Annotated in this window: 103 protein-coding genes and 11 pseudogenes (1 of these 114 only partly in view); 66 read left to right on the forward strand and 48 right to left on the reverse strand. The window is 62.3% G+C overall.

Features of this window, described 5'->3' with window-relative positions; all coding sequences use genetic code 11:
- The 20 genes and pseudogenes from K9D25_RS21290 to K9D25_RS21385 all read right to left on the reverse strand — a co-directional run.
- Positions 1-434: the start of an FAD-binding oxidoreductase gene (locus tag K9D25_RS21290; RefSeq protein WP_244451095.1), read on the reverse strand. Its footprint begins 1234 nt before the window's first position; the window shows 434 of its 1668 coding nt (coding positions 1-434); it begins with the start codon at positions 432-434; the stop codon falls past the left edge of the window.
- Positions 435-810: 376 nt separating this feature from the next.
- Positions 811-1953: pseudogene (locus K9D25_RS21295) on the reverse strand (aldehyde dehydrogenase family protein); the annotation flags it as partial.
- Between the two features lie 26 nt (positions 1954-1979).
- A pseudogene (locus K9D25_RS21300) lies at positions 1980-2264 on the reverse strand (acyl-CoA dehydrogenase family protein); the annotation flags it as partial.
- A 106-nt stretch (positions 2265-2370) separates the two neighbouring features.
- Positions 2371-3627: pseudogene (locus K9D25_RS21305) on the reverse strand (CoA-acylating methylmalonate-semialdehyde dehydrogenase); the annotation flags it as partial.
- Between the two features lies 1 nt (position 3628).
- Positions 3629-4159: pseudogene (locus tag K9D25_RS21310) on the reverse strand (alpha/beta fold hydrolase); the annotation flags it as partial.
- Positions 4156-4557, reverse strand: a complete 402-nt coding sequence (locus tag K9D25_RS21315; protein ID WP_203197006.1) for a hypothetical protein — start codon at positions 4555-4557, stop codon at positions 4156-4158. The gene K9D25_RS21315 and the pseudogene K9D25_RS21310, both read right to left, overlap by 4 nt.
- 215 nt (positions 4558-4772) lie before the next feature.
- Positions 4773-5378, reverse strand: coding sequence for an OmpW/AlkL family protein (locus tag K9D25_RS21320; RefSeq protein ID WP_244377802.1), 606 nt, complete (start codon positions 5376-5378; stop codon positions 4773-4775).
- 132 nt (positions 5379-5510) lie between these two features.
- Positions 5511-5915 carry a 2Fe-2S iron-sulfur cluster binding domain-containing protein gene (locus tag K9D25_RS21325; protein ID WP_203195505.1) on the reverse strand — a complete coding sequence of 135 codons (405 nt, stop codon included), beginning with the start codon at positions 5913-5915 and terminating at the stop codon, positions 5511-5513.
- A complete protein-coding gene (locus K9D25_RS21330; protein WP_203195506.1) occupies positions 5912-6973 on the reverse strand; it encodes an alcohol dehydrogenase catalytic domain-containing protein in 1062 nt (353 codons plus the stop codon). The genes K9D25_RS21325 and K9D25_RS21330 overlap by 4 nt, the downstream gene beginning before the upstream one ends.
- Positions 6974-7002: 29 nt before the next feature.
- Positions 7003-7404: a hypothetical protein gene (locus K9D25_RS21335; protein ID WP_203197009.1), complete on the reverse strand. Its 402-nt coding sequence runs from the start codon at positions 7402-7404 to the stop codon at positions 7003-7005.
- A 130-nt stretch (positions 7405-7534) separates the two neighbouring features.
- Positions 7535-8524 (reverse strand): 2Fe-2S iron-sulfur cluster-binding protein, encoded by a 990-nt coding sequence (locus tag K9D25_RS21340; protein ID WP_203195508.1) that lies wholly within the window; start codon positions 8522-8524, stop codon positions 7535-7537.
- A gap of 70 nt (positions 8525-8594) precedes the next feature.
- Positions 8595-9617, reverse strand: a complete 1023-nt coding sequence (locus tag K9D25_RS21345) for a toluene hydroxylase (RefSeq protein ID WP_244377804.1) — start codon at positions 9615-9617, stop codon at positions 8595-8597.
- A gap of 24 nt (positions 9618-9641) precedes the next feature.
- Positions 9642-9938, reverse strand: a complete 297-nt coding sequence (locus tag K9D25_RS21350; RefSeq protein ID WP_244377806.1) for an MmoB/DmpM family protein — start codon at positions 9936-9938, stop codon at positions 9642-9644.
- A 12-nt stretch (positions 9939-9950) separates the two neighbouring features.
- Positions 9951-10331 (reverse strand): Rieske 2Fe-2S domain-containing protein, encoded by a 381-nt coding sequence (locus K9D25_RS21355; protein ID WP_244377808.1) that lies wholly within the window; start codon positions 10329-10331, stop codon positions 9951-9953.
- A complete protein-coding gene (locus K9D25_RS21360; RefSeq protein ID WP_244377810.1) occupies positions 10321-10569 on the reverse strand; it encodes a toluene-4-monooxygenase system B family protein in 249 nt (82 codons plus the stop codon). Before K9D25_RS21360 ends, K9D25_RS21355 begins: the two co-directional genes overlap by 11 nt.
- 96 nt (positions 10570-10665) lie before the next feature.
- Entirely contained in the window at positions 10666-12153 is a 1488-nt protein-coding gene (locus K9D25_RS21365; protein ID WP_244377812.1) for an aromatic/alkene/methane monooxygenase hydroxylase/oxygenase subunit alpha, read from the reverse strand.
- Between the two features lie 409 nt (positions 12154-12562).
- Positions 12563-13918: an IS1380-like element ISPme1 family transposase gene (locus tag K9D25_RS21370; RefSeq protein ID WP_244375073.1), complete on the reverse strand. Its 1356-nt coding sequence runs from the start codon at positions 13916-13918 to the stop codon at positions 12563-12565.
- Positions 13919-13972: 54 nt separating this feature from the next.
- Entirely contained in the window at positions 13973-14728 is a 756-nt protein-coding gene (locus K9D25_RS21375) for a DNA methyltransferase (protein ID WP_244451096.1), read from the reverse strand.
- Between the two features lie 54 nt (positions 14729-14782).
- The gene (locus tag K9D25_RS21380; RefSeq protein ID WP_030092363.1) at positions 14783-15115 is read right to left on the reverse strand and encodes a HigA family addiction module antitoxin; all 333 of its coding nucleotides are present in this window, start codon (positions 15113-15115) and stop codon (positions 14783-14785) included.
- A 9-nt stretch (positions 15116-15124) separates the two neighbouring features.
- On the reverse strand, positions 15125-15415 hold the full coding sequence (locus K9D25_RS21385; protein ID WP_025091540.1) for a type II toxin-antitoxin system RelE/ParE family toxin: 291 nt from the start codon (positions 15413-15415) through the stop codon (positions 15125-15127).
- 174 nt (positions 15416-15589) lie between these two features.
- Between K9D25_RS21385 and K9D25_RS21390 the strand changes: the two genes are divergently transcribed.
- Together K9D25_RS21390 and K9D25_RS21395 are read left to right on the forward strand one after the other, a co-directional pair.
- The gene (locus K9D25_RS21390) at positions 15590-16201 is read left to right on the forward strand and encodes a recombinase family protein (RefSeq protein WP_304945439.1); all 612 of its coding nucleotides are present in this window, start codon (positions 15590-15592) and stop codon (positions 16199-16201) included.
- A 109-nt stretch (positions 16202-16310) separates the two neighbouring features.
- Complete coding sequence (locus K9D25_RS21395) at positions 16311-16520, forward strand: ribbon-helix-helix protein, CopG family (RefSeq protein WP_024899703.1); 210 nt, start codon at positions 16311-16313, stop codon at positions 16518-16520.
- A 474-nt stretch (positions 16521-16994) separates the two neighbouring features.
- Here the strand turns inward: K9D25_RS21395 and K9D25_RS21400 are convergent, their stop codons facing one another.
- Positions 16995-19970, reverse strand: a complete 2976-nt coding sequence (locus tag K9D25_RS21400) for a Tn3 family transposase (RefSeq protein ID WP_203196853.1) — start codon at positions 19968-19970, stop codon at positions 16995-16997.
- 341 nt (positions 19971-20311) lie between these two features.
- On the opposite strand from K9D25_RS21400, the gene K9D25_RS21405 reads away from it, so the two are divergent.
- On the forward strand, positions 20312-22450 hold the full coding sequence (locus K9D25_RS21405; protein WP_203196928.1) for a ParB/RepB/Spo0J family partition protein: 2139 nt from the start codon (positions 20312-20314) through the stop codon (positions 22448-22450).
- A 77-nt stretch (positions 22451-22527) separates the two neighbouring features.
- Here K9D25_RS21405 and K9D25_RS25110 read toward each other — a convergent pair whose 3' ends face one another.
- Positions 22528-22734: a hypothetical protein gene (locus tag K9D25_RS25110; protein WP_170971377.1), complete on the reverse strand. Its 207-nt coding sequence runs from the start codon at positions 22732-22734 to the stop codon at positions 22528-22530.
- A gap of 114 nt (positions 22735-22848) precedes the next feature.
- Between K9D25_RS25110 and K9D25_RS25115 the strand changes: the two genes are divergently transcribed.
- Positions 22849-23352, forward strand: coding sequence for a creatininase family protein (locus tag K9D25_RS25115; RefSeq protein ID WP_203196927.1), 504 nt, complete (start codon positions 22849-22851; stop codon positions 23350-23352).
- 134 nt (positions 23353-23486) lie between these two features.
- Here K9D25_RS25115 and K9D25_RS21415 read toward each other — a convergent pair.
- Positions 23487-24163: pseudogene (locus tag K9D25_RS21415) on the reverse strand (IS6 family transposase).
- A gap of 246 nt (positions 24164-24409) precedes the next feature.
- Here K9D25_RS21415 and K9D25_RS21420 point away from each other — a divergent pair.
- Entirely contained in the window at positions 24410-25201 is a 792-nt protein-coding gene (locus K9D25_RS21420; RefSeq protein WP_408647764.1) for a FadR/GntR family transcriptional regulator, read from the forward strand.
- A 250-nt stretch (positions 25202-25451) separates the two neighbouring features.
- On the opposite strand, the pseudogene K9D25_RS21425 reads toward K9D25_RS21420, so the two are convergent.
- The 3 genes and pseudogenes from K9D25_RS21425 to K9D25_RS21435 all read right to left on the reverse strand — a co-directional run.
- Positions 25452-25611 (reverse strand): annotated as a pseudogene (locus tag K9D25_RS21425) (IS5/IS1182 family transposase); the annotation flags it as partial.
- Positions 25612-25679: 68 nt separating this feature from the next.
- A protein-coding gene (locus K9D25_RS21430; RefSeq protein WP_203196925.1) for an IS5 family transposase occupies positions 25680-26440 on the reverse strand; the annotation gives its coding sequence in 2 pieces (ribosomal slippage) (positions 25680-26113 and positions 26113-26440; 762 coding nt in all).
- A 186-nt stretch (positions 26441-26626) separates the two neighbouring features.
- Entirely contained in the window at positions 26627-27889 is a 1263-nt protein-coding gene (locus K9D25_RS21435; protein WP_203196924.1) for a CaiB/BaiF CoA transferase family protein, read from the reverse strand.
- 361 nt (positions 27890-28250) lie between these two features.
- Here K9D25_RS21435 and K9D25_RS21440 point away from each other — a divergent pair, with 361 nt between their 5' ends.
- The 12 genes from K9D25_RS21440 (at position 28251) to glcF (ending at position 45089) form a co-directional block, all read left to right on the forward strand.
- Positions 28251-29606, forward strand: a complete 1356-nt coding sequence (locus K9D25_RS21440) for an IS1380-like element ISPme1 family transposase (RefSeq protein ID WP_244375073.1) — start codon at positions 28251-28253, stop codon at positions 29604-29606.
- Positions 29597-30460 (forward strand): carbohydrate ABC transporter permease, encoded by an 864-nt coding sequence (locus K9D25_RS21445; protein WP_244451097.1) that lies wholly within the window; start codon positions 29597-29599, stop codon positions 30458-30460. The genes K9D25_RS21440 and K9D25_RS21445 overlap by 10 nt, the downstream gene beginning before the upstream one ends.
- Before the next feature lie 77 nt (positions 30461-30537).
- On the forward strand, positions 30538-32130 hold the full coding sequence (locus K9D25_RS21450; protein ID WP_203196933.1) for a GMC family oxidoreductase: 1593 nt from the start codon (positions 30538-30540) through the stop codon (positions 32128-32130).
- A 147-nt stretch (positions 32131-32277) separates the two neighbouring features.
- Positions 32278-33708 carry an aldehyde dehydrogenase family protein gene (locus K9D25_RS21455; RefSeq protein WP_137113779.1) on the forward strand — a complete coding sequence of 477 codons (1431 nt, stop codon included), beginning with the start codon at positions 32278-32280 and terminating at the stop codon, positions 33706-33708.
- 41 nt (positions 33709-33749) lie between these two features.
- Positions 33750-35144 (forward strand): glutathione-disulfide reductase, encoded by a 1395-nt coding sequence (gene gor / locus K9D25_RS21460; RefSeq protein WP_137113695.1) that lies wholly within the window; start codon positions 33750-33752, stop codon positions 35142-35144.
- A 137-nt stretch (positions 35145-35281) separates the two neighbouring features.
- Positions 35282-36823 (forward strand): class I adenylate-forming enzyme family protein, encoded by a 1542-nt coding sequence (locus tag K9D25_RS21465; RefSeq protein ID WP_244451098.1) that lies wholly within the window; start codon positions 35282-35284, stop codon positions 36821-36823.
- A gap of 99 nt (positions 36824-36922) precedes the next feature.
- On the forward strand, positions 36923-38362 hold the full coding sequence (locus K9D25_RS21470; protein ID WP_137113697.1) for an aldehyde dehydrogenase family protein: 1440 nt from the start codon (positions 36923-36925) through the stop codon (positions 38360-38362).
- 255 nt (positions 38363-38617) lie between these two features.
- Complete coding sequence (locus tag K9D25_RS21475) at positions 38618-40285, forward strand: FAD-binding oxidoreductase (RefSeq protein ID WP_137113698.1); 1668 nt, start codon at positions 38618-38620, stop codon at positions 40283-40285.
- A 7-nt stretch (positions 40286-40292) separates the two neighbouring features.
- Entirely contained in the window at positions 40293-40973 is a 681-nt protein-coding gene (locus K9D25_RS21480) for a glutathione S-transferase N-terminal domain-containing protein (RefSeq protein ID WP_137113699.1), read from the forward strand.
- A gap of 95 nt (positions 40974-41068) precedes the next feature.
- Positions 41069-42550 (forward strand): FAD-linked oxidase C-terminal domain-containing protein, encoded by a 1482-nt coding sequence (locus tag K9D25_RS21485; RefSeq protein ID WP_203196932.1) that lies wholly within the window; start codon positions 41069-41071, stop codon positions 42548-42550.
- Entirely contained in the window at positions 42550-43755 is a 1206-nt protein-coding gene (locus K9D25_RS21490; protein ID WP_203196920.1) for an FAD-binding protein, read from the forward strand. The genes K9D25_RS21485 and K9D25_RS21490 overlap by 1 nt, the downstream gene beginning before the upstream one ends.
- Before the next feature lie 2 nt (positions 43756-43757).
- On the forward strand, positions 43758-45089 hold the full coding sequence (gene glcF / locus K9D25_RS21495; RefSeq protein WP_137113780.1) for a glycolate oxidase subunit GlcF: 1332 nt from the start codon (positions 43758-43760) through the stop codon (positions 45087-45089).
- Positions 45090-45234: 145 nt separating this feature from the next.
- Here glcF and K9D25_RS21500 read toward each other — a convergent pair.
- Positions 45235-47199, reverse strand: a pseudogene (locus K9D25_RS21500) (Tn3 family transposase); the annotation flags it as partial.
- On the opposite strand from K9D25_RS21500, the gene K9D25_RS21505 reads away from it, so the two are divergent.
- The 5 genes from K9D25_RS21505 (at position 47196) to K9D25_RS21525 (ending at position 52720) form a co-directional block, all read left to right on the forward strand.
- The gene (locus K9D25_RS21505) at positions 47196-48389 is read left to right on the forward strand and encodes a site-specific DNA-methyltransferase (RefSeq protein ID WP_244451099.1); all 1194 of its coding nucleotides are present in this window, start codon (positions 47196-47198) and stop codon (positions 48387-48389) included. The pseudogene K9D25_RS21500 and the gene K9D25_RS21505 overlap by 4 nt on opposite strands.
- Positions 48389-49006, forward strand: coding sequence for a DEAD/DEAH box helicase family protein (locus K9D25_RS21510; RefSeq protein WP_244451100.1), 618 nt, complete (start codon positions 48389-48391; stop codon positions 49004-49006). Before K9D25_RS21505 ends, K9D25_RS21510 begins: the two co-directional genes overlap by 1 nt.
- A 54-nt stretch (positions 49007-49060) precedes the next feature.
- Positions 49061-50416, forward strand: a complete 1356-nt coding sequence (locus K9D25_RS21515) for an IS1380-like element ISPme1 family transposase (protein ID WP_244375073.1) — start codon at positions 49061-49063, stop codon at positions 50414-50416.
- 241 nt (positions 50417-50657) lie between these two features.
- Positions 50658-51701: a zinc-dependent alcohol dehydrogenase family protein gene (locus tag K9D25_RS21520; RefSeq protein WP_203196851.1), complete on the forward strand. Its 1044-nt coding sequence runs from the start codon at positions 50658-50660 to the stop codon at positions 51699-51701.
- Between the two features lie 125 nt (positions 51702-51826).
- On the forward strand, positions 51827-52720 hold the full coding sequence (locus K9D25_RS21525; protein WP_203196852.1) for an SMP-30/gluconolactonase/LRE family protein: 894 nt from the start codon (positions 51827-51829) through the stop codon (positions 52718-52720).
- 213 nt (positions 52721-52933) lie between these two features.
- On the opposite strand, the pseudogene K9D25_RS21530 reads toward K9D25_RS21525, so the two are convergent.
- A pseudogene (locus tag K9D25_RS21530) lies at positions 52934-53080 on the reverse strand (IS481 family transposase); the annotation flags it as partial.
- A 423-nt stretch (positions 53081-53503) separates the two neighbouring features.
- Here K9D25_RS21530 and K9D25_RS21535 point away from each other — a divergent pair.
- On the forward strand, positions 53504-55927 hold the full coding sequence (locus tag K9D25_RS21535; RefSeq protein ID WP_244451101.1) for a DEAD/DEAH box helicase: 2424 nt from the start codon (positions 53504-53506) through the stop codon (positions 55925-55927).
- A gap of 21 nt (positions 55928-55948) precedes the next feature.
- Here the strand turns inward: K9D25_RS21535 and K9D25_RS21540 are convergent, their stop codons facing one another.
- Together K9D25_RS21540 and traA are read right to left on the reverse strand one after the other, a co-directional pair.
- Positions 55949-56698 carry a DUF6118 family protein gene (locus K9D25_RS21540; protein WP_030093147.1) on the reverse strand — a complete coding sequence of 250 codons (750 nt, stop codon included), beginning with the start codon at positions 56696-56698 and terminating at the stop codon, positions 55949-55951.
- 11 nt (positions 56699-56709) lie between these two features.
- Positions 56710-60315, reverse strand: a complete 3606-nt coding sequence (gene traA, locus K9D25_RS21545; RefSeq protein WP_061979513.1) for a Ti-type conjugative transfer relaxase TraA — start codon at positions 60313-60315, stop codon at positions 56710-56712.
- A gap of 267 nt (positions 60316-60582) precedes the next feature.
- Here traA and K9D25_RS21550 point away from each other — a divergent pair, with 267 nt between their 5' ends.
- The 4 genes and pseudogenes from K9D25_RS21550 to K9D25_RS21565 all read left to right on the forward strand — a co-directional run bounded on the left by K9D25_RS21550 (position 60583) and on the right by K9D25_RS21565 (position 63745).
- Positions 60583-61359, forward strand: a complete 777-nt coding sequence (locus K9D25_RS21550) for an NYN domain-containing protein (RefSeq protein ID WP_030092369.1) — start codon at positions 60583-60585, stop codon at positions 61357-61359.
- Positions 61360-61372: 13 nt separating this feature from the next.
- Positions 61373-61683: pseudogene (locus K9D25_RS21555) on the forward strand (mobilization protein).
- Positions 61680-63344, forward strand: a complete 1665-nt coding sequence (locus tag K9D25_RS21560; protein WP_030092367.1) for a type IV secretory system conjugative DNA transfer family protein — start codon at positions 61680-61682, stop codon at positions 63342-63344. The pseudogene K9D25_RS21555 and the gene K9D25_RS21560 overlap by 4 nt, the downstream one beginning before the upstream one ends.
- Before the next feature lie 11 nt (positions 63345-63355).
- Complete coding sequence (locus K9D25_RS21565; protein WP_030092366.1) at positions 63356-63745, forward strand: hypothetical protein; 390 nt, start codon at positions 63356-63358, stop codon at positions 63743-63745.
- A gap of 226 nt (positions 63746-63971) precedes the next feature.
- Here K9D25_RS21565 and K9D25_RS21570 read toward each other — a convergent pair whose 3' ends face one another.
- The 5 genes from K9D25_RS21570 to K9D25_RS21590 all read right to left on the reverse strand — a co-directional run bounded on the left by K9D25_RS21570 (position 63972) and on the right by K9D25_RS21590 (position 66672).
- A complete protein-coding gene (locus tag K9D25_RS21570; protein ID WP_024899700.1) occupies positions 63972-64289 on the reverse strand; it encodes a helix-turn-helix domain-containing protein in 318 nt (105 codons plus the stop codon).
- Positions 64267-64656 (reverse strand): type II toxin-antitoxin system RelE/ParE family toxin, encoded by a 390-nt coding sequence (locus K9D25_RS21575; RefSeq protein WP_019200205.1) that lies wholly within the window; start codon positions 64654-64656, stop codon positions 64267-64269. The genes K9D25_RS21570 and K9D25_RS21575 overlap by 23 nt, the downstream gene beginning before the upstream one ends.
- Before the next feature lie 78 nt (positions 64657-64734).
- Positions 64735-65016 (reverse strand): ribbon-helix-helix domain-containing protein, encoded by a 282-nt coding sequence (locus tag K9D25_RS21580; protein WP_037506114.1) that lies wholly within the window; start codon positions 65014-65016, stop codon positions 64735-64737.
- A gap of 72 nt (positions 65017-65088) precedes the next feature.
- Positions 65089-65712 (reverse strand): AAA family ATPase, encoded by a 624-nt coding sequence (locus K9D25_RS21585; RefSeq protein WP_030092365.1) that lies wholly within the window; start codon positions 65710-65712, stop codon positions 65089-65091.
- A gap of 243 nt (positions 65713-65955) precedes the next feature.
- Positions 65956-66672, reverse strand: a complete 717-nt coding sequence (locus K9D25_RS21590) for a helix-turn-helix domain-containing protein (protein ID WP_231711629.1) — start codon at positions 66670-66672, stop codon at positions 65956-65958.
- 131 nt (positions 66673-66803) lie between these two features.
- On the opposite strand from K9D25_RS21590, the gene K9D25_RS21595 reads away from it, so the two are divergent.
- The 5 genes from K9D25_RS21595 to K9D25_RS21615 all read left to right on the forward strand — a co-directional run bounded on the left by K9D25_RS21595 (position 66804) and on the right by K9D25_RS21615 (position 73616).
- Positions 66804-69779, forward strand: coding sequence for a Tn3 family transposase (locus K9D25_RS21595; RefSeq protein WP_203196853.1), 2976 nt, complete (start codon positions 66804-66806; stop codon positions 69777-69779).
- Between the two features lie 231 nt (positions 69780-70010).
- Complete coding sequence (locus K9D25_RS21600) at positions 70011-70754, forward strand: DUF6088 family protein (RefSeq protein WP_203196854.1); 744 nt, start codon at positions 70011-70013, stop codon at positions 70752-70754.
- Positions 70735-71865 (forward strand): nucleotidyl transferase AbiEii/AbiGii toxin family protein, encoded by a 1131-nt coding sequence (locus K9D25_RS21605; protein ID WP_203196855.1) that lies wholly within the window; start codon positions 70735-70737, stop codon positions 71863-71865. The genes K9D25_RS21600 and K9D25_RS21605 overlap by 20 nt, the downstream gene beginning before the upstream one ends.
- Positions 71862-72704, forward strand: a complete 843-nt coding sequence (locus K9D25_RS21610; RefSeq protein WP_203196856.1) for a hypothetical protein — start codon at positions 71862-71864, stop codon at positions 72702-72704. Before K9D25_RS21605 ends, K9D25_RS21610 begins: the two co-directional genes overlap by 4 nt.
- A gap of 18 nt (positions 72705-72722) precedes the next feature.
- Entirely contained in the window at positions 72723-73616 is an 894-nt protein-coding gene (locus tag K9D25_RS21615) for a hypothetical protein (protein ID WP_203196857.1), read from the forward strand.
- 2 nt (positions 73617-73618) lie between these two features.
- Here K9D25_RS21615 and K9D25_RS21620 read toward each other — a convergent pair whose 3' ends face one another.
- Genes K9D25_RS21620 through K9D25_RS21630 form a run of 3 tightly spaced genes read right to left on the reverse strand, consistent with a single transcriptional unit; the run spans position 73619 to position 76111 of the window.
- Positions 73619-74467, reverse strand: a complete 849-nt coding sequence (locus K9D25_RS21620; RefSeq protein ID WP_203196858.1) for a hypothetical protein — start codon at positions 74465-74467, stop codon at positions 73619-73621.
- A gap of 7 nt (positions 74468-74474) precedes the next feature.
- The gene (gene scpB / locus K9D25_RS21625; RefSeq protein WP_203196859.1) at positions 74475-75158 is read right to left on the reverse strand and encodes an SMC-Scp complex subunit ScpB; all 684 of its coding nucleotides are present in this window, start codon (positions 75156-75158) and stop codon (positions 74475-74477) included.
- A 2-nt stretch (positions 75159-75160) separates the two neighbouring features.
- Positions 75161-76111: a DUF1403 family protein gene (locus K9D25_RS21630; protein WP_203196860.1), complete on the reverse strand. Its 951-nt coding sequence runs from the start codon at positions 76109-76111 to the stop codon at positions 75161-75163.
- Positions 76112-76648: 537 nt separating this feature from the next.
- Between K9D25_RS21630 and K9D25_RS21635 the strand changes: the two genes are divergently transcribed.
- On the forward strand, positions 76649-77581 hold the full coding sequence (locus K9D25_RS21635) for a recombinase family protein (protein WP_244451102.1): 933 nt from the start codon (positions 76649-76651) through the stop codon (positions 77579-77581).
- 59 nt (positions 77582-77640) lie between these two features.
- On the opposite strand, the gene K9D25_RS21640 is transcribed toward K9D25_RS21635, so the two are convergent.
- Genes K9D25_RS21640 through K9D25_RS21650 form a run of 3 tightly spaced genes read right to left on the reverse strand, consistent with a single transcriptional unit; the run spans position 77641 to position 81391 of the window.
- Positions 77641-78936 carry a TniQ family protein gene (locus K9D25_RS21640; protein WP_347881482.1) on the reverse strand — a complete coding sequence of 432 codons (1296 nt, stop codon included), beginning with the start codon at positions 78934-78936 and terminating at the stop codon, positions 77641-77643.
- Positions 78834-79751 carry a TniB family NTP-binding protein gene (locus K9D25_RS21645; protein WP_432207966.1) on the reverse strand — a complete coding sequence of 306 codons (918 nt, stop codon included), beginning with the start codon at positions 79749-79751 and terminating at the stop codon, positions 78834-78836. Before K9D25_RS21645 ends, K9D25_RS21640 begins: the two co-directional genes overlap by 103 nt.
- The gene (locus K9D25_RS21650) at positions 79748-81391 is read right to left on the reverse strand and encodes a Mu transposase C-terminal domain-containing protein (protein WP_244451105.1); all 1644 of its coding nucleotides are present in this window, start codon (positions 81389-81391) and stop codon (positions 79748-79750) included. Before K9D25_RS21650 ends, K9D25_RS21645 begins: the two co-directional genes overlap by 4 nt.
- Before the next feature lie 244 nt (positions 81392-81635).
- Here K9D25_RS21650 and K9D25_RS21655 point away from each other — a divergent pair, with 244 nt between their 5' ends.
- Genes K9D25_RS21655 through K9D25_RS21665 form a run of 3 tightly spaced genes read left to right on the forward strand, consistent with a single transcriptional unit; the run spans position 81636 to position 83379 of the window.
- Complete coding sequence (locus K9D25_RS21655) at positions 81636-81890, forward strand: type II toxin-antitoxin system Phd/YefM family antitoxin (protein WP_244451106.1); 255 nt, start codon at positions 81636-81638, stop codon at positions 81888-81890.
- Complete coding sequence (locus K9D25_RS21660) at positions 81890-82297, forward strand: type II toxin-antitoxin system VapC family toxin (protein WP_244451107.1); 408 nt, start codon at positions 81890-81892, stop codon at positions 82295-82297. The genes K9D25_RS21655 and K9D25_RS21660 overlap by 1 nt, the downstream gene beginning before the upstream one ends.
- The gene (locus tag K9D25_RS21665) at positions 82294-83379 is read left to right on the forward strand and encodes a site-specific integrase (protein ID WP_244451108.1); all 1086 of its coding nucleotides are present in this window, start codon (positions 82294-82296) and stop codon (positions 83377-83379) included. The genes K9D25_RS21660 and K9D25_RS21665 overlap by 4 nt, the downstream gene beginning before the upstream one ends.
- 81 nt (positions 83380-83460) lie before the next feature.
- On the opposite strand, the gene K9D25_RS21670 is transcribed toward K9D25_RS21665, so the two are convergent.
- From K9D25_RS21670 to repA, 5 genes are all read right to left on the reverse strand, one after another.
- Positions 83461-84156, reverse strand: coding sequence for a nucleotidyl transferase AbiEii/AbiGii toxin family protein (locus K9D25_RS21670; protein WP_244451109.1), 696 nt, complete (start codon positions 84154-84156; stop codon positions 83461-83463).
- Positions 84156-84419 carry a hypothetical protein gene (locus K9D25_RS21675; RefSeq protein WP_244451110.1) on the reverse strand — a complete coding sequence of 88 codons (264 nt, stop codon included), beginning with the start codon at positions 84417-84419 and terminating at the stop codon, positions 84156-84158. The genes K9D25_RS21670 and K9D25_RS21675 overlap by 1 nt, the downstream gene beginning before the upstream one ends.
- Positions 84420-84483: 64 nt before the next feature.
- Entirely contained in the window at positions 84484-85800 is a 1317-nt protein-coding gene (gene repC, locus K9D25_RS21680; RefSeq protein WP_244451111.1) for a plasmid replication protein RepC, read from the reverse strand.
- A 164-nt stretch (positions 85801-85964) separates the two neighbouring features.
- The gene (repB, locus tag K9D25_RS21685; protein WP_244451112.1) at positions 85965-86960 is read right to left on the reverse strand and encodes a plasmid partitioning protein RepB; all 996 of its coding nucleotides are present in this window, start codon (positions 86958-86960) and stop codon (positions 85965-85967) included.
- Positions 86961-87032: 72 nt separating this feature from the next.
- A complete protein-coding gene (gene repA / locus K9D25_RS21690) occupies positions 87033-88220 on the reverse strand; it encodes a plasmid partitioning protein RepA (protein WP_244450948.1) in 1188 nt (395 codons plus the stop codon).
- Positions 88221-88604: 384 nt separating this feature from the next.
- Here repA and traI point away from each other — a divergent pair, with 384 nt between their 5' ends.
- The 14 genes and pseudogenes from traI to K9D25_RS21760 all read left to right on the forward strand — a co-directional run bounded on the left by traI (position 88605) and on the right by K9D25_RS21760 (position 99570).
- Complete coding sequence (gene traI / locus K9D25_RS21695) at positions 88605-89228, forward strand: acyl-homoserine-lactone synthase TraI (RefSeq protein WP_244450949.1); 624 nt, start codon at positions 88605-88607, stop codon at positions 89226-89228.
- Positions 89229-89243: 15 nt separating this feature from the next.
- Complete coding sequence (gene trbB, locus K9D25_RS21700; RefSeq protein ID WP_244450950.1) at positions 89244-90212, forward strand: P-type conjugative transfer ATPase TrbB; 969 nt, start codon at positions 89244-89246, stop codon at positions 90210-90212.
- Complete coding sequence (locus K9D25_RS21705) at positions 90202-90573, forward strand: TrbC/VirB2 family protein (RefSeq protein ID WP_244450951.1); 372 nt, start codon at positions 90202-90204, stop codon at positions 90571-90573. The genes trbB and K9D25_RS21705 overlap by 11 nt, the downstream gene beginning before the upstream one ends.
- Positions 90566-90865 carry a conjugal transfer protein TrbD gene (locus K9D25_RS21710; protein ID WP_244450952.1) on the forward strand — a complete coding sequence of 100 codons (300 nt, stop codon included), beginning with the start codon at positions 90566-90568 and terminating at the stop codon, positions 90863-90865. The genes K9D25_RS21705 and K9D25_RS21710 overlap by 8 nt, the downstream gene beginning before the upstream one ends.
- 9 nt (positions 90866-90874) lie before the next feature.
- A complete protein-coding gene (locus K9D25_RS21715; protein ID WP_244450953.1) occupies positions 90875-93331 on the forward strand; it encodes a conjugal transfer protein TrbE in 2457 nt (818 codons plus the stop codon).
- A gap of 13 nt (positions 93332-93344) precedes the next feature.
- Positions 93345-94103: a P-type conjugative transfer protein TrbJ gene (trbJ, locus tag K9D25_RS21720; protein ID WP_244451114.1), complete on the forward strand. Its 759-nt coding sequence runs from the start codon at positions 93345-93347 to the stop codon at positions 94101-94103.
- Entirely contained in the window at positions 94100-94300 is a 201-nt protein-coding gene (gene trbK / locus K9D25_RS21725; protein WP_244450954.1) for an entry exclusion protein TrbK, read from the forward strand. Before trbJ ends, trbK begins: the two co-directional genes overlap by 4 nt.
- The gene (trbL, locus tag K9D25_RS21730; protein ID WP_244450955.1) at positions 94294-95484 is read left to right on the forward strand and encodes a P-type conjugative transfer protein TrbL; all 1191 of its coding nucleotides are present in this window, start codon (positions 94294-94296) and stop codon (positions 95482-95484) included. Before trbK ends, trbL begins: the two co-directional genes overlap by 7 nt.
- Before the next feature lie 18 nt (positions 95485-95502).
- Positions 95503-96162, forward strand: coding sequence for a conjugal transfer protein TrbF (locus K9D25_RS21735; RefSeq protein WP_203196879.1), 660 nt, complete (start codon positions 95503-95505; stop codon positions 96160-96162).
- A 71-nt stretch (positions 96163-96233) separates the two neighbouring features.
- The gene (gene trbG, locus K9D25_RS21740; RefSeq protein WP_244451115.1) at positions 96234-97016 is read left to right on the forward strand and encodes a P-type conjugative transfer protein TrbG; all 783 of its coding nucleotides are present in this window, start codon (positions 96234-96236) and stop codon (positions 97014-97016) included.
- Between the two features lie 3 nt (positions 97017-97019).
- Positions 97020-97472 (forward strand): conjugal transfer protein TrbH, encoded by a 453-nt coding sequence (trbH, locus tag K9D25_RS21745; protein WP_244450956.1) that lies wholly within the window; start codon positions 97020-97022, stop codon positions 97470-97472.
- A gap of 12 nt (positions 97473-97484) precedes the next feature.
- Positions 97485-98771: an IncP-type conjugal transfer protein TrbI gene (trbI, locus tag K9D25_RS21750; RefSeq protein WP_244450957.1), complete on the forward strand. Its 1287-nt coding sequence runs from the start codon at positions 97485-97487 to the stop codon at positions 98769-98771.
- Between the two features lie 46 nt (positions 98772-98817).
- Positions 98818-98993 (forward strand): annotated as a pseudogene (locus tag K9D25_RS21755) (carboxymuconolactone decarboxylase family protein); the annotation flags it as partial.
- 109 nt (positions 98994-99102) lie between these two features.
- Complete coding sequence (locus K9D25_RS21760; protein WP_244450958.1) at positions 99103-99570, forward strand: (R)-mandelonitrile lyase; 468 nt, start codon at positions 99103-99105, stop codon at positions 99568-99570.
- 164 nt (positions 99571-99734) lie between these two features.
- Here K9D25_RS21760 and K9D25_RS21765 read toward each other — a convergent pair whose 3' ends face one another.
- Positions 99735-100628: a LysR family transcriptional regulator gene (locus K9D25_RS21765; RefSeq protein WP_244450959.1), complete on the reverse strand. Its 894-nt coding sequence runs from the start codon at positions 100626-100628 to the stop codon at positions 99735-99737.
- Positions 100629-100990: 362 nt separating this feature from the next.
- On the opposite strand from K9D25_RS21765, the gene K9D25_RS21770 reads away from it, so the two are divergent.
- The 3 genes from K9D25_RS21770 (at position 100991) to traR (ending at position 104770) form a co-directional block, all read left to right on the forward strand.
- A complete protein-coding gene (locus tag K9D25_RS21770) occupies positions 100991-102487 on the forward strand; it encodes a carboxylesterase/lipase family protein (protein WP_244450960.1) in 1497 nt (498 codons plus the stop codon).
- 139 nt (positions 102488-102626) lie between these two features.
- A complete protein-coding gene (locus tag K9D25_RS21775) occupies positions 102627-103592 on the forward strand; it encodes an SDR family NAD(P)-dependent oxidoreductase (protein ID WP_244450961.1) in 966 nt (321 codons plus the stop codon).
- A 476-nt stretch (positions 103593-104068) separates the two neighbouring features.
- Complete coding sequence (gene traR, locus K9D25_RS21780) at positions 104069-104770, forward strand: autoinducer-binding transcriptional regulator TraR (RefSeq protein WP_432207967.1); 702 nt, start codon at positions 104069-104071, stop codon at positions 104768-104770.
- 14 nt (positions 104771-104784) lie between these two features.
- Here the strand turns inward: traR and K9D25_RS21785 are convergent, their stop codons facing one another.
- Positions 104785-105105, reverse strand: coding sequence for a transcriptional repressor TraM (locus K9D25_RS21785; RefSeq protein ID WP_244450963.1), 321 nt, complete (start codon positions 105103-105105; stop codon positions 104785-104787).
- Positions 105106-105498: 393 nt separating this feature from the next.
- On the opposite strand from K9D25_RS21785, the gene K9D25_RS21790 reads away from it, so the two are divergent.
- From K9D25_RS21790 to K9D25_RS21845, 13 genes and pseudogenes are all read left to right on the forward strand, one after another.
- Positions 105499-105768 (forward strand): hypothetical protein, encoded by a 270-nt coding sequence (locus tag K9D25_RS21790; protein ID WP_244450964.1) that lies wholly within the window; start codon positions 105499-105501, stop codon positions 105766-105768.
- Between the two features lie 303 nt (positions 105769-106071).
- The gene (locus tag K9D25_RS21795) at positions 106072-106467 is read left to right on the forward strand and encodes a (R)-mandelonitrile lyase (protein WP_244450965.1); all 396 of its coding nucleotides are present in this window, start codon (positions 106072-106074) and stop codon (positions 106465-106467) included.
- Positions 106464-107000 (forward strand): cyclophilin-like fold protein, encoded by a 537-nt coding sequence (locus K9D25_RS21800; RefSeq protein ID WP_244450966.1) that lies wholly within the window; start codon positions 106464-106466, stop codon positions 106998-107000. The genes K9D25_RS21795 and K9D25_RS21800 overlap by 4 nt, the downstream gene beginning before the upstream one ends.
- Before the next feature lie 12 nt (positions 107001-107012).
- Complete coding sequence (locus tag K9D25_RS21805) at positions 107013-107381, forward strand: DUF2255 family protein (protein ID WP_244450967.1); 369 nt, start codon at positions 107013-107015, stop codon at positions 107379-107381.
- Positions 107382-107463: 82 nt separating this feature from the next.
- A complete protein-coding gene (locus K9D25_RS21810) occupies positions 107464-108447 on the forward strand; it encodes an aldo/keto reductase (protein WP_244450968.1) in 984 nt (327 codons plus the stop codon).
- A gap of 46 nt (positions 108448-108493) precedes the next feature.
- Entirely contained in the window at positions 108494-109231 is a 738-nt protein-coding gene (locus K9D25_RS21815; protein WP_244450969.1) for an SDR family oxidoreductase, read from the forward strand.
- Positions 109232-109553: 322 nt separating this feature from the next.
- Positions 109554-110345 (forward strand): carboxymuconolactone decarboxylase family protein, encoded by a 792-nt coding sequence (locus tag K9D25_RS21820; RefSeq protein WP_244450970.1) that lies wholly within the window; start codon positions 109554-109556, stop codon positions 110343-110345.
- A 264-nt stretch (positions 110346-110609) separates the two neighbouring features.
- Complete coding sequence (locus tag K9D25_RS21825) at positions 110610-110969, forward strand: c-type cytochrome (protein WP_244450971.1); 360 nt, start codon at positions 110610-110612, stop codon at positions 110967-110969.
- 140 nt (positions 110970-111109) lie between these two features.
- On the forward strand, positions 111110-111394 hold the full coding sequence (locus K9D25_RS25010) for a hypothetical protein (RefSeq protein WP_347881478.1): 285 nt from the start codon (positions 111110-111112) through the stop codon (positions 111392-111394).
- 360 nt (positions 111395-111754) lie between these two features.
- Positions 111755-112007 (forward strand): annotated as a pseudogene (locus K9D25_RS25015) (PQQ-dependent sugar dehydrogenase).
- A gap of 211 nt (positions 112008-112218) precedes the next feature.
- The gene (locus K9D25_RS21835; protein ID WP_244451116.1) at positions 112219-113427 is read left to right on the forward strand and encodes an NAD(P)-dependent alcohol dehydrogenase; all 1209 of its coding nucleotides are present in this window, start codon (positions 112219-112221) and stop codon (positions 113425-113427) included.
- A 29-nt stretch (positions 113428-113456) separates the two neighbouring features.
- On the forward strand, positions 113457-113756 hold the full coding sequence (locus tag K9D25_RS21840) for a DUF1330 domain-containing protein (RefSeq protein ID WP_244450972.1): 300 nt from the start codon (positions 113457-113459) through the stop codon (positions 113754-113756).
- A gap of 96 nt (positions 113757-113852) precedes the next feature.
- A complete protein-coding gene (locus K9D25_RS21845) occupies positions 113853-114539 on the forward strand; it encodes an NAD(P)H-dependent oxidoreductase (protein ID WP_244450973.1) in 687 nt (228 codons plus the stop codon).
- Positions 114540-114710 lie beyond the last annotated feature (171 nt).

Raw genomic sequence — 114710 nt, forward strand, 5'->3', positions numbered from 1 at the left:
CAGAAACCGCCGGTGACGCTCGAACCGCCACCGAAGGGAATACATGCGTAGCCGTTCTCACCACACCAGTCGAACACTGCCGCGACATCGGCTTCATCCTGCGGATAAGCGACAACATCCGGAGCTCGGCCAAATTCACGCCGGTAGACGAGGGTCAGATCCTTGAAACCCTTGCCATAGGTATGGGCGACACGATCCCACTTATCTGAGGTACAGAAGCTCTCGAGGGGCTGCGGGATCTTGATACGGCTCGGATGCAGATCGATCTCATCGAGTGTCGGATCGGACAGGATCTGAATATCCTTGATGCCGAGCCGCTGTTCGACGCGCTCGCGCATGACCTTGATTTCTTCGCTCGAATTGTCTTCGCCTTCGTAGCCCCAGGTCCAGAACTTCCTGCGCTTGCCGTAGTAGCCGCTCTTCTGTCTAGCCACCGTTTTTCCTCCTTAGTTTACACCCGGCCAGTCGATCGGCCAGGACGTGCGCATTCGCTTTGCACAATTTTAGTAATCCATTTTGGTAAACCAATTTGGCATATCCACGATGGCAGGTCAACGCGAGGCGAGGACAAATCGCGGCCTAGTTCAGGCTTTCTTGCGAATGGGAGCATGCGTGCGCCGGCACGCGGCTGCATTCTGTGCGGCCGCCCAGAGCCCGAGTAGCAGCGATATCGAGACGCAGCAGTTCCGTTGGCCTGCAGGAGGACACCCAGTTGTCATCACGTTGCCGGCCACATGTCGACAGAGGTCTCGGAGATGATTTGTCGGCTTATTGCCGCGTTCACCCGACGGCAGGCAGGTCGGCGTGCCATCAGCCCGGATTGGTGTAGGCAGTCTTCACGCCGGTGTAGAACTCGACTGCATAGCGGCCTTGTTCGCGCGGGCCGTAGCTCGAACCCTTGCGCCCGCCGAACGGTACATGGAAGTCGACGCCGGCCGTCGGCGCGTTGACCATGACCATGCCCGCCTCGCTGTTTCGCTTGAAATGCGTGGCATGTTTCAGGCTCTGGGTGACAATACCCGACGACAATCCGAATGGCGTATCATTGGCTAATATCAGGGCCTCGCTATAGTCGCCGGCCTTGATCACGGTGGCCACCGGCCCGAAGATCTCCTCACGCGACAGGCGCATATCATTGTGCGCTTCGATGAACAGTGTCGGCTGCAGGTAGAAGCCGGGCGTGCCGCGTTGAAGGCGCTCGCCACCAAATGCAATCTTTGCGCCCTCTTTTCTGCCAATGGCGATGTATTTCTCATCCTGATCGAGCTGACTCTGATCGACGACCGGACCGATGTGCGTGCCTGTATTCTGCGCGTCATCGACGACGGTCTTCTCCAGTCGTTTGACCATGGCCTCGACGAACGCGTCGTGGATGCCCTTGGTGACAATCAGGCGCGAGGAAGCCGTGCAACGCTGGCCTGTCGAGAAGAACGCGCCGTTGACTGCGCATTCGACGGCGGTGTCCAAGTCCGCGTCATCAAGAACGACGAGCGGATTCTTGCCGCCCATTTCAAGCTGGAATTTTCGATGATGCTCGACCGATGCCAGTGCCACGTTCTTACCGGTTGATGTCGAGCCGGTGAAGCTGATGGCTGCGACGTCGGGGCTGTCGAGTATGGCCTGACCGACGACGGCCCCCCTGCCCATGACGAGATTGAGGACGCCTGCCGGCAGTCCGGCGCGATGCAGGATATCGGCAATCGCCCAAGCCGAACCGGGGACCAGGTCCGCGGGCTTGAAGACGACCGTGTTGCCATAGCAAATCGCAGGCGCGATCTTCCATGCTGGAATGGCGATCGGGAAATTCCACGGCGTGATAATGCCGACGACGCCGACCGGCTCGCGTGTTATCTCGACGGTGAAGCTGGGGCGGATCGACGGCAGGATCTCGCCCGTGAGGCGCAACGCCTCCCCGGCAAAGAAGTCGAATATCTGGGCCGCCCGCACAGTTTCTCTGGGCTTCGGTCACACTCGCTTCTCATCCAGGTCGCCATGTTGTGGATGGAGAGATAGGCCGAGGTGCCGGGGCAGGCGGTGGCGAGCTGCTCGAAGATGAGCGCCGCGTCGAGCCGCGAGAGACCGGAGCCGCCCACGTCCTCCTTCACATAGATGCCGCCCATGCCGAGCGCCGCTGCGGCGCGCAGCTGGTCCTTCGGGAAGTGCTTCTTCTCGTCCCACTCTGCGGCATAGGGCGCGATCTCGACATTGGCGAAATCGCGCGCCATCTCGCGGATGGCCTGCTGGTCCTCGGTGAGCGTGAACATGCCGGGCGCCCTCGTGCGAGCCGTCATCACTCCACCACGGCCGGGCCGTGGCGGACATGCGAAAGCCGGGGCTGCGCCACCTCAAGGATGGCGCAACCGAGCCGGGTCAGCCCATGGTCGGGATGACGAAGTCCGCGCCGTCCTTGATGCCCGAGGGCCAGCGGGAGGTGACGGTCTTGGTCTTGGTGTAGAAGCGCACGCCGTCCGGGCCGTGCTGGTTCAGGTCGCCGAAGCCGGAGCGCTTCCAGCCGCCGAAGGTGTGGTAGGCGAGCGGCACCGGGATTGGCACGTTGATGCCCACCATGCCCACGTTCACCTTGGAGGCGAAGTCGCGGGCCGCGTCGCCGTCGCGGGTGAAGATGGCGACGCCGTTGCCGTACTCGTGCTCGGTGGGAAGGCGCAGGGCCTCCTTGTAGTCGGGCGCGCGCACCACGGAGAGGACGGGTCCGAAGATTTCCTCCTTGTAGATGCGCATGTCGGCGGTCACGTTGTCGAACAGGCAGCCGCCCATGTAGAAGCCGTTCTCGTAGCCCTGCATCTTGAAGCCGCGGCCGTCCACGACCAGCTTCGCGCCCTCGGCGACGCCGATGTCCACGTAATTCCTCACGCGCTCCAGCGCCTCGCGGGTGACGAGGGGGCCGAAATCGGCGGTGACGTCCGTGGACGGGCCGATCTTCAGGCTCTCGACGCGCGGGACCAGCTTCTCCATGAGCCGGTCGGCGGCGTCCTCGCCCACGGGCACCGCCACCGAGATCGCCATGCAGCGCTCGCCGGCGGAGCCGTAGCCGGCGCCGATCAGGGCATCCACGGCCTGGTCCATGTCCGCGTCGGGCATGATGATCATGTGGTTCTTGGCGCCGCCGAAGCCCTGGATGCGCTTTCCGTTGGCGGTGCCGCGGGCATAGATGTACTGGGCGATGTTGGACGAGCCCACGAAGCCAACCGCATGGATGTCCGGGTCGTCCAGGATGGCGTCCACCGCCTCCTTGTCGCCGTTGACCACATTGAGGATGCCGGGGGGCAGGCCCGCCTCGAGCATCAGTTCGGCGAGGTGCATCGGCACGCCGGGATCACGCTCGGACGGCTTCAGGATGAAGGCGTTGCCGCAGGCGATGGCCGGGCCGAACTTCCACATGGGGATCATGGCCGGGAAGTTGAACGGCGTGATGCCGGCCACGACGCCGAGCGGCTGGCGCATGGAATAGATGTCGATGCCCGGGCCGGCGCCGTCGGTATACTCGCCCTTCAAGAGGTGCGGGATGCCGATGGCGAACTCGATCACCTCGAGGCCGCGCTGGATGTCGCCGCGGGCGTCGGGGACCGTCTTGCCGTGCTCGCGGGCGAGCAGCTCGGCGAGGGCGTCATTCGGCATTGGGCGCATGAGGGCTGATATTGGCCGAAACCAGCGCTGCGCCCATTTCCCCGCCATGGGCATCGGGACGGTGGAACCAGTCGATGTCGTACCAGGCGGGCTGGTAGTCGCTGGCCTCGATGGCAATGAAACCGGCGAACCGATCGGGATGCAGCGCGGCCAATTGCAGCGCGATGCGCCCGCCCATTGAGCAGCCGGCCAGTACCGGCCGGTCGAGACCCAGCGCCACCATGAGCGCCAGGATGGTTTCTACATAGGCCTCGGTGGTCAGCAGGTATTCGCGGGTCTCGAACCCTTCCGGTGGCAGCGACTTGCCGTGCCAGGGCATGTCAAAGGCGACGAACCGATTGTGGGCGATGAAGCGCCGGTCGTTCATCACATGGCGCCATTGCCGGGTATCGGCACCAGCGGTATGCAGGCACAGCACGGGGCGCCCCTGGCCTGCTTCCTCGAAATAGATCCGGTATCTCTCGCCGCCCTGCTCGATGGCAACATAGCGACCGGTGATCGGTTCGATGCTCATGCTGCTTCCTCCGCCTTGAGCGCCCCGCGTCCGAGCGCCATAAATTCCTTGAAGAAGCGCAAGTTCTTCACCAGTGTGAGGATATCGCCATCGATACGGCCGCGGCCGATCTTCACCAGACCGAAAATGTCGTGGAAACCGGGTGACGGCAGAGGCTGCCAGAAGCGCTCGAGCGCATCGCGATCACAGCGCAGTCCAAACCGCCAGGGTGTCTTGCGGCTGGGGCCGGATTGAACCTGGATGAGACGGCCTTTTTCGAAATGCAGATAGGTTTCTTCCCCATCTACCTCGATCAGCACTGTTTCACTGAAGAGAGCTCCCAGACGCAGAAGGTGCGTGCGGGAGTTATGTGCGGCCTGCATTGCCTTGAATTTAGTTTGGATCTTCGGGCTGATCATTTGGCATCCTTGGCGTCAGTTGATTGTTCGCCAATGTGATGGCGCCGGTAGCCATTCAATGACGTTTCGGGTATCCGTCGATACCTTTGGGAATTGTCAGCACCGTTTCTTGGATTCCAGAGGTGGAGACCAAACTGCAAAACGCCGACTGCAGGCCCATCCGTGAAGCCAGCGGAGCGCACATCGCCCCCCGCCGATTAGTCCTGTCAGAATCTTCAGAATCTGTAGACGATGCCGGCGCTCAACAGAGTTGGGTTGGCTGTCACTTCTGCCCGAGCTGGATTTCCGCCGACGGTGCCAGTCGCCGTGGTGGAAAGGAAGATCTTCTTCACGTCCATGTAAACCCCCCATTTGCTGTCGATATCATATTCGAAGCCCGCCTGAAGAACCGGAGCGAAGGCGTTGTTGACTTTGAGATCGGCGACGGCGCCATCGGAGGTGCCGAAGAAGAGTGTATAGTTCACCCCTGCGCCGACATAGGGCTGAAATCTCGGACCGAAGTTGGTGAAATGGTACTGCGCTGCGAGGACGGCGGGTGCGTAGTACGTCTTCCCAAGTGTCACGCCGCCGAGCGGACCCGTACCTGTCAGCGTCGTCTTGGGCGGAATGCCTCCCGTCAACATCAGGCTCACGTTGTTGTCGAAGCGATATCCCACGTCAAACCCCAGTGTGAGATTGTCCTTAGTGTCAGCACTCGCCCCGGGGATGACACCGCCGCCAACCGAGATGTCTGCCTTCGAGTCAAACAGGACGCCAAGTGGGCCGGTACGAACGAACCAACCCTCCTTCGATGCGTCTTGTGCTTGTGCGGTCGAAGACATGGTCAATATCGCAAGAGCTCATAAGATCTTCTTCATTTTCTTCATTCCCCCCGTGTGTGTGGATCGTCGCCACAATGGCCTCCCGATCGCCAATCTTCGCCCATCAGGCGATATCGAAGCATGTTAGCTTCGTCATTCCGCGTTCTGAACTCCCTGTGCCCGACCGCGCCGATGCCCCGATCGCTTTCCGGAGGGAAAGGCACGGGCCAGGAGGTTGTGGGCGATGCGCATCTGGGTCATTTCGCGGCGGGTCTCCGTTTCATGCTGCCGCAGCACAAGGTCCGACCGCGGCAGCGCAGAGCAGATCAGGACAAAGCCAGCCGCATCATCCTCCGGATAGTGGGTGAGTGCGCCCGAGGTATCGACTTCGCCTTCGATCAGCCGCGCGGCGCAAGCCAAGCACCAGCCCTGCTCGCAAATCATCGGGCTCTCCAACCCCGCATCGATAAGCGAGTAGAGCAGATACTCGTTGTCCGGCGCCTCGAACGACCAGACACCGTCCGGCCGTTCCAGTGTGACCCTGAATGCCCAGCTCATGGCCGGATGAGCACCTTCTCCACGTTGTCGAGCCGCTCGCCGAACACGCGATAGGCCTCGCCGGCTTGGTCGAGCGAGAAGTTGTGGGTGAACATCTCAGTCAACGTGATCTTGCCCTCCGTGATGAGACGCTGAGCGTTCCACATCTCCGGCCAGACGCTTGCGAAACCGCGCATATGCAACGTGATGTCGCGGAAGAACACATCGAGGAGGTTCACAGGATGCGCCATGTCTGTGAACATGCCGAGGCCCGCCATCGTGCCACCAGCGCGGATCAGCGAGAATGACAGATCGAGGCTTTCGCCGGTGCCTACCATCTCGATCACCTTGTCGACACCCCGTCCGCCGGTGGCTGCCTTAACGGCTTCTACCCCCGCTTCACCGGGCTCGAAGACCTCGATGCCATAGCGCATCTTGGCGGCCTCGCGCCGGTGCGCGACCGGATCGAAGGCAAAGACTTTGCCCGGACCGCGTTTGGTCGCCAGATCGAGGGCCATCATTCCGGTAGGTCCAAGGCCAACGATCGCTAGACTTTCGCCGATCTGGACGTCCACCAGCTTATTGGCCAGGATCGCGGTGGGCAGGTTGCATGAGAGCGTCAGCGCCTGCGCGTCCGTCAGCGCATCGTCGATCTTGATCGTATGGGCATCGGCATGGGGGATCGACATGTACTCCGCCTGCGTCCCATTGAGATCGCCGAAGCCGACACCGAATCCGTAGACTGCGGATTTCGTAACTTGGCAGTGTGCCGTGTTGTGATGCCGGCACTGGTAGCAGTCACCGCACGAGGCCGAATAGCCCATCGAAACCCGGTCGCCCTTAGAAAACCTGCCGACCTCGGCACCGGTTTCGATCACCTCGCCCGAGAGTTCATGGCCCAGCGTGGAATGACCCTTTCCCATCGCTTGATCCAGGGTGCCGCGCCAGATGTGCAGATCCGACCCGCAGATCGAGGTGGCGCGCACCTTCACCAGAATCTGGTGCGGCTCGGTGATTTTCGGATCGTCCACATTGATGGTGCGGATATCCTTGGGGCCGAAATAGACAGCGGCTTTCATGTGCGGTTTCCTCCCTGTTTCCTTGTTCTCTACCAACGCGTGTCCGGCAGGATGACGTCGCCGATCCTGCCAACAGCATATCCGTAGGCAGCCTCTATGATCGAACGCGCGGCGATCAGCTCTTCTTCGTCCCTTGGGGCAAAGACGATCAGGCTTTGCGGCGGCACCGCACCGGCCATGTAGCGGGCGAAGGGATGAACGGTTCCCCAGCCAAGCGTCAGAATCCGTTGTGCCCATTCCGGGCGCAAGCCGAGATGCATCGCGCCGTCGGCGCGCAGGATTAGCCAGACAGGGTCGCTGACAAAGGCCTCGGGCTGGCCCCGCGCGAGTTCTTCGTCAAGGGCGAAGCCATGTCCGGGCGTTTGGAATGGCGCCTCGCAGGAGGTGCTGCCGGGCAAGGTGCCCGCAAAGGCCGCGATTGCGGCCAGCAATGCGGGACTTGCCCGATCTTCATCCTGTAAACAGGGCCATTTCGCATCTAGGTGCGGGGGGGCGCCAACCCTCTTTTGCAAACTGCGCAGTGAGGGTGCCAGCTCCCAGACCTGAATCTCCGACAGATTCTTAGCCGAAGCTGTCATAGTGCACCTGTGTTATCGGTACTCCAGCTTCTTTGAGCTGAGCTTTGACACTGTTCACCATGACTGGCGGGCCGGCGACGTAGAATTCAGCCTCTGTCGGTGCGTTGATTAGCGCCGTGATTGCATTGGTCACAAAGCCTTGCTGGTAGCCCCAGCCTTCCGGCGGCATCTCCACGACCGGCGTATAGCGTGCATGGCGGACCCGCGCCGCCGCTGCTGCAAGCTCATTCCCCGCCGCAAGATCGACAGCGCTGCGGGCGCCATAGATCACATCGACAGGCGCATTGAAATCGACCGCCTCTTCGGCTGCCTGCCGGATCATCGAAAGGATCGGCGAGATGCCGGTGCCGCCGGCCACGAACACCTTGCGTCCCGCCTTCTTGCGCAGGGTGCACACGCCAAAAGGCGCTTCGATGGTGATGCAGGTGCCTACAGCAAGATCGGCCAGGGCGTTTGACCCTGCTCCGCCGTCGTAACGTTTGGCGATGAATTGAAGCGTGTCGCCACATGGCAGATTGCACATGGAATAGCTTCGCCGGATGCCACCCGGCAGGTGAAGAATCGCGTACTGGCCAGGAAGAAACTCGGCTCCGCCCTCAACGCGAAAGGTGAAACGGCGGATTTCAGGTGCAAGTTCCTCGACAGCGATCAGTTCGCCGGTGCATTCCTGGCAGGGCAAGGGCAGTCCTTCCCAGTGTCCCGGGGGAGGAGTGATGATGATGTCACTTGTCGGGCGAGACTGGCAGGCCAGAACACGTCCGCGCCGCGCATCGCGTGGACTTACGGCAGGGGCGTCCTGGAAGATCAGGTCGACAGAACCTTCGACAAGCCCCACTTTGCATGTCCCGCAACTCCCCCAGCCGCATTCATAGGGCAGGATCTGGCCGTTGCGCCGTGCAGCCTGAAGGATGGTTTCATCGGGCCGTGCCTCGAATATCGGGCCATCAGGTGCGATTTGGATCTTGTGTGACATTGGTGGCACGATCTCATTTGGCTCGACGCGATGACCGGGGCCACGAAATCGACCCCGGTGCTGAAGCGGCTTAAAGGCCGCATTCGCCCATGAGACGGCGCTGTGCGGCCAAGGTGCGATCCAGAATCGAAGCGGCACTTTCGGCACCAGGTGCGGTTGCCAAGGCCTCGGCCAAGCCGCGCGCCGCCTTCTCTCCAAGAGGCAGCCATTTGGCAGTTTGCTTGCGCAAGAATTCCTCGTTGGAGGCTGCCTTGCCGACGGCGTAGTCGACCAGCGCCTTGGTATTTTCCTCGGCATAGACCTGGTCGTGATTGCGGAAGTCATCGTGCATCAGCTGCAGGAGATCATCACCGTTGGCGGCAGCCAGCGTCGCGATCTCGCTGTTGAAGATGTGGTCGAAGATCGGTCGCACCACCAGATTGCGCGAGGCGAAGGCTTCGCCGAAATCATACGCGATGAGCTGCTTCTCGATCAGCTCACGCAGGCCCTGCCATTGCGGTCCATCGGTCCACCTCGTACGGGTCGCGTCACTGTCAGCCAGATCGGGGCGCTCATTATCCATCGCGAGAACTTGCGCCACATAGGCTTGACGCTGCACACGCCGCATTTCATTCCCGAGCTGGAAATAGAACGTGTTGGTGACGAAGGCCGACGGAGCCATCTGCGCCACATAGGCAGCGCTCATCTGCATGCCGTGGCCGGGAAAGCGCACGGGCAGGTAATTGTTGCGCAGGAAATCGAGCCACGCGGTCGGGAGCGAGCGATAATGGTCGCGGCTCTCGAATTCGTCGATGAGGTTGTCGAGGTAGACCTCGCGATCCTTCTGCATCTCGATGTAGCGACGATAAGTGAAGGCGCGGGTGTCCCGGAAACCCTCCCAATCGTCCACCGAGGAGACAAAGGGCGAGCCCTCGCGGTTCTGCTTGTAGAAAACGTTGAGAGACCAGTTCTCGGACAATTCAAAAGGTGCTGGCTCTGCCCGAAAATGATTGTGAAACTTGTAGGTGACGGCCTCGTATTCCGAGGGAACGCGACGCTCTTCCCACAGACTCCATGTCGTTTTACGTTTGCGGCCGGCTGATTTGACTGCCATTTTTCTTTCCTCCCAAAATGCTCGCTAGTTGTGGATCGTCCAGGTCCAGGCCTTGTCGGTCGAGCTGAGGCGTCCGGCAAAGGAAACGAGGCTCGGCTCGATCTCGGTCAGTCTGAAAGGACGGCCGAGCATCTGAACCATGCTCTTTTCGGTCAGGTGGAATTCGTGATCCGCCTGGATGCGAACATATCCTCCCCGATCTTCGACGATGATCTCGCGGTCAGGATTGTCCTGTTCAGCGGCGTCGATTACCGCATTTATAATGTCTTCATCGACCCCCCGGATCACCGGACCGACCAGCTTGACTTCTGTTGTTGTCACCTTTCGTCCTCCCTAGGCTTGTTCCTCGACGCTGTGGCGCAGGCGGCGTAGGCGCCCATCGGTGGGCACGCCGACCATGATGTCCTCGCCCTCCAGCTTGACCTCGTACTGGAAGAGCTTGCAGCCAAGCGGATTGCGCCCGCTGCCATCTTCCATGTCGAACTCCCATTCATGGGCGGAACAGGTGATCGTGCCGTTCTCGAAATCGATATCGCCGTCTGCGAGGAGGATTTCCTGATGCGGGCACATGCCCTGAAAGCAGACGATCCGTCCGCCTTCGCGATGGATCAGGATCACCTCTTCACCTTCGACCTGGGCGTCCAGCACATCGCCTTCCCAGAGGTCATCGAGCGTGGCCGCCTTGACCCATTTCACGCCTGGATCATCCGACATATCCTGCCTCGACGTAGTCCATTACCCCAATGCCGCTGTCGGCGACCGTCATCTCGGGCGGCAGTTCCCTGCCATTGAAGTAGACACGCTTCGGCGCGTCACGGACCGCCACCCGCAGTCCAACCGCGTGATGCGCGATCTTTTCCGCCACGGTGTTCATGTCGTCAGTGTCTTCGACGGGGACCAGCTGAACGACGAAGTCGCCGCGGAAGCTGGTCTGAAGCGGTATCATGGCCATGAATTTCCTCCCTTTCGCCCAAGCCGTAGGCAAGTTCCTCTCCGCCCACGCCGACAGTGTCGGCGTGGATCGACGCTTCCTTCGTGTGGGTGGCGCTTACTCAGCCGCCAGCGGCATCTGTTGCTTTGCCCAGGCGTAGCCATCGGCATCGTTACCGGCCACGTCGGGGGTGATGCCCATGTATTTCAGGGCGCCTTCCAGGTTGGGTGGCTGAATGTGACCGGCTAGGAAGCGATCGACGATCGACAGATGAGTGTCGTAGCGCTCAGGCTGGCTCTGCCAGACCCATTGGCAGATATCCGAACAGAACGTGAGCTTGCGCCCCTTGTGCGTGGTCAACCTCGGGGCTTTGTCCACCGTGGGGGAACAGATCGGGAGTTGGCAGCAGTTGCAAACGACGGGCAGCGTTTCGGGATAGGTTTTTTCCATCCGGCCTTCGCGCACGTTGTCCACGATGACATCCCAGTATTTGCCAAACCTGTCGTTCCAGCCGGGATATTTTTGCTCGAGCCAGTCCCGCTCCTGCATCGAGATGCCGGCATCCGGGTTCCACCAGACGGTGGGCCGCCAAAACCACACGCCGAGATGGATCGCGTGGTGAAACCATTCCAGCTCCGGCAGGAAATGCTCTTCCCAGTACCAAGGAAGATCCATGCCCAGGTCCTTGAACTGGTCCATGAACTGGCGGCAGATCCAGTCCTGCATAAACTCCTTGAAGCTCATGGTCCTGTTTTCGAGAGGCGTGTAGTAGTCCATCGACAAGCCGGTGAGCAGAGCAAAGATCTTCCACGCCCGCCAGAACATCTGGTCAACCAATTTCTGTGCTTCCGGACCCTTACCGGCGTTACGCAGGATCTTCAGCGTCGGCTCGCCCTGCTGCGAGTGACGGGCCTCGTCGGTCTGGATGGAAGAGATCAATGCTCCGAATTCGATGTCGCCCACATGCAGTGCGTCGGCCGACATGCCGAGAAACTGCAGATTGGTGAAGCCGGTTTCGAAGGTGAAGGTCAGCTGGATCGCCGTGGACACCGCGTCGTTGGCGGTGAACATGTCGTCAAACAAGCTTCCCCCGGCAATCGCAACCCATCCTTTGGTATGCGCCGCCTTGTGTGCCCAATCCATCTGCGGGTCTTTGTCGAGCAGACAGTACGGGAAGAAGATCTGGGCTTGCCCGTGGCGGGCTTCATCCAGCGTGCCGAACGTTGCCATGTTGCGCCAAGCTGCTGCGCGACCGAAACGCGCCATACGTGCCTCGCCGATCGAGGCCAGGTATTCAGGGACCGGAATTGCACCGTAGTGCGCCTTCACCGCAGATTTCCAGCCCGGATCGAGCTTTTCGTACATGTCCGAGCGCGCGATGGTCGAACGGATGGAGTAGATTCCGGCGTCCTTGCCAGCCTGGTTGTGGACATATTCGCGGAACGTCAGCTTGTAGGGTTCATCCCAGCCCCACCAATCGCGATTAGTCGTCCCAAAGCTCTTAGAAAGCACCTCGGGGAACGCTTCCTCCTCGGTGACATATCTTAAGTCCCAGTTCATGTCTCTGGCTGTATCGTAGTAGTCCTGCCTTTGGAGTTTGGGCATTCTAATCTCCTCCCTAGTCGGGAATTACTCCCGCATTACATCCATGAGTGGCTATTACCGCAGGATCGTGGCGGCGCCTGCAGAAGCGGTTAACCTCACATCTTGGCGACGGCCTTGAGAACGTTCACATCCCAAGGATTGATCAGGTCGGACTTGGTCCAACCCTTGAGATCGTACTCGCTCATGCACCGACATTCCCCAAGTGGCCTGCCGCTTGACTTCAAGATCGCCTGATTTTGCTCGCTGGGCAAGCGTTTTTCGCCCCGAGCGGTGTCTGTCGTCGCGCAAACGGCCGAAGTCGGGTGGATCAAGCCTCGAACCCGCAGCATTCTGGCCCGGCAGAGCCGCTTTTCCGCGCGGCAGACGGACCTGTCCTGCCGCTTTCGTTCAGCTTGGGCATGGATCGTGGTCATGCGCATGACGGAGGCGTTCGAAGACGGCGGATGGCGGCAAGGACGGCCCGCACCATCGGGCCGGTGACGGCGACCTCGGCCAACTGGAAGGTAATGGCGCGGGCGTGGCGGACGACGCGGGCGCCGATCTTGATCAGCTTGAGTTGCAGGCTGGTCAACGACCAGTCCGCCATGGCCTCGGGCAGTTCGATGCAGCGCAGGAAGGTTGCCAGGTTGTAGGCCAGCGCGTGCAGTTGCAGCCGCACCTCGTTGTGCCGGAACTTCCGGCATGACAGCCGCGTCCAGCGAAAGGCATATTTGCCTTCCTTGATGTGCTGCTCTGCGGTGCCGCGCTGGTTGTAGAACCTCACCACCCAGTCTGGCTCCATCGGCAGGTTGGTGACGATGAAGCCGACTTTGGGGAACAGCTCGCCCGGATGCCATTCGATCTTGGCGATGACGCGGCGCGGCTTGTCCCAGGACGCCGCCTGATACTCGAAGTCCTCGAAGAACCGTTTGACCTTGGTCAGCGAAGGCCGTCCCACGGGCCGTGTCAGCCGATGCGCGATCTTCTCGCGCAAGACGGCGTTGGCGGGCAGACGGATGGCGTAGAAGAACCTGGCTTCTTCCAGCCGCATATAGATCGCGGGGATCGCGTAGGCAGCGTCGGCCCGGAAGAAGCGTCCACCAAGGTCGCGGCCAGCATATCGGGCAATGACGGGATCAAGGACATCCCGCCAGCCATCGGCGCTGTGGGCATTGCCGTTACGCAGGGCGCAGCGCTCCAGCATGCCAAACTGGTTGAACAAGAAGATGGGGTGATAGCAGGTGCAGTCGAAATGCCCGTTCCAGGCAGCACCTTCCTGATCGCCGTGGGTGGGGCTGACCGAGCTGTCCATGTCCAGCACGATGTATTTCAACCCGTTGCGGTCATGAAACCGGTCGATCCATTGGCCGTTCAGATCGGCCAGCGCCGCCCGGTTCGCGGCCAGAGCCAGCGTCTCGGTCTCGAACCGTCCCATCTGCGATGCCGAAGCAGCTTGCGCCTCGACGGCCCTGCCGCCAACGACCTGACGCATCACGGGATCGAGGGCCAAGCGGTCGGCATCGTTCACATCCTCGTATCCGGCCAGTCGTCCGAACACCGATTGCCGGAACAATCCGTCAAGCCGATGGAGCGTGTTCTTCCCGGTGCGGCTGTCTCGCAGCGCCTCCGACGCCAGATTGGACAGGCCGAGCACGTCATCAAGCTCGCGCATCACCAGCAGGCCACCGTCTGAACTGATCTGCGCACCACGGAACTCCAGACGCACACGGCGGTCGAAATCAACCCGATCTCCCCGCGCCAAGCCCGCACCCTCCAGGTGATCCATGAAACGCGCCCCTCGCAGCCGTCAACGCCATGATTTATATGCGAAATATCACGATTACGACAGCGAAATCAGCGACTTACTTGGAGAATGTGGGTTCAAGTATTCTGCGCTATGCGGCTTGTATTGTGTTTTCCAATAATAATCCTCATTCTTAAAATAGGAATATATTGTGTCGTGTTTTTGCGGGAACTTTCTTGTAGTTGATCGCTTAAATCCAAAATATGTCCATATAATTTCATTTCTAAAATTTTGCTTCCCAAAAACCTCGTCCAGAATTGCTCGAACATAACCATTTACGTGCCAGTCTAGGTGGACGTATATTGATCCTCTTTCAGATAAAAGTTCGCGCATCAAAACAAGGCGGGGAACAAGCATAGATAAATATGATGCTGTTCCCTCTACCCATGTGTCAGAGTATGCAAACTGCTCAATAGTTGTTGGGCGCTGTTCAATTTGAGATTCGGACAGGCTGATTTTAGTCCGATAGTCCGCCTTGCTGTCATAAGGCGGGTCTATATAGATCAGATCAACCTTGCTGCGCAGGGATTGTGCACTATCACTGCCGGCTAGCAAAGCTGCCATTGCCAGTAGGTTATCACCATAAATCAGTGTATTTGGATCGGAGGCGGGAGCTGCCGATTGCGGCTTTTGTCGAAACATATCTTGCCAATTGCTGTCCCTCGACGGAACCACCAGCTCCCGCGTCTGTAACCCGAGGCGATAATTGCTCTCGGCCCGTTCCATCACACGTTCAGCCTCTTTTTTGCCCTCTGCGACGATAGACGGAAGTTGTTCCAGCAAGCTTTTCATTCAAATCCCCCTGCCCCGTGTCCCGCACGCGGCACCATTCCAGTTGTCTTTGTTTCAGATCAGCGCCGCTTGCGGATCGAGCGGCTTTCCCTTGAAGGGTGCGACGTTGATCTCCCCTTCCCGCTTGCGGGCCTGGGCAATGTCGTAGCTGTTCTGCATCCGCATGAGCGTATCCATTGACACGCCGAAAGCCTTTTCGACCCGGAGCGCCATTTCCGGCGAAAGATGTGCGCGCTCGTTCAGCACGGCCGACAATGCCGCCCTCGTAACACCTAGAACTTGCGCCGCGCTCGTGACCGAAAGGCCAAGAGGCTCGATGATCTCGCTTTTGACGAAGCCGCCGGGGTGGGCGGGGTTTTTCATACGGATGCCCTGCATCGCACTCATAGCCACCTCCTAGTGGTAATCTTCATAGTCGAGGTCGATGATCTCGATTTCGGTTTGGTCGATCCGGAACGTGATCCGCCAGTTCTTGGTGACGAACAGGCTCCAGGTGCCTTTTCGATCGCCGGTGAGCTGATGAGCCTTCCAGCTCGGGACCGTGCGCAGCTCGTCTTCCCGCTCCATATCTTGCAGGAAGGTGACGATGCGACGGACTTTCGGCACTACGGCCGCCTGCAAGCCGGTGGCGTCATCATCTTCGATGAAGCGGCGCAACCCCTTATGGACCACGTTTCGGATTCTCATGTGCCGTCACTATCAAGCTAAACGTATAGTGTCAAGCTACGCTATACAATCCCGGCGCTTCATAGCCTTGTCGCGCAAGTTGTAAAACCTGCAACAGATCGGCCGCCCCCGGAAAATCAGGGCTTTTCGTGTCGCATGTCTTTGTCGCAAGTGGTAGAAAACTTGCGACATGATTTGCGACAGGGGGAAGCCGTGAGCAGCCGACCAGATTCCGACGCCGGCCGCGTGTTCATCGGCTATGCCCGCGTTTCGACTCGCGGCCAGGACCTCGATGCGCAGCGGGCCGCCCTGGGTGCGGCCGGCTGCGTCCGCATCTTCGAGGAAAAGGCTTCCGGGGCGAAGCGGGATCGGCCCGAGCTGGCGCGGATGCTCGACCATCTGCGTGCCGGCGACGTGGTGACGATCACCAGGCTAGACCGCCTCGCCCGATCGACCGGCGACCTTCTGGCGATCGCGGAGCGGATCAAGGAGGCCGGCGCTGGCCTGCGTTCGCTGGCCGAGCCGTGGGCCGATACCACGACGCCGGCGGGGCGCATGGTGTTGACCGTGTTCGCCGGCATCGCGGATTTCGAGCGCAGCTTGATCGTGGAGCGCACGAGCGCCGGCCGGATCGCGGCGAAAGCCCGAGGCGTGAAGTTCGGCCCCTCCCCTGCCCTGTCGGCCGAGCAGATCGCCCATGCCCGCCAGCTTATCCATGACGACAAGAAGCCGGTGGCGGAAGTCGCCCGGCTCTTGGGCGTGCATCGTGCCACGCTCTACCGGGCGCTTGAGAACGCATTGACGTGAATACGCATTGACGTAACCACGTTTAGTTGCCGGCCCTAGAAGTAGTGCCTTTCGCGGTTCCTTCCGCAAGGGATTGCAGAATCGGGCGAGTTCGTCCTTACTGCTAAGAATGAAGCGCGACTCGGAAAGGATTCGGAAGGACGTTGCCGCCCATCGGGCGCGGCAGCTTGCGGCCGGCCGTATCGCGCTGACCACGTATGTTCCGACTGATCTTCTCGCCCAAATCGACAAGATCAAGGAGCAGCGGGGCGTGCTTGGCCGCGCGCCGATCATCGAGGAAGCATTGAGGCTCTATATCGAAGCGAAGCAAGGGACATAACGGCAAAACGCCCGACCGCGCCAACGGTCGAGCGTTTTTGTAGGCCGTCAGACACACCGTAGAGACGGGGCCAAAGCTCTCCCCTTATCTACGCTACAGCACTCCAATCCGCAAGATTGATTCTTGCGGAAACAGGAAAGCCGTGCCTGCCGTCCGCGCCGTCATGTCCTTCAAATGGAAGGACGACAGGCATGTTGAGGATGCAGATCGCGGCCGCGATCGGCTGCGCGCGCGCAAGCGCGCTTGATGAGATCATGCGGGAGGTATGGACGCGCTACAGCGCCGGCCAGCTCACCGAGGAAGACGCCGGGCAGCTCTCCACGCTCGCCCATGAGCGCCGCGAGGCGTGGCGGGGATCGGGACAGGCCGGGCTTGGCCTGGTCATGCCCCCGGCCGAGCGATGCCCGACGCCAGTTCGGGGTCAGAACAAGAGCTGCTCAAAATCGTACGCTAAGGCCGAACGAATCATGAACATCATGCTACTCGCCGGACTGGGGCTTGCAAGCGAAGCGATCGGAAGCCTTCGGGCATCTGGTGCTCAGTATCCCAGGTGTAGATGCCGGTCAGGTTGATGTGTTCCCAACTGAGCGGCGAGACGTGCTTGAGCAGCGTGTCGGGAATGTTTCTGCCGTCTCGCTTCAGATGAGTGACAGCGCGGTCGAGATAGACGGTGTTCCAGTGCACGATGGCGCTGACGACAAGATTGAGGCCAGACGCGCGGAATGCTTGGCTCTCGAATGAACGGTCACGGATTTCGCCGCGCTCGTGGAAGAACACCGCGCGTTTGAGCTTATGCGCTGCCTCACCCTTGTTGAGGCCGGCTTGGCACCGTCGGCGCAAGGCTGGGCTCGAATACCATTCGATCATGAACAGCGAGCGCTCAATCCGGCCGAGTTCCCGCAGCGCCTTTGCCAGCTGGCTTTCCATCGGAGACGCCGAGAGCTTTTTGAGGATGGTCGAGGGGACGACGGAGCGCGTCGTGATCGAGGCTGCCAGATGGAGCAGATCGTCCCAACGATCGAGAATCAACGCGGTGTTAATCGGAGCCCCGATGTGGTTCGTCAGCGCCGGGTAGGCATCGCCCTTCTCGAATGTGTGGAACTTTCGATCTTTGAGATTGCGCAATCGAGGCGCGAAGCGTTTGCCGATCAGGGCGAACAGCCCGAAGACGTGATCGCTCGCGCCACCAGTGTCAGTAAAATGCTCCTGGATATCCAGGATCGTATCTTGGTCAAACAGGCCATCGAGCACATAGGCCGCTTCGCTTTCCGTGGGGCTGATCGGCAAAATGCTGAAATAGCCGTACTGGTCCGACAGGTGGCTGTAGAATTTCGATCCCGGCTCGCTGCCATAGTGCAGGTTGACGTCGCCGCGTTTTGCCGCTCGGTCGCTCACACGGAAGAACTGTCCGTCGGACGACGCGGTCGTTCCGTTGCCCCACAGACGGGAATGCGGGTGACCGGTATGGGCGTCGGTGATGCAGGCCTGAGCGGCGCGATAGGTTTCTGATCGGGCATGGAAGGTGCGCATCCAGCCAATCTGATGGGCGCTGATGCCCTTGGAGGCGCCGGCCATCCGCTTCGGACCAAGATTGGTTGCATCGGCCAAGATGCCGGCCAGCATGGCGGAGACATTCCGTGGGGCGTCACCCGTGCGGACATGTGTGAAGTGATCGGCAAAGCCCGTCCAATCATGCACTTCCCTAAGGAGATCAGGAACTTCGACAAGCGGATACATCTCGCTGATCTCTGCGTTCAGTTCTTCGGCTGCCGCAGGAACGTCGCCGACGGTCGGCGTCACGATCAGCGTTCCCGCTTCGAGACGAACACCCTTGAGCTTACCAGCGCGAGCGCGATAGGCCAGGCGCTTCAGATTGAAGTCCAGCACCTGCATTACTTCGTTCAGCCAAGCGGCGCCGTCACTGCCCACACCAAGGCCAAGCCGATCCTCTTCCTTCATCGCGGTGAACGTAGATCGCGGCATGAGGTGGTCGTCGATCGGGCGGAACGAGCGGCTGCCCTCCACCCAGATATCCGCCGAGCGAAGGCGCTCGCGCAATGCGGCGAGCGTGGCTATCTCATAGAGCCGACGATCGGGCTTCTGCTGCCCAAAGATCAGTTTCCGATCGGTTGGACTGAGATGGCTGGTCGGAACACGCTCGGGCAGTGTGCGCCGTCCCTCCGAATGAAGCCTTCGGAGCATCGCAATAGCTGTGAGCAGAGAATCGTGGCGGCGCGCTGAACGGAACGTAAAGGTTGCCAGGAACGCCGTCGCGTATTTGAGGACGCCACCATACTGCTCGGCCGCCAGGACCAGCGGGGATGCCTCGTTGTCCTCGACCATTGCTGCAAGCTCAGGCTTCATTCGAAGCAGCCGGTGCCAACCGACCTTTTGGTCAAGAACCTCAAGCGCGTCCTGACCCCGATCGTTGGCCGATTGCAGCGCTGTTATCGTATCGAGGAACATACGCAGGGCCTTGGAGGTGTCTGTCCGTTGGTCCATGTGCCGCCGTTTCTTGCGACTGTGCGCCTGGGAGAACAGCCGCCCGATCAGCTTGATGAACATCGTAACGGCATCATCGGTTAGCTTCTCGCCGAGCTTGATCACCTGCGCGACAATCAGGGCGTGGCGACGGCTGGCATTGAAGTCGTTGGCCAGCCACGCCGGTGTGGCATTGCCCTCACGGACCATTTGGTCCCACCGCCCGGATGCCACGCGCGCCCGCAAACCGGGATCGATCCCGAGCGTGCGCAGGAAGGCAATTCGTTCAGTCAGTCCTACCAGATTTGAAGCTGCGGGCGCTTCCGGCGCGGACCGCAACCAATGGAAGCGAGTCTGGCCGACCGCCGCATCAACCTCGAGCAGCTTGTCGAGAGCCAGCAGCTTCTCAGGTGTGAGACCGTCGATAAGCGCTGTCTCCGCGCGACGGCGAGCTATGGCGCGGGCCGCAAGCGCCATTCGCTCGATGATCTCCACCGCGGGCAACAGGGCTCCGCGTTCTCGCATCGTGGCGACAATGGCATTCACAATCGAAGCGCCGCTGTCGGACATCGTGGCCGCCTCAATTGCCGACAACAGCCCCGCGCGACGATCCTGAGCTGTCGCGCTTCTGACGCCGAGATAGATCATCAGGCGCGCAATGTGATCGCGGCGCGTCTCTTCCCGGCGGGCATAGATTGTAAACGCAGTGGGATCGGCGCCGATCTGGTCGGCCACATATTTCAGCATCGCACGCGGCGGAATTTCGCCTGCGGCCAGCACCCGGCCCGGATGTCGCATCACGCAAAGCTGAACAGCGAAGCCGAGCTTATTGTGCTCGCGCCTGCGAAGGTCAATTTCGAGGCGATCCGACGCGGACAATGAATAGTGTCGGATTAGACTGTCCTCATCAGCCGGAATATCGAAAAGCTCCCGACGATCCTGAGCTTTGAGAATCTTGCGCCTGGCCACTGCTCAACTCCGCACACACCAACTCCCGCTCAATGTTGCCGAGCTGACTGGATGTGGAAACAGCAGCTATCCTACTGCCACGGTTTTCCACTGGGATCAGACGGCGCGCCTGGAAATCGCGAGACACAAGAATCTCGGTTCACGCTTCGTTCGACCTTAGCGTACGATTCTGCACAGCTCTTGTTCTGATCCCTATACAGAAAACCGGAGTGCCTGATTTCCGGGTTTCAGGTTCTGCGGCTGGCGTCGCTCTCTTCAGAGGAAGAGGGCGGCGCTTCGCTTCGTGACGGGCTGATAGCCGGAGAGAGAGGCTCACCGGCGTCCGTCATGGAGTAACTGACATGGCCACTGCCGTTCAGAAGATCACCCTGTCGTCCTCGCGCGACATTCCCTTCAACAAGCTGGTGCTCAGCCAGTCCAACGTCCGGCGTGTCAAGGCCGGGATCTCAGTCGAGGAACTGGCCGAGTCCGTCGCTCGGCGTGGGCTGATTCAGTCCCTGCATGTCCGCCCGGTCGTGGATGCCGATGGCAAGGAAACCGGCATGTTCGAGGTGCCCGCCGGCGGCCGCCGGTTCCGCGCGCTGGAACTGCTGGTCAAGCAGAAGCGCCTCGCAAAAATCGCGCCGGTTCCGTGCGTCGTGTCGGAGGCCAGCGACGATGTGCTGATCGACGAGGTTTCGCTCGCCGAGAACATCGAGCGCGCACCGCTGCATCCGCTCGACCAGTTCCGCGCCTTCCAGGCCATGCGCGAAAAGGGCATGACTGAAGAAGCCATCGCCGCCGCCTTCTTCGTGGATACCAAGGTGGTGAAGCAGCGCCTGCGTCTGGTTTCCGTCTCACCGGCATTGCTCGACGTCTATGCCGAGGACGGCATGACGCTGGAGCAGCTCATGGCCTTCAGCGTCAGTTCTGACCATGCCCGGCAGGAGCAGGTCTGGGAAGCGATCAAGGATGGCTGGCAGAAAGAACCCTACCACATCCGGCGCCTGCTGACCGAAACCACGGTTCGCGCCGCCGACAAGCGGGCGGTCTTCGTCGGCATCGACACCTATGAGGAGGCTGGCGGCTGCGTGCTGCGCGATCTCTTCCAGCAGGACGATGGTGGCTGGCTGCAAGATCCGGTGCTGCTCGACCGGCTGGTCGGCGAAAAACTCAAGTCCGAGGCCGAAGCCATCGCCGCCGAGGGCTGGAAGTGGATCGAGGTCGCCATCACCTTTCCCTATGGTCACGATCATGGCCTTCGCCAGATTGTCGGCGCCACGATCGATCTGAGCGAAGAGGAGCGCGCCGCCCGCGAGGCATTGCGCGACGAATATGACAGGCTCGAAGCCGAATATGGCGAGGCTGACGAACTCCCCGACGAGATCGACGCCCGCCTCGGTGAGATCGAACAGGCGCTGGAAACCTTCGAGCGCCGCCCGATGACCTTCGAGCCGGACCATATCAGCAAGGCGGGTGTCTTCATCAGCATCGATGCCGATGGCGAATTGCTGATCGAACGCGGCTATGTTCGCGCCGAGGATGAAACGCCTGCGGAACCGGAGGCGGAGATCGTTGACCCGGAAACCGGCGAGGTTATCCAGCGCGCAGAATCGGAGGTGAGCCACATGCGTGCAGTCATCACGCTGGGCGCCCAGTCGGTCGAAACGGAGGAGGAAGACGAGGCCGACACCATCAAGCCGCTGCCCGATCGTCTGGTCAGCGAGCTGACCGCGCATCGCACGCTGGCACTGCGGGATGCGGTGGCCGTGAACCCGCATGTCGCCATGACGGCACTGCTGCACCGGCTGGTCATGGATTGCTTCATGCCGCATTCCAGTCGCGGTTGCTTGGAAGCACAGGTCCGGGAGGTTCATTTGCCCGCACAGGCCGAAGATCTGCGCGATAGCACGTCCGCCAAGGCCATTGCAGACCGGCACGAACGCTGGGGCGATCATGTCCCGGCAGACGATGCCGCTCTCTGGGATTGGCTGACCGATCTGGACTATGGGTCGCGCATGGATCTGCTCGCCCATTGCGTCAGCTTCGGTGTCAACGCGCTCTATGAGAAGCCGAATCCCTACAGCGGCACGGGCGTCAGTCAGCACGGGCTGCACATCCGCCTGTCGCAGGCTGACCGGCTCGCGCGTTCGACCGGCCTCGACATGGTGGCAGTGGGCTGGCGGCCGACAGTTGGCAATTATCTCGGCCGCGTGACCAAGTCGCGTATCCTTGAAGCCGTGCGCGAAGGAGCTGGAGACCGGGCAGCCGATCTGATCGGACACCTCAAGAAGGGCGACATGGCGAAGGAAGCCGAACGCCTGTTGGCCGAGTCCGGCTGGCTGCCTGAGCCGCTGCGCATGGTGGACGAAGGTATCGACGTTGATCCGGCATCGGCCGCTGCGGCGGAAGCCGACGATCTTCCCGATTTCCTCTCAGGCGATGGCGAGGACGACCCGGCTGACGAGGAGGAAGAACAGCATATGGTCGCTGCTGAATAGCACTGATGTGTTTCGGCGCGCAATTTTGACTCTGTTTCAGGGGTAATAGGCATTCAATTTTGGATGCCGATAGAGGATCAAGGTTCAACGCCGATTGACATCTGGACGGTGCTGCGGTGAGGCGGGGACATGCCTTCGGTGAGGCAGACTGCCCGGATACGCCGCAGCAGCGCAGCAAGGCTTGTCTTCTCCTTCTTGAGCCAGAACCTATCCACCTGCTCTGCAATGATGCGCTCGGTCCTCAGGGCGAGCGTCAACGCGCCTTCGTGCGTGCCACGTTTCATGGGGCGCAAACCTGATGCGAGTTGTGTCTTTCTGAGCCGCGCAGCCAGCCGAAACAGTGTTGATCGCGGGATGCCGAACCTTTCACGCACGGTCGAAACAACACTCTGTCGCTTGTGATCCGTGACATCATCGCGGGCTTGGGTCGCCATGGCATCAAGCGCGTCGTCGTGGTCGTCGGACACTTCGAGAATATGTGGGCAGCGATCGAAGGCATTGACTTGGCTCTTCGGGAACTTCGCCGCGATGGCGTGCACGACATGACCGTTGTCCGGCTTGAGTACTGGGACTTGGTGCATCAGGAAACGTCGGACAAGATTTTTCCAGGAGGGTTTCCCCGGACCGAACTCGAGCATGCAGCCCTGCTTGAGACCTCGATGATGTTGGTCGCTCGACCAGATATGGTGGACCTGACTAAGGTGCCGTCTGACGGGCCGGCGAAAGTGCCTTCCTGTGATCGCTACCCGGTTGGTGCGGGCAAAATCCCAACGTCTGGCGTTCTGGCTCGCGCCGAGCGATCAAGTGCCCAGATTAGACATTGGCTGTTTCAAGATCATGTCGCTTTAGTCGAAGCGGCGGTTCGCGAAGCATTGGTTCTTGACGCTGACGGGCGAGATTGAGGGTTTCGGTAGCCGGATGTGGTGGAGGGACGATGTCATGCCTGGATGGCGCTCGTTTGCCAATTTGCTTTTTGATGACGTTTGTGCCTAGCGGGGGTAGGTGCAGTCATGCCTCCGGCCTTTGACGCGGTGCTTCATGATCGTTGGCCCTGATGTTTTACGCTGAACCTAGTCCGCCTCACTTTATCGCGCTTGGCTGACGCAAGACAACACCACCGGTTTACAAGTTCGGCGGTCCACATCCGCTTTGAGTGTTGCAGCGCCCCTTGCGATCGGAAGCACTGCATCATCCGCTGCCGTTTTCGCAGCGACACATGCGAATTCTCCGCCCGGTTATTAAATCCCTTGTGCGAACGGTGTTCTACATTCGGCATGAGCTGCCGCTGAGCGGTCCCTTAGGAACATAACTTGTCGGTGATCATCCGCTTTGGTATGATGCCTTGCTTGGTCAGCAATCGCTTGGCCGCCTTGGTATTGCGCGCTCTGGACGATCTCGTCGAGCACATAGCCGTCTTGATCGACGGCCTGCCACAGCCCGTGCTTCTTGCCGGCGATGGTGATAGCCACCTCGTCCAGATGCCACACGTCGCCCCGGCTGGGCTGCTCGCGTTGGAGGTGACGGGCGTAGTCCGGGCCGAACTTCTTTGCCCAACGGCGGATCGTTTCGCAGGAAACGACAATGCCGCGTTCCATCAGCACTTCATTCGACAAGACACAGGTTCAGCGGAAACCGAAAGTAGAGCCAAACAGCATGGGCGATGATCTGCGGTGGGAAACGATGGCGCTTGTAGCTAATCGGCGAGGTGCTCATCCACCTGCCTCTATCGCAATGTCTCTGACAACCCGTTACCGTGACGTCGCCCTCGGCGGAAATCAACAACCTCTCGCCCGCAGCGGCACTGAATGATCCAACCCTCGCGAAAGCCAGCGCATTTTCAGCAGTCTCCTAACGGGTATTGCTGCGTTAAGCATTGAGCTTTTCTGACCCAAGCTGCACAATATCGTGATTTGGGGGCTTATAGAGCGCCTCTCGGGGTAGAGACAGAAGGCCTGAACGATGGACAAAGCGGCAATGAAAAGTCGAACCGAAGATCTGGCCACGTCTCCGAACACTGTTCAGAAGATTCTGTCGTTCATCTATCAGCGTCGCTATGAACCCAACGAGAGGCTCCCCTCCGAGCGGGATTTTGCGGAGCGATTCGGGACCAGCCGAGCTGCCGTGCGCGAAGCCCTTGCCTCCCTTGAAACGATGCGGGTGATTGAAAGACGACCCAATTCCGGGATCTTTCTGCGGAATTCCGACGAGAGCAGCATCGAAGCGTTGGTGCTTCATGCTGCGTCCGGGTTGCCGTTTTCCCCGGAGGAAGCGACCAACGTTTTCGAAGTGCGGCGAATTCTTGAAGTTCAGGCTGTCAAGCTTGCCTGTGATAACAGAACCGCTGAAGACATTGAGAATATGCGTAACATTCTCAAAGAGACGAAAAAGCTCCTCGAAAAGCAGAAATCCATACAGAAAGAGGATGAGGAATTTCATATGGCCATCGTTTCGGCCACGAAGAACAGGATACTTGTCCGAATTGTAAAGTCGTTCTACGAGCTCTCCAGGGCCCGCCGTGAGATATATTTCTCAGATCATGAGAGAAGCAAGCGCGCCTATGAAGACCATACTGGCATACTCGAGTCGATCGAGGCACGCCGCGCGTCCGATGCCGGGAAAAGAATGACACAACATCTGTCACAGGCCCTGGCGACCTGGCAGATCCTGCTTAGCGAGACTAGTCCCCGAAAGGATGATCGAGGGCCGCTCGCGCTTGTTGTAACTCAGCTGCCAACTGGACAACCGCGTTAACCTCGCGAGATTGCGGATTTAATGATTCTCACGTCCGTCACAATTTGGAGACGGGACAATGGATCGGCGGACGCTATTCGGACTTTCGGAACAACTGGACGGTTTCGAAGAACGGCGTTTGGCGAGCGGGATAGTTTAGTTTCGCGGTTTGCGCGGTTCTGAAGCTGTTTTCGGGTTTTGCGCCGAGGCTGTGATGACGCCTGCGGCGGCTGATGCTACGGTCATGCGGCGTTGATACGCCACAGGTAATAATGCGGCGGAATTTGTAGACGAGGTTGGCCATGCCGATCTTCATCTGCGCACGTTTGATGCCGACGGTGCGAATGAAGAGCGGCGAAGACATGCTCGACGCGGGAGCGGATGACCGACTTTCCGGCATTGGCGCGACGGGTCGGCGCAGGCATGTCGGGCGCGGCGGCTTCTTGCGGTGTGTGGCATGAATCTGCCCGAAACAGCCTAGGCTGTAGTGACGATTTAACTATCTGAGCCAGATTGCTATTGCGGCGATGAGCACGAAGCCTCGGAAGTTTGCGAGGAGCTTGTCGTATCTGGTGGCGACGCGTCGGAACTGCTTGAGCTTGGCAAAGAAGCGCTCGATGAGGTTGCGCTCCTTGTAGAGGCGCCAGTCGCAGGCATGAGGGCGCCGCCGTTCGGGCCGTGGCGGAATGACGGGAGTAGCTCCGGCGTCGAGAATGGTGTCGTGGAAGTGCTCGGCGTCGTAGGCCCTGTCGGCGATGACGTGGCGGGGTTTGAGGCCATCCAGCAGGTCCTTGCCGTAGATCACGTCGCCGCGATGGCCCGGTGCGAGCACAAAGCGCACCGGCAGGCCCAGCGCATCGACGGCGGCATGTATCTTGGTTCCTAACCCGCCGCGTGAGCGGCCAAGGCCTTGGGCGTCCGCTCCCCCCTTTTTCGCCGCGCTCCAGCGGCTTGCGACTGAGCGCGGATGGAGGTGGAATCGATCGCCACCCAATCGAGGTCTGCTTCCTTGGCCAGCGCCTCGAACAGTCTTTCGAGCACGCCCATCTCGATCCAGCGGTAGTAGCGCCGCTTGGCGGTCTGATAGTTGCCATAGCGCTCGGGCAGATCGCGCCAGCGCCCGCCCGAGCGCGCCATCCAGATCAAGGCATCGACAAAGCGCCGGTTGTTGGTGCGCGGACCGCGACGTCCTTTGCGACCGCCCGGCACAAAAGGCTCAATCCGGGTCCACTGCTCATCGTTCAGCGCATCCATGTCCATGACTGACCTCCAAAAGCCAGTCTTGAATCACGAAGCTCCCAAAAACGGAATCCCTAAATCGTCACTACAGCTTAGACCGGCCTTCAAAGGCCGGAACCAAGGCGACCCAATCCCCGCCAGCTGCCAAAATCCCACATTCTCAGCGAATACCGGCCAAAATCGAATCGCTTAATCCGGGTTGTCCAGCTATCCGCCGACAGCTTCATTCTGCGTCGCTCCGACCGCCTCAGCGTTCCACGAATATATGACGCCTCGCTGACGCAATCGGTGGATCTCCTCAATGCTGAGGTTCAGAGCATCCGTGAGCACTTGATCAGTGTGCTCGCCAAGCATGGGAGGCGCGGAGGAATACTCGATCTTGGTGCGCGAGAATTTGATAGGATTGGCGACCAGCGGCGCTGAATTGCCGCTCGCATGCTGCAAATCGATTCGAAGCCCACGATGAACCACCTGAGGATGGGCGAAAGCCTGGTCAAGCTTGTTAATAGGCGCGCAGGGCACGCCGATCGGCTCAAGCAGAGAAATCCAGTGTTCTGACGTGGCGTGCTTGAGGTGGTCAGACACCAATGGAATGAGCGCCTCGCGATGCCGGAGCCTGTCTGTATTGGTCTTGAAGCGCTCGTCCGCGGCCAAATCCGACAGACCGGCGGCCATGCAGAACTTCCTGAACTGCTGGTCATTTCCCACAGCGAGAACAAAAGCCCCGTCCGAAGTCTCGAAAACCTGGTAGGGAACAATATTGGGGTGGGCGTTGCCGTAGCGCCTGGGCGGATTGCCCGTGGTGAGGAAATTCAAGTTCTGGTTGGCCAGCGAGGCGACTTGGACGTCGAGCAACGCCATATCAATGTTCTGGCCTTCGCCTGTTCGTTCACGGTGGAGCAATGCGGAGATCACCGCAGTTGCGCTATAGATGCCTGTCAACAGGTCGGAGATTGGCACTCCCACTTTCTGCGGGCCGCCACCCGGCCGGCCATCGGCCTCTCCGGTAATGCTCATCAAGCCGGAGATGGCCTGGATCGCCATGTCGTAACCGGCCACATTTTTCATCGGGCCGGTCTGACCATAGCCGGTGATCGAGCAGTAGATGATGTCCGGCTTGATTAATCGCAGGGTCTCGTAATCGAGGCCGTAGCGCTTCATGTCGCCAAACTTGTAGTTCTCGATCACGATATCGGCTTGCTGCGCCAGCGAGCGTACGAGGTCAGCCCCCTCTTCAGTGGCGAGGTCGATACAGATCGACTGCTTGCCGCGATTGGCGCTGAGGAAATATGCGCTTTCTTGCGTGCCTTTGAGGTAAGGAGGCCCCCAATGGCGGGTGTCGTCTCCGGTATGGGGCTTTTCAATTTTCCAGACGTCGGCGCCGAGATCTGAAAGTATCTGCCCGAGCCATGGGCCGGCAAGGATTCGGGAAAGGTCCAGAACGCGATATCCAACCAAGGGGCCAGCCATAGTTCCTCCAATAGCACTCGCGCCTTGTCCGCCCCGGCGCGGTTAAGAATCACTTATATGGTTATACCAAATTGGTCAATCCAAATGTGTGTACCAGAACTACTTGTTGAGCCAAATCCAATTGACTCGGCTTCCAAGCTGGTCTACCCAATTTGGCCTACAATAAGGCCATCTGGAGGAGATGGCGCGCGCTACGACCCGCTGGTCGATAGCGCAATCAGGGAGGCGGTAACTTTATGGCGCGAATAACGCTCCAGAACGTATCGACCCACATTCTCCAAGTAAGTCGCTGATTTCGCTGTCGTAATCGTGATATTTCGCATATAAATCATGGCGTTGACGGCTGCGAGGGGCGCGTTTCATGGATCACCTGGAGGGTGCGGGCTTGGCGCGGGGAGATCGGGTTGATTTCGACCGCCGTGTGCGTCTGGAGTTCCGTGGTGCGCAGATCAGTTCAGACGGTGGCCTGCTGGTGATGCGCGAGCTTGATGACGTGCTCGGCCTGTCCAATCTGGCGTCGGAGGCGCTGCGAGACAGCCGCACCGGGAAGAACACGCTCCATCGGCTTGACGGATTGTTCCGGCAATCGGTGTTCGGACGACTGGCCGGATACGAGGATGTGAACGATGCCGACCGCTTGGCCCTCGATCCCGTGATGCGTCAGGTCGTTGGCGGCAGGGCCGTCGAGGCGCAAGCTGCTTCGGCATCGCAGATGGGACGGTTCGAGACCGAGACGCTGGCTCTGGCCGCGAACCGGGCGGCGCTGGCCGATCTGAACGGCCAATGGATCGACCGGTTTCATGACCGCAACGGGTTGAAATACATCGTGCTGGACATGGACAGCTCGGTCAGCCCCACCCACGGCGATCAGGAAGGTGCTGCCTGGAACGGGCATTTCGACTGCACCTGCTATCACCCCATCTTCTTGTTCAACCAGTTTGGCATGCTGGAGCGCTGCGCCCTGCGTAACGGCAATGCCCACAGCGCCGATGGCTGGCGGGATGTCCTTGATCCCGTCATTGCCCGATATGCTGGCCGCGACCTTGGTGGACGCTTCTTCCGGGCCGACGCTGCCTACGCGATCCCCGCGATCTATATGCGGCTGGAAGAAGCCAGGTTCTTCTACGCCATCCGTCTGCCCGCCAACGCCGTCTTGCGCGAGAAGATCGCGCATCGGCTGACACGGCCCGTGGGACGGCCTTCGCTGACCAAGGTCAAACGGTTCTTCGAGGACTTCGAGTATCAGGCGGCGTCCTGGGACAAGCCGCGCCGCGTCATCGCCAAGATCGAATGGCATCCGGGCGAGCTGTTCCCCAAAGTCGGCTTCATCGTCACCAACCTGCCGATGGAGCCAGACTGGGTGGTGAGGTTCTACAACCAGCGCGGCACCGCAGAGCAGCACATCAAGGAAGGCAAATATGCCTTTCGCTGGACGCGGCTGTCATGCCGGAAGTTCCGGCACAACGAGGTGCGGCTGCAACTGCACGCGCTGGCCTACAACCTGGCAACCTTCCTGCGCTGCATCGAACTGCCCGAGGCCATGGCGGACTGGTCGTTGACCAGCCTGCAACTCAAGCTGATCAAGATCGGCGCCCGCGTCGTCCGCCACGCCCGCGCCATTACCTTCCAGTTGGCCGAGGTCGCCGTCACCGGCCCGATGGTGCGGGCCGTCCTTGCCGCCATCCGCCGTCTTCGAACGCCTCCGTCATGCGCATGACCACGATCCATGCCCAAGCTGAACGAAAGCGGCAGGACAGGTCCGTCTGCCGCGCGGAAAAGCGGCTCTGCCGGGCCAGAATGCTGCGGGTTCGAGGCTTGATCCACCCGACTTCGGCCGTTTGCGCGACGACAGACACCGCTCGGGGCGAAAAACGCTTGCCCAGCGAGCAAAATCAGGCGATCTTGAAGTCAAGCGGCAGGCCACTTGGGGAATGTCGGCTAAGTAGCCTCCTGAACTCGACGCTCATGGCGACGGGGACCATCATCGTCTCCATGATACTGTCCGCCTTCATCGCCTATGGCGCAACACGGCTGCGCTTCCGCGGCAAGACGATCCTGATCGCTTCCATGCTGTTTGCGTATATGTTTCCGCCGCTCATGCTGGCGATCCCGATGGCGGCTGTATTTCGCTCGATCGGCCTAGCTGACAGTCTATGGGGGTTGCTGATTGCGCACCTCGCCATTTCGCTGCCGCTTGGTGTCTGGCTTTTGTGGGGCTTCTTCAAATCGATGCCGTTCGATCTGGAAGAGGCCGCAATGGTCGATGGCTGCTCGCAGTTTGGCGCATTCTTCCGAGTGGTTTTGCCGCTGTCCGCACCCGGCCTCATTACGGTTGGAATTTTCTCGTTCCTCCTGTCTTGGGCCGACTATGTGTTCGCACTCATCCTGATCATGAGCGACCAGAAGAAGACGCTGCCCGTCGCCCTAGCATCGATGCTCGGCGCGCAGGACCTCAGATGGGGAGAGATACTGGCAGGCTCGTCACTGATCGCGCTGCCTTTGTTCGTCGTGTTCGCGTTCTGCTATCGATACTTCGTGGCCGGCCTTTCAGCCGGTGCCGTGAAGGGTTGAGCATTCGCAGCATTGATTAAGTTCGGCCAGGTCCAACAGCGTACGGCCAGGCTGGCGAAGACCCGTGATGTTTGGAGATAGCTGTGTCGAACTACGACTACGTCATTATCGGAGCGGGCTCCGCCGGATGCGTTCTGGCTTCGCGGCTGAGTGAGGATCCCGACGTCAGGGTCCTGCTGGTAGAGGCTGGCGCCCCGAAGTCGCTTTTCGTACGCATGCCTGCCGGCATCCGAGTGCTCTACAACAGCAAGAAGTACAACTGGCGCTTTTGGACGGAGCCACAGACGCATCTCAACAACCGCAAAATATACATCCCGCGCGGTCGCGTCGTTGGCGGATCCTCCGCGATCAATTCGATGATCGCGATCCGGGGCAACCCGTGGGACTACGACAATTGGGCGAAGGAAGGCATGCCGCAGTGGGGCTTCGACGAGATGCTTCCGTACTTCCGTAAACTGGAAGACGCCACGCTCGTTTCAGGCAACAAAGACCCACAGCGCGGATACCAAGGACCAATCCGCCTATCCTACGGTCCCGAGCGAGAAACAGCGCAGGCGCTGATCGATAGCGCCGGCGCGGCGGGTTTGCCGTTCAATCGCGGATTCAACGGAGCCTCGCAGATCGGCGCAGGCTTCTATGAACTCTCGATCGCCGACGGAACACGCTCGGGCGCTTTCAAATATCTCGAGCGGGCGAAGGGTCGCGACAATCTCACAGTCATGGCCGATTGCAGGGTCCACCGGCTGCATATGGAGGGGAATCGCGCGCGGGGCGTCGTCATTGCGTCGAACGGGCGCGAAGCCACGGTTTATGCGGACCGGGAAGTGCTGGTCGCCGCCGGAGCCATCAACTCGCCGCAACTTCTGATGCTCTCAGGTATCGGCCCTGCCGATCACCTTGCCTCCGTCGGTATCAAGACGCTTATCGACCGGGCCGGCGTCGGCGAAAACCTTCAGGACCATCTCGACTGCACGATACGCTTCGAGGCTTCGAAGCCAAATACGCTGACGCCATATCTCGGCTTGCTCAAGGGCGGCATGGCGGGGGCGGAATATATCCTTCGAGGCACCGGACCAGCCGCTGCTACCGGCATCGAAGCCGGCGCGTTCTGGGGGCCGGATCGTACATCAAAACTCCCCGAATGGCAGGCGCATTTCATCCTGGCTCTGCGCAATCCGCCGCCGGGCGAGCGCATCGCACATGGTTTTGCGCTCCGTGTCTGCCAGCTCCGCCCCGAAAGCCGCGGCACGCTGCGTTTGCGCAGCGCCAATCCTGCTGATCATCCGCTGATCGATCCGCGCTTCGCGTCCGTACATGCGGACTTCGAAAGCCTTCGCGATGGCATGGCGGAGATGGTCGATATTGCCACCCGCCGACCATTCGCTGATCACGTGAAGCGGCCGATCGATGCAGCGGCTTTCAGAGGGCGGGGCTCGCTAGAGGCCTTCCTCCGCGAAAAGTCCGAGACAGTCTATCATCCCGTCGGCACCTGCCGCATGGGTGCGGATGACGATTCAGTGGTCGATCCTGATATGAAGGTTCGTGGCGTCGATGGTCTGCGCGTCGTCGATGGCTCGGTCATGCCCACGCTGATCAGCGGCAATACCAATCTGCCGATCATGGCCATGGCGGAGAAGATCGCTGACCAGATCGCTCATGGAGCGATCTAACGTCGCGTTTTCGAGCAATCCAGGGCTTGATCAGAGCGGCTGACAACCAGCAGGCCACAACGCAATTCGTTGGATGCCAACCAGACTTGTTTCGATTTTCCATCGCAAGAGCAGTTCAACCTTGCGCTGTCCAATCTGGGAGTGACGATCTTGAGATCAAAGCAGTTCTACATCGGAGGGCAGTGGGTTGACCCGATTGCGCCGAACGATCTTGATGTGATTGATCCTTCCACCGAACGGCCTTTCGCGACTATCAGCCTGGGTTCCGCTGCCGATTGTGACCGTGCCGTTGCCTCTGCCTCCGCCGCACTTGCGGACTGGGCATCGACTGACGCCGCAGACCGACGCGCGCTCGTGGTCCGGATTCTCGCGCAGTATGAGAAGCGCAAGGAAGATCTGGCGCAGGCGATGAGCCAAGAGATGGGCGCGCCCATCGATTTTGCGCGGAACTCTCAGGCACCCAGCCTGCCGTGGCACCTGAAGAATTTCCTGACCGCCTTCGACGAGATCAAATGGATCAGGCCGCTCGGCGTCCACGCACCAAACGACATGATCGCGATGGAAGCGATCGGGGTTGTCGGGCTCATCACGCCGTGGAACTGGCCGACGAACCAGATAACCCTGAAAGTCATCCCGGCATTGCTGGCGGGCTGCACCTGCGTGCTGAAACCCTCCGAAGAAGCGCCGATATCGGCTCTGATCTTCGCCGAAATGATGCATGACGCGGGCGCGCCGGCCGGTGTCTTCAATCTTGTCAACGGTGATGGAGCGGGCGTCGGCGCGCGCCTGTCCGAACACCCGGATATCGACATGATCTCTTTCACGGGTTCTACGCGCGCCGGTCGCGCCATCTCAAAGGCTGCCGCCGAAACGATGAAGCGGGTGACGCTTGAACTTGGAGGCAAGGGCGCGAACCTGATCTTCGCTGACGCAGACGAACAGGCGGTGGTGCGCGGCGTGAAACATTGCTTCAACAATGCCGGCCAATCGTGCAATGCGCCGACACGCATGCTGGTCGAGCGTCCGGTGTATAGCGCGGCGGTCAACATCGCGCGGCAGGTTGCAGCTAGCACGAATGTAGGTCCTGCAAGCGAGCCGGGCAGCCATATCGGGCCGGTCGTCAACGCTCGGCAATGGAATCAGATTCAACGGTACATTCAGACAGGAATAGATGAAGGCGCAACGCTGGTCGCGGGTGGGGTCGGCCGGCCCGACGGTCGCAATTCCGGCTATTTCGTCAAGCCGACGGTGTTCGCCGATGTTGAGCCCGGCATGACCATCGAACGGGAGGAAATCTTTGGCCCTGTGCTGTCTATTATTCCGTTCGATACCGAAGATGACGCCGTTCGCATCGCCAATGACACGCCCTATGGCCTGACGGACTACGTTCAGACCACGGACGATGCGCGGCGACGTAGGCTTGCGCAGCGGCTGCGCGCCGGCATGGTCGAAATGAATGGCAAGCCGCGCTCCGCAGGGGCGCCGTTTGGAGGGGTCAAGGCCTCCGGACGTGCGCGGGAAGGCGGGATTTGGGGCATCGAGGAATTTCTCGAGGTGAAGGCGATCTCTGGCTGGTAATCCCGTCAATCGAACACCGCAGGCTTTGAGAAGGATCACGGATGGCGCAGTACGACTATGATTTGTTTGTCATCGGTGGGGGATCTGGCGGTGTGCGGGCGGCCCGCGTTTCGGCTGCTTTGGGCAAGCGCGTAGGACTGGCCGAAGAGTACCGGTTTGGCGGCACCTGCGTGATCCGCGGCTGCGTTCCCAAGAAGCTTTTTGTCTATGCCGCCCAGTTTGCCGAGCAGTTCGAGGACGCCGCCGGCTTTGGCTGGGCCTTGCCGTCGCCCACGTTCGACTGGAAGATGCTTGTCTCTAACAAGGACAGGGAAATAGAGCGACTTGAGGGCCTGTACCAGAACGGCGTCAGGAATGCAGGCGGCGATACGATCCGGTCGAGAGCTGTGCTGGTTAACAGGAACACGCTCCTTCTTGAGGACGAGCAGCGGACCGTTACCGCTGACCAGATACTGGTTGCCACGGGCGGCAAGCCAACGCTGCCGGTCAACCTGCCTGGCATCGAACATTGCATCACATCCAATGAGGTTTTCGATCTTCCAGCGCTGCCGAACGCGATCGTCATCGCCGGAGGTGGTTACATCGCGGTTGAGTTCGCAAACATTTTTCATGGGCTCGGGGCAAAGGTCACCCTTGTCTACCGCGGTAAGGAAATTCTCCGACGCTTCGATCACGATCTGCGCCAGTCGTTGCATGCGTCAATGGAGACCAAGGGCATAAGGATCATCACCGAGGCGACGATCGAGCGCGTCGCCCGACCATCCGGCGCGGAGATCAAAGTCGATCTGAGCACGGGCGAAGAGCTGACGTCGGATCAAGTCATGATGTGCATCGGCCGGGAACCGAATACGCAAGGCCTCGGCCTGGAGAAGGCCGGGGTTGAAGTCGGACCTTTCGGCGAGGTGCTGGTCGATGAATTCTCACGCACAAGCGCGCCGAATATCTGGGCCGTGGGCGATGTGACCGACAGGGTGCAACTCACGCCTGCAGCGATTCACGAGGCGATGTGTCTCGTCGAGACGCTCTGGAAGAATAATCCGACACGCCCCGATCTGGACCTCGTTCCGACTGCTGTCTTCTCGCAACCGGAGATCGGCACCGTTGGCTTGTCCGAGGAGGCGGCTGGGGCGCAGTTTCAGGACATTGATATCTACCGTGCGCAATTCCGGCCGATGCGCAACACGCTTGGCAGCCGAAGCGAACGCATGCTCATGAAGCTGGTCGTTGACGCCAAGACGGATGTCGTTCTCGGCGCGCATATTTTGGGCGCCGACGCTGGCGAGCTTGTCCAACTGCTCGGGATCACCTTGAAAGCCGGGATGCGCAAGCTGGAGTTCGACCGCACGATGGCAGTGCATCCGACTGCGGCTGAGGAACTGGTTACAATGTATTCCCCGACTTACCGGATCCGGAATGGAGTTCGGGTGGAAAACTGACAGCGTCAGGCATGCGCAGGCTGCGCTCAGCAGCTTGACATTACTCAGAATGGTATACCACAATGGTATACCATTCTGTCGGGAAAACTTGAGACGTCTCGGCATTCTCGGGGCGTTAGGGATGGAGCCTAGTCATCATGGATCTGCTTTCGAACTTGCCGGATCGCATCCATGAGATTCTCAAGGAGGGCGCGAAGAAGGGTGATACGCGCGTCGCCATTACCGACGAACTGGGAAACGACTGGTCCTATGCCCGGATGATTTCCACTGTCGATCGGGTGGCGACCGAGATGAGCGAGCTTGGCATTCGCGCCGGCGACCGGGTAATGATTGTTTGCGAGAACTCGGTAGCCGCAATCATCCTGATGTATGCGGCCAGCCAACTCGATGCATGGGCGGTGACCACGAACGCGCGCCTGAGCGAGCGCGAGATCGCATTGATCGAGCACGACAGCCAGCCAAGACGGGTCTTCTACACCAGCCTAGTGTCACCAGACGCCGATGTTCACGCGACCAATGCCGCGGCCGAAACCTTGCATATGAGCGGGATCGGAGAGGTCAAAGTCGGCAAGATGAATGAAAGTGCAGCGCCGGAAAAGGTGTATGAGGACGCGGCGAAACAGGTCGCGGTTCTGATCTACACCACGGGAACGACAGGGCGCCCAAAGGGCGTAATGCTCAGTCACCGGAACCTCTTGTACGTAGCCTGCCGCGGCCAGCGAATGAAGACGCTGTTTGCCGAAGATGTCGCCTGGTGTGTCATGCCGATTTCGCATTCGTATGGGCTGGTGCTGTTGCAGGGGTTGCTGTTCGCCGGCGGCCGCCTCAAGATCATGCCGAGGTTTGATTTCGAAAAGACGCTGGATGCGGTTGCGAGCGGCGAGGTGACGATCCTGAATGCGGTTCCGGCGCTGTTGAACCGGGTGATCGCGCATGTCGAGAAGAACAATCTCACGATGACGCCAAACAGTCTTCGCTACGTCTATTCGGGAACGGCCCCGCTGGACCTTTCGCTGCGCCAGAAGGTCGAGAATATCTTCGACGTCGTGCTGCACAACGGTTACGGCCTGACAGAAACGTCGCCGACGATCAGCCGCACGATCTATGAGAAGGGCACTGGCGAGATCAACATCGGGACCCCGATTCCGGGCGTCACGGTTAAGGTCGTGGGCGCGAACGGCAATGAAGTTGGCCAGGGAGAAAGCAGCGAGCTTCTGGTCAAGGGGCCAAATGTGATGCTCGGCTACTATGGGCAGCCGGAATTGACCAGGGACGTCATTGATGCCGATGGCTACCTGCGCACTGGTGATCTCGTGAGCCTCAATGAAATGGGCGAAATCACCATTCAGGGAAGGTCAAAGGAACTGATTATTCGCTCCGGCTTCAATGTCTATCCGCAGGAGGTCGAGGCGGCGCTCAACGCGCACGATGCGGTCCTGAACGCGGCCGTCATCGGCGTTCCGGTGGAGGGCAACGAAGAAATTATTGCGTTCGTTGAATTGGTCCCCGGCGGGGCAGTCGAACCAGCCGAGTTGTCGGCGTTCATCGAGAACACGCTCGCCCAATACAAGCGACCGCAACGCATTGTCGTCCTGCCGCAGCTGCCGATGGCTCCGAACGGCAAAATCAGAAAGCATGAACTGAAGAAGTTTGCGCAACAGTCCCCGATTGAAGACTGACCCGGCATTCTAGCAAGCGTCGCCCCGCAAAGCGATTTCCCTTCGATCGAGGTCGGCTCTGGAAGCCGGTGATCGAGCATCCTCCCAAGGAGCAACCCCGTGGCTGAACTGCACAAGAATCTGATCAATGGCGAATGGATCGGCGGCGAACCGGTTCCCAACATCAACCCATCGAACACCGATGACGTTGTTGGGGACTATGCGCGGGCGACCAAGGCTGATGCCCTTACCGCAATCGCTGCCGCAAAGTCCGCCTTCCCGAAATGGTCGCATTCGGGACTGCTTGAGCGAAATGCCATCCTGAAGAACGCAGCTATCGAGATAATGGCGCGGAAGGACGAACTTGGCAGGCTGCTTGCGCGCGAAGAAGGCAAGACGCTGGCCGAAGGCATTGGCGAAACCGTGCGCGCGGCCCAGATCTTCGACTTCTTCGCCGGCGAGGCCTTGCGGCTCGCCGGCGAAGTCCTACCGTCGATTCGGTCCGGCTATTCTGTGGAGATCACACGCGAGCCGGTCGGTGTGGTCGGCATCATCACGCCGTGGAACTTCCCGATCGCCATTCCGGCCTGGAAGATCGCGCCGGCGCTCTGCTATGGCAACACGGTTGTGTTCAAACCGGCGGACCTCGTTCCCGGCTCGGCATGGGCGATCGCCGATATCCTGCACCGGGCGGGCCTTCCCGCTGGCGTCCTAAATCTCGTGATGGGCCGTGGCTCGGTGATCGGACAGGCGATTCTCGACGGCGCCGACGTCGCGGCGATTAGTTTTACCGGCTCGACATCGACGGGCAAGAACGTAGCGCTGGCGTCCGTCGAACATCACAGAAAGTTCCAGCTCGAGATGGGCGGCAAGAATCCGCTCGTCGTGCTTGACGATGCGGACTTAGCTACCGCCGTCGAATGCGCCGTCAACGGCGCGTTCTTCTCTACAGGACAGCGCTGCACTGCGTCCTCGCGTCTGATTGTCACCAAGGGCATCCACGACGCGTTCGTCGAAGCCGTGGTCAAAAGGCTGGAAAAGACAGTGGTCAACGACGCGCAGAAACCCGGCACGCATATTGGTCCGGTCGTCGATCAAAGCCAACTGGACCAGGATGAGAAGTATATCGCAATCGGCAAGGGGGAGGGTGCCCAGATTGCGTTTGGCGGAGAGCGGCTTGAGCGGGAAACTCCCGGGTTCTACCTGCAGCCCACGCTTTTCGTCGAAGCTCATAACGGCATGCGTGTTTCGCGTGAGGAGATTTTCGGACCGGTTGCCGCCGTGATCAAAGCGCAGGACTACGGCGAGGCTCTTGCATTGGCGAACGACACGCCGTTCGGACTATCATCGGGAATTGTTACTCAGAGCCTCAAATACGCCACCCATTTCAAGCGGAACAGCGAGGCAGGCATGGTCATGGTCAATGCACCGACGGCCGGCGTCGATTTCCACGTTCCGTTCGGTGGGCGCAAGGGTTCAAGCTACGGACCGCGCGAGCAGGGCCGCTATGCTGCGGAATTCTACACGAGTGTGAAGACCGCCTACACCAATCCGGGATGACGGCACAGCGCCGGCCGTCATCGGGCGTGAGCGCGACAAACCTGGCCTCAGAGCCGGGCGATGATCGCCGCTTGCGTGCGCTTCCCATTCGCAAGAAACGCTAAAACCACGCCACGATTTACCCGCCTTACGCGTTGACTATCCAATTTGGATATGCCAAATTGGTTTACCAAAATGGAATACCTTGGCACGCAAGGTAGTTACTTGCGTCCAGGCGGAAACATTGGCTTGGCGTAAACTGAAGGAGGAAAACCGGTGGCGAGACAGAAGAGCGGCTACTACGGCAAGCGCCGGAAGTTCTGGACATGGGGCTACGAAGGCGAAGATAATTCGAACGAAGAAATCAATGTCATGCGCGAGCGCGTTGAACAGCGCCTCGGCATCAAGGACATCAAGATCCTCACTGACCCGACGCTGGATGAGATCGAGCTTCACCCAAGCCGTATCAAGATACCGCAGTCGCTTGAGGCCTTCTGTACGACGGACAAATGGGATCGCGTCGCACATACCTATGGCAAGGGCTTCAAAGACCTGACGCTTGTCTATCGGCGTGAGTTCAGCCGAGCTCCTGATGTCGTCGCATATCCGCAAGACGAGGCCGACGTTGCAGCCGTCTTCGACTGGTGTGGAGAGAACGGCTACGCCTGTATTCCCTTCGGCGGCGGATCGAGTGTGACAGGCGGTTTCTGGGGCCCCGATCGCGACGCATTTCCAGGTGTCGTGGTTGTCGATCTGGGTAACCTCAACAAAATCCTTGAGATTGATCCGGTATCGCGCGCCGCCCGCATTCAGGGCGGCATTCTCGGGCCGGCTCTTGAGGAGCAGTTGAAGCCGCACGGCCTGACACTGCGCCACATTCCACAGTCTTGGGAATTCTCGTCGCTCGGCGGCTGGATTGCCACCCGATCTGCCGGTCACTATGCGACCCATCTCACGCATATCGACGAAATGGTGGAGAGCCTGCGGGTCGTAACTCCGACCGGCACGCTTGAGAACCGTCGCTTGCCTGGCTCCGGCGCCGGTCCCGATCCGAACCGCATCTTTATCGGCTCCGAGGGTACGCTCGGGATCATCACCGAGGCCTGGATGCGCTTGCAGGGACGGGTCAAGTTCCGCGCCAACGCGGCGATCTCGTTCAAGTCCTTCTATGAAGGCGCCAAGGCTGTGCGCCAGATTACCCAGGCGGCGCTATTTCCCGCAAACTGCCGTTACCTCGATGAACTTGACGCCAAGTTCTACGGCGCGGGCGATGGAACGGAGTCGGTCTTGTTGCTCGGCTTTGAATCCGCCGATCACCCAGTCGACGCATGGCTCGATCGCGGCATCGAGATCTGTCAGGACTTCGGCGGCACGGTAAAGCAGCGTGCTGGAACCAGCGACAACGCTCTGGAAACCAGCAGAAGCGGCGCACAAGGCAACTGGCGTCACCAGTTCCGCTACCTGCCCCGTCTTATGCACACCCGCGCAGCTATGGGCATCGTCAGCTTCACCTTTGAAACGGCTTACACCTGGGACAAGTTCGAAGCGCTCGATACCGAGATCATGCGCCGGATTCGCGAAGTCCAGAAAAAGGAGCTTGGGGGCGGAATTATTTGCCGGCGGTTCTCGTTCCTCTATCCGGATGGACCGGCACCGTACTATTCGATCATGGCGCCTTCAACGCACGCCAACAGCCTCGAAGCCTATACGTTGCTGCACGACGTCGCCTCAAATGCTCTGATGGAGCTCGGCGGGACGTGTACTCACCATCACGCGGTAGGCAAGACGTTCCGGGAGTTCTACGACATGGAAGCCGATCCGACGTTCAAGCGGGTTCTAGGCGCTGTGAAGACGGAACTCGATCCGAACTGGATGTTGAATCCGGGCTTGCTGCTCGACCGTCCGAAGGGCGCAAAGGCCCCTCCCCTGAAGATTGTCGGCTAGCTTGGCCATGATTGATCTCTACTTCTGGCCGACGCCGAACGGTTATAAGGCGGCGATTATGCTCGCCGAATTGGGCCTGCCTTACAATGTCATTCCCGTGGACATCACGGCAGGTGAACAATTCCGCCCGGAATATCTGGAGGTCAATCCCAACAACAAAGTGCCGGCCATCGTTGATCACGATGGCCCGCACAACCGGCCGATCAAGATATTCGAATCGGCGGCAGTACTGCTCTATCTCGCCGAGAAGACCGGGCGCTTTCTGCCGGAAGATCCGGTGAGGCGATATGAGGCGATCCAGTGGCTCATCTTTCAGAATGCCAGCATGGGGCCGATGCTCGGCCAGGCGCATCACTTCATGGTTTATGCCTCAGAGAAGATTGACTACGCTATCGAACGCTATGATCGCGAGGCCGGACGAATCTACAACGTCCTAGAGAAGCGCCTCGGCGCAGAAGAATATCTCGCCGGCGAATATTCGATCGCTGACATCAGCACATTCCCGTGGGTGCGTACGCGCAAGTTGCATCGTCGCGACTTGGCTGACTACCCCAATATCGATCGTTGGTACCATGCCATCAAGAACAGGCCAGGCGTTCATACGGGATTGAACACGCTGGCCGAGAAGAAGACTTGGGAAGCAAAGCCGGGCACGGACGAGTGGACGAACATGTTCGGCAAGAATTGACCGAACCGCCGCAGCGTCAAACTGTGAGAAGTCGATGATCGCTCTCAATGCGTAACCGAGGCGTTTGATATCGGAGTTGATCCTTGTCGATTGTCATGCCCGAGCCACTGACGAGCGTCCTTTCCCGCCGTGCGGAGATCGTTGCCGAGATGCGTGCGATCGTCCCAGGCGAAGGCGTGGTCGACGCCGTCAATGAGATGCGCGTCTTCGAGTCGGATGCGTTGACTGCCTATCGGCAGTTGCCCCTGGTTGTGGTGTTGCCGGAAACCGTCGAACAAGTTTCGGCCGTCCTGCGCTTCTGCAATGACAACGGCGTTCGCGTCGTGCCGCGCGGATCGGGCACGTCGCTGTCGGGCGGTTCGTTGCCGCTGGCCGATGCGGTTCTGCTTGTGATGAGCCGTTTCAACAGAGTCCTCGAAATCGACTACGCGAACCGAGCAGTGGTAGCGCAACCGGGCGTGACTAATCTCGGCATCACCAACGCCATCGAAAACGAAGGGTTCTACTACGCGCCAGATCCATCCTCGCAGATTGCCTGCTCCATCGGTGGCAACGTGGCGGAGAATTCAGGCGGCGTGCACTGTCTGAAATACGGACTGACCGCCAACAACGTGCTTGGGATCGAAATGGTGCTGGTGAATGGCGACATTGTGCGTCTTGGCGGAAAGCATCTGGACTCTGAAGGCTATGATCTCCTGGGCCTGATGATCGGCTCGGAGGGGCTGCTCGGCGTCGTCACGGAGGTGACGGTGCGCATCCTCAAGAAGCCAGAAACCGCACGCGCCGTGTTGATCGGATTCCCGACCAGCGAGCAGGGCGGCCAATGTGTCGCTGACGTGATCGCGGCAGGCATAATCCCCGGCGGCATGGAAATGATGGACCGCCCAGCCATCGAGGCGGCCGAAGATTTTGTCCGGGTCGGTTATCCGCTCGATGTCGAAGCGCTCCTGATCATAGAGCTTGATGGCCCGCCCGCCGAAGTCAATCACCTGATTGCGGAAGTGGAGCGGATTGCCGGGCAAAATGGCTCCACGACCTGCCGCGTCTCGATGTCCGATGCGGAACGGCTTTCCTTCTGGGCGGGGCGCAAGGCTGCATTCCCCGCGGTTGGCCGCATTTCGCCTGACTATCTGTGCATGGACGGCACGATCCCGCGTAAGGAGTTGCCGCGCGTGCTGGCCGGCATGCGGGAGCTTTCCGTGAAGCACGGGCTGCGGGTGGCGAATGTGTTTCACGCCGGCGACGGCAACCTCCACCCGCTCATCCTGTATGATGCGAATATTCCCGGCGAGCTTTCTGCAGCAGAAGAGTTTGGAGCAGACATCCTGCGGCTGTGCGTGAGGGTCGGCGGCGTGCTGACCGGCGAGCATGGTGTCGGCGTCGAAAAACGCGATCTTATGCCGGAGATGTTTTCGGAGGCCGATCTCGACCAGCAGATGCGGATCAAATGCGCATTCGATCCCAATCACTTGCTCAATCCCGGCAAGGTGTTTCCGCAACTGCGGCGCTGCGCGGAACTTGGCCGCATGCACGTGCATCGCGGACAGCTTCCATTTCCGGACATCCCAAGGTTCTGATGGCGGCGTTTTCACCAGCAACACCGGAGGAAGTCCTGTCTGTCGTCAAATGGGCGGCGGGCGAAAGGGCTACGCTGGAGATTACGGGCAATGGGTCAAAACGCGGCATTGGATGGCTCGCGCAGACTGAACACACGCTGGAACTCTCGAAGCTTGTTGGTGTGACGCTCTATGAGCCCGACGAACTAGTGCTGTCGGCCCGAGCCGGAACGCCAATCGCGGAGATCGAAAAGCTGCTGGCCGATCGGAACCAGCGTCTGGATTTCGAGCCTATGGACTACGGTCCACTGCATGGAGCTCAACGTGGAAGAGGTACGATTGGCGGCGCGTTGGCGGCCAACCTGTCGGGCCCACGCAGACTGAAAGCTGGCGCTGCGCGCGACCACATCCTTGGCGTCAGCGCAGTATCCGGGCGCGGCGAGGCCTTTAAGGCGGGCGGGCGCGTCGTCAAGAACGTCACCGGCTACGATGTATCAAAGGCAATGGCCGGATCATGGGGCACACTGGCCGTCTGCACGGACGTTACCTTCAAGGTCCTGCCCGCCGCTCAGACGGAAACGACCCTCGCCATTCGTGGCCTGCAAGACCGCGAAGCAGCGGCGGCCATGGCGCAGGCGATGGGTTCCAGCGCCGAGGTCTCCAGTGCAGCGCATCTGCCGGAGCGTCTGGCGGGAGCTGTCGGCGATGGCGCGTTGGGACCGGAGCCGGCCACCTTGCTGAGATTGGAAGGCCTGCCGCCGTCAATTGAGTATCGCCTCGAACTGCTCCGCAAACTCCTGGCAACGGCCGATCTGCAGGTATTCGATGAGGATAGATCCTCGACGATCTGGCGCGATGTACGCGATTGCATCCCATTCGCTGACGGCACGCAAACACCTGTCTGGCGTGTGTCGATGCGACCCTCGGCGGCGCCTGCGATGACGATGGAGTTGCGGCGCACCACGCCCGCGTCCTTCTTCTACGATTGGCAGGGTGGCCTGATCTGGCTCCGCATGGAAGGCGGAGAGCCGGAAGCAGAGTGCCTACGCACTTTGGTGAAAAGGCACGGCGGCGGGCACGCGACGCTGGTGCGGGCGAGCGCTGAAGCGCGCGCGACCGTTTTGGCCTTCGAGCCACAGGCGTCAGCCCTGCGCAATCTCAGCGACCGCGTGAAGGCATCTTTCGATCCCCACAACATTCTCAATCCCGGACGGATGGCTGGTTGACTATGCAGACCAATTTTCTGCCCGAACAACTCGCCGATCCGGGTGTTGCAGAGTCGGAAAAGATCCTGCGCAAATGCGTGCATTGCGGTTTCTGCACTGCGACCTGCCCGACCTATGTCACGCTGGGCAATGAACTCGACAGCCCCCGTGGGCGGATCTATCTCATCAAGGACATGCTGGAAAACGGGCGTCCGGCGGATAACGAGATCGTCACGCATATCGACCGCTGCCTGTCCTGCCTCGCTTGCATGACGACGTGTCCGTCAGGTGTGAACTACATGCATCTGGTTGATCACGCCCGGGCGCATATCGAAAAGACCTACCGTCGTACTGTGATGGACAGGCTGATCCGGGCAGTACTAGCGAAGGTGTTACCCTATCCTGGGCGATTCCGCGCGGCACTGAAGCTGGCTGCCCTGAGCCGCCCGTTTGCTGGCCTGTTCAGGAAGTCCGCGGCGCTGAAACCGATCGCCGCCATGCTCGATCTGGTGCCGGCTTCCCTTCCGCAAGCGCAGAACGGCCCGCGCGGATTGAACGGACCGATGCGCGGGCGGGTGGCTATGCTCACGGGTTGCGCTCAGCCTGTACTCAATCCGGGCATCAACGAGGCGGCGGCGGCGCTCTTGGAACGGCTCGGTATCGAGATCATGGCTGTGCCTGGAGAGGGGTGTTGCGGCGCGCTGGTGCATCATCTCGGCCGCGAAGAGGAATCGCTTGCGCAGGCAAGACGCAATGTCGATGCTTGGTCGCGGCTGATCGACAGCGCAGGGCTCGACGCCATCGTCATCACCGCGTCGGGCTGCGGCACGACGATCAAGGACTACGGTTACATGCTGAGGCTGGACCCGGCCTATGCCGACAAGGCGGCGCGGGTTTCAGCGCTGGCTAAGGATGTGACAGAATACCTGACTACCCTCGACATGCCCGAACCAACGACAGTACCGGGCCTTGCCGTGGCCTACCACTCTGCCTGCTCGATGCAGCACGGCCAGAAGATCATGCGCCAGCCCAGGGATCTCCTCAAGCGCGCTGGCTTTGACGTGCGCGAGCCTCGAGAGGCACACCTCTGTTGTGGTTCGGCCGGCACTTACAACATCATGCAATCCGAGATTTCCGCCAAACTGCGCGACAGGAAGGTGAAGAATATCGCCGCAACCGGCGCCGACCTCGTCGCGACCGGCAATATCGGCTGCATGACGCAAATCGCCGATCGGGCAGGTATGCCCATCGTACATACCGTCGAACTGCTTAACTGGGCGTACGGCGGCGAGAGACCGGTCAGTATACGGCGCAGCGACGATGGGGCAAACCAAGGAGTGGCGCGCACGCGGTGACGCGATGTGCAGTCGGGGGCGAAATCACGGCGCCGTCGGGGTTGGAAATTCTGTGTTCGGATTGAAAATTGGGAGAATGAAAAATGGCGATGACGCTGGAACAGGCCAACATGGGGTCGTTTGCGGGAGGGGGCGGAATCCTACGCTAAGGCTTTGGCCACCGATATTCGCCGGTGAGGTTGATATGCTCCCATCCCAGCGGCGAGACATGGGCCAAGAGATCGGGCGACAGCGGCTTTCCATCGCGTTTCTGGTTGGCGACGACTTCGCCGAGCTTCATGGTGTTCCAGAAGATGATGATGGCGGCGAGCAGGTTCATGCCGGCGATCCGGTAATGCTGGCCTTCGGCGGAACGGTCGCGGATTTCACCCCGGCGATGGAAGCTGATGGCTCGTTTCAGCGCGTGATGGGCCTCGCCCTTGTTGAGCCCGATCTGGGCGCGGCGTTGGAGATCGGCGTCCAGAATCCAGTCGATCATGAACAGCGTCCGCTCGACGCGGCCTACTTCCCGCAGAGCTGTGGCCAGTTCATTCTGCCGCGGATAGGAGGCGAGCTTGCGCAAAATCTGGCTAGGCGCGATGCCTCCGGCTGCAATGGTGGCGGCGATGCGCAGGATATCGGGCCAGTTGCGCTCGATCATGGCCTGATTGATTTTGCCGCCGATCATGGCCCGCAAGTGGGCCGGCGCGGCCGATGGATTGAACGCATAGAGTCGCTTGGACGGCAGATCCCGGATGCGAGGGGCAAACCGGTAGCCGAGAATGGCGCATGCGGCAAAGACGTGATCGGTGAAGCCGCCTGTATCGGCGAACTGCTCGCGAATATGGCGGCCGGCATCGTTCATGAGCAGGCCGTCGAGGATGTAGGGAGCTTCGCTCGCCGTCGCAGGAATCACCGGGGTCGCGAACGGCGCATATTGGTCCGAGACGTGGCTATAGGCTTTCAGACCCGGGGTATTGCCGTATTTCGCGTTGACCAGGTTCATGGCCTCGCCTTGTTCCGTAGCGGCGAAGAATTGCCCATCGCTCGAAGCGGAGGCGCCCATGCCCCAGAACCGGGCCATTGGTAGCGCCGCTTGCGCCTCGACCACCATGGCCAGCGCCCGGTCGTAAGCTTCGCCCTCGACATGCCACCGTCCAATGCGGATCAACTCCCAGAAGGTGTGCGTGTTCGTCGCGTCGGCCATCTTGCGCAGGCCGAGGTTGATCCCTTCCGCAAGGATGACGTTCATCAGCCCGATCCGGTCGGCGCAGGGCGCTCCGGTGCGCAGATGCGTGAACGCTTCGGTGAAGCCGGTCGCTGCATCCACCTCCAGCAGGAGATCGGTGATCCGCGTGGGCGGGATCTGCTTGTAGAGATCGAGCACCAGATCTTCGGCGCCGGTCGGTACGGCAGCTTCGAGCTTCTCGATATGCAGAACGCCGTTTTCGATCGACCCGCCGGGAATCGTGCCGGTGCGCGCGGCGCGGCCCAGTTCGCGTAACCGGATATCGAGGCGAGCTTGCCGATCCGCCAGCCATTCTTGCGGCCGCAATGGCACGGCGAGACGACCGCCTTCCGCGACAGCCTGCGCCGGAACGAGCGCATGCTTCAGGTCGCCATAGCGCCGGGATCGGGCCAACCAAATATCTCCGGATCGGAAGGCATCGCGCAGATGGAACAGCACCGCTATCTCCCAGAGGCGAGTGTCGCCGACCGCCTGGGCACGAAGATGGCGATGCCATTTCGAGCTGGGCCGAAGGAAGCCGGTATGTGCGGCATCGTTCAAGCCAGTACGCAAAGCCATCACCGCTTCGAGAAGCGGGAGCGCGATCGGCGCAGCCCGCAGATCGAGCAGGCGCAACATGCGCGGAGCGTACCGCCGGAACCGATGATAACCGTCGAGTACATGATTGAGAGGATCGTCCGCCATGGTGGCGGTCAGCCGGGTTGCCATTGCAACAAGGGTCTTGAAGCCGTCCCACCCTGATCCGCTCGCGATGACGTCGCCCAGCGGCTGGCCATCATCCTGTGCGTCGACCAGAGCGCCGCCGATTTCGGCGAAGGATTTTAAGGTGTCGCGCACCGCGTTCGCTTCGTCGGCGACTTTCGCTTGGCAAATGCGCTTTGAAAAGATTCAAACCGGACGAAACGGGACGGCTCTGCCGATCTGACGTTAACCCGACGGGCGGCGGCACCAGAAGAATATACCTCGATGAAGTTGAGGGCGATATTATTGACTCGGTTTGGGATGACATTCCGCCAGTTAATCCGGTTGCGAAAGAGCGGGTGGATTATGCCACGCAGAAACCGGAGAAATTGGTAGAGCGGATCATTGAATCGTCATGTCCTCCTGGCGGTTCGATTGCTGACTTTTTTGCAGGTTCTGGCACAACGGCTGCTGTGGCCGAACGGCTCGGCCGTCGCTGGATCGTGTCCGATCTCGGGAAGCCCGCGTGCATGATTACACGCAAGCGTCTGATCGACCAGGACGCCAAGCCGTTCCTCTACCAGCACATTGGCGACTACCAGGTTGAACAAATGCGCTCCACGATGGGAAGTCGGTTCCGCATCGGCGATCTGGCCGAAATCGTGCTCGGCCTCTATGGCGCGCTGCCGCTGCCCGTAGAGGAAAACCCGAACAAGAACATGGGCAGGCTTCAGGGGAGCAAAACGCTCGTCCTCGCGGACAGCCCCAACAAGATGACCGGCCTCGCCACGCTGCGCCGTGCAATCGAAATCCGCGACAACCTCATGGGCGGGTGGGATAAGGTCGTTATCCTGGGATGGAATTTCTCACCTACGATCGGCCATGACATTGAGGCACTGGGGCAGGGGGACCGGCTGGAAGTGCTCGTGATCCCGCCCGATCTGCTCGACCGGCTGAAGAAGAAAGGCCACAAGCTCAAGGCCGACGAGGTGCGCTTTTCGTCGCTGCAATATCTCAAGCTGGGCGCGGTTTCCCGCAAACAGGACGGGGAGGGGGAAGCCTTGTCCGTAGAGATCGCCAATTATGTGTTGCTGTCTCCGGAGGCGTTGAATCTCGACGAAGCTAACCGCGAAAAACTGCAAAAGGTCATCAATTCCGATCCTTTGGCGCTGATCGAATATTGGAGCGTCGATCCTGACTATGACGGCGAGGTGTTCCGCTCCGTCTGGCAGGACTATCGCGGAAACACCGAGAACGATGCCGACGCTTATCGTGTCATCACTACGGCACGGCTCACCGGCCTTTCTAAGAAAGATGGCCCCCGCCGCGTCTGCGTGCGCGTGGTTGATGTGTTCGGCTTCGAGGCCGAAGCAACTGTCGAGGTGGTATGATGGCGAGCATCAACGATCTTTCGCTTGCCAAGGGTTTGACGACCCAGGTCGAAGACGCCTGCGCCGGCTTGGAAAGCGGCGAAGCACCGATCCTAGATCATGTCTCGGAGATCACGGCCGAACTGTTGAAATGGTGGTTCCAGACTGAATTTCAGGACGCCCGCACCTTCAATTTCCATCCCGGCCAGCGGCAAGCCCTGCTGAACGTGATCTATGCCCATGAGGTTTTGGGCATTGCGTCCCTGCAAGACCTCTACCAAATCGCCGCCCCTGACGTGATGCTGACAAGCACGCGGGATTCCGAGATCATCCGCGCGCCGAAAAATGCCTATCCGAAATACTGCCTGAAAATGGCGACCGGAACGGGAAAGACCTGGGTTCTGCAAGCCCTCATGGTCTGGCAGATTCTCAACGCGAACCGCGCGCCGGATAGCGACCGCTACACCAAAAACTTCCTCGTCGTTGCCCCCGGCCTCATCGTTTACGATCGGCTGCTTGACGCCTTCATGGGGAAGGAACGAGACGGCAAGCGCGATTTCACGATTTCTGACCTGTCGATATTCCAGGAACTGTTCATCCCACATTCTCCAAGTAAGTCGCTGATTTCGCTGTCGTAATCGTGATATTTCGCATATAAATCATGGCGTTGACGGCTGCGAGGGGCGCGTTTCATGGATCACCTGGAGGGTGCGGGCTTGGCGCGGGGAGATCGGGTTGATTTCGACCGCCGTGTGCGTCTGGAGTTCCGTGGTGCGCAGATCAGTTCAGACGGTGGCCTGCTGGTGATGCGCGAGCTTGATGACGTGCTCGGCCTGTCCAATCTGGCGTCGGAGGCGCTGCGAGACAGCCGCACCGGGAAGAACACGCTCCATCGGCTTGACGGATTGTTCCGGCAATCGGTGTTCGGACGACTGGCCGGATACGAGGATGTGAACGATGCCGACCGCTTGGCCCTCGATCCCGTGATGCGTCAGGTCGTTGGCGGCAGGGCCGTCGAGGCGCAAGCTGCTTCGGCATCGCAGATGGGACGGTTCGAGACCGAGACGCTGGCTCTGGCCGCGAACCGGGCGGCGCTGGCCGATCTGAACGGCCAATGGATCGACCGGTTTCATGACCGCAACGGGTTGAAATACATCGTGCTGGACATGGACAGCTCGGTCAGCCCCACCCACGGCGATCAGGAAGGTGCTGCCTGGAACGGGCATTTCGACTGCACCTGCTATCACCCCATCTTCTTGTTCAACCAGTTTGGCATGCTGGAGCGCTGCGCCCTGCGTAACGGCAATGCCCACAGCGCCGATGGCTGGCGGGATGTCCTTGATCCCGTCATTGCCCGATATGCTGGCCGCGACCTTGGTGGACGCTTCTTCCGGGCCGACGCTGCCTACGCGATCCCCGCGATCTATATGCGGCTGGAAGAAGCCAGGTTCTTCTACGCCATCCGTCTGCCCGCCAACGCCGTCTTGCGCGAGAAGATCGCGCATCGGCTGACACGGCCCGTGGGACGGCCTTCGCTGACCAAGGTCAAACGGTTCTTCGAGGACTTCGAGTATCAGGCGGCGTCCTGGGACAAGCCGCGCCGCGTCATCGCCAAGATCGAATGGCATCCGGGCGAGCTGTTCCCCAAAGTCGGCTTCATCGTCACCAACCTGCCGATGGAGCCAGACTGGGTGGTGAGGTTCTACAACCAGCGCGGCACCGCAGAGCAGCACATCAAGGAAGGCAAATATGCCTTTCGCTGGACGCGGCTGTCATGCCGGAAGTTCCGGCACAACGAGGTGCGGCTGCAACTGCACGCGCTGGCCTACAACCTGGCAACCTTCCTGCGCTGCATCGAACTGCCCGAGGCCATGGCGGACTGGTCGTTGACCAGCCTGCAACTCAAGCTGATCAAGATCGGCGCCCGCGTCGTCCGCCACGCCCGCGCCATTACCTTCCAGTTGGCCGAGGTCGCCGTCACCGGCCCGATGGTGCGGGCCGTCCTTGCCGCCATCCGCCGTCTTCGAACGCCTCCGTCATGCGCATGACCACGATCCATGCCCAAGCTGAACGAAAGCGGCAGGACAGGTCCGTCTGCCGCGCGGAAAAGCGGCTCTGCCGGGCCAGAATGCTGCGGGTTCGAGGCTTGATCCACCCGACTTCGGCCGTTTGCGCGACGACAGACACCGCTCGGGGCGAAAAACGCTTGCCCAGCGAGCAAAATCAGGCGATCTTGAAGTCAAGCGGCAGGCCACTTGGGGAATGTCGGTTAAGGGAGAGGAGCCCGCTATGAAAGGTGCCGTCTATGATGCCAAGGGAGGCATTGAATGGAAAGAAGTGCCAAAACCCAAGATTGAAGATCCCACAGATGCCATAGTGCGCATCACCAAGACGACAGTGTGCGGAACCGACCTGCATATCCTCAGGGGAGACGTGCCCAGCGTAACCGAAGGCCGGGTGCTGGGCCATGAAGGCGTCGGCGTCGTCGAAGAAGTCGGCAGTTCGGTCACCCGCATAAAGCCGGGTGACCGGGTTGTGATCTCGGCCATCTCGTCCTGCGGCAGTTGCTATCAATGCAAGAAGGGCCTGGGGTGCCATTGCGAGGCGAAGGATGGCGGTTGGGTGCTGGGCAATCTGTTGAACGGCACGCAGGCGCACTATACCCGCGTCCCACATGCCGATAACGGCTTGCACGTCATTCCCGACGGTGTCGATGAAGAGGCCGCGGTAATGCTGTCCGACATTCTGCCCACAGGCTTCGAGGTCGGCGTATTGGCTGGAAATGTGCAGCCAGGCAGCAATGTGGTGATTGTCGGTGCCGGACCTGTGGGTCTGGCGGCGCTGGTCACGGCGCAGTTCTATTCGCCCGCTTCGATCATCGTGATCGACACGGACGATCCACGACTTGAGGCGGCCGAACGCCTTGGGGCGACCCGCACGATCAACCCCTCGAAAGAAGACTATGCCGCCGTGGTCAAAGAACTGACGGACGGATATGGCGCCGATACGGTGATTGAATGCGTCGGTATCCCTGAAACCTTTGACATGTGCCAGAAACTGGTCGCGAAGGGCGGCAACATCGCCAATATCGGCGTGCATGGCACAGCGGTCGATCTACATCTGCAGGACCTGTGGAACGCGAACATCGTGATCTCCACGGGCTATGTCACCACCAATTCGACGCAGATGCTGATGAAGACCGTCGCCTCGGGCAAGATCCGTCCCGAGGAGTTCGTGACCCATCATTTTGCTCTGGACGATATTGAGGAGGCCTACCGCGTCTTTGGCGCAGCCGCCAAGAACAAGGCGCTAAAGCTGATCCTGTCGGCCTGAGCCGGATGCCCGCCCTTCGCTCTGGTCTTGGGCGGGCAAAACCACGTTAGCTGGACTGTGGGCGCATAGATCGCGTTGCCTTTTGGGATGCGGGAACAGTTGGTTGGTTCTGAGGGAGGAGCCTAATGCCGAGAGAGTTGAAGCCGGTCGTTACCGGCATGTCGTATATGGAAGGTCCGCGCTGGCACGACGGGCGTATGTGGTTTTCGGACTTCTACACCCACCGCGTCTATTCGGTGAATGAGGATGGCAGCGACCAGCGCGTTGAACTGGAGGTGCCAAATCAGCCATCAGGTATCGGCTGGCTGCCTGATGGCAGTCTGGTGGCCGTCTCGATGCGCGACCGAAAGATTCTGCGCCGCACACCTAATGGCGAAGTCGTCGTCCATGCCGACTTGTCGGATCATGTCACGGGGCATCCGAATGATATGGTCGTGGACAACAAGGGCCGCATCTATGTCGGCAATTTCGGCTTCGATCTTATGGGTGGTGCCCCGGTATCGCCGACCGTGCTGTTGCGTGTCGATCTGGATGGTTCGGTGCATGAAGTGGCCGATGACCTGTGGTTCCCGAACGGCTCGGTCATCACGCCTGAGGGTGTGCTGATCGTGAACGAAACGATGGGCAACCGCGCCACCGCTTTTGACATTGCCGAGGATGGTAGCCTGACCAACCGGAGGGAATGGTTCAAATTCGCCGAACTTCCGACCGAGACGTACGTCGCGGATGGTATCGACGCCGGGCAATACCCTTGTGGCCCGGATGGCAGTTGTTTGGACGCAGAAGGCGGCTTGTGGATCGCGGATGCGATGAACGGTCGCGTCTTGCGCGTGTTGGAGGGCGGTGAGGTCACCGAAGAAATCGACCCGGGAACAGGCGTCTTTGCCTGCGGTCTCGGCGGCGCCGACGGCAAGACGCTTTACCTCTGCACAGCACCGGATTTCTTCGAGGACAAGCGTTCTGCGGCCCGCGAAGCCGTTTTGATGGCCACGAAAGTGGACGTGCCCGCTGCCACGTAACGGTTTGTTGCGTGAAGGAATGCGTGCCATTCTATTTTGCAGCTGCGCGATAATATATCCTTGGACTTGCCCCTTGCTACGTGGGGCAAGTCCACCGTATAGACCCAGTGGAAATCTGCTCATGCTACAAGAAGTAAAACGTAGCGATGAGTAGACCATTGGAAGACGTCGTCAAACGGTGAACGACCAAGCGCAAGTCAGCGCCGGAAATGCTTAGTTGTTCAGTCCCGGCATCTGTTGGATCGGGTTCAGGATGAATCTGTTGGGCTCTGCTGTCCAGATCTTGCAGATGTATTCGTAGGGTGTGAGGCCGCCTAGGGTCTTCAGCCTGCGCGCAAAGTTGTAGGCTGCGATGAAATCCCCGTTATATAGTCAACGATACGCATTATTTCCGCCCCCAATATTCTTCACAAATATCCAGAGCAGGTTTGTTCAGCTTTGCCGCTTCTGAGGACTTGGCGTCCAGTATAGCAATGAACTTCTCGGCCTCTATGTTCGCCGTAAGAATATTGAACTCGCTTTCTGCTGCATCCCATTTAACGTGGCGCTGCTGAAAATGAAGAAGTTTCTCGATATACTGACCTGGTTCATCTTGATCGCATTATGCGGAGGTTCTGTTGTATGGCATTTTATCGATACTGAAAAAGAAACCCAACTAAGTATATTTCTCGGTAGAATGACTTTTATCTTCGGTGGCATTGGTATCGCCCTGCTCGTGTTTCATCTGATAACCCTTCTATTGTTTCCAACTCGTAAATAATCCGCCTCCTTGGAGGAACGCTTATGAGTATGACAGAAAATCATTACCGCCTTGGGGCAAAGCGTTTCAGCTCCGAATCCAAGTTCATTCCCGATTCCTACCGGGACGAGGTTTTCCGGTTCGTGCAAGGGGCGGTCTGCCCGAAAGAAGACATTGGCCGCAAGGTCACGGCCGGCGGCATCATCGCCATTTCCAACTGGCATGTGCTGTCGGAAGAAGGCGAGCCGCTTGAGGATGAGGAAATCACCGCGCCGGGGGAATCCGCCGATCCGAAAATCGTTGTGCAGAGCGTCCTTCCCCTGACGCCCGGCACCAGCCAAGGCAACGATTTGAACGTGCTGAACCGTCGCTATGAGCGCGGCGGCATCCTCTCCTACCTGAAAGACCTGCCCGCGCTCATGGTCTTCAATGACGAAGCCCACCATATTCACGAGTTCAAGCGGGAAGGCGAGGTGACGGAAGTTGAATGGCAAAAGAGCCTCAACCTGATCGCAGAACCCAAGGGCCGCCGCTTCGTCCAAGTGGACTTTTCGGCCACGCCCTATAACGAGGTCGGGACTGGCCGGAACAGCCGGAAATCCTACTTCCCGCACATCGCCGTTGATTTCGACCTGAAGACGGCCATGCGCACCGGCCTGGTCAAATCCCTTGTTCTCGACAAACGCTCCGAAATCGGGGCGCTGAGCCATGAGGAATTGGATTTCAAGGCCGATCGGGATGAGAACGGCAACCCGATGCTGTCAGAGGGGCAGCGCATTATGTTGCGCGCCGGCCTGACCAAGCTCCGGAAGCTGGAAGCCGATTTTGCCGCCCTCGATCCGGACAAGCATCCGAAAATGCTGGTGGTCTGCGAAGACACCACGGTTACGCCGCTCGTCGCTGATTTCATGCAGCTCGAAGGGCTGGCCGATGACGAGGTTTTGCGCGTCGATTCCAACCGCAAGGGCGAGCTGAAGCCCGACGAATGGAAGGTGCTGCGCGAACGCCTGTTCGACGTGGACCGTCACAAATCCCCGCGCGTCATAGTGAGCGTGCTCATGCTGCGCGAAGGCTTCGACGTGAATAACATCTGCGTCATTGTCCCGCTGCGCGCATCGAGCGCCGGCATCTTGCTGGAACAGACGATCGGGCGCGGCTTGCGTCTGATGTGGCGCGGCAATGAATACGACGACATAAAGCGGGAGAACCGCCAGCTCATTCGCGGCGGAAAGACACCCTCCAACATGATCGACATTCTTTCGATCGTGGAGCATCCGGCGTTCCAGGGCTTCTATGACGAGCTGATTCAGGAAGGCTTGGCGGCTGAAGCAGATGACAACGACGACGAGGCGAATGGCAGCTCGACCGGCGACCTGATCTCGGTTGGCCTCCGGCCGGGCTTCGAGGAATACGATTTCGCCATACCCTTCATCCTGCGGGAACAGGTCGAGGCGCTGGAAGATACCCATATCGACCCTTCGAGCCTCGCGCCGTTCGGATCGTTTTCGCTCCAACAACTCAAGGGGCAGATCGGCCAGGGCGAGAAGTTCCATTCCGAAGACGTGCAGGCGAAAACGCGCTTTGGCGACTATCGCGTGCATGGCGGCGTGATGACCGCGACGGGATATAATGACTACCTGGCCCGGATCACGCGCCGGATCACGGAAGCCGTCACCCTGACGGATACCACAAACAGCTCGAAGGCTTTCGCCAACGCCAGCAAGTTCCCCTACATCCAGATAAACCGGGCCGAGATGGCCGAGGGCATCGACACCTTCATTCGTCGGCACCTGTTCGGCCAGGAGCTGGACCCTCTCACGGATGAGAACTGGCGCGTCCTGCTGATCGACCCGGTGACGGAGCACATTATCAAGGTGTGGGCGCGCGCCATTCTCGAAGCGGAAGACAGCGTGATTGTCGCCAATGCCGAGGTCGCGCATCGGCGTCTTTCGGAAGTGCCCAAGCTCGCCATGCGGGAAGGATCATCGCTGGCCGTCGAGAAAGCTATCTATCTGCGCCTTCCCTATCCCTCGCGGAACGGCGGCCTTGAACTGGCATTTATGGAAACCTGCGAGCGTGACGCCAGCGTTGAAGCCTTCTGCAAGATCAACGAGCAGAAACACACCTTCGCGCGCCTGCGATACATCAAGGAAGATGGGCTTCCGGCGTTCTATTCGCCGGATTTCTTCGTGAGAGCAGGCGGAGCGATTTATCTGGTGGAAACAAAGGCACAAGGCCAGCTCACCAGCCCGAACGTGCTGCGCAAGCGCAAGGCCGCCGTTTCATGGTGCGACCGGATCAACGCCCTTCCTCCGGAACAGCGTAGCGATTCCGAATGGCACTATGTCCTTCTCGGGGAAGACACCTTCTATGGCTGGCGGGACAAGGGCGGCTCGATCGCTGATCTTCTTGCCTATGCCCGGCTGCGCCCTGTCGAAGACAAAGGCCAGGCCAAGTTCGCCTTCTGAACTTCACGCCGGGGCAGCAATCTATTGCCCCGGCGCTTTCACGGTGATGGTGCAACGCTGATCCTCGCCGGCCGTGCGCGCGGCCTCCCAACAAGCCGCTACCGCCTCCCTGTTCGCCTCAACAAGCTGATCGGCCGACGCCACCCGCTGCCATGCTTCCGGGCTGCCGAACGCCATGAGGCTCATGCCGGCCTGCCACGGCCTTTCGCCCATGACGACGCTGGCGACACGCGGCGCGGCCGAGAACGGCAACAGGCGCGGAAGGAACAGCATCACCAGCGCGCCGGCGAGCAGGCCGACAGCGAAGGCGACGACAAGCCACCAATTTTGCCGATCGCGCTCCCGCGCGCTGGCGACGTGCGCCGAAAGATTGCGGCCGGCGCGCTCGAGGTCGGACGCCTGCCGCTCGAGCTGCTGCGCGGCGGTGCGTATAAGGGCCTCGCCGCTGCGCTCGAGGACCGCCGCATAGTGCTGCGCGCCCTGCCGGAGAATGGGTGACTGCTCTACGCCGTGCATCCGCTCCGCAACATTGTCGAGCGCCTGCACGAGCTGGGCGAGCTGGGGCTTGTAGTCCTGCGCCGGCTCGATCTTTTCGAGCTGGTCGAAAGCCGCTTCCAGCCCGCGCCGCATCACGGTCATTTCCGCGCCGATCTGCGCGCCCTGCGTCTCGATCGTGCGCCGTAGCGCGTCGAACGCGGCGGCCGGGTCGCCGGCGTCCTCGTCCAGTGCTTCCGGCTCGATTCCTTCCCTGTCGTCGTCCAGCTCCGCCATGTTCTCCGTGCCTACCTTTCCATGCCGATGCCCCGGCTAAGCCGGTGGCCGCGTGTCATTTCGTCTTGCAGCGCGCGGGCAATGGTCTGCTCGCGGCGAAGCTCCTGACCGATTCCAAGTTCCTGCCGGCGATTGCGCAGGATGGAATCTACCTGCGGGTCACGCTCAAGGCTCTTGGTCATGCCGTTCATGTGGCTTTCGACCTTGGCGCGGGCGTCGTCGTGCTGCCAGCCGCGAAGCTCCCGGCGCTGCCCCTGTAGCTCCTGCCAGCGTTCAACGAACCGCTCGGCCCTGATATTCGGGTCTTGCAGCGCGGCGTTTTCGCGCTTCATCCCGTCGATAACATGGGCGACACGCTCCCGGCCGGAAAGCTCGGTCATGGCGCGCGCCGTCGCCGGGTCGTTTTCCAGCGTCGAGCGCATCAAATCTTTCATGCCGCCGCGCACCTGGTCGAGCTGCTGGCCGGCATCGCGCATTTCCTGCCGCTGCATGTCGAGAACGGGCAGGCCCTCGCGCCGGTGCTGGTCGATCGACTGATAGGCCCGCGAATATCGGTCAACGGCCGTCTCAAGCGGCGACGGCCCCCGCGCCCGCTCGGCCAGCCGGTCGGGCGCCGGCGCCGGCCGCAAGCTCCCTTCCCTTTCCGGCCGCTCGCTGCGCTCCTGAGAGGCGGCAGGACGCGCATTGAGCTTGAGGCCGGCGAACATACCGCGCCGCTGCTTCTCGGCCTGCTGCGGCCTGTTCTGGTCGATCTGTGGGCCGTCCTCGCCGGCGCGGTCTGGCTCGCGGCTCTCGGCCGCCGCGCCGCGCCCGAGTTTCAGGCCCTCGAACGGATTGCGGCGCTGCTGTCGATCGCCGGCGAGATCCTCGCGCGGATCTGCACGGAGATCCTGCGCGAGATCCGCGCCAACTTTTTGCGAGGATCTGCGATCAAGCGCATGATCCCCGGCCGTCGACTCCCGCTCCGCACGTAGCCCGGCCGCGCGCTCGGCCGGAATCTCGATCTCGCTGCGGATGCCCATTTGCTCCGCGATCCCGCGCCGCTCGGCAAAGTCGCGGGTATAATCGAGCGTCGTTTCCTTGACGCCCGACCGGGAAAGGCGGCGCTCTAGCTGGCTATAGGCCAGCTCGCCGGCGTCCTGAACCTTCCATGCGTTCCGGTGCGTCTGCGTCCCATCCGGCAAGGTGACGGGGGTGGAACCCTCATGCTGTAGGCCGATCTTCTCCCCGATCTCCGGCGCGGCCTCCTTCATGGCGCGCTCAAGATCGACGCCCCATAGGGTGCGCTGCTCGCCCTTGTCGTTTTCCAGCGTCACGAAATAGCTGCCGGATTTCTGCGGGTCATGCTCGAACGGGGCGGCCCCATGCTCGACCAGCCGGCCGGCATTGGTGAACTCGTCCTGTGCGGCGTAGAGCTGCATACCATCACGATGCCGGGTCATGGCGACATAGGTTAGGTGCCGGTCCATCGTCCCCGACGCCATCACATAGGACCGATCGACCGTCGCACCCTGATTTTTGTGAATCGTCGTCGCATAGCCGTGGTCGATCGCCTGATAGTCGCCCATCGGCACGGAAACGCTACGCTCCCGGCCGCCGTCCAGCGTGGCGATGATCCGGCCTTCCTCGACATGCTCGACCGTGCCAAGCATCCCGTTTTTCACGCCAAGGTCGCGGTTGTTCTCCAAGAACACGATGCGGTCGCCGGGCGCGAACTCCCGCTTTCCGTCATTGGTCTGGAAGGTCAGCGCGCCGGCGTCCTCGCCCTGCGCCAGCTCGCCCCGGTCCTGTAGCTCGGTCCTGATCGCGTCATTGATCGCCCGAACATCGGCCCGGCGATGCGCCATCGCTACGCGGGTGCCGTCCGGGCGCTCGTCGCGGTCGGCAAGATAATCCCGCACGATCTGGCCGCGCGCGTCCTCGCCCGTCTCGGCAAAGCTGATATTGCCATGATCCCGATAGGCTGCCAGCCCCTCGGCCGTCCGGTGCGTGGCGAAGTCAACCGACGCCTCCCGCTGCCAGTCCACGCGCTGCCGGCGTATCTCGGACAGCTCGGCATGGCCGATTTCCTCCGTGATCGCCCGGAACGGTGCGCCGGCCCCGATCGCCTGTAGCTGCTCATGGTCGCCTACAAGGACGATCTTCGCCCCGCGCGCCTCGGCCTCGCCAACGAAGCGGGCGAGCTGGCGGCTCCCGACCATGCCGGCCTCGTCGATCACGAACACGTCGCCGCGGCCGATCGTGCCGCGGTCGTTCTCCCAACCGCGGGACCATGACGCGAGGGTGCGGCTCTGGATGCCGGAACTTTCCTCCAAGCCCTCGGCCGCCTTCCCCGACAAGGCCGCACCGTGGACCTGATAGCCCTCGGCCTCCCATGCCTCGCGCGCCGCCGCGAGCATGGTGGACTTGCCAGCGCCGGCATAGCCGACAACGGCCGCGATCCGCTCCGGCCCGGTGATATGCTCGATCGCCCGGCGCTGCTCGTCGGACAACCGGGCGGAAGCATCGCCGGCGCTGCGCTGAATGGCGGCGTCCTGCCGCTCTATGGCGCGCTCGACATGCCGGCGATCGACGCCATGACCATGCGCGCCGTGCATCCGCTGCGCGCTCTCGATCATGCCGGATTCGATCTCGACCATTTCGCGGGTCGAATAGCGGGCAAGCTCGATCTCGCCCGTTGCCGGGTCGGCCCGCTCGGGCTGAAGCTCGACCAGCGCCGGCGAGGCCATCACCTTGGCGAACGCGCTCTGAAACTCCTGCGGATCGTCGTTGATGTAGCGATGCAGCGCCCGCGCAACGTCGTGCCGGTCGAACACGCTCTTTTCCCCGGTGATGAGGGTTAGAACCTGCTCGGGCTTCTCCCGGATCAACTCGGCATTGCGCCGGGCCGCTTCCTCGTCCAGCCGCGCCCGCGATACGTCGAGGCCGCGCCGCTCCATCTGCGTGGCATGGACGCCCATATGTTCGGTTGGCGCGATCTCTAGCCCGCGCTCCATATGCGAACGATGGTCGATGCGAATATCTAGCCCGGCCATCGCAAGCCGCTCGTTGGCGATCCCCTCCCATCGCTGGCGAAGGTCGCGGAGCTGCATATCTGTCGTCGGCAGGTCGTGCGCCAACAGCCATTTGTTTTCGCGCTCAAGATAGGTCTTGTCGCCTAGCCCGTCCTCCGTCACCTGCCGCGTGGTCATAAGAATGTGGGCATGGTGATTGCGAACGTCGCTCGCCTCGTGCGGCGCATGAATGGCGAAGTCCACGGCCGCGCCGTAGCGGTCGGCCAGCTCCTGCGCCATCTCCCGCGCCGCCTCTAGCCGCTGCTCGGCCGATAGCTCATGCGGCAAGGCAATCTCGAACTCCCGCGCAACGCGGGCATCCTTGCGCTTCTCGGCAAACTCGGCGGCGTTCCACAAGTCCGACCGATCCCGCGCCCAATCGGCTGAAACGCCTTCGGGCAAGACGATCTCGGCATGTTCAACGCCCTGCTTGCGGCTGAAATCATGCGTGATCCCGTCGCGTTCGTTGGTCAGCTTCTCCCCGGCACGATAAGCCATTGAGGCGACGGCGCTACGGCCGCCCGCCCGCGAAACTGGCTTCATGCTCAAATGGTAGATCGCCAACCCGTTGCCTCGATCTAGTTTCCGCCTTTCCCGCCAGCCTCCAAGCTGGCGGCGCGCTGAGTTGCATAGCAACTCGTAAGTGCGCCCTTCTCAACTCAATCGCTACGCTATTTCGTCGCTCGGTGTGGCGCTTGCGGCAAGGTCGATGCGATGAACTGAGGCCCTGATTGTGCTGCAAAGCCGCCAAAAATTCAAGGTAGCGCATAATCGTGTTTGGTGACGCTGCTTGCATCGGATAGACTTCGGCTCAAATGGGAGTGCAGACCGATGGCAATAGACAGCGCCGGAACACTTGCGTTGCTGATCGACGGCGATAATGCCACCCCGAAAATCATAACCGGGCTGCTGGCTGAGATCGCCAACTATGGCACCGCCAGCGTCAAGCGCATCTATGGCGATTGGACCAAGCCGAACCTCAACGGCTGGAAAGAGTGCCTGCTGGAACACTCGATTCAGCCGGTCCAGCAATTCGCCTATACGACCGGGAAGAACGCAACGGACGGCGCGATGATTATCGACGCGATGGACTTGCTCTATACCGGCCGCTTCTCCGGTTTCTGCATCGTCTCAAGTGATAGCGACTTTGCCCGCCTGGCCGCGCGCATCCGTGAGCAAGGCGTCATCGTCTATGGGTTCGGGGAGCGCAAGACGCCCCGCCCCTTCATCACCGCTTGCGACAAGTTCGTCTATTTCGACGTGCTCAACACGGCCGGGGAACAGAAGGAAGCGGAAGCCGTCACCGCGCCTAAAGCGGCCGCCGCCAAGCCTGCACCGGCGAAAGCGGCACTCGATCGCGCTGCCCTCGACATGCTGGCGAAAGCTGTCACCGCCTCGGCCGACGAAGACGGCCGCGCTAATCTGGCCCGCGTCGGCGCGCACCTGGCGAAACAATCGCCGGATTTCGACGCCCGTAACTATGGCTTTCCCCGCCTCTCCGATCTGGTCGAGGCGTCGGGCATTGTCGAGGTCGAGCGCATTGGCGAAAATCCGAAAATTATCATGGTTCGCCTCAAGGGCGGGCCAACCCCTCGCCCCGCTAGATAGAAGGAAACGACACATGGCGCGCAAGACGATCGAACAGCGGTTGGCCGAGCTGGATGCGCAGCGCGCCACGCTCAAGGCCCGGCTCGGCTCGGCAAACAGGAGCGCGCCAACGATACCCGCCGCAAGGTGCTGCTCGGCGCGCTCGTTCTGCATCGCCTCGAAAGCGGCAAGGATGAGGAATTTTCCCGACGCCTCCGCGAATGGCTCAAGCGCGAGCTGCCCGACTTCCTGACGCGCCCTGGCGATAAGGAACTCTTTGCCGATCTGATCGCCAACGCGCCGGCCAGGGAGACAACAGACAGCGCCGGGGGGGCCGCCTCATGAATCAGGCGACGTTAGCCTGGGCCGCGTTCAAGAACATGATGCGGCAGGCTGCGCGTGATCCGCTATGGGCGTTCCTATCCCTGCTCGCCCTGCCCTTCCGCATCTGGAAACCGCTTCTCGGGCTTCTGTTCATCCTCATCATAACCCTGTTCGTGGTCGGCTTCGGCGGCCGGTTCTTCCTCGAACAAATGGGCTTCGGCCCCGGCTCGGTTCCCTTCATCGCGCTCGATCTCGTCACGCTGCTGGTGCTGGCCGCGATCACCTTCCGGCTCGTCACCAATCCGCTGATTATCCATTTCGGGGATATGGACGGCGAAACCCACGGCTCGGCCCGCTTCGCCACCGACAAGGAAACCGCCGCCCTTGCCCGCGCCGATTCCGGCCTGCTGATCGGCCGCGACGGCAAAACGGGAAAGCTCCTGCGCTATGACGGCCCGGCCCACCTGCTGACGATGGCCCCGACGCGCACCGGCAAAGGGGTGGGAACCATCATCCCTAACCTGCTCACGGCCGACCGCTCCGTGATCTGCATCGACCCCAAGGGCGAAAATGCCAAGATCGCCGGCCACGCCCGCCAGACCTTCGGCCCGGTCCACGTCCTCGACCCCTTCGGCGTCACCGGCCAGCCCTCGGCCGCCTTCAATCCTCTCGACCAGCTCGACCCGGCCGGCCTCGATGTCGCGGAAGATGCAAGCACCTTGGCCGACGCCCTCGTGTTCGATGAACCGGGCATGGCCGGCGAGGCGCATTGGAACGAGGAAGCCAAGGCGCTCATTGCCGGCCTGATCCTCCATATTGCCGCCAGCGAGCCGCGCGACAGGCGAAACCTCGCTACCCTGCGCGAAGCTCTCACCCTCGCCCCTGAAGCCTTCGCGGCGCTCCTGAAGGACATGCAGGCGTCAACGGCCGCCGGCGGCCTGATCGCCCGCGCCGCAAACCGCCACCTCGGCAAATCCGACCGGGAAGCGGCCGGCGTCCTCTCGGCCGCGCAGCGCCATACCCATTTCCTCGACAGCCCCCGCATGGTCGCGGTCCTCGGCCGATCCGATTTCCGCTTTGCCAATCTCAAGCGCCGCAACGCCTCGGTGTTCCTCGTCCTGCCGCCCGATCGCCTCGCCACCTATTCCCGCTGGCTGCGTCTGCTCGTCGCGCAAAGCCTGACCGACATGGCGCGCGACCCCGCCAAGCCGGCCGTGCCGGTCCTCTACCTGCTGGATGAGTTCGCCGCCCTCGGCCACCTCGCCCCCGTCGAGCGCGCAATGGGCCTCATGGCCGGCTATGGCGTCCAGCTCTGGCCGATCCTGCAAGACGTTCACCAGCTCCGCGCCACCTACGGGCAACGCGCCGGAACCTTCCTGTCAAACGCCGGCGTCCTACAGGTGTTCGGTGTCAACGATCACGACAGCGCCCGCCTCGTCTCCGATCTGCTCGGGCAGGAAACCGTGGTGTTCCAGACCATGAGCCGGGCGCTCGATTCCGAAAAATCCGGCCTCTCCTATGGCGAGCAACACACGGCCCGGCCGCTGCTGACCCCCGATGAGGTCCGCAACCTGCCGCAGCATGTCGAATTGCTGTTCCTCGCCGGGCAACGGCCGATCGTCGCCGGCAAGCTCGCCTATTACGCCGATGCAGAATTCCGGGGGCTGTTCGACCAAGCATAAAGGATGAAACCATGACCGACACCGATGCGCCCGAATGGCCCGATCCCGCCGACAAGGCCCATGCCGTTGAACAGGCCAAGCAGCTCCGTGACCAGGCCGCCAAGGGCGGCTTGCGGTTTGAAGCCTATCTGCCGCCGTCGCTGGCCCTGTGGCTGCTCGATCTGATCGAACAGGACACGTTCCTTGATCCGTCCGAAGCCGTGTTCGTGATCCTGGGCGAGCATAAGGAGCTGGCACCCCATGCCGATCTGCGCCGGGAACTACTCAAGCGCCGCATACAGGTGGCGGCCGATGATTCCCGACCGGGTATTTCGATGGAAGAAATGAAAGCCCTACTGCGCGAAAAGCGCGAAGCCCCCCTGCCCGAGCCGGCCAGATGGGAAAAGCGGTCCCGGCGCTGACGCACCGGGGCTTCTCTCTTGCGGCCCTCCGGTCACTTCGGCGCTATGTGGGAGCGCGTTCCCTCCGGGCCGGGGCCGGCTGCTCGCCGGCATCGCTCAACCAGGCCACACCCGCGACGCTAGCCCCCGGCCGTCCCGCTCTCATCATCTAGGGCCGTAGGGACGGCCGGGGGCGGGATGCAGGCAGACAACTTGCCAAATTGCTTGTTTGCCAACTTGCCAGCAATCAGGCAATCGCCTCAAGGCCCCTTTTCTGAATAACGGTCAGCAGCCGCAGCGCCGGGCCGCCGGGCTTCTTCACCCCACGTTCCCAATCTGACACCAGCCCCTTACTCACGTTGAGATAGCGGGCAAAGACAGGCTGCGAGATACGCTCACGCTCACGAATAGAACGGATTTCCTCGGGGGTCAGCGGCTCAACGGTTGTCAGACACCCCTCGTCAAATTCGCGCATCGTCTGCTTGTCGATCGCGCCGGACTCATAGAAGCCTTCCATCATCTCATGGACGGCCGCCAGAGCTTCACTCTTGTAAGTCTTGCTCATCGCAATTCACCTCGAACATTCGACCCGCAGCAACTTCCGCGTCCATCTGCGCATCTGCAAACCCCAAGACCAGCTTTGCGGCCTTCTTCAAGTAGGCTTCTTCCGCATCATCAAGGTTCGCCATATCGCTCTTGGCAAACCCGAACGCGAAAACCGCCCTCGTCTCCGCGCGGAAGAAAACCAGCGTTCGGAAGCCGCCAGACTTTCCAGCGCCGGGCCGCGCTACTCGTTGCTTGATAAGGCCGGCCCCTAGATCGGCGTCGATCTGGCCGCGCTCAGCCCGCTCTACAGCCTCACAAAGCATCGCGTCAGAGATTTTCTCCTTTCGGGCAAACTTGTGAAACCGGCTGTTTTTGAAAACCCTCACGCGACTTCCTCGCCCCTGAATGTATGACACATAGCGTTACACTTCAAGGCCCTTACCGCATCGCCGCTTTGCTGGCAATCAAGCACTATGTTTTGCCAGCAAGTCAGCAAGCGCCTCGCGCATGAGGTCTTCAATGGAGCGGTCGGTGTCGGCTGACAGCCGCTTAACCCGGCGATGTTCCTCCGGCTCGACCACGACTGTCACCCGCTTCATTCCGGCCCGCGTGGCGGCATGGTAACGCTTACCCTCGGCACGATCCGGGGTCGGCGCGGGGGCGGATTCCGCGATAGGCGCAACAGGCGGCGTGGTCTGCGCGCCCACGGCCTTCATGCTCGCGGCTAAACTCGGTCTTTTCGACATGGTTTTATCCCATCAAACTGCCAGTTTGCCAGCAATACCATTATGCCTTATTGCTGGCAATACAGCTTGCCGTCAAATCAGCAATTGGCCTCTAAGCCAGGTCAGCAATTCGGACACTTCCTCGCTGGCTTTGCCGGCCGGCTCATACTCCGGAGCGGTTTTGCCGGCCGTGAGCGCATGTCCGAAAGCCGCCCGCTGCTGGAAGGCGACGGGGGCAACCTCCAAGCCGTGAACCTGAACGGCTTCCCGCGCATCGGCCAGAAGCTGCGTGGCACGCGGCGGCACGGCGTTCAAAACGACAAAGGCCGGCTTTTGGGCGAGTTTCACCAGCTCGGCCGTGCTTCCGATCGCGCGAAGATCGAGGATTCCGGCTCGGCACGGGATCAACACCATGTCGGACGATCGCGTTGCCGCCATTGCGGCCGCTTCCGAGTGCGGCGCGGTGTCGATCACGACCAGCTCGGCCCCGCCATCGGTCGCGGCCTGCAAGCCTTGCGGCAAACGAGTGTGAGGAAGCGCGACGACAACCGGGGCCTCACCTTGTCGGCTATCGCCCCATCCGGCGGCGCTTGCCTGGGGGTCAAGGTCGATGATAGCGGCGGGAAGCCCGGCCGCCTCGGCGGCCGTAGCAAGGTGCAAGGCGAGGGTGGTTTTTCCAGCCCCGCCTTTTTGGCTGACTATGGCGATTGTTTTCATATTGCTGGCATAGCAGCAAACCGCATTGACGGCAAGAATTTTTGCTTAAATGCCTTATTGCTGGCAATACAGCAAATATTAAGCCCCGCCCTTGCCCCTCGCTCCCTCTCGAAAGCCCGTAGGACGGTTGCCGCCGGCGCGAACGTGGCGGTTTTGCTGTGAGGGTGCCGCCTCCCGATCCGCCTTATACGCGGATCGGAACCGCCGCAGGGCTGCGCAAGCAGCCCGAACAGCGGCGACCGCTTATGTTTGCCCTCTTAGATAAAGATCAGATGGGGATTCAGTCTGGTTATCGGACTCACGTTTCATCACACTCTTTGCCAGCATCACGAGGGCCTTACCGAGCGGGCTATCGCCGGTGTCGAGCTGCGTCCGCTCATCGAGGGGCAGGGTGGTCTTGTAGGCGTCGATTGCCTCGCTCCATGCCTGCTGATCCTGTCCATGATCAGCAGGCGGGGGCGGGGCCTTGCCGAACCTGCCGAGAAACTGACGGGCCTTTTCCGGCAAGGACAGGCGATAGGCGTTGCTCGTCTGCTGGACCTGTGGGCCGCGCCCCTCGTTGCCGGTCGGCTCGTAGCGCCGCAGCCAGTCGATGAAACCATGCGCCCGCAGGTTCTTCAGCGCCCGCACGATCGTATCGCGCGACCGGCCTAGCCGATCCATGATCGTGGTGATTGACGGCTCTAACCGGCCGGTGCGGAAGTCTATGAGATTGACGAACAGCCGCAGCACGTCGAGCGCCACCGATCCTAGCGGGCCGCTTCGCTCGCCCTTCTCGTGCAAGCCGGCCTCATTGTAGATTTCGGCCGCCTTCAAGATTGCCTGAACGTCCTTGCGCGTCGTCGGCCGCCATATCCGGCCCTCCGATCGGCCCCGGATATGACTATGCCGGCGAACTGGGATCAGAACAAGAGCTGTGCAGAATCGTACGCTAAGGTCGAACGAAGCGTGAACCGAGATTCTTGTGTCTCGCGATTTCCAGGCGCGCCGTCTGATCCCAGTGGAAAACCGTGGCAGTAGGATAGCTGCTGTTTCCACATCCAGTCAGCTCGGCAACATTGAGCGGGAGTTGGTGTGTGCGGAGTTGAGCAGTGGCCAGGCGCAAGATTCTCAAAGCTCAGGATCGTCGGGAGCTTTTCGATATTCCGGCTGATGAGGACAGTCTAATCCGACACTATTCATTGTCCGCGTCGGATCGCCTCGAAATTGACCTTCGCAGGCGCGAGCACAATAAGCTCGGCTTCGCTGTTCAGCTTTGCGTGATGCGACATCCGGGCCGGGTGCTGGCCGCAGGCGAAATTCCGCCGCGTGCGATGCTGAAATATGTGGCCGACCAGATCGGCGCCGATCCCACTGCGTTTACAATCTATGCCCGCCGGGAAGAGACGCGCCGCGATCACATTGCGCGCCTGATGATCTATCTCGGCGTCAGAAGCGCGACAGCTCAGGATCGTCGCGCGGGGCTGTTGTCGGCAATTGAGGCGGCCACGATGTCCGACAGCGGCGCTTCGATTGTGAATGCCATTGTCGCCACGATGCGAGAACGCGGAGCCCTGTTGCCCGCGGTGGAGATCATCGAGCGAATGGCGCTTGCGGCCCGCGCCATAGCTCGCCGTCGCGCGGAGACAGCGCTTATCGACGGTCTCACACCTGAGAAGCTGCTGGCTCTCGACAAGCTGCTCGAGGTTGATGCGGCGGTCGGCCAGACTCGCTTCCATTGGTTGCGGTCCGCGCCGGAAGCGCCCGCAGCTTCAAATCTGGTAGGACTGACTGAACGAATTGCCTTCCTGCGCACGCTCGGGATCGATCCCGGTTTGCGGGCGCGCGTGGCATCCGGGCGGTGGGACCAAATGGTCCGTGAGGGCAATGCCACACCGGCGTGGCTGGCCAACGACTTCAATGCCAGCCGTCGCCACGCCCTGATTGTCGCGCAGGTGATCAAGCTCGGCGAGAAGCTAACCGATGATGCCGTTACGATGTTCATCAAGCTGATCGGGCGGCTGTTCTCCCAGGCGCACAGTCGCAAGAAACGGCGGCACATGGACCAACGGACAGACACCTCCAAGGCCCTGCGTATGTTCCTCGATACGATAACAGCGCTGCAATCGGCCAACGATCGGGGTCAGGACGCGCTTGAGGTTCTTGACCAAAAGGTCGGTTGGCACCGGCTGCTTCGAATGAAGCCTGAGCTTGCAGCAATGGTCGAGGACAACGAGGCATCCCCGCTGGTCCTGGCGGCCGAGCAGTATGGTGGCGTCCTCAAATACGCGACGGCGTTCCTGGCAACCTTTACGTTCCGTTCAGCGCGCCGCCACGATTCTCTGCTCACAGCTATTGCGATGCTCCGAAGGCTTCATTCGGAGGGACGGCGCACACTGCCCGAGCGTGTTCCGACCAGCCATCTCAGTCCAACCGATCGGAAACTGATCTTTGGGCAGCAGAAGCCCGATCGTCGGCTCTATGAGATAGCCACGCTCGCCGCATTGCGCGAGCGCCTTCGCTCGGCGGATATCTGGGTGGAGGGCAGCCGCTCGTTCCGCCCGATCGACGACCACCTCATGCCGCGATCTACGTTCACCGCGATGAAGGAAGAGGATCGGCTTGGCCTTGGTGTGGGCAGTGACGGCGCCGCTTGGCTGAACGAAGTAATGCAGGTGCTGGACTTCAATCTGAAGCGCCTGGCCTATCGCGCTCGCGCTGGTAAGCTCAAGGGTGTTCGTCTCGAAGCGGGAACGCTGATCGTGACGCCGACCGTCGGCGACGTTCCTGCGGCAGCCGAAGAACTGAACGCAGAGATCAGCGAGATGTATCCGCTTGTCGAAGTTCCTGATCTCCTTAGGGAAGTGCATGATTGGACGGGCTTTGCCGATCACTTCACACATGTCCGCACGGGTGACGCCCCACGGAATGTCTCCGCCATGCTGGCCGGCATCTTGGCCGATGCAACCAATCTTGGTCCGAAGCGGATGGCCGGCGCCTCCAAGGGCATCAGCGCCCATCAGATTGGCTGGATGCGCACCTTCCATGCCCGATCAGAAACCTATCGCGCCGCTCAGGCCTGCATCACCGACGCCCATACCGGTCACCCGCATTCCCGTCTGTGGGGCAACGGAACGACCGCGTCGTCCGACGGACAGTTCTTCCGTGTGAGCGACCGAGCGGCAAAACGCGGCGACGTCAACCTGCACTATGGCAGCGAGCCGGGATCGAAATTCTACAGCCACCTGTCGGACCAGTACGGCTATTTCAGCATTTTGCCGATCAGCCCCACGGAAAGCGAAGCGGCCTATGTGCTCGATGGCCTGTTTGACCAAGATACGATCCTGGATATCCAGGAGCATTTTACTGACACTGGTGGCGCGAGCGATCACGTCTTCGGGCTGTTCGCCCTGATCGGCAAACGCTTCGCGCCTCGATTGCGCAATCTCAAAGATCGAAAGTTCCACACATTCGAGAAGGGCGATGCCTACCCGGCGCTGACGAACCACATCGGGGCTCCGATTAACACCGCGTTGATTCTCGATCGTTGGGACGATCTGCTCCATCTGGCAGCCTCGATCACGACGCGCTCCGTCGTCCCCTCGACCATCCTCAAAAAGCTCTCGGCGTCTCCGATGGAAAGCCAGCTGGCAAAGGCGCTGCGGGAACTCGGCCGGATTGAGCGCTCGCTGTTCATGATCGAATGGTATTCGAGCCCAGCCTTGCGCCGACGGTGCCAAGCCGGCCTCAACAAGGGTGAGGCAGCGCATAAGCTCAAACGCGCGGTGTTCTTCCACGAGCGCGGCGAAATCCGTGACCGTTCATTCGAGAGCCAAGCATTCCGCGCGTCTGGCCTCAATCTTGTCGTCAGCGCCATCGTGCACTGGAACACCGTCTATCTCGACCGCGCTGTCACTCATCTGAAGCGAGACGGCAGAAACATTCCCGACACGCTGCTCAAGCACGTCTCGCCGCTCAGTTGGGAACACATCAACCTGACCGGCATCTACACCTGGGATACTGAGCACCAGATGCCCGAAGGCTTCCGATCGCTTCGCTTGCAAGCCCCAGTCCGGCGAGTAGCATGATGTTCATGATTCGTTCGGCCTTAGCGTACGATTTTGAGCAGCTCTTGTTCTGACCCCCACATGCGCATCGGCCAATCGCTCCAGGCGCCAGCCAGCAGCAGGTGGCGGAGCCCAGGTCGCACCCCGCCCTTCTTCGCTGCAGTGACCAATTTTTGGATATAATTTTTGGTCGCGCCGTCATTGCCACTGACCAATTTCTGGATATAATTTTCGGACACAAACGGATGCCTGATGCCGGATCCTACGTCCGATACCCTCGACCGCATCCATGACCGGATCGCCAAGGCGGCACCGGCCGGGGTGTGGTCCCGCGCCGACTTCCTCGATATCGGGACGCCCAATGCCGTGGAGAAAGCGCTGCAGAGGCTGACCCGGCGGGGCGACATCCGCCGCCCTCACCGTGGCCTCTACGACAAGCCCACAACCAGCAAGCTGACCGGCAAGATGGTGTTTCCGCCGCGCGCCGCGTTCATCGACGCCATCGCCCGGCGCGACAAGCTGCGTGTGCTGGTCGACGGCATGACGGCGGCGAACGATCTCGGCCTGACCACCGCCGTTCCGGCCCGGTCGACGATCCATGCGGACACCTATCCGCGGACGATCGAGATCGAGGCCAACGCCGGCGATCCCAAGGCCGCGCAGCCGGTCATTTACAGGCTGGACTTCAAGCGCATTTCGGCCAAGACCGCATTCTGGGCCGGCCGGCCGGCCATGCGCGTGGTCCAGGCCCTGACGTGGTATCGGGACGAAAAATCGAGCCTCGATGCGGCCGTCAACGGCATCGTGCGGCATCTGTCGCAGGCCCCCAACCGAGGGCAGGTCGCGCAGGACCTGCGCGACAACATCCAGGCGGTGCCAGCATGGATGTACCCCCTGGCGGAGACGATCGCGCGCAAGCTACTTGGCCAGGAAGGCGGGGCTGATGAACCCGATCCCGAGCGGCCGAAGGGGGAGCATGCAAGAGACGTTCATTGAAATCCTCCGCGCGAGCGTCGACGATCGCCGCGCCCTCTTTTCGACCGTCGCCGCCGGGCTCGAGACCCGCGCGGAGAACGTCGAGAAGGACCTCTATGTCTGCTGGGTGCTCGACTTCCTGTTCAACCGCCGGCCACACGATCCCATCGGACTCTATTTCAAGGGTGGCACCAGCCTCAGCAAGGCCTATGGACTGATCCGCCGCTTCTCCGAAGACATCGACATCGGCATCTACAAGGCCGACCTGAAGGTGCCGCTGGAAGCCGACATCGCCGCCCTGCCCTCGCCGACCCAGCAGCAGAAGGCACTGACCGACCGGGTCGACGAAGCGGCGCGGCAGTATATTTCCGGCCCGCTCAGAACCCTGCTGAGCGAGGAGATCACCGTCGTCGAAAGGGAGGCCGGGCAGAAGGGACATTTTTCCCTCAGCTTCGGCTTCGATCCCTACCGGAACAGGGAGGCCCTCGACATCCTGGTGGTCGGCTACAGGAGCGCCTTCGACGCCGGCGACGACTACGTCCAGGCGGCGGTCCGCATCGAGGGCGGCGCGCGGCCCGATCCCGTGCCCGCGGAGCCGCGAACGATCGTTCCCTATGTCGCCTCGGAAATGCCCGAGGACCGCGATCTCACCGTCGGAAGCATCATGACGGTCAAACCCGAGCGGACCTTTTGGGAAAAGGTGCTGATCCTGCACGCCATGACCGAGATGACCGTGAAGCGCCGTCTCGACGCCAGGCCGGACCGCCCGGAACCCAATCTCGATCGCTACTCGCGCCACTATTACGACGTCCATCAGATCTGGACCCATCCAGACTATGGCGTCGCGACCGCCTCGATGCTCGACCTCGCCGAAGCCTCCCGCCAACACAAGATGCTGATGTTTCGCGCGCCGGATCATCGGTACGACCGGGCGGTGCCGGGGACCTATCGTCTTGTCCCCACCCCGGAAATGCGCGCAAAGCTGGCAGCCGACTATGCGCGCATGTCCGCAATGATCTTCGGGACACCGCCCTCCTTCGAGGAGGTGATGGCGAGCATCGAAACGCTCGAACGACACCTCAACTCGCCCTCGGTGTCGCATCCCGATCAGCTGGGCTCGACAGCGCCATGAGGATGTTCGCAACCCGCGTCTGGGGCCTGGGATTTGAACGTCTGCCGATCGCGACCTTCGGATCGGCAGGCCACCTCAACCGTCTCCTCAGGCTTGCCGAACGCGGTGACCGCCTGCTGTTCGTGGGCACGAAGACGGAGCGCACACCAGACTCCCTCCAAGGGCGATTGCTGGGAATGGCGGAGATTGGTTTCGAACCGCTACGCACGCTCGAGATCGCCACCCACGCCGACCTCGATCCCCGCGACTTCGACGAGCGCGGCAACTACAAATTTCCTCATGCGGTCGCACTGACCCGGGCATGGCGCTTTGTGCCGCAGCCGGTGGTGACGGACACGCTGTCCGCCCAGCTGACCATGCTCGCGACGCCGGGCGTGGAGGAGCTTGAGGAGGATGATGTAAGGCGCGTCCTGGCCCTCGCTGCCGAGCCGCTCGTGCTGCCCGAGCTTGCCTCGCTCCAGCGGATGCGACAACTGAACGAGCTTCTTCGGCCGACCACCGGCCCGAGACCCCACGACACAACGTACGGCGTGCAACGCTCCGCTCAGAACGCCGCCGCGACCTACGCTTTGCGGTTCGGCAAGAGGAACATCTTCAAGATCGGCCACGCCGAGGATGTGAAGGTACGTCTCGCCGCCGTGAACCAGCACATCCCCGTCGAGGTGCTCAACGAGCAATGGGCGATTTTCCTGACCCAACCCTGGAAGACCTCCATCGAGGCCTACGAGATGGAGCAGCGCGTCTTGACCCGCATGGAACCGAGCCGGACCGGCTTCGAACGCCTGCAGTGCTCGGAAGCCGAATTGCAATCCGCATGGGCGGCCAGCCTTCTCCCTTGAGACGAGATTCCCCTCGCAATGAACCAACCACCCATCTTCCTTGAGATAGAGCGACAAGCAAAGGTCCGGCGGATCTTCCAATCCGTATTGGAGCCCTGCGGTGTTTGGGATCAGGTCAAAGACGTCGAATTCACCCTCCGACCGGAAGTGATCGTAGAGCCTACGCATAGCAAGGTGCTTTCTGACGCGATCCTCAACCACATGTTTCCGCACGCACCACAGCCAGCGGAACTTTTTCACTACACCAGCATCGATTCACTGAAGGGTATTGCAAAAACCGGGCTCCTGCGCCTCCATTGGGTCCACAAGCGCATTGATCAGGGTGAGCTCGAACCCTTCGCCATCAAGCATCGGCTGAAAGGTTACCTCGATTCATCGGAGAGTGAGCCCTATTTCAAGACCTTGTCCAAGGACCTCTTCTACATTTCGCTGACATGTCCGGGTTGCGGTGACGAATTCGAACTATGGCGCGCCTTTGCGCTGGGCGGCACCAGAGTGCGGTTGAGGCTCTTGGTGAACCCCTCGCGCGCCGAACTGCGGAAGATTCAGTATGAACCACCCGCGGGCACGCTTCTGATGGAACTGAACAGCACGCTTGCAGCCGAGGGTGAGCCACCCTTTGTACCGTGGACGGTGTCGAAGATCGGCGCCTTCTATCTGCCGTCGACGCTTCATCGGGAAGATGAGGTCCGGCTACTCATAAAGCGATACCCGGGAGGCCGAGACGAGACCGAATTTGACGGCCAGAATCGATACTGGCCGCTGCCGATTGGCCAACACAACGATTTCTGCGGCATCCGGCTTCTCGAGATCCAGTGCGGTCCCGCTGCACAGAGGAGAGACGTGCTGTCCGCCATTGCGGGCACGCCGTTTGAGACGACCGTGCCGGTCACCTGCGCGCCTCAGCCGTAAGCTTAGCCAGGCGGGAGCGAGGACAGCCGCCCCTGCTGTAGGCGTCGAAGGAACGTCCGCGCGGTCACCAGCACGACGTGGAGCCGGAACGTGCAGTGATCCTCGTCGGACAGGCCGGGGTGCGATCCATCGGTGTGGAGCATCTTGAAGAGGCCTTCGATATAGCTCCTGCCATCGGCGGTCCATTCCTTCCGGTCGATCGCCAGGAACTCGATGGAGTTGTCCGCCAGCATCTGCCGCATGTTGATGCCCTCCTGCAGCCGGGCCGCTCTCGACGGGTCGATAGAGCGGGCGATGTCGTTGAACAGCCCTTCGAGGAACGTCCGCAGTTGCGCGTTCGCCGCCTCCCAGTCGCCCCGCGTGTGCGCCTCGATCGCCTGATCCAGGTGTCGCAGCGGCACCGTGAACCCGAATCGCTTCAGCAATTCCCGGACCTCGTCGTCGGCCGCCGGCAGATCAACTTCCTCGGGCAAGGCGGCCCGCAGCTTGGGCGGCGCGCGCCATTCGCCCCAGACCACGACGTACCCGTCGCGCGCCAGGCCCCGGAGCAGGTCCCTCTGGCGGATGCTCGACGATGATTGCTCGGCGAGGCTCACCGCCTCGCGGACAAAGGCTTCGGCCAGCGAAAATCTCCCATCGAGGGTTTCCACCGGCACCAAGGCGCGGTCGAGGATGGTTCGACCAAGCCGATCGCACTTCTTTTCGATGCCGAGCGAAGTGTCGTCCGGGATCTCCGCTTCCAGGCCCAGGCGAAGCACCATCTTGTTGATCTGAGTGTGCGACCTGATGGCCTCGGCCAGAAGCTCATTGGCGGCGACAATCGTCGGCCGGGTAAACGGCTGGGCTCTCATAGCGGCTTCAACCCCCCTCCTCGTCTTCCCCATCCTCGGGCCCGAGATCATCGTCGTCGGCCGCTGGCGACGGAAACCCGCCGGCATGCAATTGCGCGGCCTCGAGCAGCCCGGCGTCCTCGAGCGCCTCGATGTCGGGCAGGTCGCGCAGCGTGTCGAGGCCAAAATGGACGAGGAATGCCCGGGTGGTCACATAAGTGTAGGGCGCGCCCGCCTGCGGGCTCCTGGGCCCGGCAACGATGAAGTCGCGCGCACGCAGCTCGGCGATGGTGTCGCGGCTGACCGCCTTGCCGATCATCTCGCTCAGGGCGCCCCGGGTCACCGGCTGATGGTAGGCGATGCAGGCGAGCACGAGCATGCCGGCCTCGGAGAGCGGAACCGGCGCTGGCGCCGAGCCGAACGCCGCGTGGATCGCCTCGGCGTGGCGCGCACGGGTGCGCAGCTGCCAGCCGCCGGCGACAGACACCAGCTCGTAGGGACGCTCACGCAACGCGTCCCGGATGTCCTCGATGACGAGCTCGATGCTGCAGCCCCATCCGACGACGCGGCCGAGCAGCTCCCGATCGACAGGACCTGGCGCGGCGAAGATCACCGCCTCGACCCGCGCGACCCATTCCCGCCAGCGCAGCTCCGGCGGCAGCTCGGCGAGCTCGGTGTCGAGGGTTGCGTCCGCGCGGCGCCGGCGGGCCATGGCTAGAGCCCGTAGAGCCGGAAAGTGGAACGGCCCGAGAGCTCGCGCACGGCGTCGAGCGCTGCGAGCCGCTCGAACAGTCGGCGCGACGCCCAGCGCGACAGCGCCGCCGTCGTCAGCGCGCCCGACACCGCGTCATCGTCCAGCAGCAAGGCGATAGCCTCCCCTGCCCCCTTGGCGCGCAGCTTTGGCGCCACGGCCCCGAGCCGCTCGGCGCGGCGGGCGATCTCGCCGGCGAGCCGGCAGGCCTCCGCGGCGCCGGCGGCCGCGGCAAGACAAAGCGCCGCCTCGCCCCCCTCCCCTCCCGGCCGATAGCGGCGACCACCCGGAGCGGATCGCAGCACGCGCGCGTGGATCTGGGTGGCGAGCACCGGCACCGGGATCGGCCAGCGCATCCGTCGCGCCAGCGTCAGGTCCGCAATCCACCAGGCGAGTGCTTCGGTTCCGGGTGCGGCCGCACTGACTGTGCCGACGGCCGACGCGGTGGCGAGCGGCGCCAGCCGACTGGAGGTGGCGGCCGTCTCGACCGCCTCCGGCAGGGCCTCAAGCGCCGGCGCCCAGGCCAGACCGAGCAGAGTGGCGAGCGAGCGCAGCCCGTCCACGTCGAGCATCGGGGAGCGGGAGGCGAGCCGTCGCCACGCCGCCAGCAAGTTGCCCGCGGGCCCAGGATCGGCGCCAGGCGGGCGCAGATGCCAGGCGTCGCGCAGCGCCCCCGCGTCCTCGCGATGGCCGAGCAGGCGGGCGACGCTCGCCGCCGCGTTCAGGGCCACGCGCTGGCGCCAGGCACCCGCCCAGGGCGGATCGGCGCGGACCAGATTATCCAATGAATTCAATGCTGCGCCGGCCATGTAGGCGGCCTCGACCGGGTCCTCCACGGGCGCGCGCGGGATCGCCCACCCCGGCACGGTCGGAGGCGCATATGCGGGCAAGGACGTTGAATCGGTCGCGGACATCGGCCGGAAGGATAACCGAGCGGTGCGCTTTATTCCATATTTTCCGATTGAAACCGCACCACCTGTCGCCAAATAAGAACATCCGATAATGTTGCATTATCGGACGTCTTTTACTTCTATAAAGAAGGTCCACCTGTCGCTCGGCCGAGATGGCTGGAATCGGCTGGAAAGCCGTCGTTTTTCGCCTCCCCTCTTCCCGGATGGGTGGATTCCTCGCCCTAATTGAGCGGACCGCCCGACCTGGATCGGTGGATTTCCCACGCCGCTGGAGCCGCGAGGGCACCCCTCGGGCGGAAAATCAGCCTCTTCGGGCCCGATGGGCACGGCGCCAGCGTCCAAAACCCCTGAAATCGCCTGTTTTCCGCACAGAGCCCCACAGGCGGCCGTTTTGGCCTCTTCTGGCACTTGGACCCATCTGCGGTGCCCGATCGACCTCCACGGGCCTCTGGCAAGGTCGATAAAACACGTCTGCAAAGGTTCGTTTGCTCAAATCTGTATTGATTGTACAAAGGGCCGGAAATCGCCCCCGGAGACGCCATGGCCCGCCCCGCCTTCTCCCCTCCCCGGCCGGCTCGCCGCCTGATCGGCTATGCCCGGGTTTCGACCGACGAGCAGGCGACCGATGCCCAGGTCGACGAGTTGCGCGCGGCCGGCTGCCAGATCATCCACCAGGAGCATGGCTCCGGGGCTTCGCGGGCCCGGCCGGTGCTGGCCAGGCTGATGCGCGAAATCGGGCCCAGTGACGTCCTGGTCGTCGTGCGGCTCGATCGCCTCGCCCGCTCGGTCAGCCACCTGCTCGCGGTAATCGAGGACCTGGAAGGACGTCAGGCCCATTTCCGCTCGTTGCGCGACCCGATCGACACCTCGACGCCGCAGGGCATGTTCTCGCTGCAGGTGCTCGGCGCTGTCGCCCAGCTTGAGCGTGCCCTTATCGCCGAGCGCACCAGGGCCGGGATGAAGGCGGCCAAGGCGCGCGGCAAGCTCCCCGGCAACCCCGGCCTGCGCGAGCGTCGGCCGGAGGCCATCCGTGCCGCCTCGGCGGCACGCCAGAAGGTCTATGTCGGTGACCTGATCGCCTCGGCCTCGGCCTGGCTGCCGATCGTGCGGCGCATGCGGCCGCAGCACAGCTGGGACGACGTGGTGCGGGTGCTGAACCATCGCGGCCAGAGCTGGACCATCGAGAAGCTGCGGCGCGCCGTGCATCGGCTGGTGCAGGAGCGGATGGCGGAGGCGGAGCTGCTTCGGCGCTCACCGCGGCGTCCGCCCGAGGACCGGCTGATGACGCTCGTCGCCGGCATCGCCATCGCCGACCCGGATCTCAGCTTGCGCGACATCGCCGCCCAGCTTGAGCGGATGCGCGAGCGCACACCGCGTGGCGGGCGGCAATGGGCCGCCTCTTCGGTCAAGTCCCTGTTGGACCAAGCGCGCCGGCTGGGGCTCGTGGTGCCGCAGCCGCGGGACGATACCTGAGATCGCAACGTGGCCCGCTCCGATCGCGCCGCGCTGCGCCGACGACAAGCGCGCCGAACCTATGCTGCCCTGGTGTCGCTGTGCGCCGGTCCTTGGGCGGCGCCACGCTTTGCTGCCAACCGCACTGCCGACGGAGCCGGGGCATCGGCCTCAGGCCGCCGGGCCAGAGCCTTGTTGGACAGGGTGTTGAGAATTCGCCGCTGCGTGCGCGGATCCTGTCCCTGAACAGCACGCCATTCCTCACTGGCCAGGATGGACCGGGCGAGCGCCAGATAGTCCGCATCCGATCGGCCTGGGGTTTTCGCGCACGAGGAAGCCATCGGCACGGGTCGCTCCTTGGGCCGCGGGCGCGGCTCCTCGGTCCAGGCCACCAACTGGTCCAGTGTGAGGGCCAGGCGCCCCCTCATCGAGGAGTTGCCGAGGTCCAGCAGCGCCGCGACGCCCAGCAGCGTCACCATGCGCCAGCCGATCGGCGCCGTTGCCAGCGGCTCGCCGGGATCGACCCCTGCCTGTGCCGTCGGAGTCAGACGAAGATCCGGCACGACATCTGCCACGAACGGTGTGCGACGCCCGGTGCGGGGGCGCGGCGGCTTCCACAGTAACCGGGCGACATGGAGCATCCGATCCCGAACCGCAGACTGATCTTCGATCCCTGCCGCCACCAGCGTCGATACGGCGGCAAAGAGGTCCGCGGAACCGCCGCGCCGCTCCTGGGGCATCGTTCGGGCGATCCTGCCGCATCGGATACAGGCGAGCCGGGCCGCCGCCTCATGAACAACGAACCGAAAACCGGAGCTGTCGAGACAGTGAGGACACGCTTCGTCGAGAACGCGATGATGGCGGCTGCAGACCACGGTCTCGACCAAGGCCCACGTCCGGCGGATATGATGGTCACGGCCGGCGGCGGCATCGTCATCAAGACAGGCCAAACAGACCGGCCGCCGGAAAGCGCCGGCCACTCTCCCCTCCCCCCAGACATACCAGCTGCGCGACCGTGACCGCGAGGAGAGCGCGAGGGCCCGCATGCGCTTTTCCGAAAGCCGGCACGCCGCCGCCCAAGCCTGCACCATCTCGGCCGAGGGCGCGAAGTCCCGCTCGGTGAACCTGACACAGCGGTCGTCCCGGAGGACGCCAAGCCACCTCGAAAGGTCGTCGTGGATGAGGTCATAGCGGCACGCGACGCGACCTTGCCAGGATGATAGCAGCTCATCGTCTTCCGGCCTCGGCGCGAGGGGGAGCTCGCGCCGCACTGTCATCGGCCGGCCCGCGGCTGAAGGCGCGCCTCGACCTTGCGCGTCATCGTGACGAGCGGCAGCACCAGTTCCTCGGTCTGGAAACTGTCCATGGTGATACATTCGGCGCCGGAGCGGATCGCCTCGACCGCAACCGTCTCGATCAGGCGGAAGATCCGCACCGTGACGCCATCGGTGAGGTCGAGCACGCGGGTACGGATCGCCGGCGCCGCCAGGTTCGAGGGCCGGCGCAGCGGCAGGATCGTCGCCAGGCTCGCCAGCAACTGCGCGAGGCGGGCGTTATTCTTCCAGTGCCGCAGGTGGAGGGCTTCGAACCGCTCTGCCAGCTGCGGATCGGTCAACAGCGCCTGGCGCGCGAGGTCCGTCCCCGCGCAAACCAGAGGAATCCTGAGATCGTTGGCCAGAAACCGGATGGCGTTCAGAAAGACCCGCTGTTGCCGGAAGCTGCCGGCGAGCATGGCGTGGATCTCATCGATGATCAGCATGCGGGCGCCCATGCTGCGCAGCAGCCGGCGGCAGACTTCCTTCTGCCGGTGGGTCGCCCCGTCCGCAGGCCCGGGCGCCCCGAGCGCCGTGAGCAGCTCACTGTAGATGTCCCGTTCGATCGGCTCGGCCGGCATCTGCATGGCGACGACCGGCATGGTGGTCACGCCCGTGCCCTGGTCGAAACAGGCGGGATGGTCGCGCAGGAACTTGCGGATGATCTTGGTCTTGCCCATGCCGGTGTCGCCATAGAGCAGCAGGCACGGCATGCGATCGCGGGGCGGATAGACTAAAAGGTCCTCGAGGCGGCTGAGCGCGGCCCGTGCCTGATCGAGGTCAAGCCACCGATCCGCTCGGATCCAGGCGATCCGCTCCGCATCCGCCAGAGCGGCCTGGTGGCGATAGGCCGGCAGGAGGTGGGCGTAGTCGGTCATGACCATTCCTCGACCGCCAGAACGGGCAAAGTCTCCGGTTCGTCCTTGGTGCCGGGCGCGACGACCTCCGCCGCGGCGCCCTGATCTGCGGCGTTGAGCGATCTCGCCCGCCGCGCGACCTGACGACGTGCGGATTTCGTGATCGATGCCGAGGTCTCCAGCAGCTCGCGCTGGGCCTCGACCGTGTCGAAGATGAGTTGCTCGTCGGTGAGCCGCACACCGCGCTGCCGCAAGGCCGCCTGGGCCAGCCGGTGCTCGCCGAGCGTGATACGCGGCCGGCGCAGGTCCGCATACCGGATCGGCCAATGGGCGCCGTCGGGACCCTCGACGAACACGCAGGACAGGTCACGGGGATCATACTTGACCCGCAGCTGTCGATCGAGCCGACCTGCCCAAGGGCTCAGAACGTCATCCCAGTAGCGCAGGCCGAAGATGTGCACGCCATCCCGACGGATGCTGCGCTCCTCGAACGGCAGGAAGTCGTAGAAGAACTGTTGATCATCATGCGGGTGCCGGAACGGCGCGCGGCGACGATCGAGAGCCTCCCGCCAGGCGGCATTCGGAGGCATCTGCAGGCTGCTGTGGACCTCGTTGTGGTAGCGGCCGACGATTTCGAGCGTCAGCCAGCGCTCGAGCTCCTCGATCGTCATGACCGCGTGACGCTCGGGATCGTAGTCGCCGCGCTCTGAAATGGAGCTGAACGTAGTACCGGGGAGCATATGGACCGCTCCCATCATGGTGCCGATCAGCCGCTCGATGTGGCCGCCATAGTGCGGGGTCGCCACAGGCCGGTGGAGCAGCGAGATGCCGTACTCGGCAGCTCCACGGGCCAGCGCCCGGGCGCGGAATTCGCGCGCATTGTCGACGTGGATGATGTCCGGCAGGCCCGACACAGGCCAATCGAGCTCGATGCCGCGCGCCAGGAGCCACTCCGCCTTTGGCATCACCGCATGATGTATGGCCAGGGCGACCGATGCCGACGACGGCGCCTCGAGGCTCAGATAAAAGCCCACCACGATGCGGCTTGCTACGTCGATCGCGAGCGTCAGCCATGGCCGCTGGATCGGCAGGCGGTAGATCGTGTCCACCACGAAGAGATCGACGCGCGTGTGATCGATCTGGACGATCTGGAGTGCGTGATCGGCACGGTATTCCTCCGGAACCGGTCTGAGCCGATCTCTGGCGGCCTTGTTGCCTTCACGCTGGCGGACAAGCTTGAAGCGGTCGATCTGCTCGACACGGGCTCGAACGGCTTTCCAGGACGGAATGTCCAGCCCGCGTTCACGACAAAGATGCCGGATGTGGTCATGAAGCGTGCTGACGGACGCTTTTTGCCGGGTGAGATACTTGTCGCGGATCGCCTCCTCGATGGCCGCCTCGACCTCGACGGCGAGGCGCCGGGCTCCTTTCTTTGGACCAGGTCGCGCCGCGGCCAGCGAACTCGTCACCGGCGCGCTGCGGTACTGCTCGATCAGCGCGTACAGCCGGCTTCGGCGTAATCCGAGGATACGGCACGCCGTCGCGACATCGATCGGCGACAATTGCCCGGCGTTGATCAGTGGCCGGATGACCGCCTCTCGGGCGACCGCGACCTGCCACCGGCTATCATCGATCGCGAGCTTGTCCTGGTCGCACGGCACGTGTCGACCTCCGCACTCGCCTTGATCCAGCGATCAAGGCTAAGATTCCAACGAACAAGGCTGAATCCACCGAATTAGGGTGAGCCGAACATGTTAAAAATCAATCAAATGGAATCCGGGGAAAAGAGCAGTGCGACACCACCGAATCCGGGCAAAATCGCCCCAGAAGCGCTGGAATTCGCGGCGTTGACCCGTCAGAAATCGCGCCTATATAGCTAGACAGTCTAGCCAGGAGCACGCAGACATGGAATGGCCGCTGCAGGACGCCAAGAACCAGTTCTCCAAGGTGGTGCAGAAAGCCCGCACCGAGGGGCCGCAGATCGTCACCCTGCGCGGCGAGCGTGCCGCCGTCGTGCTCTCGGCCGCCGACTACGACGCGCTGCGCGCCGGCCGGCCGAGCCTGGTCGACGACCTCCTCGCCGGCCCGGCCTGGGACGACGAGCTCGCCGAGGCCGTCAGCACGCGGGCGACCACGCCGAGCCGCGACGTCGCGCTCTGATGTACCTCGTCGACACCAACATCATTTCCGAGGCCCGCCGCGGCGCTCTGCCGGCGCTCGCCTGGCTGCGCGGCGCGGACCCGCTCAGCGTGCATCTCAGCACCCTGACGCTCGGCGAGATCATGCGCGGCATCGCCTTGAAGCAGAGATCCGATCCGAAGACCGCCGGGCACCTCGCCGAGTGGCTGCGCAGGATCCGCAACGATCATGCCGAGCGCATCCTGCCGGTGAGCGATCAGATCTCGGTCGAATGGGGCCGCATCGCCGCGATCCGCCCGCGCGGCGACATCGACGGGCTGATCGCCGCCACGGCGATCGTCCACGACCTGATCCTGGTCACCCGCAATGTGAGAGATTTCGAGGACACCGGCGCATCGATGATCGATCCCTGGGATGTTGAGGCATGACGGCCGAGACTGATCCGGATTTCAGAGAGACAGGTCCGGCCAACTCCCGCTCCCCTGCCCTCCCGGAGCCGGTGAACCCGGGATCCTCTGCCGTGCCGGCACATCTCGAGCCCCTCACCGAACGGGCGCGGGGCTACGTCGAGGCGGCGAGCTCGGCGAACACCCGGCGCGCCTACGCGACCGACTGGAAGCACTTTTCCGGCTGGTGTCGCCGGCAGGGGCTCGAGCTCCTGCCCCCCTCCCCGCAGGTCGTCGGCCTCTACATCACCGCCTGTGCCTCGGGCGCCGCGGTTCCCGGTGGCAAGCCAAACGCGGTCTCGACCATCGAGCGCCGTCTTTCGGCGATCTCCTGGAACTACACCCAGCACGGCACTCCGCTCGACCGCAGCGACCGTCACATCGCCACCGTGCTGGCCGGCATCCGCAACACCCACGCCTCCCCTCCCCGGCAGAAGGAAGCGGTTTTGCCCGAGGACCTCGTCGCCATGCTGGAGATGCTTCACCGCGGCTCGCTGCGCGGCCTGCGCGATCGTGCCATGCTGCTGCTCGGCTTCGCCGGCGGGCTTCGCCGCTCGGAAATCGTCGGGCTCGATGTCGGCCGAGATCAAACCGAGGATGGCAGCGGCTGGGTCGAGATTCTTGACAAGGGCCTGCTCGTTACCCTACGTGGCAAAACCGGCTGGCGTGAGGTGGAAGTCGGGCGCGGCTCGTCGGATGCCACCTGCCCGGTCGTGGCGTTGGAGACTTGGCTCAAGCTGGCGAAGATCGGCCACGGTCCCTTGTTCCGGCGCGTGACCGGCCGGGGCAAGGATGTCGGGCCCGACCGGCTCAATGACCGCGAGGTCGCTCGGCTGGTGAAGCGCACCGCGCTCGCCGCAGGCGTCCGTGGCGACCTCACAGAAGGCGAACGGGAGGAGAAATTCGCTGGCCACTCGTTGCGTGCCGGGCTGGCCTCCTCGGCCCAGGTCGATGAGCGTCATGTGCAGAAGCAGCTTGGCCACGCCTCTGCCGAGATGACCCGACGCTACCAGCGCCGCCGCGACCGCTTCCGGGTCAATCTCACCAAGGCCGCAGGGCTGTAGGCAAGGCCCCTGCCCGATTGCCCGCTTCCCGCGAAGTCAGTTCCGGCAGGAGAAACTGCCTGTAGCGATCACCATCGCGGGTCAGCATGACCGGTACGAAGCGTGCAGGACCTCGTCAAGGAGATCGGTGGCGATTGCAAGGCTGTCCGGGGCCATAGCCTCATAGGCCGGCTTGATCATCAGCTGCGAGATCGTTTTCGCGACGAATTCCGGGTTCAGCGCAGCGAGGCGTTGCCGCGTCGCCCCCACTTGCTCGGGAAAGGCTCGTAACGCAGAGATCACCTCCGGCCGCTGCTCGCGTGACGCGGCAGCAAGATCGAAGATGTCCCGTGCCCTGGCAACGGCGCCCCGGTGGACGATTTTCTTGGCAATGATCTCGGGGATGGTCTCGAGCTGGACGGGCTGCCCCTCGACAACACGTGCCACCACGGGAACAGCTGTCAGTGGCCCCGCAACGATGAAATCGATCTCGCCCAGCTGGTCGAAGGCAAACTTCTGGAATCGCGCTCCATCACCTTCGTAGGCTGCAGGCACGACGCTGAAGCTCAATCCGCTTCTCGATGGATCGAGGAATCCAAGCAATTGCGGATCGTTGATGAACAGGTCGATGTCATGGCTTTCACGATGACCGATCTGGATCATCATCGCCGTGCCACCGCCGAACGACCATTCGAAATCATATCCGCCGGTCGCCACCCTCACCTGATCGATGAGATCGGAAGCAATGGCAAAAAGCCGCTGCCACTCCGAAGGACGACGATTGGCAAGCTCGGTCATCAGGCGGCGAGAGCATAGCTCTCGCCCGACCAGGCCGCGAAATCACTTGCCAGAGCCTTCAGCGACGCAAACGGAATGTGATAAGCGTCCGCGAACTTCAGCTGGTTGGCGAGAGGCACCTCTCCCAGGAAGGCGCTTACCTGGCCGGGATACTGCTTTGCCAGTGTGATATCCGACAGACAATGAGCCAGCTGCGCACCGTCAAGCTGCTCGCCATAGGGTGCGTTCACCGTCGACAGGACCAAGGCCAGATGCGTGCTCATGACCCTTGAAAGATAGTCATTTCGCTCCTTGCGGACAAGTTCATCAAACCGCACTCCTCTGCCTTTATCGCCCCTTCGGCTTCTTCAGGCTTTTCAGCAGCGCTTCCGAGACGTGGAGACCGCCACCCTCGCCGGAATCCGCCGACTGCTGCCGTTCCGTATCGTGCCGGGCCTTCTGCGCATCGAGCTTGGCCCGCAGCAGCGCCATGATCATCGGCCAGGTCGAGAACTTCCCCTCCTTTGCGCGCTCCGTCAGGCTGCGCAGATAGCCGCCGGGTGACCCGATCTGGTCGGCGCGCTGGTAGATCGCGGCCAGCGTGATGGCGGCGTGCTGCTCGCCCAACGCCTCCTGTGCTTCCCGCCAGGCGCTCGGGCTGATCCCCAGCATCGGCCGGACCAGTTCCGCCGCGGCCAGGAAGTCCCGCCAGTGCCGGATTTCGCCGCCCTGCATCAGTTCCAGCACGCCAGGGCAGGCGTCGAGCACGATCCCAAGAGGCAATTCCCGCTTCGGTAGGCTCCGGATGTTGTCGGCTTTCCTGACGCTGCCGTCCGCTTCTTTTTCATTTCGAAGGCTATATTCAGATTCAGTATGAAGGTCTGGATTTGAATTCTGTTTGTGGCGACCAGAATGGGACTCATTGGCGTCCATTTTTTGGGAATCTACAAATGATTCCAGCACCTCACGGATATCCCGCCAGAGCGCCTCAAGCTCCTCGCAGATGCTCTCGACCAGCCGTCGGGGTGCCGAACGTGGTAAACGGCTTATTACCGCCTGGTAGCTCTGCTGGACCTTTCCCCAGTTGCCCGGCACGCGTTCCTCGATGCCGGTGTCGATCATCTTGACGATATCCCGGCGCAGGAGCGTCAGCCGCTCCTTGGCGACGCGGAAGGCCTGCTTCTCGGTCTGCACGGCTTCCGCCATGTCCTTGAACTCGGCAGCGCGCGCGACAATCGGCGAGAGATCGAAGCCGAAGGCCTGCTCGATCTGCCCTCCCCGCCCCTTCCGAGCGTAGCGCTTCCCGTTCGGGCTATCCCGCCGAATGATCAGCCCGCACTCGACGAGCACGCCGAGATGCCGGCGAAGGGTCGTGGGCGGCATGCCGTTGGCACGGGCCATCAGTTGCTCGTTCGACGGCCATACGACGATATCGCTATCTATGGAGAGAGCCGTCTCCTGATGGAACGACAACAGCGCATTCAGGATCGCAAGCGCGCGATCCGTTGCTCCGACGAGATCCCGGGCCTCGCGGATGTGTTGAAAGGTCTGCCACTTATGCACGACGGCGTCCTTCGCCGCCGTGCGTGCCTTCACCTGGCTTGCAATTTGGCCAAGCTTCATGGTTCGCCGCCCAAAGGGCGTCGTCGCAACATACGTCTCCATTTTCCCTTCACCTATCGCTAGGCAAAAGAAGCCGGCTCGCCGAAAACGACGTCTTGACCTGTTGTAGGACTCTTGACTGCGATTCGCGGAAGTGCGATTCTCTAGGTGCTCAATCTAGGAGAAGGGCTTCCGGAACTCGTTTCGGGGGCCTTTTTCTTTTGCGGTTACGGTTCCTCTCTCGGTTGGGTCGAATCCCGCCGGAACGCCTCGTAGAGGCGATCAAGGTTCTCCGACAAATAATCTCCGAATGCTCGCGCTTCCGAACTTTTGGCCTTGATCGCCAGAATGAAGCGTTTCGCATCCGCGGTGATATCAGCCGACACGGAGCCTCCGGTCGGCGACCAACTGCGCTTCTCGGGACCGGCCTGCGCCCGCGTTCGCGACCGAACTGCCTTGAGCCGCTGGACAAGGCGATCGAAGCGCGCATCGCTCGGAAGGGCAGCGAAGCCCTCTTCTTTGATCACCTCAAACGCGACGTCTTGGTTGGATGGCTTGTCCATCAACAGCTTAAACTCGTACCAACGATCACGGCCGACGCCCTTGGCCTCGCCGATCGCTTCAAGAATGCTCGCCGGCAACGCCGCGACCGACAGCATTTTCGACAAGGTGGTGCGATCGATCGAGAGCGCCTTGAGAATTATGGCATTGTCCTCGTCGTAGCGGAGACGGGCGAGGTCGGCAGCAAACAGCGCCCGCTCGATGAACGGTGCGTTCGACCGAGCCGAATTCTCCTGGCCGAGCGTCACGACGTGTTCGCGATCCACCATCTCCTTGACGACGGCCCGAACCTTTCGGCCCAGCGTCTTCGCGACCAGGAGGCGACGATGACCGAACACAGCCATATAGCGGCCGCTCGCCTTGGGATGAGGGCGGACGAGAATAGGGGAGTTCTGGCCGTTTTCGCGGATCGCCTCGAGGAGCTCATTGAACTCCTGCTCGTTGTGCGCTCGCCTATCGCGCACGAATGAGGCGTCGATCGTGTCGGGTTCGAGCTCAACGATCGTCTCGCCCGTGGCAAGCTTGTCGGCGCGCGCCGCCATTTCGTCCAGCGTGCCGAGTATTGAGCGCGACGCGCCCCTTGCCGCATATTCCACGACGGAACGTTCGGCGGGCTGATCCTTGTCAGTCAGTATACTGGCAAAGGGGTTCTTACGAGCCATCGCTCGACCTCACAATATCGTCTATCCGGTTGAAAATACGACGCCTTTTGACTGTTTTGACGGCGGTCAACATCACATCCGCCCCCATGCGCGGTGGATCAGTCCCTGGACTTCGAAATTCACAGCGTCCAAGGCCTCGATCGCGCGGTCGTAAGTGTCGCGACTAAAGCTCTTGCGCTCGACCTCGTAGAGCGTCTGCTTGGTCAAGCCGGCGTCGGAAATCGCCGTTGATTTCAGCATGGGATTCTTGAGCAGTTCCTGGGCCAGGACGGTCTGCATGAAGCCCAGCATTCGGGTCTGAGGCACATCGGTTGGCTCGAACCGGGTGATCAAATAGCGGAGCCAGTCGATCTTCACCGGAGCGCCTTTTTCGCGGATGGATTTGACGAAGTTCCCCAGCATGAGAAGGAACTGACTCATCGACATCAGGTCGAGCATCTGGGGATGGACCGTGACCAGCACGGAGGTCGACGCCGTCAGCGCGGTCAGAGTGAGGAAACCCAATTGTGGGGGGCAGTCGATCACGACGACGTCGAAGCGTTCATCGACCTCCGCGAGCGACCGTCCAAGCCGGCTATAGAACCTTTTACCTTCGTTCGACGTCTGCATCGAGAGGGGAGTGTCGAACTCAAACTCCTGCAGCTCGAGATTGGCCGGAATGATCTCCAGCAAAGGGAAATTCGTCGGCAGGATCACATCCGCGATCGGACGGCGCTTGTCGTCATATCGGATTGCATCATAGAGCGACGGATTCCCGTCCAGCTCCGGCTGAAAGCCATGCAATGCGGAGAGCGACGCCTGCGGGTCGAGGTCGACCACCAGAACACGATGCCCCGTCAGCGCAAGATGCTGCGCCAAATGTGCAGCCGTCGTCGTCTTGCCGGAACCGCCCTTGAAATTGACCACGGCGACGACCTGCAACTTCTCGCCCGGCTTTCGGAAGGGGACATATTTCTTGGCGTCCGAGCGACCGTTCTTGTCGAGATAGTGCCGCAACTCCATCATTTGCTCGGCCGTGTAGAAACGGCGGCCCGCCGCAGCAATGAGCGGCTCCGGTCCCTTTCCTTCGAGATGAAGCCGCTTGAGATTGTTGGGGCTAATCCCAAGGTAGTGTGCAACCTCGGACATCGGGAAGCGCCGCAACGTCTTCTTCGCGTCCGGCGGAAAGTTCTCCAGACGAAGCTGGTCGAGCCTCCGTGAGATCTCGGCGCCTTGGCCAAGGATCTTCTCATCAAATTCGAAAGGTGGAAGCGCACCCATTTCAACTGGCCTCGCGAGGAAAATAGCGCCAGAATGATGTGATCTGGCCAATTTAGCGCCAGTATCCCCGATTCTCCCGGCGTGGCAAGGAGAATAGAGTTAACAGGTCATTAACGCGAGGCGTCGGAGGGCGTCGCGCCTTCATCGGTTTATTCCGTTGAATCAGTTATTTAGCCGGACGCTGGGCGCACGCGCGGCGAGTACTGGCTAGTAAATCTATTAGCCCTGGGAGTTCGATTTTGGACGTTTCTCGCCCTCGATTTCCTCGTTCTCAGCGCGACTCAGCGCAGCTTCCGTCGAGTCGCACTCATAATTTCGCTAGTCGCGGCCATGTGCGCAAACGTGCCTCCTGTCTCCGAACACACTCGAATCGGAGCAATACTGATGCGGGCACTGGCTATTCCTGCCGATACGCATGATGACTTTGCTGATCTCGTCGATTCCATGCATCGACTTCGCGCCCGCGTATTCAAGGATCGATTGGGCTGGGCGGTCGATGTGAAGGATGGTCGCGAGAGAGACCAGTTCGACGGCTTCTCGCCAACCTACATCGTCGCGCTTTCCTCGAGCTCGCAGGTCATCGGCTGCGCGCGGCTGCTGCCGGCGGACGGGCCGACCATGATGGACGTGCTCTTCCCGGACCTGGCGGCCTCCGGCCTGTACAAGCCGAACCCCTTCATGGTCGAGAGTTCCCGCTTTTGCGTCGACACGGCGCTGGACGAGGGCAGGGCAGGGGGGTCGCTGCACGACGCGACGCTCACCATGTTCGCCGCGATCATCGAATGGGCGATGGTGAGCGGCTATCGGGAAATCGTCACGGGTACCGACCTTCGCGTCGAACGCATCCTCAGCCGCGCCGGTTGGCCAATGAAGCGGCTAGGGGAGCCGCGAAGGATCGGGGAGACGACCGCCGTCGCCGGGATCCTGCCGGCCGACCGACGCAGCTTCGAGCGCGTCCGGCCCACCTCGTACTTCTCGACGTTCTGCCCGCAGCTGCGCGCGGCCTGAGCCAGGAGGACGGTCATGGCCCAGCTTCGTTCCCATCCGCGCCTGGTCCGCAAACTGCAGGAGGCGCTCGGCGATCAACTCTGCATCGCCCTCGATGACGCCACCGTCGTCGAGATCATGCTCAACCCCGACGGGCGCCTCTTCATTGAGCGCCTCGGCCACGGCGTCGCGCCGGCCGGGCAGATGAACGCCGCCACCGCCGAGATCGTGATCGGGAGCGTCGCGCACGCGCTGCATTCTGAGGCCGACGAGGATCGCCCGATCGTGTCGGGCGAGCTGCCGATCGGCGGCCACCGCTTCGAGGGTCTGCTGCCGCCGGTCGTCGCAGCGCCGGCCTTCACCATCCGGCGGCGGGCATCGCGGCTCATTCCGCTCGACGACTATGTCGCGGCGAAGATCATGACGGAGCATCAGGCCTGCGTGATCCGCAACGCCATAACCTCCCGGATGAACATCGTCATCTCTGGCGGTACCGGCTCGGGCAAGACCACGCTCGCCAATGCGGTCATTGCCGAGGTCGTCGAATCGGCGCCGGACGATCGGATCCTGATCCTGGAGGACACGGCGGAGATCCAGTGTGCGGCGGAGAATGTGGTCGCCCTGCACACCAGCGACGCGATCGACATGGGCCGGCTGCTGAAAAGCACCATGCGTTTGCGCCCCGATCGCATCGTCGTCGGCGAAGTTCGCGACGGCGCCGCGCTCACGTTGTTGAAGGCCTGGAACACCGGCCATCCGGGCGGCGTGACGACAATTCACTCCAACACAGCCGAATCTGCGCTGCGGCGCCTCGAGCAACTCACAGCCGAGGCCAGCCAGCAGCCGATGCACCAAGTCATCGGCGAGGCCGTCGACCTCATCGTCTCGATCGAACGCACGCCGAAGGGCCGCGTCGTCCGCGATGTCCTGCACGTCGAGAGCTTCGTCAATGGCCACTATCGCACCGAGTCCTATTCGCCGAAGGAGGAACGCCATGTCGCGTGAACGTCTGTGCAAGCTTGCGCTCGCGGCACTGGCGCTCGCGCTGGTGCTCGCCGAGCCTGCCTTCGCCTCGGGCGGCGGCAGCCTGCCCTGGGAAGGCCCGCTGCAGCAGATCCAGCAGTCGATCACCGGGCCGGTCGCCGGCTTCATCGCTTTGGCCGCGGTCGCTGTAGCCGGTGGCATGCTCATCTTCGGCGGCGAGCTCAACGATTTCGCGCGGCGCCTCATGTATGTCGTGCTCGTCGCCGGCATCCTTCTCGGAGCCACCCAGATCGTTGCGCTGTTCGGCGCGAGCGGCGCCTCGATCGGCGACGTCGCGTCCTCGCCCTTTATCGAGCGGGCAGGGGAGGGCGGTCGTGGCTGAACCGGGATCGAACCTCGACCGCTCGCGCATCCATCGGGCGTTGTCGCGCCCGAACCTTCTCCTCGGCGCCGACCGCGAACTCGTGCTGCTGACCGGCCTCGCTGCGGCGATCCTGATCTTCGTCGTTCTGACGCCCTATTCGGCGCTGTTCGGGGTTGCGATCTGGGTCGTGGTGGTGGCGGCGCTGCGGATGATGGCCAAGGCCGACCCGATGATGCGCCGCGTCTATGCCCGCCACGTCGGCTACCGTCCCTACTACCGCCCGACGTCGACGCCCTGGCGGCGTTTCTGAGGACCGGCCATGGTGGCGTTGCGCTCCTTCCGCCATTCGGGCCCGTCTTTCTCCGATCTGGTGCCGTATGCCGCGCTCGTGGCGAACGGCGTCATCCTGCTCAAGGATGGGTCGCTCATGGCAGGCTGGTATTTTGCCGGGCCTGACTCCGAGAGCTCGACGGATGCCGAGCGCAACGAGGTGTCCCGGCAGATCAACGCGATCCTGTCGCGGCTCGGCACCGGCTGGATGATCCAGGTCGAGGCGGTGCGGGTTGCCACGTCGGACTATCCGGCGCGCGAGGAGTGCCATTTTCCCGATGCAGTCACCCGCGCGATCGACGACGAGCGGCGCGCGCGTTTTCAGGAGGGCAGGGGTCACTTCGAGAGCCGCCACGCGCTCATCCTGACCTGGCGGCCGCCCGAGCGCCGGCGTTCCGGACTTGCCCGCTATGTCTATTCCGACAGCGAAAGCCGTGCCGCACGCTATGCCGACACCGTCCTCGACAGCTTCCTGTCCTCGATCCGCGAGGTCGAGCAGTATCTCGGCAACGCGCTGTCGATCCGACGCATGGTGACGCGATCGGTCGAGGAGCGAGGCGGCTTCCAGACCGCCCGCTACGATGAGCTCTTCCAGTTCATCCGCTTCTGCATCACCGGCGAGAACCATCCCGTCCGCCTTCCCGAGATCCCGATGTATCTCGACTGGCTGGCGACGGCCGAGTTCAGCCACGGCCTCACGCCGATGGTCGACAGCCACTACCTCGCGATTGTCGGCATTGACGGACTGCCCGCGGAGAGCTGGCCCGGCATTCTCAATTCGCTCGACCTGATGCCGCTCACCTATCGATGGTCGTCGCGCTTCATCTTCCTCGACGATCAGGAGGCCCGCGCGCGGCTCGAGCGCACGCGCAAGAAGTGGCAACAGAAGGTCAGGCCGTTCTTCGACCAGCTCTTCCAGACGCAGTCGCGCTCCGTCGACCAGGACGCCATGGCGATGGTGGCGGAAACCGAGGACGCCATCGCCCAAGCTTCGTCGCAGTTGGTCGCGTATGGCTACTACACGCCGGTGATCGTGCTGTTCGACGACAACGAAACCCGGCTACGTGAGAAGGCGGAAGCCGTCCGCCGGCTCGTCCAGGCCGAGGGCTTCGGCGCGCGGATCGAGACCATCAACGCGACGGAAGCCTTCCTCGGCAGCCTGCCCGGCAACTGGTACGCGAACATCCGCGAGCCGCTGATCAACACCCGCAACCTCGCCGACCTGGTCCCGCTCAATTCGGTATGGTCGGGCGCGCCGACGGCGCCTTGCCCTTACTATCCGCCAGGCTCCCCGCCGCTGATGCTGGTGGCGAGCGGCTCGACGCCGTTTCGCTTGAACCTCCATGTCGACGATGTCGGCCATACCTTGATCTTCGGCCCGACTGGCTCTGGGAAGTCGACCCTGCTGGCCCTGATCGCCGCGCAATTCCGTCGCTACGCGCAGGCGCAGATCTTCGCCTTCGACAAGGGCCGATCCATGCTGCCGGTCACCTTGGCCGCCGCCGGCGATCACTACGAAATCGGAGAGAGCGACGGCGATGGCTCCCCGACGCTCGCCTTCTGCCCGCTGTCCGAGCTCGGCACGGACGGCGATCGGGCCTGGGCGTCCGAATGGATCGAGACGCTGGTAGCGCTTCAGGGTGTGACGATCACGCCCGATCATCGCAATGCCATCTCGCGTCAGATCGGCCTGATGGCGTCGGCGAATGGCCGCTCGCTCTCCGATTTCGTGTCGGGCGTGCAGATGAGGGAAATCAAGGAAGCACTGCATCACTACACGGTCGACGGACCGATGGGTCAGCTGCTCGATGCGGAAAGCGACGGGCTGTCGCTCCGCACCTTCCAGACCTTCGAGATCGAGCAGCTGATGAATATGGGCGAGCGCAGCCTCGTGCCGGTGCTGTTGTATCTGTTCCGCCGGATCGAGAAGCGGCTAACCGGCGCGCCGAGCCTCATCGTGCTCGACGAGGCCTGGCTGATGCTCGGTCACCCGACCTTCAGGGACAAGATCCGCGAATGGCTGAAGGTGTTGCGCAAGGCCAACTGCGCGGTGATCCTGGCGACGCAGTCGATTTCGGACGCCGAGCGGTCCGGCATCATCGACGTGCTCAAGGAATCGTGCCCAACCAAAATCTGCCTGCCGAATGGCGCGGCGCGTGAGCCGGGTACACGCGAGTTCTACGAGCGCATCGGCTTCAACGAGCGCCAGATCGAGATCGTCGCGACCGCGCTCCCGAAGCGGGAATACTACGTGGCTTCGCCCGAAGGCCGGCGGCTTTTCGACATGGCGCTCGGCCCGGTCGCGCTCTCCTTCGCCGGCGCCTCCGGCAAGGAAGACCTCAAGCAGATTGCCGCGCTGAAGGCCGAGCATGGCGACGGCTGGCCGGCGCGTTGGCTCCAACAGAGAGGAATAGGCGATGCGGAAGCCCTTCTTCACCAAAGCTAGTCTTGCCGCGTCGATGGCCCTCGTGGCGACGATGGCTCATGTCTCGCCAGCCCTCTCGGGATCGGCGACCGGCGGAGCCACCGAATGGACGCAGCTCCTGAACAACGGCGAGCTCGTGACGATGGTGACGAAGTCAACCGAGCAGATCAACAATCAAGTCACGCAGATCACGCAACTCGGGGAGCAGATCCAGAACCAGCTGCGTATCTACGAGAACATGCTGCAGAACACCGCCCAGCTGCCGAACCACATCTGGGGGCAGGTGGAGAACGATCTCAACCGGCTGCGCAGCCTTGCCGCTCAAGGGCAGGGTATCGCCTTCTCGATGAGCAATGCCGACGACGTGTTGAAGCAGCGCTTCCAGAGCTATGCCGACTTCAAGACCAACCTCCCCAACGGAGCGACCTTCGCCTCGACCTATCAGAACTGGTCGACGACCAACCGCGACACGATCGCCGGCACGCTGAAGGCGGCCGGCCTCACCGCCGAGCAGTTCTCGTCGGAAGAATCGACGATGAGCTCGCTGCGCACGATGTCGCAATCGGCCGACGGGCAGATGAAGGCGCTCCAGGTCGGCCACCAGATCGCCGCCCAGCAAGTCGCGCAATTCCAGAAGCTGCGCGGCCTCGTATCCCAGCAGACGACGATGATGGGGACGTGGTTCCAGTCCGAGCAAGCGGACAAGGATCTCGCGCAGGCCCGGCGCGAGCAGTTCTTCAACGCGACGACGCCAGGTGTCCGTGGCGGGCAAACGATGGAGCCGCGCTGGTGAGCCGGCCGGTCGTCATGGCAGCGCTGGCGGCGGTCCTCGCGCTCGTCGGCCTCACGGCGATCTGGTTCGTCGTCACGCCCCGGCCGGAGACCACAGCGCCGTCGGTGCAGGAGCAGCGCCAGCGCGCCGAGGACTTCCTCGGCGGCGATCCCAATCGCCCGGTGCGCGGCGGGCAGGAGATGAAACCACGATGGTAGTCACCCGTCCGTCGCGCGCGATCGAGATCAGCTTCATCGTCATTGCCCTCATCCTGCTCGCCAGCGCGCCGGCGCTCGCCCAGCAGGGGAGCGTACTCACGACGCTCGAGAACCAGGTCTCGACAGCCGCAAAAGGCTGGGAGACGACGGTCATGAATGCGGCGCGCTCCCTGTTCTGGATCCTCGCGGGCATCGAGGTGGGCATCGCCGCGGTGTGGCTCGCCCTGCAGGCGGCCTCGCTCGATGCCTGGTTCGCCGAGCTCGTGCGCCGGATCATGTTCATCGGCCTGTTCGCCTTCATCCTCGACAGGGGACCGAGCTTCGCCAAGGCGATCGTCGACAGCCTGTTTCAGATCGGAGCCGATGGCGGCTCGGCCTCGCCGGCGAACATCTTCGACGCCGGCATCCGTGTGGCCTCCAAGATGTCGGAGCAGGCAAAGTTCGGCCTGTTCGAGGACAATGCGCTCGCCATTGCCGCCGTCTTCGCCATGGTCATCGTCGTCATCGCCTTCAGCCTGGTCGCGGCGATCTTCATTGCGGTGATGGTCGAGATGTATGTCGGCCTTCTTGCCGGGATGATCATGCTCGGCCTCGGAGGTTCGTCCTTCACCAAGGACTTTGCCGTCCGCTACCTCGTCTATGCCTTCTCGGTCGGCATGAAGCTGATGGCGCTGGTGATGATCGCGCGTATCGGTTCGGAAGTGCTGCTCGGCCTCGCCGAAGCGCCGACGGCCACATCCGATCAGTTCATCACGACGCTCGCCATCGCCGGCATCTCCGTCGTCGTGTTCATCATCGCCATGTATGTGCCACCGATCGTCCAGGGCGTCGTACAGGGCGCCTCGATCTCCGGCGGCATGGAAGCGATCCGCCATGGCACGCAGGCCGCGACCTTCGCTGCCGGCGGCGCCTTCCTCGGCGCCAGCGCGGCAATGTCCGGCGCGTCGGCGGCGAGGAGCGCCCGAGCTGGTGGCTCCTCGATGGCGGGAGCAGCGTTGCGCGGCATGGCGGCCGGCATCGGCAATGCCGGATGGGCAGCCGGCTCGGCGGCCAAGGAAAAGGCGATCGCGGCGCCGGGCGCCTATGCCGGATCGCTGCTCGGATTGGCGAACGCCAAGCTCGATCAGTCGCGGCAGAAATCGCCGCCGCCACCGCCACCGCCACCGCCGATTCAGGACAAGTGAGGGGAGACGCGCTTCAGCATGGCCGCCAGTCCGCCCGACAATCCCTATATCGCCGCCCGCCAGGAATGGAACGAGCGCTATGGCTCCTATGTGAAGGCGGCGGCCGCGTGGCGTCTCGTCGGCATCACCGGCATGCTGATGGCCGTGGTCGGCTTCAGCTACGCGCTTTATCAGAGCACGCAGGTCAAGCTCGTTCCCTACATCGTCGAGGTCGACCGGCTCGGCACCGCGGTGACGGCCGGCTTCCCCCAGCAGATCGAATATGCTGACCCGCGCGTCGTGCGCGCGACGCTTGGCACCTTCGTCTCGAACTTCCGCAGCGTGACGCCCGACGCGGTGGTCCAGAAGCAATACATCGACCGCACCTACGCGCTGCTGCGCACCTCCGATCCGGCGACCGAGAAGATCAACGCCTGGTTCCGCGGCAATTCCCCCTTCGAGAAGGCGAGGAACGCGACGGTGGCGATCGAAGTCAACAACGTCGTGCCGCTCTCGAACCAGAGCTACCAGATCGACTGGACCGAATATGAGCGCGATCGGAAGGGCAAGGAGACCGCCGTGCGCCGCTTCCGCGGCATCGCGACCGTGACTCTGACCCCGCCGCAGGACGAGGGCGTCATCCGCCTCAATCCGATCGGTCTCTATCTGCGGGACTTCGAATGGACCGCCCAGCTGTGAAAGGCCCGCACATTCCGATGACAAGAGAAGGAACGATCATTGCCGCCACGCTGCTCGCGCTGTCGGCCGTCATGGCGATGGGTTTCGTCGCAGCGCCGGCCGCCGCCCAGGGGATGAGCGCGAACGAGGCCCGCGGCACCAACATCTCCGGACAGTGGCGCGGTTCGCGCGGGCTGGTCACCAGAGGGGCGGACGGAAAGGTGATCTTCCTCTATGGCGAGATCCAGCCCTCGGTCGTGTGCTCGCCCCTGCAGGTCTGCGATATAGAGCTGCAGGCCGGCGAGGTGGTGCGTGATGTGCTCGTCGGCGACACAGTGCGCTGGAAGGTCGAGCCGGCGACGTCCGGAGCCGTGGGCGGGCAGGCGATCCATCTGATCGTCAAGCCGGCCGAGCCGGGGCTTGTCACCTCGATGGTGGTGACGACGTCGCGGCGCACCTACCACATCCAGCTCAAATCGCATCAGAGCCAGTACATGGCGCGCATCGGCTTCGAGTACCCCGAAGACGTGTCGACCCGCCTTTCCGACATCAACGCGAGGCTCGAGGCAAGCACCATCCCGGGCGCCGGCGTGCCGGCCGAGCAGCTGAACTTCCAATACAGCGTCAGCGGCAATGCCGGCTGGCGGCCGACCCGCGTCTATTCGGACGGCCAGAAGACCTACATTCAGTTTCCGCGCTCGATGTCCGGACAGGACGCCCCGGTGCTCTTCGTCGTCTCCGGTGGCCAGAACCGCATCGTCAACTACCGCATGAAGGGCAACATGATGGTGGTCGACTACAACGTCGAGCGCGCCGTGCTCGTCTCCGGCGTCGGCTGGCACCAGGACAAGATCACCATCAGCAGGGGAGGGTAGGTGATGACCCAGCGACACCTCGTCCCCCGCCTCCTTGTCGTCGCCCTGGCCGCCGCGCTGCTCGCCGGCTGCCAGACCTTCGGAACCGAAGGCCTCGTGGCCAGCTCCGCGCCGCAGGAGATTTCAGGTCCCGCCGCTAGCGCCATCGCCGGCGACATGGTCAGCCGCCTGGCCGAACATGTCGGACCCGGAACCGGGACGATTCTGTTGAAACCGGACGGCTCCCCGTTTGGCGGTGCGCTGGAAGCCTCGCTGAAGGCCTGGGGCTATGCCGTGGTCAGCGATCAGAAGGCCGAAGGTGAGAAGCTCATCCCGCTCGCCTATGTGATCGGCAGCTATGACGGCCAGGTGCTCGCGCGCCTCTCGACGGGCTCGCTCGATCTTGGCCGCGCCTACACCGCGACCGCGGCCGGCGCGACGCCAACGAGTCCGCTTTCGGTCATGCAGCGCGGGTGAGGGGAGGGGAGCATGGTTCAATCCCTCAAGCTCGGCGGCGACGCCGCAGAACCGAAGATCCGGCGGATCAATCGCCTGCCGATCGTCATCGCGATCGTTCTGGTCGTCGCCTTTCTCGCCGTGATCATTTACGGGCTGAGCTCGCGCGGACTGTATTTCTCGCGCAACCCGTCGATCGAGCAGGCCGGCGGCGCACCTGCGTCGACCTATGCCGACCAGTTGAAGCGCGGCGTCTCGGACGGGATCATCGGCGATCCCGCGGAGGCGCCAGTGTTTCAGCCGACGCCGCCGGAGCGGACAGAGCCCGCGGCAGCGCCAAAGCCCGCTGTCGTGCAGCCTGAGCGGCAGACGGAAGGCGAGTCGGACGCCGCGTGGCGGGCGCGGCTCAAACGAGAGGCCGACGAGCAGTATTATCGCGAGCTCCAGCGACAGCGCATGGCGCGGATGCAGGCCAACGACACGGCCTATGACTCGCCGCTCGCGGTCAACGTCGACAAGCTGCGCAGCAACGCACGGAGCGATCCCGGCGCCGCGCAACCCGCCAGCGCCAGCGCCACGGGCGCCGGAGCGGCCGCCGATCTCTACGGCGCCGCGCTCCGCGCCGGCCTCACCGGCCAGAACCTCGACCCGAACGCCCAACGGACGAAGGAGGACTTCTTCAATGCCGACATCAAGGAGCTCGGCTATCTCCCCAACCAGGTCGTGCCACAGCGCTCGCTCTATGAGCTCAAGCGCGGCTCGGTGATCCCTGCGACGCTCATCACCGGCATCAACTCCGACCTTCCCGGCCGCATCACCGCGCAGGTCAGCCAGAACGTCTACGACAGCGCCACCGGGCACCGGCTGCTCATCCCGCAGGGAACGAAGCTGTTCGGTCGCTATGACAGCAAGGTCTCGTTCGGCCAGTCCCGCGTGCTCGTCGTCTGGACTGACATCATCTTCCCGAACGGATCGACGCTGCAGATCGGCGGCATGGCCGGGACCGATGCCGAGGGCTATGGTGGCTTCAATGACAAGGTGAACAACCACTATCTGAAGACCTTCGGGTCCGCGATCCTGCTCGCTATCATCGGCGCCGGCATGGACATGGCGATCCCGCAAAACAACAATCCGTTCGACAATGGAAACAGCGCCGAGGACGCCGCGCGGCGGAATTTCGCGGAGACCTTCGGTCGGGTCGCGGAGCGAACCATCAACAAAAACCTCGACGTCCAGCCAACGCTTGAAATCCGACCCGGTTACAAGTTCAACGTCCTCGTCGATCAGGACATCATTTTCCCTGGAATTTATCGTGGTTGAGCGGAGGGAGCTGCGGATTGGCTGTTTGATTCGATTGAACGAGGCCATAGCCAATGGTCAGGTCGCCCAGCTTCCTGGACATCTCAACCGTGCGCTGGACAAGGCCTGACGCAGGAACAGGCCGGGGAGGTCATCACGCAGATCGCCTTTTACGCCGGCTGGCCGCAGGCGTTCTCAGCAGGGCCGGTGGCGAAGCAGGTGTTCGAGAGCCGCCCGAAATAGCCGCCTCTCCAGAGCGGTGCTGGCAGCATCGCCAGCTTGTCTGAGCATCCTTCCCCCTGCGTCGAGCTTGCCTCCAGCTTGCCTCAACCCGACCGAAAGGACCTTTATCATGAAGAAGACCCTTATGGCCGCCGGCCTGACCGCGACCCTGGCCGGCGCTCCCGCCGTTGCTCAGACCGTCGATGTCTTCCCGAGCGGCCATACGCCGACCATCACCGGAAACGGGCAGAACTTTTCGGGCCATGTGGCCATAGACCTGCTCACCCCGTCGTCCGTGCAAACCCCGTCCTCGTCGGGCCTGGTCACCTTTGCGCCCGGCGCTCGTACCGCATGGCACACTCATCCGGCGGGGCAGATGCTTATCGTCACGGCCGGAACGGGCTGGGTCCGACAGGAAGGTCAGGATCGGCGCGTGATCAAGCCGGGCGACGTGGTGTGGATCCCCGCCGGCGTCAAGCACTGGCACGGCGCCACCGAGTCCAATGGCATGAGCCATTTTGCAATCACCTACATACAGGACGGCAAGAATGCCGATTGGCTGGAGCTCGTCACCGACGAGGACTATCGCGCGCAGTAATTCTGCGGAAAGCGATCGCACCGACGCGGCACGCGACAGCGATCAATCTAGCGGTGATCGACACGGCGCCGGTCCGACCAGGCCGGCATCTCGTCCGCGGCGACGATTTAGCGAGCCTGCCCCGATCGTCCGCCATTGGGCAGCGCGCAGCAGCGATGCTGCTTTCAGCCGCGATAGCGCATCGCTTCTACCAGGACGCTGAAAGCCGACGAAGGTTCCCGACGGCTCGGATAGTAGAGGTGGTATCCTGGGAAGGGCGAACACCAGTCCGCGAGAACCTGAATCAACCGGCCGTCGGCGATGAACGGCGCCGCCCGGTCCTCCGGTAGAAAGGCTAGGCCCAGACCAGAAAGAACAGCGTCCAGCATCGGACCGGAGCTGTTGTAGACCAGTTGTCCGTCGACCCGGACCTTCAGCTCACGCCCGTCCTTTTCGAATTCCCAGGCGTAGAGCCCGCCATAGGTCGGTAGCCGAATATTGATGCAGTTGTGGGTAATGAGGTCCTGCGGTTTGAGAGGTCCGGGACGCGTATCAAAGTATGATGGCGCCCCCACCACGACCATACGCATTTCCGGACCGACGGGCACGGCGATCATATCCTTGGCGACATGCTCGCCCAACCGGATGCCGGCATCGATACGTTGGGCCACGATATCGGTCAGGCCATAGTCAATGGTGATCTCCACCTTGATGTCGGGATAGGCGGGCAATATGCGCTCGAGGGCTGGCGCGATGATCGACCGAACCGCGTGCTCATCGGCGGTGAGCCGAATGGTGCCGGCTGGCTTCACGCGATACTCGCCCAAGGCGTTCATGCCGGCGATGATCCCCTCGAAATGGGGACCGATCGTCTGGAGCAAGCGGTCTCCCGCTTCCGTGGGCGCTACGCTTCGGGTGGTGCGGGCCAACAGGCGAACTCCCAGTCGCGCCTCCAACTGACGAATGGTGTAGCTGAGCGCGGGTTGGGAGACTCCAAGCTTTGCTGCCGCCCGGGTGAAGCTGCTCTCCTCGGCCACCACGAGAAAGGCTTGCAGATCGCCCAGATCATCCCGCTGCATTCATAACGCTCCTTTATAAGGCTATGCAGCATTTACCATCTAGTGACGGGCGGCGGCAAAGGCTAAAAAGCGGTCTCGTCGCCCGTCGAGCTCCGATTGCTGAACGTGCGTGACCCGTATCAGCCTGACCGATCTGTTTCACTGGGAAGCGTTGCACCTGATGCCTGCGCGCAAATCCCGGTCGTGAGATCCCTTATCCGGCCATCGGAAGTGCCCAGCACGAGATGATGCTTTTGCGGTGCCAGAAAATATGAAAGAAATACATGACCGATCGCCTTTGGCCGCGACGTATACTGGCGATAGGTGCTGTAGCAGCGGGCTTTGCATGTGCCTCGCCTAGCTTGGCTCAAGGACCGCTTGCGGTGGCCACGACATCGGGCAGACTGGTCGGGGCGAGCGCCGGCGGCATCGAAACCTGGCTTGGCATCCCCTATGCCGCGCCTCCCGTGGGGCCGCTACGCTGGCAGCCGCCGCAGCCCCCCGCCCCCTGGCAAACGCCTACGAAGGCAAATGCACTGCCGAGCAGCTGCGCCCAGAATGCCGATCTCGGACCTTTCGCGCGCGCGGGCGGAAGCGAGGACTGCCTGTACCTCAACGTCTATCGCGCTGAGGGCGCCGGACAGAGTGACGAAAAACGCGCGGTATTCGTGTGGATCCATGGCGGTGCGCTGCAGGTCGGTCAGGGCGGCGACTATGACGCCTCGAAACTGGCCCGGCAGGGCAACGCAATCGTCGTCACCCTGAACTATCGGCTTGGCGTGTTCGGCTTTCTGGCGCATCCCGCGCTCGACGGCGAAGGCCACCAATTCGCCAACTACGGGTTGATGGACCAGCAGGCAGCGCTTCGCTGGGTTAAAGAGAACATCGCTGCGTTCGGCGGCGATCCCAACAACGTCACGATCTCAGGTGAATCCTCGGGCGGCAACAGCGTGCTGGCGCATATCGCCTCACCGGCATCAAAGGGACTGTTCCAGCACGTCGTCGCCATGAGCGGTGGCGGGATCATGACCCGGCATCCGGCATTTGGCTCGCCTCAACCGCTGGACGCGGCTCGCGAGAAGGGCGTGGGCTTCGCCAGGACCGTCGGCTGTGAGCGAAGCGGCGCCGATTGCCTCCGGGCGCTGTCGACGAAGCAGGTGCTCGACGCCCAGGCGCCCTACATGATGTTCGAATTTATCATCGACGGACAGTCGCTGCCGATGCATCCCGCCGACGCCTATCGCGAGGGCAGGATCAACCGGGCAACCCTTGTCACCGGCAGTACCCGCGACGAAGGCCGCTTCTTCGCCGCGCTGCCCGAGCTGATCAGCGGCAAGGCGATGACGGACGCGGACTATCCCGTCTGGATCGAGCGCCTGTACGGCGCGAAGCTCGCCCCGGAGGTGCTGCGCGAATATCCGCTCGAGCGCTACGACAGCGCCAGCGAGGCCTATGCTTCCGCGAACACCGACAGCATGTTCGCGTGTTCGGGGCTGGCGATGAACCGTGTGCTGGCTGATCAGCTTCCGGTCTATGCCTACGAGTTCAGCGACCGCACGGCGCCGTCCTATGTCGGCCCAACCTCGTTCCCGCTGCTGGCAGCGCACACCTACGAGCTGTCCTATGTGTTCCCGGGCTTCAGGGGCGGCAGTGACATTCGGCCGATCCTGAACCCGATGCAGGAGAAGCTGTCGGACGAAATGGTCGGCTACTTCGCCAATGTCGCCGGACTGGCGGCGACGCGGGGCAACGAATGGCCGCGCTTCGATCCCAGGCAGAACAACTTCATGACCTTCGCGCTTCCTGCCTCGCGGATGGTGTCGGGCCGCTTCGTCGAGGCGCATCACTGCGCCTTCTGGGATCAGACTGGCGTCTACTGAGCAGCTGGCACCAGATTGCGGCATCAGCGTTCTCAACCAAACCGGGTTGAGGCTCTGCCTCAAGGTCGAGGCTCGTGCGGCCCGTCTGGCCTCCAAGAAGGACTATCAGCCCGTCTGGCCTCCAAGAAGGACTATCAACATGACCAACAATTTCGGATTCACGTCGACCACGGATGAGGTGCTCGCCAGAGTCGATCTCAAGGGCAAGCGCGTCCTGGTGACCGGCGTATCTTCGGGTTTGGGCGTCGAGACGGCCCGTGCGCTCGTTGCGCATGGCGCCGAGGTGGTCGGCGCGGCGCGCAACCTGGCCAAGGCCAAGCAGGCGACAACCGTCGTCCGGGCGGCGGCGGCATCAGGCGAAGGCGGGTTCGATCTGGTCGAGCTTGACCTGGCAGATCTGGCGAACGTGCGCGCCTGTGCGCAACGCCTGTCGGATGATGGTCGGCCCTTCGATATCGTGATCGCCAACGCGGGCGTCATGGCGACGCCCTTCGGCCATACCGCGGACGGCTTCGAGATGCAGTTCGGCACCAACTTCCTCGGCCACTTCGTCTTCGTGAACCGCATCGCGCCTCTGCTGCGCGAAGGCGGTCGGCTGGTGATGCTATCTTCAGGCGCCCACCACATCGCCGATGTCGATCTGAACGATCCAAACTTCGAACACACGCCTTATGATCGCTGGGTCGCCTATGGCAGATCCAAGACGGCCGATGCGCTTCTCGCCGTCGAGTTCGATCGACGCCATCGCACCGCCGGTGTTCGGGCTGTCGCGGTGCATCCGGGCGGGATCAAGACTGAGCTGCAGCGGCACTATCCTCAGGAGGAAGAGGAAGCGCTGGTCGCTTCGATGAACGCGGCCAGAGCTGCCGCTGGCCAGCCGCCGTTTTACTACAAGACGATCCCGCAGGGAGCCGCGACCTCGGTCTGGGCGGCGGCCGCCGCGGCCGCCGATCAAGCTGGCGGGCGCTATTGCGAGGACTGCCATGTCGCCGAAATCGACGACAGCGACGGCATGCACGATGGCGTCCGCTCCTATGCGACCGATCCCGCCCATGCCAAGGCACTGTGGGCGAAGGGCGAGGAACTGGTCGGCGAGCAATTCTGACCAGTCGGTAGCCAGCAGCCGCCCGCGTCCGACGAGCCCGGCGCGAGGCCGAGAGCCAAGCCGCGGCCGAGATTTCCATGGCCGCATTGATCGCTCGCTGCAATACGGCCGAGGGTGAGACCGGTCGCTGAGAATGCCTGATGTGAGCGTCAACGAACCGGTTGCGGAACGGTCTGCCGTCCTGGAAATCTCTTACCCCCAGCCGCTAGGCACACGGCCGAGAATGTAGATAACCCAAACTGGGCCAATCAAACCGTCGCCCGAGAGCGCGGCGGCGGATTTGACTAAGCAAACTTCCATTGGGCGAGACCTGTTTGCCGACCATACGTCCGGAGAGCTCCAGCGAGCTCTTCGTCGGTGGACGGTCTTCAGCGAGAAGGGCGCATAGGCAATCCGACATGACAGCCGTCAAGGCCAGTGCTTACGGGTCGTTGAAGGAATAGGACCGGAGAAACCGCAATATGGAGGAAGACCAGATGAGAACTTGGTTCCAGCGGCTGACGGACGTCTCATCCCTGGCGCGCACCGAGCCGATGCTCAAGGAAACGCTGGCGGAGATGGTGCAGGATCTTGGCTTCGATTGTTACGCCTATCTGAACGTCCAGCCCGTGCGTGTCTTCGCAGTTTCCAACTACCATCTCGAGTGGCAAGGCCGATATCTGACGCAGAATTTTGCAAGGATTGACCCGGTGGTCGCGATGGCGAAGGAACAAATGAAAGCCTTCACATGGGCGGCGGGCGCCCCGCGGTCGCTGTCAAAGCCGTTGCGGCGCTTCTATTCCGAAGCAGGCGATTTCGGAATCAGGTCCGGGATTTCGATCCCGATCCGAACGGCGTTCGGACATATGTCGATGCTGACGCTCGCGTCGCACAAGCCGTCATTGCGCCTGGAGACCGATATCGACCAGATCGCGGCGGTGACAGCCGTTGCCCAGCTGCACGCGAAGATGGAGCAGCACGATGCCGAGCCCACGGCCAGCGTGGAAATCGACCTGAAGGCGAAGCAGGCTCTGTGCCTGAAATGGTCCGCCGAAGGAAAGACGATGAAGGATATCGCCTCCATCGAGGGCATGTCGTTCGCGACGGTGAATTTTCACCTGAACAATGCCCGCAAGGCGCTCGATGCCGGAAGTCTGGCACAGGCGACGGCGCTCGCCACGAAGCTCAAGCTGATCTGAACGGGCCGTTTCCGTCAGTCCGCCGGCACCGGCGGGACATGACCGAGGACATCGAGGAGGGTCGAGAGGAGGGTCTGCTGGGCGTGCATGTCGATCATCGCGCTGACATAGGCGATGCGGGCGGGACCTACGGTGTCGCAACAGGAGGAAGACGGCGCTTTTCGCCATTCCTCATATTTCGCCTCGGCGGTATCGCGAAGGCTCCGATGCCTCTTGATTGCCTGAATCGTGATCTGTTCGAGATCCCGTTTCGGCAGATGCTCGGTCAGGCCGACGACCGGCCTCAGCGTCACCTTGTGCTCCGGCTGCACAGCGCAGTTCGTGTCGTTGCCCATCCGCCTTCTTCTTCAAAGGTCGTCCGCGGTGCGCCCCCGCAAACGTCATCCCTGATCCCAAGCCGGGGGTTAGAAAACCGCGACTAGACGGTCCCTATGACCTTTAGCACCGAGGCGCCTGGACATGCGTCACAGGCCCCCGGCCACGATGGTCAGAGGATCCTGGCGCCGCAACGGCCGACGCCAACCGCTAGTCGAGGGCTTTCTAAGGCCCCGGGCAGCGCGTACTGCCCTGGCGCCCTTATAGAGAGGAGATGTCGCAATCGCTAGAGCGAAGCGGTGGATCGCGCAGAAGCGAATACTCAAAGGCTAGTTTGAGCGAGGTCCTCTCCAACGCGGCGTGGCGAGGAAAGTCATGCGCGCAATTATCAGTGGCGAGTCGATAGCTAGAGAATGGACAAGAACGGCAAAAGCACAAAGCGGCTTCCGCAGACCATCGCCACCGCACTGCTTTTCGGCCGTCATGCGCGGGGCGGCGGAAGGACGCCGCGCGAGCGCGCAGGCAATCTCACACTTATTGCCGCGTCCTATTCACGCGACGAGATTCTCGGCGAACGCGGATCGGGCCCACAAGTGCCGATCGCATCGAGCAGTGGTTGTCGGCGCAAGGACTCGCATTCCGCCAATCCGGCAATTACCATTCATTTTGATATAACTTATTGATAATAATCCATAATGTTGGTTATGCGAGTGTGACGCCAGCACGTTCGCCAGCGACTCGAAGCCGAGAGCTGGACGCTATCCGGCTGTCCGCGATCGTGCTGGGTGAGTTGGAGTTCGGCGCCCATGGCGCTAAGTGAGGGCCAATGCGAGCCGCGCCGAGCGCGCTTGCACGAATTCATGAACAGAGCTCATGGCTCTATGCGAATTCTCCCGCCTAATCCCTCGCGGGCCACAAAGCTATATTGCGTGTCTCGATCAGCGAAGGTGGTGGCGATCAGAGCTCGCCACCGACGGAATCTTGCAATGGACATCAAAAGAATTGGGTCGTGGCCCTCCGCCAAGGGGCCCGGCGAATACTTCACCGGAACGGTGCGCATCGACCCGCTCTTCCAAGCTGAGGATCCGGCGCGGGTGATGGGAGCAAGCGTGACGTTCGAGCCGGGCGCACGAACCGCCTGGCACACGCATCCCCTCGGGCAGACGCTGATCGTGACGTCGGGTCTCGGTCGCGTGCAGCGCGAGGGCGGTCCGATTGAGGAGATCAGGCCCGGTGACGTGGTCTGGTTCGCGCCGGGCGAAAGGCATTGGCACGGTGCGTCGCCGAGCGTGGCGATGACGCACATTGCCATTCAGGAGCAGCTCGACGGCCGCGCGGTCGACTGGCTGGAGAAGGTCAGCGACGCCGAGTACGGCGGATGAAAGTGGGCACCGGGATGCGGTGGTACCGGCGCGGGTCGGGATCAAGGCGCATTGCCCTGTTCGCCATTGCGCTGCTGTTTCCCGGTCTCGTGAGCTACCGGGCGGGAATTGCCGGGGCGGGCGGCGCGCCGACGGACGCGGGCATTGTGGCTCAGGCGACGGATGAACGAACGCCGACGATGAAGATCCGCATGACGATCAACGGGAACACCAGCGTCGCTAGGCTCGACGACACACCGGCGGCCGCCGACTTTGCGTCGCTGCTGCCGCTGACCGTGACGCTGAGCGACTACCATTCGATCGAGAAGATCAGCGACCTTCCCAAGCGTCTGTCGCATGACGGCGCACCGTCGGGTTACGAACCGGAGGTCGGCGACGTCGCCTACTACGCGCCCTGGGGAAATCTCGCGATCTTCTATCGGGACTTCGGCTATGCGCGCGGCCTTGTCAGGCTCGGCACGATCGAGTCCGGCCTGGACGCCCTCACCCAGTCCGGCCCGCTGGCCACCGCGATCGAACGCATCGAACCGTAAGGAGGATCGCCCATGCCATGGACAAGGGACGAACTGAGCAAAATCGCCGCGACGGACGATCTGCGCATCGCGCCGTTCCGCGAGGACGGCTCAACCTATGGAACGCCGACCTATATCTGGTCGGTCGTGGTCGACGATGCGCTCTACGTGCGTGCCTATAGTGGCCAAAGCTCGCGCTGGTACAAGGCGGCGATTGGCCAGCAAGCCGGACGCATCAGCGCCGCCGGCGTGACCCGGGAGGTCGCGTTCGATCCGGCTGACGGTGCCATCGGCGATCGCATCGACGCAGCCTACCGATCCAAATATGCCGGCAGCCCCTATCTCGATCCGATGATCGGCGCGCGTGCGCGCGCCGCCACCGTCAAGATCACGCCGCGCTAGCGGGCCTCAGCCCGATGCTCTGCGCAGCCGGATGCACAAGCGCAACGGGGCCTAAGAGCGAGTCATGATGAAAGGACATGCCATGCGGAAGCGCACTCTAGGACGATCCGGTCTCGAGGTGTCAGCGCTCGGTCTCGGCTGCATGGGGCTGGGCTACGCCTATGGTCCTGCCCCCGAAAGGCCGGCCGCCATTTCGTTGATCCGCAAGGCTTTCGAGCTCGGGATCACCTTCTTCGACACGGCCGAGGCCTACGGTCCCTTCACCAATGAGGAACTGCTCGGGGAGGCGCTCGCGCCGGTACGCGATCATGTGGTCATCGCCACCAAGTTCGGTTTCCGCGACGGTCTTCCGGGGGCGGATCTCGACAGCCGCCCCGCGCGCATCCGCGAGGTGGCCGACGCGGCGTTGAAGCGCTTGAGGACGGACCGCATCGACCTGTTCTATCAGCACCGCGTTGACCCCGCCGTGCCGGTCGAGGACGTCGCCGGCGCGGTGAAGGAGCTGATCGCGGCGGGCAAGGTCAAGCATTTCGGGATGTCGGAGGCGGGCGTCGAGTCCATCCGGCGCGCCCACGCCGTCCAGCCGGTCGCGGTCCTGCAGAGCGAGTACTCCCTATGGTGGCGCGAGCCGGAGAACACGATCTTCCCGGTGCTCGAGGAGCTCGGGATCGGCTTCGTCCCGTTCAGCCCGCTCGGCAAGGGCTTCCTGACCGGCGCGATCAACGAGACCACGCGCTTCGACAGCACCGATTTCCGGAACACCGTGCCGCGATTTACGCCGGAGGCGCGCAGAGCCAACCAAGTAGTGGTCGATTTTCTCGGCGCGATCGCCGCCCGCAAGCGCGCGACGCGCGCCCAGATCGCGCTTGCCTGGGTGTTGGCACAGAGGCCGTGGATCGCTCCTATTCCCGGCACCACCCGACTTGAGCGCCTCGAAGAGAACCTCGGCGCCGTCGCTATCGAGCTGACGGCGGACGATCTCGACGCGATCGCCGCTGCCCTGTCACGGATCATCGTTCAGGGCGAACGCTATTCGCCCGACCGGCAGAAGCTGGTCGGGCGCTGAGGTGAGCAAACCCGCCCAGCCTGGGCGGAGCCGTGAGGAACTGAACATGACACAGGGAATCGACAACAAGGTGGTCGTCATCACCGGCGCCAGCAGTGGCCTCGGCGCCGAGACGGCGCGCCATCTGGCGAAGGCCGGCGCCAAGGTGGTGCTCGGCGCGCGCCGGCTCGACCGGCTCGAGGCGCTCGCGGGGGAACTCGGCCTGCCGGCCGGCGCGGTCCTCAAGACCGACGTCACCGACCGGGAGCAGGTCAAGGCGCTGGTCGACCGCGCCGTCGAGCTTCACGGTCGGATCGACGTGATCCTCAACAATGCCGGCGTCATGCCGAGCTCGATGCTCGACAAGCTGAAGATCGACGAGTGGGATCGGATCATCGACGTCAATATCAAGGGCGTCCTTTACGGCATCGCGGCGGCGCTGCCGCTCATGCAGGCGCAGAACGCGGGCCAGATCATCAACGTCTCCTCGGTCGCCGGCCACAAGGTCGGCCCGGGCGGCGCCGTCTATGCCGGCACCAAATGGGCGGTCAGGGCAATCTCGGAAGGCCTGCGCCAGGAGGTGAAGTCCTGGAACATCCGCACCACCATCGTCTCGCCGGGCGCAGTCGCGACCGAACTCACGGATACGATCACCGATCCGGACGTCGCCGCCGGCATGAAGACGGTTTACGAGCGTGCCATCCCGGCAAGTTCTTTCGCCCGCGTAGTGGCGTTCGCGATCAGCCAGCCTGACGACGTGGACATCAACGAGGTCGTCTTCCGGCCCACCAGCCAGATGTATTGATCGCGCGACCCGCGCGTGGCCGGAGCGGCGCATGCCATTCTCGTTCTTGAGGGGACGCGCCCGGCCGGCAGCTCGGATCGCATCCGGGCTCCGTCCCGCATCCTGCGCTGGCACGGCCGCCGGCAAGAACGAGCGTGCGCGCCAATTATGATCAGGTCTCATAAGTCCAATCGATCCGACGCCTCTAATTCTTTCCGGCCAGGCAGCTAGGATCAGACTGGCCGGCCAGCGTTTCTTTGGACCGGAATGAGCGGGAGACGCGAGGGCGTCGGCCGCGAAGCGTGCGCGGGGTCGCCCCAACTGCAACGGAGATAGAGGTGCCATGAATCTGCTGACCGCAACACTCGTATCTGTCGCCCTCGCCACTCCGGTCTTCGCTCAAGGAACCGCCAACGTGCCCACGCCCCCGCAAAGCGCCACCGCGCTGTCCGCGGCCGACATCCAGTCGGTCTCCCCTGCCCTGGGCAGATATGCGCAGGAGGACGTCGTCGGCAGCCTCTGGGAGCGTCCCCAGCTGTCCCGTCGCGACCGCAGCGTCGTGACCGTGGCGATCCTGATCGCCCGCAACCAGACCGCCGACCTGCCGCACTACATCAACGTCGCCCTCGACAGCGGCGTGACCCCGCGCGAGCTGTCCGAGATCATCACGCACCTCGCCTTCTATGCCGGCTGGCCGAATGCGATGGCAGCGGTTGCCGTCACCAAGGACATCTTCGCTCGGCGTGGGATCGGGGTAGACCAGTTGCCCGACGCATCGCCACAGCTTCTGCCGCTCGATGAGAAGGGAGAGGCCGCGCGCGTCGCCAGCGTGCAGGGTCTGCTTGGAACCGCTTCTCCTGGCCTGGAGCAGTTCACCACCGATCCGCTCTTCAAGGATGTGTGGCTGCGTCCGGATCTATCGCCGCGCGACCGCAGCCTGGTGACGATCACCTCGCTGATGGCCAACGGACAGGTCGCTCAGTTGGCCGGTCATCTCAACCGAGGGCTCAACAATGGCCTGACGCAGGAACAGGCCGGAGAGGTGGTCACGCAGGTCGCGTTCTATGCCGGGTGGCCCAACGCGTTCTCCGCCGGCCCCGTGGCCGTCGAGGTCTTCAAGAGCCGCGCCAAGTGAGGCTGGTCGTCGAGCTGGTGGCTGCCGTGACCGGGCCTCATGCGCCGTACGGTAAGCACGGTTGTCGGCGCGATCCCGTCATAGCGCGGCAAGTATTCCGTTGGCCGCCGCGCGGTCACAGAAACGAGCACGCTATGGAAGTGACGATCTATGGCACAACGCGCTAGGTGGATACAGGGTTGGAGCCGTCGGGGCCGCGTGCGCTATCCCCGGTCCGGCGCCGTGGGCGGCCGGTTCCGCGGCGACGGCCAGTGGATCAGGGGATTGGCCATTGTCGTGACTGTGGCGGCTGCGCCAGGATTTGCGGCCGCGCAGCAAGCCGGCGACGCGGGCCGTGGCCAAACCCTTTTTCAGCGCCAGTGCTCCGCCTGTCACCAGATCGCACAGGCGCGCAACGGCGTCGGTCCCACCCTTCAGGGGGTGAACGGGCGTGCCGCCGACACCGTGGAAGGCTTCAACTACTCGCCGGCGATGAAGAACTCGGGTGTCGTGTGGGGTCCCGAAACGCTTGAGACCTATCTCGCCAACCCGACCGCGATGGTGAAAGGCACGCGCATGGTGCAGCGCGTGCCAAACGAACAGCAGCGCCGCGACATCATCGAGTTCCTGACGGCCGGCCAGTAGGTGGCGAGCCGGCGGCCACTCGAGCTGTCGAGCGGCGCGCCGTTTGGCCTCGTTTCCAAGCGTTCGGGGGAGAAGAAACCCATTTTGCCCGGGTGCGTCTTGATCCTTCGGCGAAAGATGGCTGTTCAGGCCGTGCCTTCATGGAGCTTCGCGATCGCAAGCGTAGCGGCCATCGGGACCGGCAACGGCGCGCTTCGGTGATGGTGAGACGGCTGTTCCCCATCGCGGCGCGCCCCTTCATCTGTGCCCCCCTCACCATCCTCGCGTTTGCGTCAGCCGGCCTGTCCTCGACCGCGTCGGCGCAAGGCACAACACATGGCTGGCCGATCGTCGGGACAACGGCGCGCGACTGGCGGATGGAGGTCGTGTCGGAGAGGCTCGACTATCCCTGGGATTTCGTGGCGACCGGGAGCGGTTCATCCTGACCGAGAAGGCCGGGCTCGTCGTCATGATCGAGGATGGGGGCTTCGACGCGTTGCCCTCAAGAACTCGGACACGCTGCGGACAGAAGGCGGCGCCGGCCTGCTCGGCCTTGCGCTGGTGCCAGACAGACTTTCGCGCGAGCGGGCGAGCCATCCTGTACTCTTCCTACGAGAGGAATGCCCTCCCTTCAACAGGATCATCGCCGCGCGGTTCGATGGTAGTGTCTGGCGGGAGCCAGACATATTGGTCGACGTAATCCCCGGTCATCGCCTCTACAATGGCGGGCGGATCGCGATTGGGAGGCTGGACCGAGAACCGCGCATGGCCGCAAGACCTCGGATCTCGCCGGCAAGATCCTGCGGCTGACGTTTGCAGGGACGGTTCCCGCAGACAATCCGTTTCAGGGATCGTTCGTTTATTCCTACGGTCACCGTAAGCCGCAGGGGCTCGCCTGGAACACGGCCGGCGAGCTGTTGGTCGCCGAGCATGGCCAGTCAACGCGACGAGATCAACCTGGTCCGTGCCGGCGGCAATTACGGCTGGCCGCTGGTATATGGCGGCACCCAGCGCGTGACGCGAAAACGCCCCCGTGGAACTCATGAGACGCCCTCATAGGCTTTTGCGCATTTCGAGCTCTAATCGCATAGGCGAGCCGGTGCTAGCCTTCCCAAAGGTCAAACAAAGTTCAGAAGAACCCGCCCCCGCTGAACCGAGATCGTTCGTCTGCCGGCGAGCGCAATGTTGAGGCGGGCTTCGCATCGTTTTGCGAACTCGTCGACGCAAGTCGGCTGTCCCAGGTTTCATGACGACATCAGAGAGCAAAGCGATGTGCGACAGGTGTGGCAATCTCACTCACCATGACGAGTTGGCGGCACTGGCGCGCCGGAAGCTTCTCCTCGCTGGCGCCGGTCTCGCCGCTGCCCCCCTTCTGGCGGGGATGGCATCCGACGCCCACGCGCAACAGGGCGCTCCTCCTGCCGGCACCGGGCCGTTCAAGGCGCGCGCGTGGGCCGCTCCCGACAAGGCGGCGCGGTTCGCCCCCACCGAGATCAACCGGCGAGGGATTGGTCCGAAGGATGTGCGGATCGACGTTCTCTATGCTGGCATTTGCCATTCGGACATCCACACCGCTCGCGCCGAGTGGGGTCCGCCCGCGAGCTACCCCGTCGTGCCGGGGCACGAGATCGTCGGTAGGGTGACGGCGATCGGCAACGCGGTGACGAAGTTCAGGGTGGGGGATATTGCTGGGGTCGGCGTCATGGTCGATTCCTGCGGGACTTGCGAGAACTGCCTGGCGGACCGCGAACAGAACTGTCTGAACGGGGCGACGTTCACTTATGACTCCCCCGACAAGGTTTCCGGCGGTCTCACCTATGGCGGCTACTCGACGGCGCTCGTGGTCGCCGAGCATTTCGGTATCCGCATTCCACCGGGCGTCAATCTCGCCGGAATGGCACCGATCCTGTGCGCCGGAATCACCACCTTCTCGCCGATGCAGCACTGGCGGTTGCAGCGTGGCCAGCGCGTGGCGGTGATCGGTCTCGGCGGCCTCGGTCATATGGCGGTCAAGCTGGCCGTTGCCCGGGGCGCGGAGGTGACGGTGTTCACGACGACGCCGGGCAAGGTCGAGGACGCAAGGCGGTTCGGCGCCCGCGAGGCCGTGCTGTGGAGCGATCAGGCCGCCTTTGGCCGGCTGGCCAATCATTTCGACCTGATGATCGCGACGGTTCCGAAGGCGTTCCCGGTCCAGCAGTTCATGAATCTACTGAAGCTCGACGCGACGCTTGTCAATGTCGGTGCGCTCGAGGACCTGAACGGCCTCAACGGGATGGCGAACGGCTTCGGCCGCAAGAGCCTCGCCGGGTCCATGGTCGGCGGCATCGCCGAAACCCAGGAGGTCGTCGACTATTGCGTGGCGCGCAACATCAGCGCGGATGTCGAGATCATCAGGCCCGACCAGATCAACATGGCCTGGGACCGGGTGGTGAACAAGGACGTTCGCTATCGCTTCGTGATCGACATGGGCGCGGCCTGAGAGCCGGCCCCCGGCGTGGAGATAGTATCGTGGAAGAACAAAAGCCGGCTTATTTCGTCTTCGAAGTCACGGTTCGTGATCCGGACGCTCTGAAGCGCTATCAGCAAAAGGTCGAGGACACCTTCAGAGCCTATGGCGGCAAGCGAATTGTGGCGGGCGGAAAGATCGAAGCCATCGAAGGTGCTGCCCCTCAGGGAAGGATCATCATCCTCGAATTCGACACGATCGAGCAGGCGCACGCCTGGCTCGATTCTCCCGAATATCAGGCGATCGTTCACTATCGGCACGCAGCGGCGGAGACCCGGGCCTATCTGGTCGAAGGCGCGTGACAGACATTCTGCCGCCGGGCCGGACCGCGTCTGGCGCCCTCTGCACCGGGTGCCTGTGCACGAACGCCAGACCCTCAAGTCTTGAAAGGAACCACCATGTCCGATTGGAGCCGTATTTCGCCCGAGAACCCCGAAGCTACCGACACCGGCAATGTCAGCCGGCGCCGCATGGTCCAAGCCGGCGCCGGAATGGCCATCGGCGCTGCGATGGCGCCACTGGTCCTTGCCGAGAATGCACAGGCACAGGCGATGAACGGCGCGAAAACGCTGATCATCGCCTCGCACCCGTACCCCGACCGTTCGGTGGTCAACAAGGCGTTGTGGGAGGTGGCGGAGAAAGCAGAGGGTGCCAGATACACCAATCTCGAGACCGTCTATGGCGACAATCTGCGCGGCTTCGACCGCGCGGCGGAGCGCCGGCGCTATGAGGAGATGGACCGGCTGGTTCTGATGTTCCCGATCCACTGGTTCAACCTGACCCCCATGCTCAAGGCTTATCTGAACGAGATCTGGGGAGTGGGAGCGCCGCCCGAGCTCCGGGGCAGGGAACTGCTGGTCGTGACCACCACCGCTGGCGACGCGAATGCCTATACGCGCGAGGGCCGCCTCGGCTTCACCATCGAAGACGTGCTAACTCCGCTGCGCGCCAGTGCCAGATATACCGGCATGACATTTTCGGCGCCGCTCGCCTTTCTCGGTGCCGCCGGGGCCGGACCCGATGCGCTGCGCAGGTATCAAGACGCATTCGCGGCAAGGCTGCGCGAGGCGCCGAGGAAGGCCTGACGATTCGCAACTACTTGCATGAAGATACAGCTACCTAACCGAGCATCCTGCTGAATATTCAGGCTGGTACATCTTACGCTTAGGTGCCATCGTGGCGCTGTGTGGCATCGACAGCGTCTTTGCCGTGCAAGCCCTCCTTGGGCGTTTCCTCCCTAGACTTTGGCCGCTCGT

Origin of the sequence: Ancylobacter polymorphus, from assembly GCF_022836935.1 — a bacterium.
GTDB classification, from domain to species: Bacteria; Pseudomonadota; Alphaproteobacteria; order Rhizobiales; family Xanthobacteraceae; genus Ancylobacter; species Ancylobacter polymorphus_A.

Bases quoted from the DNA above. Each gene is read 5' to 3' on its own strand.
- K9D25_RS21345 (WP_244377804.1), bottom strand. From the start codon at position 9,617: ATGGCAGTCAAATCAGCCGGCCGCAAACGTAAAACGACATGGAGTCTG.
- traR (WP_432207967.1), top strand. From the start codon at position 104,069: ATGAGAACTTGGTTCCAGCGGCTGACGGACGTCTCATCCCTGGCGCGC.
- K9D25_RS25010 (WP_347881478.1), top strand. From the start codon at position 111,110: ATGGAGCTTCGCGATCGCAAGCGTAGCGGCCATCGGGACCGGCAACGG.
- K9D25_RS21675 (WP_244451110.1), bottom strand. From the start codon at position 84,419: ATGAGCACGCATCTGGCCTTGGTCCTGTCGACGGTGAACGCACCCTAT.
- K9D25_RS21605 (WP_203196855.1), top strand. From the start codon at position 70,735: ATGCAAGAGACGTTCATTGAAATCCTCCGCGCGAGCGTCGACGATCGC.
- K9D25_RS21370 (WP_244375073.1), bottom strand. From the start codon at position 13,918: ATGGATCACCTGGAGGGTGCGGGCTTGGCGCGGGGAGATCGGGTTGAT.
- K9D25_RS21435 (WP_203196924.1), bottom strand. From the start codon at position 27,889: ATGGCTGGCCCCTTGGTTGGATATCGCGTTCTGGACCTTTCCCGAATC.
- K9D25_RS21655 (WP_244451106.1), top strand. From the start codon at position 81,636: ATGGAATGGCCGCTGCAGGACGCCAAGAACCAGTTCTCCAAGGTGGTG.
- K9D25_RS21620 (WP_203196858.1), bottom strand. From the start codon at position 74,467: ATGAGAGCCCAGCCGTTTACCCGGCCGACGATTGTCGCCGCCAATGAG.
- K9D25_RS21615 (WP_203196857.1), top strand. From the start codon at position 72,723: ATGAACCAACCACCCATCTTCCTTGAGATAGAGCGACAAGCAAAGGTC.
- K9D25_RS21465 (WP_244451098.1), top strand. From the start codon at position 35,282: ATGGATCTGCTTTCGAACTTGCCGGATCGCATCCATGAGATTCTCAAG.
- K9D25_RS21395 (WP_024899703.1), top strand. From the start codon at position 16,311: ATGAAGCGCGACTCGGAAAGGATTCGGAAGGACGTTGCCGCCCATCGG.
- K9D25_RS25110 (WP_170971377.1), bottom strand. From the start codon at position 22,734: ATGAAACGTGGCACGCACGAAGGCGCGTTGACGCTCGCCCTGAGGACC.
- K9D25_RS21785 (WP_244450963.1), bottom strand. From the start codon at position 105,105: ATGGGCAACGACACGAACTGCGCTGTGCAGCCGGAGCACAAGGTGACG.
- scpB (WP_203196859.1), bottom strand. From the start codon at position 75,158: ATGGCCCGCCGGCGCCGCGCGGACGCAACCCTCGACACCGAGCTCGCC.
- trbI (WP_244450957.1), top strand. From the start codon at position 97,485: ATGGTTCAATCCCTCAAGCTCGGCGGCGACGCCGCAGAACCGAAGATC.
- K9D25_RS21645 (WP_432207966.1), bottom strand. From the start codon at position 79,751: ATGACCGACTACGCCCACCTCCTGCCGGCCTATCGCCACCAGGCCGCT.
- K9D25_RS21405 (WP_203196928.1), top strand. From the start codon at position 20,312: ATGGCCACTGCCGTTCAGAAGATCACCCTGTCGTCCTCGCGCGACATT.
- K9D25_RS21610 (WP_203196856.1), top strand. From the start codon at position 71,862: ATGAGGATGTTCGCAACCCGCGTCTGGGGCCTGGGATTTGAACGTCTG.
- K9D25_RS21540 (WP_030093147.1), bottom strand. From the start codon at position 56,698: ATGGCGGAGCTGGACGACGACAGGGAAGGAATCGAGCCGGAAGCACTG.
- K9D25_RS21820 (WP_244450970.1), top strand. From the start codon at position 109,554: ATGAATCTGCTGACCGCAACACTCGTATCTGTCGCCCTCGCCACTCCG.
- K9D25_RS21565 (WP_030092366.1), top strand. From the start codon at position 63,356: ATGACCGACACCGATGCGCCCGAATGGCCCGATCCCGCCGACAAGGCC.
- K9D25_RS21570 (WP_024899700.1), bottom strand. From the start codon at position 64,289: ATGAGCAAGACTTACAAGAGTGAAGCTCTGGCGGCCGTCCATGAGATG.
- K9D25_RS21515 (WP_244375073.1), top strand. From the start codon at position 49,061: ATGGATCACCTGGAGGGTGCGGGCTTGGCGCGGGGAGATCGGGTTGAT.
- K9D25_RS21805 (WP_244450967.1), top strand. From the start codon at position 107,013: ATGCCATGGACAAGGGACGAACTGAGCAAAATCGCCGCGACGGACGAT.
- K9D25_RS21520 (WP_203196851.1), top strand. From the start codon at position 50,658: ATGAAAGGTGCCGTCTATGATGCCAAGGGAGGCATTGAATGGAAAGAA.
- K9D25_RS21735 (WP_203196879.1), top strand. From the start codon at position 95,503: ATGGCCGCCAGTCCGCCCGACAATCCCTATATCGCCGCCCGCCAGGAA.
- K9D25_RS21815 (WP_244450969.1), top strand. From the start codon at position 108,494: ATGACACAGGGAATCGACAACAAGGTGGTCGTCATCACCGGCGCCAGC.
- K9D25_RS21760 (WP_244450958.1), top strand. From the start codon at position 99,103: ATGAAGAAGACCCTTATGGCCGCCGGCCTGACCGCGACCCTGGCCGGC.
- K9D25_RS21580 (WP_037506114.1), bottom strand. From the start codon at position 65,016: ATGTCGAAAAGACCGAGTTTAGCCGCGAGCATGAAGGCCGTGGGCGCG.
- K9D25_RS21640 (WP_347881482.1), bottom strand. From the start codon at position 78,936: ATGTATCACCATGGACAGTTTCCAGACCGAGGAACTGGTGCTGCCGCT.
- K9D25_RS21385 (WP_025091540.1), bottom strand. From the start codon at position 15,415: ATGAGAATCCGAAACGTGGTCCATAAGGGGTTGCGCCGCTTCATCGAA.
- K9D25_RS21535 (WP_244451101.1), top strand. From the start codon at position 53,504: ATGAGTATGACAGAAAATCATTACCGCCTTGGGGCAAAGCGTTTCAGC.
- K9D25_RS21490 (WP_203196920.1), top strand. From the start codon at position 42,550: ATGGCGGCGTTTTCACCAGCAACACCGGAGGAAGTCCTGTCTGTCGTC.
- K9D25_RS21765 (WP_244450959.1), bottom strand. From the start codon at position 100,628: ATGCAGCGGGATGATCTGGGCGATCTGCAAGCCTTTCTCGTGGTGGCC.
- K9D25_RS21790 (WP_244450964.1), top strand. From the start codon at position 105,499: ATGGACAAGAACGGCAAAAGCACAAAGCGGCTTCCGCAGACCATCGCC.
- K9D25_RS21330 (WP_203195506.1), bottom strand. From the start codon at position 6,973: ATGAAAGCCGCTGTCTATTTCGGCCCCAAGGATATCCGCACCATCAAT.
- K9D25_RS21360 (WP_244377810.1), bottom strand. From the start codon at position 10,569: ATGGCCATGATACCGCTTCAGACCAGCTTCCGCGGCGACTTCGTCGTT.
- trbG (WP_244451115.1), top strand. From the start codon at position 96,234: ATGGCGATGGGTTTCGTCGCAGCGCCGGCCGCCGCCCAGGGGATGAGC.
- traI (WP_244450949.1), top strand. From the start codon at position 88,605: ATGCGGGCACTGGCTATTCCTGCCGATACGCATGATGACTTTGCTGAT.
- K9D25_RS21835 (WP_244451116.1), top strand. From the start codon at position 112,219: ATGTGCGACAGGTGTGGCAATCTCACTCACCATGACGAGTTGGCGGCA.
- trbL (WP_244450955.1), top strand. From the start codon at position 94,294: ATGGTAGTCACCCGTCCGTCGCGCGCGATCGAGATCAGCTTCATCGTC.
- K9D25_RS21845 (WP_244450973.1), top strand. From the start codon at position 113,853: ATGTCCGATTGGAGCCGTATTTCGCCCGAGAACCCCGAAGCTACCGAC.
- K9D25_RS21340 (WP_203195508.1), bottom strand. From the start codon at position 8,524: ATGTCACACAAGATCCAAATCGCACCTGATGGCCCGATATTCGAGGCA.
- K9D25_RS21715 (WP_244450953.1), top strand. From the start codon at position 90,875: ATGGTGGCGTTGCGCTCCTTCCGCCATTCGGGCCCGTCTTTCTCCGAT.
- K9D25_RS21485 (WP_203196932.1), top strand. From the start codon at position 41,069: ATGCCCGAGCCACTGACGAGCGTCCTTTCCCGCCGTGCGGAGATCGTT.
- K9D25_RS21380 (WP_030092363.1), bottom strand. From the start codon at position 15,115: ATGAGTGCGATGCAGGGCATCCGTATGAAAAACCCCGCCCACCCCGGC.
- K9D25_RS21560 (WP_030092367.1), top strand. From the start codon at position 61,680: ATGAATCAGGCGACGTTAGCCTGGGCCGCGTTCAAGAACATGATGCGG.
- K9D25_RS21510 (WP_244451100.1), top strand. From the start codon at position 48,389: ATGGCGAGCATCAACGATCTTTCGCTTGCCAAGGGTTTGACGACCCAG.
- K9D25_RS21800 (WP_244450966.1), top strand. From the start codon at position 106,464: ATGAAAGTGGGCACCGGGATGCGGTGGTACCGGCGCGGGTCGGGATCA.
- trbJ (WP_244451114.1), top strand. From the start codon at position 93,345: ATGGCCCTCGTGGCGACGATGGCTCATGTCTCGCCAGCCCTCTCGGGA.
- K9D25_RS21320 (WP_244377802.1), bottom strand. From the start codon at position 5,378: ATGTCTTCGACCGCACAAGCACAAGACGCATCGAAGGAGGGTTGGTTC.
- K9D25_RS21635 (WP_244451102.1), top strand. From the start codon at position 76,649: ATGGCCCGCCCCGCCTTCTCCCCTCCCCGGCCGGCTCGCCGCCTGATC.
- K9D25_RS21795 (WP_244450965.1), top strand. From the start codon at position 106,072: ATGGACATCAAAAGAATTGGGTCGTGGCCCTCCGCCAAGGGGCCCGGC.
- K9D25_RS21315 (WP_203197006.1), bottom strand. From the start codon at position 4,557: ATGATCAGCCCGAAGATCCAAACTAAATTCAAGGCAATGCAGGCCGCA.
- K9D25_RS21375 (WP_244451096.1), bottom strand. From the start codon at position 14,728: ATGAAAAGCTTGCTGGAACAACTTCCGTCTATCGTCGCAGAGGGCAAA.
- K9D25_RS21630 (WP_203196860.1), bottom strand. From the start codon at position 76,111: ATGTCCGCGACCGATTCAACGTCCTTGCCCGCATATGCGCCTCCGACC.
- K9D25_RS21480 (WP_137113699.1), top strand. From the start codon at position 40,293: ATGATTGATCTCTACTTCTGGCCGACGCCGAACGGTTATAAGGCGGCG.
- trbH (WP_244450956.1), top strand. From the start codon at position 97,020: ATGACCCAGCGACACCTCGTCCCCCGCCTCCTTGTCGTCGCCCTGGCC.
- K9D25_RS21670 (WP_244451109.1), bottom strand. From the start codon at position 84,156: ATGACCGAGCTTGCCAATCGTCGTCCTTCGGAGTGGCAGCGGCTTTTT.
- K9D25_RS21445 (WP_244451097.1), top strand. From the start codon at position 29,597: ATGCGCATGACCACGATCCATGCCCAAGCTGAACGAAAGCGGCAGGAC.
- K9D25_RS21705 (WP_244450951.1), top strand. From the start codon at position 90,202: ATGTCGCGTGAACGTCTGTGCAAGCTTGCGCTCGCGGCACTGGCGCTC.
- K9D25_RS21355 (WP_244377808.1), bottom strand. From the start codon at position 10,331: ATGTCGGATGATCCAGGCGTGAAATGGGTCAAGGCGGCCACGCTCGAT.
- K9D25_RS21440 (WP_244375073.1), top strand. From the start codon at position 28,251: ATGGATCACCTGGAGGGTGCGGGCTTGGCGCGGGGAGATCGGGTTGAT.
- K9D25_RS21365 (WP_244377812.1), bottom strand. From the start codon at position 12,153: ATGCCCAAACTCCAAAGGCAGGACTACTACGATACAGCCAGAGACATG.
- K9D25_RS21325 (WP_203195505.1), bottom strand. From the start codon at position 5,915: ATGAGCTGGGCATTCAGGGTCACACTGGAACGGCCGGACGGTGTCTGG.
- K9D25_RS21775 (WP_244450961.1), top strand. From the start codon at position 102,627: ATGACCAACAATTTCGGATTCACGTCGACCACGGATGAGGTGCTCGCC.
- repA (WP_244450948.1), bottom strand. From the start codon at position 88,220: ATGGGTGCGCTTCCACCTTTCGAATTTGATGAGAAGATCCTTGGCCAA.
- repC (WP_244451111.1), bottom strand. From the start codon at position 85,800: ATGGAGACGTATGTTGCGACGACGCCCTTTGGGCGGCGAACCATGAAG.
- K9D25_RS21525 (WP_203196852.1), top strand. From the start codon at position 51,827: ATGCCGAGAGAGTTGAAGCCGGTCGTTACCGGCATGTCGTATATGGAA.
- gor (WP_137113695.1), top strand. From the start codon at position 33,750: ATGGCGCAGTACGACTATGATTTGTTTGTCATCGGTGGGGGATCTGGC.
- K9D25_RS21810 (WP_244450968.1), top strand. From the start codon at position 107,464: ATGCGGAAGCGCACTCTAGGACGATCCGGTCTCGAGGTGTCAGCGCTC.
- K9D25_RS21585 (WP_030092365.1), bottom strand. From the start codon at position 65,712: ATGAAAACAATCGCCATAGTCAGCCAAAAAGGCGGGGCTGGAAAAACC.
- K9D25_RS21600 (WP_203196854.1), top strand. From the start codon at position 70,011: ATGCCGGATCCTACGTCCGATACCCTCGACCGCATCCATGACCGGATC.
- glcF (WP_137113780.1), top strand. From the start codon at position 43,758: ATGCAGACCAATTTTCTGCCCGAACAACTCGCCGATCCGGGTGTTGCA.
- K9D25_RS21665 (WP_244451108.1), top strand. From the start codon at position 82,294: ATGACGGCCGAGACTGATCCGGATTTCAGAGAGACAGGTCCGGCCAAC.
- trbB (WP_244450950.1), top strand. From the start codon at position 89,244: ATGGCCCAGCTTCGTTCCCATCCGCGCCTGGTCCGCAAACTGCAGGAG.
- K9D25_RS21660 (WP_244451107.1), top strand. From the start codon at position 81,890: ATGTACCTCGTCGACACCAACATCATTTCCGAGGCCCGCCGCGGCGCT.
- K9D25_RS21550 (WP_030092369.1), top strand. From the start codon at position 60,583: ATGGCAATAGACAGCGCCGGAACACTTGCGTTGCTGATCGACGGCGAT.
- repB (WP_244451112.1), bottom strand. From the start codon at position 86,960: ATGGCTCGTAAGAACCCCTTTGCCAGTATACTGACTGACAAGGATCAG.
- K9D25_RS21420 (WP_408647764.1), top strand. From the start codon at position 24,410: ATGGACAAAGCGGCAATGAAAAGTCGAACCGAAGATCTGGCCACGTCT.